Origin of the sequence: Pigmentiphaga soli, assembly GCF_039541095.1 — a bacterium.
Lineage (GTDB): Bacteria > Pseudomonadota > Gammaproteobacteria > Burkholderiales > Burkholderiaceae_B > Pigmentiphaga > Pigmentiphaga soli.
Window position 1 is genome coordinate 112,668 of the sequence record NZ_BAABFO010000009.1, and the last position, 102,237, is coordinate 214,904.

A 102,237-nucleotide genomic window follows, 5' to 3' on the forward strand; every position below is an offset into this window, starting at 1 on the left:
GCGGCGCCAACATCGTTTTCCCCACAACCACTTTGTCCGTCCGCAGTTCCCGATATAGCGGCGAGAAGGGGGCATCCCTAGAGTGCCGGTTCCGCTTTCACCGTTGGAAACCGCTCATGCCGAGCAAGCCGCGAGGCCGGACAAAGCCCGAGGACATGGACTCGCCCTGGAAAGAAGCCCTGGAGCGGTTCTTGACTATCTGGCGGCCGAACACCAATCCTTGCAGAACCCCCAGCCGCTGCGCTATCAGGCCGTGCACCTTGACCGCTGGCTGGCGCGTTGGGAAGAATCGATGTTGTGGGCTTGCTGCGCTTGATCGATTGGATACTGACGCTGCCGCCCGAACTGGATGAACCGTATCTTCAGGCGGTCGAACAGGCCGCTACCGATCAGCTTCGCAGATGGAGCCGCCGTATTCTCGCCGCCGAATCGCTGCAAGCGCTGTTCCAGGAAAACAGCCAGGGCTGAGCAGCCCCGCAGGGCTGCCAGAGCGGCTGCCCGAAAGACAATCGCTGTGCACGCAGCCGCCTCGGCAGCCTAAACCCTTGCCCGGAGCTCGCTGGGCTTCAGGCCGTAATACCGCCGCATCGCCGTGGCGAAGTTGGCCGGGTTGGAATAGCCGGCCAGCGCCGCGGCCTGCGCCACGCTGACGCCGTCGCGCTCGAGCGCCTGCCGGGCGCGGCGCATGCGGCTGTCGCGCAGGTAGTCGAACACGGGCCGGCCGTAGACGGCGCGGAAGTAGCGCTGCAGGGTGCTGGCGCTCATGCCGATCTTGCTGGCGATGGCTTCCACCGACAAGGCGTCCGCCTCGCCGCTGTCGATCAGTTCGCGCACCGTGTCCAGCCGGCGGTATTCGCGCAGATGCACGCCTTCCTGCGCGGCCGGCATGGCGGTTTCGCCGGCCAGATGCCCGATGGCCTCGCAGGCGATGTCGATCGCGCGGCTTTCCAGATACAGCCGGCGCATGGGCTCCGCGTATTCGCTGGCGCTGAGCATCTGCCGCACCAGCGCCAGCACGCGCGGCGACGGCTGCCACGCCGCGGTGGCCAGGTGCTCGCCCAGGAAGCGCGCCACGTTGCGCCACTGGGCGCTGCCGGCGAAATCGGACTGACACAGCCACTGCGGCATCACCGTCAGGCTGATCGCGCGCGAATAGCGCCCGGCCACGCCGTGGCGCACGCACAGCGTGGGCTCCAGCAGATTGACCAGCGCCGCCTGCCCGGCCACGGGGAGCTTGCGATGCTCGCGCGGCGACCCCAGCAGCAGGCGCCGCGGGCCGTAGGAAATGTCGACCAGGCCGTCGATCACCAGCGCCAGCTTCAGGCCGCCGTCCAGCACGCTGCTGGTGACCAGGTCGTTCAGGTAGACCGTGTCGGACATGTGCAGGAACAGGCCGTCGCGCAGCGACTGCACGCTGAACATGCCGCGCAGCGCGCCGCTGCCCAGCGCGCGCGAGGACGACAGGACACGGTAGTTCGACGCGATGATCCGCAGCGGCGCGGCCAGTTCCAGTTCGTTGATGACGGGGTACGCGGATGCGCTCATGGCTTGGTCGCCCCTGACGACGGGCAGCAGCCCAGAGCAGCCATATTAATCTAAATGGGAATCAATATCATATTGGCCGAACTGCCGTCCCCGGCCAGGCGCCGGATCCCCCTGACACGGATTCAAAGATAGCCGCTCGTCCCGGCAAGGCCGGGCTGATGCGGCCGTGCGATACTCGAAAGCCAAAATGCGAATCATTACCGACCCCATCTCGGACCCCGCCGCCGCCGGGCCGGCCACGTCCGTGGCCGATGCCTATGCGCGCATCCTGCGCCGGCGCGGCCTGGCGCTGCTGGCCCTGCTGGCGCTGGCGGCCGCCTCGCTGCTGCTGGACGTCGCCACCGGCGCCTCGGGCCTGGGCGCGGCCGACCTGCTGCGCGCGCTGTCGGCGCCCGATGCCATGGACCCCATCGCCCGGGTCATCGTCTGGAACATCCGCCTGCCCTCGGCCACGATGGCGCTGGTGGTCGGCGCCGCGCTGGGCCTGGCCGGCGCCGAAATGCAGACCGTGCTCGACAACCCGCTGGCCAGCCCCTTCACGCTGGGGCTGTCATCGGCGGCGGCGCTGGGCGCTTCGCTGGTCATCGTGCTCGATCTCGCCATTCCCGGCGTGCCGGCCGGCTGGACGGTGGCGGCCAGCGCCTTCGCCTTCGCGCTGCTGTCGGCGCTGCTGCTGCATGCGGTGGCGCGCTGGGGCGGCGTCGGCACGCCGGGCGTGGTGCTGTTCGGCATCGCGCTGGTGTTCTCGTTCAACGCGCTGGTGTCGTTGGTGCAGTTCCTGGCGCGGGCCGAAGCGCTGCAGGGGCTGGTGTTCTGGACGCTCGGCAGCCTGGCGCGGGCCGACTGGACGCGCATCGGCGTCCTCGCGCTCGCCCTGGCCGCGATGCTGCCGCTGTCGCTGCGCGACGCCTGGCGGCTCACGGCCCTGCGGCTGGGCGAGGAACGCGCGGCCAGCTTCGGCGTCGACGTGCGCCGCCTGCACCTGCGCGCACTGGCGCGCATCAGCCTGCTGGCCGGGCTGGCGGTGGCCTTCGCCGGCGTCATCGGCTTCATCGGGCTGGTCGCGCCGCACATCGCGCGCCGCCTGTTCGGGGAGGACCACCGCCACTACCTGCCGGGCAGTGCCCTGGTGGGCGCCCTGATCCTGTCGCTGGCGTCGGTGGTGTCGAAGCTGGTGATGCCCGGCGTGGTGGTGCCGGTGGGCATCGTCACGGCGCTGGTCGGCATTCCCTTCTTCCTGGCGGTGGTGCTGCGCCGCCAGGTGCACTGAGGCGCCATGCTGGAACTGCGCCGCCTCGACGTCGCCTATGGACGGCGCGCCATCGTCGAAGACCTGTCGGCCGGACCGCTCGCCGCCGACACCGTCACCGCGCTGCTCGGGCCCAACGGCAGCGGCAAGTCCACCCTGCTCAAGGCGGTGGCCGGGCTGGTGCCGCTGCGCGGCGGCCAGGTGCTGCTGGACGGCCGGGACCTGGCCGACGGCGGCTTCGCGCAGCGCGCGCGGCAGGTGGCCTACCTGCCGCAATCGCTGCCGGCCGCGGTGCATCTGCGCGTGTTCGAATCCGTGCTGGCGGCGGCGCACGCCACGGTAGGCAGCCTGCGCGCCCAGGCCGCCGATACCGGCGCGGTCATGGCCCTGCTCGAGCGGCTCGGCATCGGCCACCTCGCGCTGCATTACCTGGACCGCCTGTCGGGCGGGCAGAAGCAGTTGGCCGGGCTGGCCCAGGCGCTCGTGCGCCAGCCCCGCCTGCTGCTGCTGGACGAACCGCTGTCGGCGCTCGACCTGAATCACCAGTTCCACGTACTGGACCTGCTGCGCGAGGAAACACGCGAGCGCGGGCTGGTTACCGTGATCGTGCTGCACGACCTGAACATCGCGCTGCGTCATGCCGACCGTTGCCTGCTGATGCGCGGCGGCCGCCTGCTGGCCGAGGGCGCGCCGCGCGACGTGGTGACCGCCGAAACGCTGGCGGCGGCGTACGGCGTGCGCGGCCGCGTGGAAACGTGTTCGCGCGGATTGCCGCAGGTCATCATCGACGGCCTGGCCGTCTCCCTCCCCCCGCTGTCGCCCCCTATGCCACCTACGCCATGACGATTGCCCTCGGTCCATCGCAGGCGCGCCGCCGGTGCGCGGCGCCGTGCCGCCGGCCGGCCCGCCGCTCTGCCCACGAAGGCGGCCCCCGGTTCGCCGGCCTGTCCGCCAGCTTGCCCGCCCATATACTGGCCGCGCTGACGCTATTCATGGGACTGGCAGCCACCGCCGCGGCCGACCCCATCGTGCTGCGCGACATCGCGGGCCGTGAAGTGACCCTGCCGCGTCCCGCGCAGCGCGTGGTGCTGTCCCAGGCCCGCTACCTTCCGGTGCTGGGGCTGATCCACCCCGATCCGGTCGGCATCCTGGCCGGCTGGTCCGACGAGTTCAAGTCCTCCTACGCCAACGAATACCAGGCCTACAGGCGCCGCTTCCCCGCCATCGACAACGTGCCGGTGGTCGGCCGCCACGCGCCCGATACGTTCTCGGTCGAAAAAACCATGGCGCTGCGCCCGGACCTGGTGATCCTGACGCTGGCGTTCGCCGGCATCGCGCCGGGCGCGGATCCGCGCAATTCGCCGGTCATCCGCCACTTCGACGAGGCCGGCGTGCCGGTAGTGGTCGTGGATTTCTTCATGAAGCCGCTGCAGAATACCGAACCCAGCATTCGCCTGCTCGGCGCGGCGCTGGACCGTTCGCAGCAGGCCGAAGCGTTCATCGCGTTCTATCGCGGACACATGGAGCGGGTCGCCGCGGGCGTCGCCGCCGCCGGCGCGGCGCGGCCGGCGGTCCTGGTGCACGCCCATGCCGGCAGCACCGCCTGCTGCAATTCGCCCGGCCTGGGCACCTTCAACGACATGATCGCGCTGGCCGGCGGCCACAACATCGGCGCCGACGTGCTTAAGGGCGCCACCGGACAGCTGGACTTCGAATACATCAACCGCCGCAACCCCGCCGTCTACGTGGCCACCGGCACCGGCGCCTCCGGGCGCCTCGGCGGCCTGGCGATCGGCATGGGCGCCGGCCAGGCGCAGGCGCGCGCCAGCCTGCGCGACATCGTGCGGGCCCCCGAACTGTCGGCGCTGGCGGCCGTGCGCTCGGGCAACGCGCACGGCATCTGGCACGGCTTCAACGATTCGCCGCTGCACGTGGTCTTCATCGAGGCGCTGGCGCGCTGGCTGCACCCCCGCCAGTTCGCCGACGTCTCGCCGCAGGCCACGCTGGACGAGATCAACCGGCGCTTCGCGGCCGTGCCCTACGAAGGCACCTTTCTGGTGGACCTGCTACCGGAGCCTGCCGTGCCGGCCGCTGCCGCCGGACCTGCCACGCCTGCCGTGCCCGCCACCCCCGCCGGGCACGCTTCTCGCTGACCTTCCCACATGCACCGCGCTCCATCCGCCGCCCAGGCCGCCGACTCCCGCCGCACGCAGCGGCGACGCACGATCCTGTCAGCCATGACCACCATGCTCTTCGCACGCCACGAAGCCAGCCGGGCCGCCGCGCCGGCCGGCCGCAGCGCCGCGCAACGCGCGGCCGACCAGCCCGCCGAGATCATCGACGACCCGCGCATCGAACGCTTCGACCTGGCCGCCGAAGCCGGCGCCGCGTCCTGGCACATCCAGGTCGCCCGCCCCGCCGGCCCGCCGCCGGCGGGCTGTGCGGTGCTCTATCTGCTCGACGGCGACGCCACCTTCCCGCTGGCATGGCACGCACAGGCCGCCGCCGGCATCCGCGATCTCGCCCTGGTCGGCATCGGCTATCCCGGCGGCCGCCGCATCGACGTGCGGCGCCGCTACTACGACCTGACGCCGCCCACCGCCGCCGAATACATGCGGGTGCGCGATCCGGCGGTGCGTACCGGCGGCCAGGACGCCTTCCTCGACTTCATCGCCGGCCCGCTGCGCGACGCGGTGGCGCGCATCGCGCAGCCGGACCCGGCACGCCAGACATTGTTCGGCCATTCGCTGGGCGGACTGTTCGCATTGCACGCGATGATGACGCGGCCGGCGCTGTTCAGGTCGTATGCGGCGGCCGACCCGTCGATCTGGTGGAACGGCCAATCGATTCTGCGCGAGGCGGCTGCCTTCGCGGGTGGCATCGACGCCGCGGGCGGCACGCTGGCCCGGCCGGTCAGGCTCCAGATCGAAACCTCCGGCAGCCTGCCGCCCACCCTGGGCCGCGCGCGCGACGATGCGGCGCGCGAAGGCGAGGAACCGGCCGCTCACGGACTGGCGCACCGGCTGGCGGCAATCGCCGGCTTCGAGGTCTATCTGCGCCACGAGGCACACGAGACCCACGGTTCGCTGATGGCGCCGTCTACGGTGGACGCCGTCGCGTTCGCCGCCGGCGCGGTGCCCGACGGCGTGCAGCGGCTGGCGCGCTGAGCCGCTATCCGATCGCCCGCCGGCGGCGTACGCCCCTTGCCGGCACCGTCCTTGGCTGGACTGCCAGCACCACATATAATTCCACATATATTTACCGCCAAGGGACCTCGCCATGGGACAGATCACGCTGTATCTGGATGACTCCACGGAAGCCTTGGTGCACCAGGCAGCCCAGGCCAGCGGGATGTCGAAAAGCCGCTGGGTCGCGGAATTGATCCGCGCCCATGCCCATGACACGTGGCCGCCGGAACTGCGCAAGCTGGCCGGCGCCTTCGCAGATTTCCCCCTGCGCGAAGAACAGGCCGCGCCAGGCGACGATTTGCCCAGGATCGGTTTCTGATGCTGATCCTGGACAGCAATACCATCAGCTATTACTTCCGCGGCGACCCCGACGTGGTCCCGCGGATGCAGGCCGAACCGCCGTCGGCGTTCGCGGTGCCGGCCATCGTCGCGTACGAGTTGCGCTACGGGCTGCTGCGATTGCCGCCCACGGCCGGCAAACCGCGCCTGCAGGCGCTGGACAAACTGCTGGGGCTATTGCCGATACTGCCCTTCGACGCCGCCTGCGCCGCGCAGGCCGCCGCCATCCGTGCCGCCCTCGAGCGGCAAGGCAGGCCCATCGGGCCGCACGATTTGCTGATCGCCGCCATTGCCTTGCAGCACAAAGCGCCACTGGTCACGCGCAACGTGCGGGAATTCGGCCAGGTCCCGGGGCTGCAAGTCGTGAATTGGCACAAGGCATGACGCGACTGTCGCAAGCGGCCAAAGTCAGCCCGCCGCCAGTCCCATAAAAGAGGCATACCACTCATATAGCCAGCGCCCATGCCCCTGCAGCCCGGCGCACAACCATCGCGCAGCCTGCACCTGATTGGCGCAGAAGCGGGGTATACAACCTATTTCCGGGCATGCCGTCCGCCGCGGCGCGGCCCCATTTCCTCTGTCTGCATCGCGCGATGCGCATGCCATTCCCATGGCACGCATCTTGCAAGTTCCTGAACACCCACGGTCAGAGCAGAGGACGCGTCATGAGCAGCAGCATCGTGCACGGAACCGCCCGCCGGCGCTTCGCCTGGGCCGCGGCGTTCGCCGCCGCCCTGGGCCTGGCCCCGGCCCACGCCGACCCGCTGAAGATCGGCGTCATCCTTCCCCTGACCGGAACCGGCGCCGCGCTCGGCAAGCAGATGCAGTCGGCCTACGAACTGGCGCTGGACCACCTGGGCGGCAAGCTCGGCGGCGTCGAGGTGCAGCTGGTGACGGGCGACAGCCAGAGCAAGCCCGACGTGGCCAACCGGCTGGCCGAAGAGATGATCAAGTCCAGCAAGGTGCCGGTGATCGTCGGCCCGCTGTTCTCCAACGAGGTGATGGCCGCCTACGCGCCCATCGTCCGCTCCAAGACCTTCCTGATCTCGCCGGTGGCCGGCCCGGCGCCGCTGGCCGGCAGCGGCTGTTCCGAATACTTCTTCAACACTTCCAGCCAGAACGACCAGCCGGCCGAGGCGATGGGCCAGTACCTGTCCGACAAGGGGGCCAAGAGGCTGTATGTGATGACGCCCAACTACCAGGGCGGCAAGGACACCGTGGCCGGATTGCAGCGTACCTACAAGACGCCGCTGGCCGGCGAAAGCTATACCAAGTTCGGCGAAGTGGAGTTCTCGTCCGAGCTGTCCACGCTGCGCGCCGCCAGGCCCGATTCGGTGTTCATCTTCTACCCGGGCGCGATGGCGGTGTCGTACCTGAAGCAGTACAGCCAGGCCGGCCTGATCAAGAGCGTGCCGCTGTACGTGGTGTGGACGGTGGACCAGTCCAGCCTGCCGGCCATCGGCGACGACGCACTGGGCGTGCTGGGCGTGGGGATGTGGAGCGTGGACCTCGACAACCCGGCCAACAGGAAATTCGTGTCCGGCTACGAAGCCAGGTTCGGCATGCTGCCGAACGACTACGCGGCCTTCGCCTACGACGCCTTCATGCTGCTGGACAGCGCGATCCGCAAGGTGGGCGGCAAGGTGGACGACAAGCCGGCGCTGCGCGCGGCCTTGAAGCAGGCCGATTTCAAATCGGTGCGCGGCAACTTCAAGTTCGCCAACAACGGCTTCCCGGTGCAGGACTACTACCTGCGCGAGGTGGTCAAGCGCGACGACGGCGTGCTGGTCACGAAAACGCTGTCGACCGTGATGAAGGGCATTCCCGACTCCTACGCCAAAGACTGCAAGTTGTGACCCCCCTACGCGCTTCGCGCGCCCCCCAAGGGGGCGGCGCTGGCGGACCGACGGAGCCGGATCCGCTGTGCCCCGGGTGGGTCGGTGCAGTGCGTACGGACGCAGATGCGCTGGAGAGGCGTTGACATGGACCAATTGACATTGCTGCTGGAACAGGTCTTCAACGGCCTGCAGTACGGGGTACTGCTGTTCCTGATGGCGGCGGGGCTGACGCTGGTGTTCGGCATCGTCAATTTCATCAACCTCGCGCACGGCGTCCAGTTCATGCTGGGCGCCTATTTTTCGCTGATGGTGGCGCGCTTCACCGGCTCCTACGCGCTGGGCGTGCTGGGCGCGATGGCGGGCACGCTGCTGGTGGGCGCGCTGCTGGAGCGGACGCTGTTCCGCCGGCTGTACGCGCGCGACCATCTCGACCAGGTGCTGTGCACCTTTGGCGTGATCCTGATCTGCAACGAGGCCGCCAACATGATCTGGGGTCCGGAGCCGCTCAACGCGCCGATCCCCGCCTTCCTGCAGGGCCAGGTGGCGCTGTTCGGCGGTGCCCAGGTGCCGGTCTACCGGCTGGCCGTGATCGCGGTCGGGCTGGCGGTGGCCGCGCTGCTGTATTTCGTCGTCTCGTTCACCCGGGCCGGCATGCTGATCCGCGCCTGCGCCAGCAATCGCCAGATGCTGGGGCTGCTGGGCGTGGACGTGGCGCGCATCCATCGCGCCATCTTCGGCTTCGGCGCTCTGCTGGCCGGGCTGGCCGGCGCGATGGCGGCGCCGCTGTTCTCGGTGGTGCCGGGCATGGGCGACGAGATGGTGATCGTGGCCTTCAGCGTGGTCATCATCGGCGGCCTGGGCTCGGTCAAGGGCGCGCTGATCGGCGGGCTGCTGATCGGCATGGTCGACACGCTCGGGCGTGCCTATGCCAAGCCGCTGCTGGCGATGGCCTTCTCGCCGCAGCTGGCCGGCGCGGTCGGACCGGCGCTGTCGTCGATGCTGATCTATCTGCTGATGGCGGCGGTGCTGCTGCTGCGGCCGCAGGGCCTGCTGCCACCGCGCGGCGTGCGGCGCGCCGGCCACGCGCCGCCGCCGGCCATCGGCCGCCATGGCATGGCGATCGCGCGGCCCGAGGCCTCCCCCGCCTGGGCGCTCGGCCTGCTGGCCGTGCTGGCGGCCCTCCCGCTGCTGGCGCAGGCGCTGGACCAGCCCTTCCTGCTCGACCTGGTGGCGCGCTTCATGGTGTTCGGCATCGCCGCGCTGAGCCTGGGCTTCATCCTCGGCTTCGGCGGCCTGGTCAGCTTCGGACACGCGCTGTACCTGGGCATCGGCGCCTATGCGGTGGGCATCCTGGCTTATCACGGCGTCGGCGGCGCCGCGGTGCAATGGCCGGTTGCGGTGCTGGCCAGCAGCATGGTGGCGCTGGCCACCGGCACGGTGGCGCTACGCACCAGCGGCTCCTTCTTCATCATGATCACGCTGGCCTTCTCGCAGATGTTCTACTTCATCGGCGTGAGCCTGTCGGACTATGGCGGCGACGACGGCATGTCGCTGCCGGTGCGCAGCGCCCTGGGTCCGCTCGACCTGAACGAGCCGGCGGTGTTCTATTACCTGTGCCTGGCGGCGCTGGCTGCGGCCTATCTGGGCTGCCGGCGGCTGGTGCGCTCGAAGTTCGGACTGGCGCTGCAGGGCGCGCGCTCCAACGACCGCCAGATGCGGGCGCTGGGCTACGACACCTTCGGCTACCGGATGGCGGCGATGGCGATCGCCGCCGCGGCCTGCGGCTTCGCCGGCGCGCTGCTGGCCAACTCGACCCAGTTCGTGGGGCCGCATTTCATGCACTGGGCCCGCTCGGGCGACCTGATGACGATGGTGATCGTGGGCGGCGTCGGCACCTACCTGGGCCCGGTGCTGGGCGCCTTCACGTTGCTGGGGCTGGAAAAATACCTGGCCGATTTCACGCAGCACTGGCCGATCCTGCTGGGCGCCGCGCTGATCCTGGTGGTACTGGGCTCGCGCGGCGGCATCCATGCGCTGCTGGGGCAGCGGCCGCACCTGCTCCGGCTGCCAGCCGCCCGGCGGGCGCCTGCCGCACCGATGCCCGCGCCGGCCGCCACGCTGCGGGAGGGCTGACCATGCGCACCGTGCTCGAGGCGCGCGGCGTCTGCAAATCCTTCGGCGGGCTGTCTGCGGTCGACGGCGTCGACATGACGGTTGGCGAAGGCGAGCTGCACGCCATCATCGGCCCCAACGGCGCCGGCAAGACCACCTTCCTGAGTCTGCTGTCGGGCGAGCTGCGGGCCGACCGCGGCCAGATCCGGCTGCTGGGCGAAGACGTGGCCGGCCTGGCCATGCACGAGCGCGCGCGGCGCGGGCTGGCGCGCACCTTCCAGGTGACCAGCGTGTTCGAGGACCTGTCCGTGCTGGACAATATGCTGCTGGCGGCGCAGGCCCGCGAGCGGCACGCCTACCGCTTCTGGACGCCCGCCGCCGCCGACCTGGCCCTGCGCGACGAGGCGCTGGCCGGCCTGCGCGACGTGGGCCTGGCCGAGCGCGCCGCCGCCGCGGCCGCCATCCTGTCGCACGGCGAGCGCCGCGCGCTCGAACTGGCGATGGCGGTGGCCGCGCGGCCCGCCATCCTGCTGCTGGACGAACCGATGGCCGGCATCGGCACCAAGGAGGCCGGCCAGGTGGTGGAACGGCTGCGCGGCTTCAAGGGCCGGCTCACCATCGTGCTGATCGAGCACGACATGAACGCCGTGTTCGCGCTGGCCGACCGCATCACCGTGCTGGCCCAGGGCCGCGCGATCGCCTGCGGCGCGCCGGCCGCCATCAGCGCCGACCCGGCGGTGCAGTCGGTCTATCTCGGCGACGGCGCGGAGTATTGAGCATGCTGCGCGTCGACCATATCGAAACCGCCTACGGCGCCAGCCAGGTCCTGTTCGACGTCTCGCTGCGCATCGAGGAAGGCGAGGTGGTCACGCTGCTGGGCCGCAACGGCATGGGCAAGACGACCACGGTCAACACCATCGTCGGCGTGGCGCCGCCGCTGCGCGGCAGCGTCGTGTTCGAGGGCATCCCCATCGCCGGCACGCCGCCGCACCGCATCGCCCGCGCCGGCATCGGCCTGGTGCCCGAAGGCCGGCAGATCTTCCCCAACCTGTCGGTGCGCGAGAACCTGGTGGCCACCGCCAACGGCCGCGGCGCCTGGAACCTCGACGCCGTGTTCGAGCTGTTCCCGGCGCTGGCGCCGCTGCAGTCGCGCTCCGGCAACCTGCTGTCGGGCGGCGAACAGCAGATGCTGGCGATCGCCCGCACGCTGCTGACCAACCCGCGCCTCTTGATCCTGGACGAAGCCACCGAAGGCCTGGCGCCGAGGTTGCGCGGCGAAATCTGGCGCTGCCTGCGCGCGCTGAAGGCGCGCGGCCAGTCGATCCTGGTCATCGACAAGGACGTGGCGGCGCTGGGCCGCATCGCCGACCGCCATTACGTGCTGGAAAAAGGCCGGGTCGTCTGGTCGGGCTCGCCGCAGGCGCTGGCGGCCGAGCCCGAGGTCTGCCGGCAGTACCTGGGCATATGAAACCGAAACCGGCCCCGCGCAAACGCGCCGGGCCCGATCACTGGAGAAAACGATGTCGGCTATGTTGATGGAAGACGCCGCGCTGACGGCAGGCCAGGTCGCCCACTTCAACGACCACGGCTATCTCACCCCGCTCACCGCCGTGTCGCCGGCGCAGGCGCGCGAGTTCCGCGAGCGGCTGGAAATGATCGAGGCCAAGCTGGGCCGCGAGGCCGAGGGCTACCTGAAGATCAAGGCCCACCTGGCCAGCCCGTGGATGACCGACCTGGCGCGCCACCCGCGCATCGTCTCGGCCGTGCAGTCGGTGCTCGGCCCCGACCTCTTGCTGACCGGCAGTTCCTTCTTCGCCAAGAACGCCCGCGATCCGCGCTTCGTGTCGTGGCACCAGGACGCGGCCTACTTCGGCCTGTCGGAAAACGCCCAGGTCACCGCCTGGGTGGCGTTCACGCCCAGCACCGTGCAAAGCGGCTGCGTGCGTGTGCTGCCCGGCAGCCATCTGGGCGAGAACATGCGCCACGAGGAACGCATCTCGAAAGACAACCTGCTGGCGCGCGGTCAGACCATCGTCGATATCGACGAGAGCCGGGCGGTGTCGATGGAACTGCAGCCGGGCCAGTTCTCGCTGCACCACGTCAAGACGGCGCACTGCTCGCACGCCAACCAGAGCGACGACCGGCGCATCGGGCTGGCCTTCTTCTACATGCCGACGCGGGTGGCGTCGATCCGCGGCCGGCGCAGCGCGATGCTGGTCAGCGGCGTCGACGAATACAACCATTGGGATCCGGATCCCATGCCGCGCTGCGATCTCGATCCGGTCTGCGTGGCCGAGCTGGACCGGGTGTGGGGCAACTACACCAAGGGCGCCTACCGGCTGACGTGAGCGGTAACCGGCCTCTTTCCAATCGCTTCCCCACCCGAAGATATCCCCGGCAGCGGGGGTAGGCACGAAGCTTGCTTCGCGGCACGCCTGCGGCCCGGCAGATGCAATGCCTTACTTATCTGCCCGGCGGCCGATGCTACCCTTTTTTCCGGGATTTACACGAGGGAGGTCCAGCGATGTATGAAATACACCCGCCACTCACGACGCTCCGCGACCAGCTCGTCGTCTGGGGGCCGCGACTGATCGTTGCCGTCATCATTCTCCTGATCACGCATTTCCTTGCCCGCGGCGCCCGCTGGGCGGTCGGCCGGCTGGTCGACCGATGGCCGGCGCTGCGCCGCAACGCCGCCCGTCCGGGCGAATCGCTGGGAACCCAGCTCGGCCATCTGGTCTACTGGCTGATCTGGCTGGTGGGGCTGATCGTCGCGCTGCAGCCGCTCGGGCTGGCGCAGGCGCTGATGCCGATCAGCGCGTTGACCGGGGAAGTGTTCAGCTATCTGCCGCGAGTGGTGGGCGCCGGCCTGATCTTCTTCATCGGCCTGCTGATCGCCCGCATCGTCCGCAACATCGTCGAGACCGGGCTGACCGCCGCCCGCGCCGACCAATGGCTGGCGCGGGCCGGCGTGTGCCGGCCCGCGCCGGCCGCGCCGCCCGACGCCGAACCGGCGCCCTGCCCCGCGATCAGCCGTATCGCCGGCACCGTGGTGTTCGCGCTCATCATCATCCCGGTCGGCATCGCCGCGCTGCAGGCGCTCGGCATCGCATCCATCGTCGATCCCACCGTGGTGGTGCTGCAGACGGTGCTGTCGGCGATCCCGCGGGTGCTGGCGGCGGCGATCCTGCTGGCCATCGCCTACTTCATCGGGCGCTGGGTCAAGGGGATGATCGAGCAGATACTGCCGGCGCTCGGCTTCGACCGCGCCCTGGCCAGCCTGGGCGGCTTCGCCCCCACCGCCCATCCCTCGCGGGTGGCCGGCACGCTGGCGCTGCTGGCCATCGTGCTGTTCTCGGCCATCGAGGCGGCCGCGCTGCTGCGATTCGACGCGGTGGCCGCGATGCTGGTGGAGGTGACCGAGCTGGGCGGCCGGGTGGTGTTCGGCAGCGCGATCGTGGTGGTGGGCGTCATCATGGGCCGCATCGTGGCGGGCCTGGTGGGCGACTCGATCGGCGAAAGCGGGCTGCCTTCGGTGCTCAAGTACGCCATCATCGCGCTGGCGGTGGCGATCGGGCTGCGCTTCATGGGGCTGGCCAACGAGATCGTCAACCTCGCCTTCGGCCTGATCCTGGGCTCGGCCGCGGTGGCCTGCGCCCTGGCCTTCGGCCTCGGCGGCCGCGAAACCGCCCATCGCCTGCTAGAAAGGTGGACCGCAGCCTGGCAGTCCGGCCGCGCCGCCTCCCCCATCGTGCGCCCCGACGAGCCCCCCCGTCCCCCCGCAGAGTAAACCTAATCCAGGATGCGGCGGATCCGGCTCCGCCGGTCCGCGCGCATCGCCCCCTGGGGGGCGCGCGAAGCGCGTAGGGGGGGCCTGCTACCCAAACCTGCCGGTGATGTAGTCTTCGGTGGCTTTCTTCGACGGCTTGATGAAGATCTGGTCGGTCACGCCGAATTCGATCAGCTCGCCCAGGTACATGTAGGCGGTGTAGTCGGAGCAGCGCGCCGCCTGCTGCATGTTGTGGGTCACGATGACGACGGTGTAGTCGTCCTTCAGTTCGTCGATCAGCTCTTCGATCTTGGCGGTCGAGATCGGGTCCAGCGCCGAGCAGGGCTCGTCGAGCAGCAGCACCTCGGGCTTGATCGCGATGCCGCGCGCGATGCACAGGCGCTGCTGCTGGCCGCCCGACAGGCTGTGGCCGCTCTGGTGCAGCTTGTTCTTGGCCTCCTCCCACAGCGCCGCCTTGGTCAGCGCCCATTCGACCCGTTCGTCCATCTCGCCGCGGCTGAGGTTTTCGAACAGGCGCACGCCGAACGCGATGTTGTCGTAGATGCTCATCGGGAACGGGGTTGGCTTCTGGAACACCATGCCGACCTTGGCCCGGATCAGCGAGATGTCCATCTTGGAGGTGAGCAGGTTCTCGCCGTCCAGGTTGATCTCGCCTTCGGCGCGCTGCTCGGGATAGAGCTCGAACATGCGGTTGAAGGTGCGCAGCAGCGTCGACTTGCCGCAGCCCGACGGCCCGATGAAGGCGGTGACCTTCTTCTCGGGAATCGTCATGTTGACGTTGCGCAGGGCATGGAACTTCCCATAGTAGAAGTTCAGGTTCCTGACGGAAATCTTGGCGGGCGGTTGATTGGTGTCCATGACGTGTCCGGATGGAATGGAATGGAGCGGCGTGCTTGGTAGGTGCTCAGGCGCCCTGCCGGCGGAACGCGATCCGGGCGAAGATGTTGATGGCGAGCACCAGCAGCGTGATCAGCGTGGCGCCGGCCCAGGCCAGGCGCTGCCAGTCGGGATACGGGCTGCCCGCGAACTGGAAGATCATCATCGGCAGGTTGGCCATCGGCGCGTTCATGTTCCAGGTCATGAACTGGCTGTTCAGGGCGGTGAACAGCAAGGGCGCGGTCTCGCCGGAAATGCGGGCGATCGCCAGCAGGATGCCGGTCACGATGCCCGAGCGCGCCGCGCGGTAGCAGACCATGGTGATCATCTTCCAGTGCGGGCAGCCCAGCGCGACGCAGGCCTCGCGCAGGCTGTTGGGCACCAGCCTGAGCATGTCGTCGGTGGTGCGCACCACCACCGGGATGACGATGACCGCCAGCGCCAGCACGCCGGCCCAGCCCGAGTAGTGCTGCACCTGGGCCACGTAGACGGTATAGATGAACAGGCCGATCACGATCGACGGCGCCGACAGCAGCACGTCGTTGATGAAGCGGGTGGCCGGCGCCAGCCAGCCGCCCCGCCCGTACTCGGCCAGGTAGGTGCCGGCCAGGATGCCGATCGGCGTGCCGACGAGCGTGCCCAGGCCGGCCATCAGCACGCTGCCGACCACGGCGTTGATCAGGCCGCCGTCGCTGCCGGGGGGCGGCGTGATCTGGGTGAACAGCGACAGGCTCATCGCGCTGCCACCCTTGGCCAGCAGGGTCAGGATGATCCAGAACAGCCAGAACAGGCCGAACACCAGCGCGCCGAACGACAGCGTCAGCATGAGCCGGTTCTTGGCGCGCCGGCGGCGATAGATCGAGTTCTGCATCGAAATGACGGTGGTCGACATGGCGGTCTCTCAGCTCTTGGCGCCTTCGCTCTTGGACAGGCGCAGCAGCAGCAGCTTGGACAGCGCCAGGACGACGGTGGTGATCAGGAACAGGATCAGGCCCAGTTCGATCAGCGCGGACAGGTGGTCGGGGTCGCGCGCCTCGTTGAACTGGTTGGCCAGCGCCGAGGCGATAGAATTGCCGGGCGCGAATATCGACCCGGACAGGCGGAAGGCATTGCCGATCACGAAGGTCACGGCCATGGTCTCGCCCAGCGCGCGGCCCAGCCCCAGCATGATGCCGCCGATCACGCCGACCTTGGTGAACGGCAGCACCACGCGCGATACCACTTCCCAGGTGGTGGCGCCCAGCCCGTAGGCCGATTCCTTCAGCATGGCGGGCACCAGTTCGAACACATCGCGCATCACCGCGGTGATGAACGGGATGATCATGACCGCCAGGATCAGGCCCGCGGTGAACACGCCGACGCCGAAGGCCGGGCCCTTGAACAGGAAGCCGATGCCGGGAAGCGGGCTGAGGGCGTCGATCAGGAAAGGCTGGATGTATTTCTGGAACAGGGGCGCGAAGACGAACAGGCCCCACATGCCGTAGATGATGGACGGAATCGCCGCCAGCATCTCGACCGCGGTGCCCAGCGGGCGGCGCAGCCAGGGCGGCGACAGTTCGGTCAGGAACATGGCGATGCCGAACGACACCGGCACCGCGATCAGCAGGGCGATCAGCGAGGTGACCAGCGTGCCGACGATCGGCACCAGCGCGCCGAATTCGCTGTTGAGCGGATCCCACTCGTTGGTCCAGATGAACGACAGCCCGTACTTTTTCAGCGTGACCGAGCTGCCGAACACCAGCGATATCAGGATCGCCGCGAGCAGGCACAGCACCGCGAGCGCGAAGAACCGGGTCAGGCCCTTGAACAGCGCGTCCGCCAGCGCATTGTTGGTTTTCTTCATCGGGGGAGTGTTTCCGGTAGCGATAGGCGCGGAGCGATCGCTCCGTACCCCGCCCGGCATATTATCAATCACCGCGCTCATCGGTTTCCCTCGGCCTGGGCCATGCGAGATGGCATAAGGAGAAACTGCGTAAAAAAGCGGGGGCAAGCGTCGCCGCCCCCGCTTCGGATTGCCTAGACTGCCTGAAACCGCCAGAAGACGGAAATCAGTTGGCGGCGTAGACCGGCTTGCCGCTGGCGTCCTTGATCTGCGACTTCCAGATGCCGCGGATCTTGTTCGTCACGGCATCGGGCAGCGGAACGTAGTCGAGCGCCGTGGCGTCCTTCTGGCCGTTCTTGAAGGCCCAGTCGAAGAACTTCAGCACTTCGGCGCCCTGCGCCGGCTTGTCCTGCACCTTGTGCATCAGGATGAAGGTGGCGCTGGTGATGGGCCAGGTGGCGTCGCCCGGCTCGTCGTTCAGGACCACGCCCATGCCCGGCTGGCTGTCCCAGTCGGCGTTGGCCGCGGCGGCGGCGAAGGCGGCCTGCACCGGCTGCACGTACTTGCCGGCCTTGTTCTGCACCAGGCCGTAGGGCAGGTTGTTCTGCTTCGAGTAGGCGTACTCGACGTAGCCGATGGCGCCCGGGAACTGCTTGACGTAGTTCGACACGCCTTCGTTACCCTTGCCGCCCTGGCCGGTGGGCCACTTGACGTCGGTGTTCTCGCCGATCTTGGTCTTCCACTCGCTCGACACGCGCGACAGGTAGTTGGTCCAGTTGAACGTCGTGCCCGAGGCGTCCGAACGGTAGACGACGATGATGTCCTGGTTGGGCAGCGACACGCCGGGGTTCAGCTTGGCGATCGCCGGGTCGTTCCACTTGGTGACCTTGCCCAGGTAGATGTCGGCCAGCAGCGCGCCGGTGAAGTGCAGTTGGCCGGGCTGGATGCCGGGCAGGTTGACGACCGGCACGATGCCGCCGATCACGGCCGGGAACTGGGCCAGGCCATGCTTGTCGAGATCGGCGCCCGACAGCGCGGCGTCGGAGGCGCCGAAATCGACCGTCTTGGCGATGATCTGCTTCTGGCCGCCACCCGAGCCGATCGACTGGTAGTTGACGGTGGTGCCCGTGGCAGCCTTGTAATCCGACGCCCACTTGGCATAGACCGGATACGGGAACGAAGCACCGGCACCGGTGATCTCGGCGGCCTGCGCGGCCAGCGCGGCCAGGCCCAGCGCGACGCCAACCGTGATTTGTTTGAAGGTGAATTTCATTGCAGGATCCTTCTGCGTTTGCGTGGTGGAAACCGACTACGGGCCGAAGGTTACCCATCCCATATGACATGAAAGTGACAGTCATGATGAGCCCCCCCGTACGCGCTTCGCGCGCCCCCCAGGGGGCGATGCGCGCGGACCGGCGGAGCCGGATCCGCCGCATCCTGGATGCGCCGTCTTGCCGGGGTACGTTTTTTCTTATTCCAGTTCTGTGTGGTCGCCGCCCAGGGTGGACATCAGGCGGGCTTGCAGGCTGAAGGGCTTGCGGCGGGTGCGGGGGCGGGCGTAGTCGCCGCCGGGCTGCTGGTGCCAGGCGTAGGTGTCGCGCAGGGCCAGGGTGAAGGCTTCTTCGATCACGCGCTTTTTGAGCGCGGGGTCGGAAACGGGGAAGGCGACTTCCACGCGGCGGAAGAAGTTGCGGTCCATCCAGTCGGCCGAGCCCAGGTAGACGTCTTCGTTGCCGGCGTTGTAGAAGTAGTAGGCGCGCGAATGCTCCAGGAAGCGGCCGACGATGGAACGCACGGCAATGTTCTCCGACAGCCCGGGCACGCCGGCCCGCAGCGTGCAGACGCCGCGCACGATCAGGTCGATCTTCACGCCGGCGCGGCTGGCCTTGTAGAGCTCGGCGATCACGGTCGGCTCCAGCAGCGCGTTCATCTTGGCCATGATGCGGGCCGGCCGGCCGGCGCGGGCATGGCGCGCCTCGCGCCGGATCATCGAGACCATCGCTTCGTGCAGCGTGAACGGCGACTGCAGCAGGCACTTGAGCCGGCGCCGCGCGCCCAGCCCGGTCAGCTGCGCGAAGATCTGGTCCATGTCCTCGCAGATGCGGGGATCGGCCGTGAACAGCCCGAAGTCGGTGTACAGCCGCGCCGTGCTCGGATGGTAGTTGCCGGTGCCGAGGTGGCCGTAGCGCCGCAGCCTGCCGCGCTCCTGGCGCAGCACCAGCGCCATCTTGGCGTGCGTCTTGTGGCCGACCACGCCGTACACCACATGAGCGCCGACCTCTTCCAGCTTGGCGGCCCAGTTGATGTTGGTCTGCTCGTCGAAGCGGGCCATCAGCTCGACCACCACCGTCACTTCCTTGCCCGAGCGGGCCGCCGCCAGCAGCAGCCGCATCAGCTCGGAATCCTCGCCGGTGCGGTAGATGGTCTGCTTGATCGACACCACCGCCGGATCGGCCGCGGCGGCGGTCAGGAAATCGATGACAGGGCGGAACGACTGGTAGGGATGGTGCAGCAGGCGGTCCTGCGCGGCGATGGCGCGGAACAGCGCCTCGGGCGTCAGGCCGCGCTTGTTGAACGGCTCGGGTACCGGGCCGCGGAAATCGTGGAATTTCAGATCGGGCCGGTCGACCGCGTTGGCCAGGTGCATCAGGCGCGACAGGTTGACCGGGCCGTCGACCCGGTAGGCTGCCGCCGGCGGCAGCGAGAATTCCTTCAGCAGGAAGCTTTCCAGTTCGGGCGGCGTGGCGTCGGCCAGCTCCAGGCGCACGGCGTCGCCGAAATGGCGCTGCGTCAATTCGCCTTGCAGCGCCTGGCGCAGGTTGGTGATTTCCTCGTCGTCCACATACAGATCGCTGTTGCGGGTGACCCGCCACTGGTAGCAGCCCTCGACCTCCATGCCGGGGAACAGGTCGCCCACGAAGGCCTGCAGGAACGAGGTCAGCATCACGTAGCCGTGCGGGTTGCCCGACAGCGCCGGCGGCATCTGCGTGAGCCGCGGCAGCGCGCGCGGCGCCTGCACGATGGCCACCGACGCGCTGCGGCCGAAGGCGTCGCGCCCGCGCAGGCGCACGGCGAAGTTCAGGCTCTTGTTGAACACCCGCGGGAAGGGATGGGCCGGGTCCAGGCCGATCGGCGTCAGCAGCGGCATCACGTCGCGCCGGAACACCTCGTGCGCCCAGGCGCGCTGCGCCGGCGTCCAGCCCTGCGCCATGTGCAGCACCACGCCCTCGGCCTGCAGCCGGGGCAGGATCTCGCGGTTCAGCAGGGTGTACTGGCGGGCGATCAGCGCATGCGCCGCCTCCGACACGCGTTCGTAGACCTCGGTGGGCGTGAGCCCGTCGATGCCCTTGAGCGCGGGACTCTGGCGCACCTGCTCGTTCAGGCTGGCCACGCGGATCTCGAAGAACTCGTCCAGGTTGGAGCTGACGATGCAGACGAAGCGCAGGCGCTCGAGCAGCGGCGTGCGGTCGTCTTCGGCCAGCGCCAGCACGCGTTCGTTGAATTTCAGCAGCGACAGTTCGCGATTGAAGTAGAGGTCTTTGACAGCTGCGCGCGCAGGCATGAGGCGATGGGAGCCGAAAATGGGGGCGGATTGATGGGGATGGGCGTTATTCTTGCTTCAAAACGATGACGCAACTGTGACAGCGACACCTGACTGTCATGGAAATTGCGTATTCTTTTACGACTTCAGGCCTTTTTCAATTCGCATGGACCATCTCCTCGCCGCCGTCGACCTCGGCTCCAACAGTTTCCGCCTCGTCATCGGCCGGGTCTCGGATGAAGCGGGAGCGGCGCAGATCTACCCGGTCGACCGCCTGAAGGAGACCGTGCGGCTGGCGGCCGGCCTGCGCCCCGACAAGACGCTCGAGCCGGCCACCGTGGCGTTCGCGATCCAGGTGCTGGAGCGCTTCGGCGAACGGCTGCGCAGCTTCCATCCGGACCGCGTGCGGGCCGTGGCCACCAATACCTTCCGGGTCGCGCGCAACGTGGCCGATATCCTGCCGCAGGCCGAGGCAGCGCTCGGCTTCCCGATCGAAGTCATCGCCGGGCGCGAAGAGGCGCGGCTGATCTTCACCGGCGTCGCCCATTCGCTGCCGCCGTCGGCCGAGAAGCGCCTGGTGGTCGACATCGGCGGCGGCTCGACCGAATTCATCGTCGGCCGGCGCTTCGAGCCGCTGCTGATGGAATCGCTCTACATGGGCTGTGTCAGCTACAGCCGCCAGTTCTTCCCCGACGGCATCGTCGACGCCCATGCCATGAAGCAGGCCGAACTGGCCGCGCGGCGCGAGGTGGAAGTCATTGCCCGGCGTTTCCGCGAGACCGGCTGGCGCGAGGCCTACGGCTCGTCGGGCACCAGCAAGGCGCTGGGGGCGATCCTGGCCGAGTCGGGCTTTTCGCCCGAGGGCATCACGCGCCGCGGCATGGACAAGCTCAAAGACCGCCTGATCAAGGCCGGCACCGTGGAGCGGGCCCAGCTGGCGGGCATCAAGCCCGACCGCATGGCGGTGCTGCCGGGCGGGCTGGCGATCATGAGCGCGCTGTTCGACGAGCTCGGCATCGACGTGATGCGCACGGCCGACGGCGCGCTGCGCGTAGGCGTACTGTACGACCTGCTGGGCCGCGAGGCGCCGCAGGACCAGCGCGACGAAACCGTGCGCCATTTCATGCTGCGCTACGAGATCGACACGCCGCAGGCCGCCCGCGTGCGGCGCGCGGCGCTGCAATTGTTCGGCCAGATGGTGCCCGACGTGCCGGCCGACCTGGAAGAGCTGCCGCGCCTGCTGGGCTGGGCCGCCGACCTGCATGAAGCCGGCCTGACCATCGCCCACAACAGCTACCACAAGCACACGGCCTACGTGCTCGAGAACGCCGACATGCCGGGTTTTTCGCGCCCGGAGCAGCGGCTGCTGGCGATGCTCGCGCTCGGGCATCTGGGCAAGCTGGGAAAGATGGAGGGGCTGTGCACACGGCGCGAGCACTGGCTGGCGATCCTGTCGTTGCGGCTGGCCGCCATCCTGTTCCGCCGCCGCGAGCCGATCCCGAAGCTGCCGCTTCAGGCCTCGGCCAGCGGCAGCTCGATCGTGGTCAACGCCGACGCGAAATGGCTGCGGGCCCATCCGCTCACCGATTTCACGCTGCGCGCCGAGATCTCAGAATGGCGCAAGGTGGGCTTCGCTTTCGAGTTGCTTGAGCGCTGAACGCACCGGGCGCGTGGCTTTGCGCAGCAGCCGGATGCCCAGCCGGCGCAGGCCGCGCCGCAGCCGCCAGCCCGGCTTGCGGCGCGGGTTGCGGCCGCCGCGCGCGCCGCGGCGGTTCATGACCTGCCCGACGCGCCGGCGCTCAGCCCGAAATGGCGCCGGTAGCGGTCGTCCATCCGGTCGATCGACAGCAGCATGGGAAAGTCGGCGGTGTTGAAGTCCGGATCCCAGGCCGGCTCGCCGCATACCGTCGCGCCGATCTTCAGGTAGCCCTTGATCAGCGGCGGCACCTTGGCGGGCAGGTTGCCATCGAAGCGCTCGATCGGCAGCCGGTGCAGCGGCTGCACCGACAGCTCGCGCGCCTGCTCGATCTGCCGGGCTACCGAGCGGTAGACGCTGGCGGCAGTGGCGCCGTCGTCGCGCAGGCTGACACTGGCGCAGCCCAGCACGTAGCGATGGCCGCTGCGGCGCAGGAATTCGGCCAGGCCCGACCACAGCAGCATGATGACGGCGCCGCTGCGGTAGTCGCGATGGGTGCAGGAACGGCCGAATTCGACCAGGTCGTGGCGGATGGAATCCAGGCCGCGCAGGTCGAATTCCGATTCCGAATAATAGTTGCCGGCCTGGCGGGCCTGCTCGGGACCGAGGATGCGGTAGGTGCCGACCACGCGGTCGGTGCCCAGTTCACGCACGATCAGGTGTTCGCACCACGAATCGAAGCGGTCTTCGTCGATGCCATTGACGGCCTGCGGGAACACCGCACCCATGTCTTCGGTGAAGACCTCGTAGCGCAGCCGCTGCGCCTGTTCCACTTCTGCCCACGACCTGGCCAGACCCACGGCCAGGCCGGAAATCCCTGCGTTGCCATGCTCTTCGCCGGAGACTTCCCGGCGTGCGTCGATTCGGGTGAATTCGAGCATTTGGCCACTCCCATGAATAGATGAGCAAGTGTCGGCGCTTCGCGTTTCAGTTCATTGACGAAAAGATGGCTTGTTTGTGAACGGCTGAACCACTGGCGCCTAGATGAATTCGGGATTGACGACGGCGCGCAGCACGACCTGGAATTCGTCGTCTCGCTGCCGGCGCGCCAGCCACCAGATGCCTCCTTTCTTCAGCGTCCAGGGCAGGTCGATGCCGGCGAGCAGGGTGCTGGCCAGGCGCCCCAGCGTAGGCTGGTGGCCGACGAGCAGCACCGACTGCGACGCCAGGGGCCAGCCGCTGGCCGCCATCAGATGGGCGGGTTCGGCATTGGGGGCGATGTCGGGAACTACAGTGTAGTCCAGTTGTAATGCATCGGCCGTCTGGCGGGCGCGCACGGCCGGGCTGACCAGGATCGACAGCTTGGCCGGGGCATGCCGACGCAGCCAGCCGGCCGCGGCCTGCGCCTGCCGATGCCCGCGGCGGGTCAGCGCGCGCCGCATGTCGTCGGCGCCGTCTTCGGCTTCGGCGTGCCGCCACAGAATGAGGTTCATGACAAGGTCCGCAAAAAACACACTATAGTGCGGGCCCGGCGTGACGGCCAGTTGACGGGGGTCAAGGATCCTCCCCCTGGGGACGCGCGCAGCGCCCAGGGGACCTTACTTCAGGCTCTCCACCAGGCTGGTCAGGCAACGGCGCACCAGTGCGGCATCGGGAGCCTCCACCATCAGGCGCAGCTTCGGTTCGGTGCCGGAGGGGCGGATCAGCAGGCGGCCCTGGCTGCCCAGCGCCCGCTCCACCTCCTGCCTCGCATGCGCCAGCCCCGCGTGGCTGCGCCAGTCCACGCCCGGGGCCAGCGGCACGCTGACCAGCTCCTGCGGATATAGCACCAGCGGCGCGACCAGTTCCTTCAGGCCGCGGCCCGCCCGCTGCATGGCGGCCAGCACCTGCAGCGCGGCGATGATGCCGTCGCCGGTGGTGTGGCGGTCCAGGCACAGCAGGTGGCCCGAGGCCTCGCCGCCCAGCTGCCAGCCGTGCTCCTGCAGCATTTCCATCACGTAGCGGTCGCCGACCGCGGCGCGCGCGAACGCAATGCCGAGCTCGGCCATCTTGTGCTCGAACGCGAGATTGGTCATCAGCGTGCCGACCACGCCAGCCACCGGGCCCTGGGCCAGCCGGTCTTTCACGATGACATACAGCAGTTCGTCGCCGTTGTAGATGCGGCCGCTGGCGTCGGCCATCATCAACCGGTCGGCGTCGCCGTCCAGCGCGACGCCGAGGTCGGCGCGATGCGCCGCCACGGCGCCGGCCAGCGCCTCGGCGTGGATGGCGCCCACGCCTTCGTTGATGTTGAGGCCGTCGGGCTGGCAGCCCATCGGGATCACCTTGGCGCCTAGCTCTTCGAATACGCTGGGGGCCACGTGGTAGGCGGCGCCGTGCGCGGCGTCGACCACGATGGTCAGGCCGGAGAGGCTGAGATCGCCGGGGAAGCTGCTCTTGCAGAATTCGATGTAGCGGCCGCCGGCATCGTTGAGCCGGCGGGCGCGGCCCAGCAGCTCCGAGCCGACACAGCCGACCGGCCCGGCCAGCACCTGCTCGATGCGCGCCTCGACCTCGTCGGGCAGCTTGCGGCCCGCGCCGGAGAAGAATTTGATGCCGTTGTCGTAGTAGGGGTTGTGCGAGGCGCTGATGACGATGCCGGCGGCCAGCCGCAGCGCCCGGGTCAGGTAGGCGATGGCCGGCGTGGGCATCGGCCCGGCCAGCAGCACGTCGACGCCGGCGGCCGACAGGCCGGCTTCCAGGGCCGATTCGAGCATGTAGCCGGAAATGCGCGTGTCCTTGCCGATCAGCACCGTGGGCCGGCCCTTGCCGGCCGGCCGCTGGGCCAGCACGCGCCCGGCGGCATGGCCCAGGCGCAGCGCGAATTCGGCGTTGATGACCGGGCCGCCCACCCGTCCGCGGACGCCGTCGGTGCCGAAGTATTGGCGCCGCGCGCCCGACCATGCCCTCATGATGCCGCCTCCACCGCGCGCCAGACCTTGATCGCGTCCACCGTGGCCGCCACGTCGTGCACCCTGACGATGGCCGCGCCGCGGGCGATCGCCGCCAGCGCCGCGGCGACGCTGCCGGCCGTGCGCTCGCCCACCGGCTTGCCGGTGGCCGCGCCGATCATGCTCTTGCGCGATACGCCGATCAGCAGCGGGTAGCCGGCCGCGGCCAACGCCGGCAGCTCATGCAGCAGGCGGAAATTGTGTTCGGCCGTCTTGCCGAAGCCGAAGCCGGGATCCAGGCAGATGCGCCGGGCGGCCACGCCGGCATCGCGCAATGCGCCGGCGCGGGCCGCGAGGAAGTCGCGCACCTCGGCCACCACGTCGTCGTAGCGGGGCGCCTGCTGCATGGTGCGGGGCTCGCCGCGCATGTGCATTGCACAGACGCCGCACTGGCCGCCAGCCACGGCAGCCAGGGCCTCGGGCGTGTCGAAGGCGCGGATGTCGTTGATCATGTCGGCGCCGGCATCCAGCACGGCCCGCATCACGGCCGGCTTGGCGGTATCCACCGACAGCGGCACGCCGGCATCGCGCAGGGCCTCCACCAGCGGCAGCACCCGTTCCAGTTCTTCCGCTTCGGATACCGGCGCCGCCCCAGGGCGGGTCGACTCGCCGCCGATGTCCAGCAGGTCGGCCCCCTCCTCCACCAGCCGCCGCGCATGCGCCACGGCGGCCTCCAGCGTGGCATGGCGCCCGCCGTCGGAAAACGAGTCAGGGGTGACGTTGACGACGCCCATCACGCGCGGGATGGAAAGGTCCAGCGTATAGCGGCCGCATTGTAGAAAAGGCATGGTGAGCGAGGACGAGGAAAAACTACTCTATTGTCGCACCGTATGGCCCGCTGCGCCCGCCCAAAAGGAAAAGGCTGCCGCAGCAGCCTTCGGGAAAACCTTCACCAGCCTCCGCCTCGCCCAGGGCGCCGCGGAGCCGGTTCCGCCGGTCCGCCAGCGCCGCCCCCGAGAGGAGCGGCCGAAGGCCGCCAGGGGCGGGCTTTCCTTCCCCCTACGCTGCTGCGGTGGCGCCGGAAGCGACGCCGGGGGTGGTAGGAGGCGTGTTCGGCGAGCTGCCCGATTCCGGCGTCTTGGGGGGACGCGGGGGGCGGCCGGCGATGATGTCGTCGATCTGGTCGGCGTCGATGGTTTCCCATTCGAGCAGCGCCTTGGCCATCACCTCGACCTTGTCGCGGTTGTCTTCCAGGATCTTGCGCGCCGCCGCGTACTGCTCGTCGATGATGCGGCGGATCTCGCCGTCGACCTTCTGCATCGTGGCTTCCGACACCTGGGTGGTCTTGGTGATGCTGCGGCCGAGGAAGACTTCGCCCTCGTTCTCGGCATACACCATGGGGCCCAGCGAATCCGTCATGCCGTAGCGCGTGACCATGTCGCGCGCGATGGCCGTGGCCCGCTCGAAGTCGTTCGAGGCGCCGGTGGTCATCTGGTGCATGAACACTTCTTCGGCGATGCGGCCGCCGAACAGCACGGCGATCGTGTTCAGCATGCGTTCCTTGTCCATGCTGTAGCGGTCGCCCTCGGGCAGCTGCATCGTCACGCCCAGCGCGCGGCCGCGCGGGATGATGGTGACCTTGTGGACCGGGTCCGTCTTGGGCAGCATCTTGGCGACGATGGCGTGGCCGGATTCGTGGTACGCGGTGTTGCGGCGCTCTTCCTCGGGCATGACGATGGAGCGGCGCTCGGCGCCCATGATGATCTTGTCCTTCGCCTTTTCGAAGTCGGACATTTCCACCGTGCGGCCGTTGCGGCGGGCGGCGAACAGCGCGGCCTCGTTGACCAGGTTGGCCAGGTCGGCGCCCGAGAAGCCCGGGGTGCCGCGCGCCAGGATGGTGGCGTCGACGTCGGGCGCCACCGGCACCTTGCGCATGTGCACCTTCAGGATCTGCTCGCGGCCGCGGATGTCGGGCAGCGGCACCACCACCTGGCGGTCGAAGCGGCCCGGACGCAGCAGCGCCGGGTCGAGCACGTCGGGCCGGTTGGTGGCGGCGATCACGATGATGCCCTGGCCGGTTTCGAAGCCGTCCATTTCCACCAGCATCTGGTTCAGGGTCTGTTCGCGCTCGTCGTTGCCGCCGCCCAGGCCGGCGCCGCGCTGGCGGCCGACCGCGTCGATTTCGTCGATGAAGATGATGCAGGGCGCCTGCTTCTTGGCATTCTCGAACATGTCGCGCACGCGGGCCGCGCCCACGCCGACGAACATTTCGACGAAGTCGGAGCCCGAGATGCTGAAGAACGGCACCTTGGCCTCGCCGGCGATGGCGCGCGCCAGCAGCGTCTTGCCGGTGCCGGGCGAACCCACCATCAGCACGCCGCGCGGGATGCGGCCGCCCAGCTTCTGGAACTTGGACGGGTCGCGCAGGAAGTCGACCAGCTCCTGCACGTCTTCCTTGGCCTCGTCACAGCCGGCAACGTCGGCGAAGGTGACGGTGTTGGAGTTTTCATCCAGCATCCGCGCGCGCGACTTGCCGAAATTGAATGCGCCGCCGCGCCCGCCTCCCTGCATCTGCCGCATGAAGAATATCCAGACGCCGATCAAGAGCAGCATCGGGAACCAGGACACGAAGATGTTCAGGAACAGCGACTGCTCTTCCTTGGGCTTGCCCGATACCTGCACGCCGTATTTCATCAGGTCGCCCACCATCCACAGGTCGCCCGGCGACGTGATGGAATAGGAACGGCCCTCGGCCGGCGTGACGTTGAGCACGTCGCCCTGGATCTCGACCTTCTGGATGCGGCCGGCCTTGGCCTCTTCCATGAATTGCGAGTAGGACACCGTGTCCTGCGGACGGGCACGGCCTTCGAACTGCTTGAAGACCGTGAAAAGAACGAAGGCGATCACCATCCAGACCGCGACTTTGGAGAACATATTGTTCAAGGTCGATCTCCTACTCGTATTGCCGACCGCTCGACCTGCCGGACCGATTCCGGCGCGATCAGACTATATATTGCCCGATTCTACCCTGCCGCCAGCCCGGGGCGCCTTGAGGCCGACCCCGACCAGAAAGGTTTCCGCGGATTTGTCGCGGGAGGCCTTGGGCTTGCGCTCGACCACCCGCCGGAAGGTTTGCTTGAAGCTGTGGACGATCTGGGAAAAACCGCTGCCGTGGAAGGCCTTGACGACCAGCGCGCCGTCCGGCTTGAGGTGGGCCTGGGCGAATTCGCGCGCCAGATCGCACACATGCTGGATACGGGCGGCGTCGGCCGACTCCACACCGGAAAGATTGGGCGCCATGTCGGAAATTACAAGATCCGCGGGCTGGCTTCCCAGCAAGTTTTCCAGTTGTTGCAGGACGGACTCCTCGCGGAAGTCGCCCTGGATGAATTCCACCCCCGCCACCGGCTCCATCGGCAGCAGGTCGAGCGCGATGATGCGCCCGCGCAACGTTCCCTGCGGCCCGGCCAGGCGCTCGCGCACCACCTGCGACCAGCTGCCGGGCGCCGAGCCGAGGTCGATCACGACGTCGCCCGGACGCAGCAGCTTCTCGGTATCCAGGATCTCGGTCAGCTTGAACGCCGCCCGCGCGCGATAGCCCTTCTGCTGGGCCATTTTCACATACGGATCGTTGATGTGCTGGTGCAGCCAGTTCTTCGAAAATCGGTTCTTCGCCATGATTGCCCGTACAATTCTTCAATGCCTGTACTCGACATCGACTCCCAAACGCGCAGCGCCCTGCGGGCCGCCGCGCATCCCCTCAAACCGGTGGTGCTGATCGGCGAAAAAGGCCTGTCTGACGCCGTGCTGCAGGAAATCGACCGCAGCCTGTCGGCCCACGGCCTGATCAAGGTGCGCGCCGGCGGCGAAGACCGCGCCGCCCGCGACGAACTGCTCGCCCATATTTGCGACACGCTGTCGTGCGCGCCCGTGCACCACCTGGGCAAGACCCTGGTGCTGTTCCGCCCCACCGACGACGCGCCCGACGCCGACGCGCTGCTGGCGCGCCGCGGCAAGCGTTCGGAGGTGGCCGACCTGGGCCACGGCGGCCGCAAGCCCAGCGAACCGCACATTCCCAAGAAACTGGCGGCGGCCGGCAAGCCGGCGCCGGCCCGCACCCGTTCGCGCACCGAGCGCGAACCGGAGCCGCTGACCGCCCGCGAACGCTATCTGGGCGAAAGCGGCCGCCGCAGCCGGCCTTCCACGCACGAGGAAACCGCTTCCCGGAGCGGCGCCGCGCGCGTCGAACCGGCCGAGGCCCCGCGCCGCAAGCCCGCCGGGCTGGCTTCCACGCTGGGCGCGGCGCGCAAGCGCGCGGCAAGCCCCGGCGCACGGCCCGCGCCGGTGCGCAGCGCCCTGTCGCTGCGGGCCGGTGCCCGCGCCGGCCAGGGGGCTCAGCGCACCACGGCCACCAGCCGCAGGCCCAAGAGCGCCACCAAGAAGTAGATCACGCTGGCCGCGCCGTGCCACAGGTCGAACGCCGCCCAGGCGGGAACCGGCTGGCCGGCGGCCATCAGATTGCGCGCGTAGTCCATCACGGGCAGGATGCCGAACTGGCCCACGCCCACGCCCACCGCCATCAGCAGCACCGCACGCCGCCCGGCCACGCCCAGCGCCAGGCCGCGCGCCAGCCGGTCGAACGCCAATAGCAGCACCGCCGCCGCGAGCCCGCCCAGCGCCAGCAGGCGGAACAGCGACGCCGCCACCGCGCCGGCATGGGCAAGGTCGAGCTGCGAGAACAGCAGCGGCGCCACCAGCGGGCCGACCGTCCACAGCGCGCCGCACCACAGCGCCGCGACGAGGCGGACCAGAACGGCCATCAGATATAGCGCACCGCGAGGATTTCGTATTCGCGGATGCCCGACGGCGCCTGCACCTCGGCCACGTCGCCTTCCGACTTGCCGATCAGCGCGCGGGCGATCGGGCTCGATACCGAAATCAGGTTGTTGCGGATGTCGGCTTCGTCGTCGCCCACCACCTGGTAGGTGACTTTCTCGCCCGATTCGAGGTCTTCCAGGTCTACCGTGGCGCCGAACACCACCCGGCCGTCGGCCTGCAGCTCGACCGGATCGATGACCTGGGCGTTGGACAGCTTGCTTTCGAGCTCCTGGATCCGTCCCTCGATGAAACCCTGCTTTTCCTTGGCCGCGTCGTATTCGGCGTTTTCGGACAGGTCGCCCTGCGCGCGCGCTTCGGCGATCGCATTGATCACCGCGGGGCGTTCCACCGTCTTCAGACGATGCAATTCCTGTTTCAGGCGCTCGGCACCGCGCACGGTCAGCGGAATGGCAGCCATGGTCTACTTCCTTTGAATTCGGGTTGATCCGCGCCGGACCGCGTTCGGGCCTCGATCGGGCCGTTCCGGGCCGCCCTGCACGGGGGGGTGCGGTGGGCGCGGGCAAAAACAAAACCCCGGCTCGATCAGGAACCGGGGCGATCAGGGGGAATTGTCCAGAAAGTCGGGCCGCGACGCAAGCCCGCACTGTATCTAGGGGTTTCCCGGAGCGAGGCGCAAAGACTGCTGCGCCGAGCGTGCAGGCCGAGCGGGCACCCGGCGGGGGCAACGCGAAACGCATTTGCATAGTCAAAAACGGTCGTTGGGTGGATGGAGGGCGGCTGCCAGAATTCCCGCCATACCTTGCCGCGCACCGTACCGGGCAAGGAAAGGAGAAAACATCATGAGCGCTGTTCTTGCCCCCCGTACCGGCACCATCGACGTGCTGCCCCAATCCGTCCATATCGGCGCCGAGATCCGCGGCGTCGACCTTTCCCGCCCGCTGGCGCCCGAGCAGGTAGCCGAGATCCGCCAGGCGCTGCTGAAGTGGAAGGTATTGTTCTTCCGCGACCAGCCGCTCACCCACCTGCAGCACGTGGAACTGGCTCGGCAATTCGGCGAGCCGACCGTCGGCCATCCGGTGTTCGGCTTCGAGCCCGAGCACCCGGCCATCTATTCCATCTCGCGCGACCGCAAGAAGGCCCGCTACCAGGGCGAGAAGCTGGTACGGCCGTGGAGCGGCTGGCACACCGACGTCACCGCCGCGGTCAACCCGCCGTTCGCGTCGATCCTGCGCGGCGTGACGATCCCGCCCTACGGCGGCGACACCCAGTGGACCAACCTGGCCGCGGCCTACCAGGCGCTGTCGGAGCCGCTGCGCAATTTCGTGGACGGGCTGCGCGCGCTGCACCGGTTCGCGGTGCCGCAGGGCGCCAACGCCACCACCGATTTCAACGTGCGGCTGCAGCGCCGGCCGCTGCTGACCGAGCACCCGCTGGTGCGCGTGCATCCGGAAACCGGCGAGAAGTCGCTGCTGATCAGCCCGACCTTCATCCAGCGCATCGTGGGCCTGTCGCCGCGCGAAAGCCAGGTGCTGCTGGAGCTGCTGTTCGAACACTCGATCCGGCCGGAATTCACCGTGCGCTTCAAGTGGGAGCCGGGCAGCATCGCGTTCTGGGACAACCGCTCGACCGCGCACCTGGCGCCGGAAGACATCTTCGCCACCGAGTTCGACCGGCAGTTGTACCGGGTCACGCTCGGCGGCGAGATTCCGACCGGGCCGGATGGCCGGCCGTCGGTGGCGCTGGAGGGCGATCCCATCAATTCCGCGGAATAGGTCCACGCGGCGGCCTGCGGCCGCTCCCCTCAAGGGGCGGCGGACCGGAAGGAAAGCCCGCCCCGCGGCCCGCTGGGCCACCGCCCCTCGAGGGGCGGCGCTGGCGGACCGGCAAAGCCGGATCCGCGGCGCCCTGGATGGCGCCTCAACGCAAAAAGCCCCTTTCGGGGCTTTTTGCTTGGCCGCTTATAGCACCAGCGTCTCGTCCCAGTACTCGAAGGTGTCGGTACCGGTGGCGCCGACGCCGGTAGCCATCGGCTGCGAGGACTGCGAGCCCAGCAGGTAGGCCTGTTCGAGCTGGCTGGCCGCGTCGCCGCCCAGGCCGACGAAGTCGTCCGGGTCGGAGTCGAGGTCGGCCAGGTCGAGCTGGACCGCCGAACCGTACAACTGGTTCAGGTAGGCCCGGGTGCCTTCGCTGGTGGGCAGGACCGACGACAGCGCCGGCGACGCGAAGCGCGAGCCCAGGTACGGCGCCGACAGCGCGGAGGCCAGCCCTTCGGCCTCCAGGTTGCCGGTGTCGATCTCGGGCTCGATCGGCGAAGTGACGCGTTCGGGCTGGCCGAGCGCCACCAGCTGGCGGTGCGTGACGGTGCCGGTCAGCAGGTTGAACACGGTTTCGCCGCCGGGGCCGCTGTCGCGCAGCACCAGTCCTCCCGGCGCGTCGACGTCGACCCGGTCGGCCGAGACGACGATCGCGCCGACCGACGATTGGCCGCCCTGCCACACCGGACCGTAGCCGCGCATCACCAGCTCGCCGGTGACGACGTTCGGGCCGCTGCCGTTGCCGGCATCGCCGATCACGCCGCCGCTGCTGGCCAGCGTCACCTTGCCGCCGGCGCCGGTGTCGACCGTGCCGAGCGCGATGCCGCCGGTGGCCGCCATCGTGACGGCGGCGCCGTCGACCACCAGCGACGAACCGCCGTCCATCGCGATGGCGCCGGCGGCATCGACCAGCAGGCTGTCGCCGACGTCGAGCGAGGCGCTGCCGTGCAGCGCGACGCTGCTGCCGTGGATGGCGAGCTGGCCGGTGGCCAGTTGCGCCAGCACCGACAGGTCCACCGTGGCGGCGCCGGAATCGGCGGTGGCCCGGCCGTCGACCGCGTGGCCGAGGTCGACCCGGGCGAAGCCTTGCAGCTGCGCCAGGGTGTCGCCGCCGATCAGCAGCGCGCCGGCCGGGCCGGCGGCCCCGATCGCCACGCCGCCGCCGGTATTGGACTCCAGCATCGCGTGGGCGTCGCCCGAGGCGGTGACCGTGCCGAGCAGGCTCAGCGTGTCGGCCGTGATGAACAGGTCGCCGCCGGTGCCCAGCTCGACCGCGCCCAGCACCACCGACGAGGCGCCGACGATGCGCAGCGTGCCGCCGTCCAGCGCCAGCAGGTCCTTGAACTCGACCCGGCCCGACGCTTCGATCACGACCTCGCCGGTCACGTGCACTTCGCGGTCGAAGGTCACGTCGGCCGCGTCGGACACGCGCAGGCTGTCGAGCGCCTGGCTCTGGCCGACGCTGTCGGAGAAGGTGATGGAGCCGCCGGCGCCGGACAGCACCAGCGAATCGGTGCCGCCCGCGCCGACGCCGTCGACCGCGCCGTGGAAGGTGATGTCGCCCGCGCCGCCGCCCAGGCCGGCCTCGACCGAAACGTCGCCGCCGATCAGGACGCGGTCGTCGATGTCGACCGAACCCTGGACATGGACGTCGGCGTCGGACACCGTGGTGCCGGCGCCCGAGCCGTGGACGGTCAGCGCGCCGGCCGACACCGAGCCTTGCAGCACGACCTGGCTGCCGATGCCGGTGGCGTCGACCAGGACCGGATCGGCCAGATCCACCGGCGCGTCGACGCCGGAGATGCGGATGATCTGGCCCGCCCCGCCGTTGCCGATGACGATGGCCTCGAAGCCCGGCATCAGGTGCGACAGGTCGCCGGTGCCCAGGTACAGGGAGTCCGGATAGCTGGCGCCCAGCGAGGCGTCGCCGATCGAGATCGACACGGTCGGATCGGCCGGCCGGATGATCAGCGTGCCGCCGTCGCTGGCGACCGGCGCGCTGATCACGATGTGGTTGCCGATCAGCTCGACATCTTCGCCGTGCGCGTCGATCGGCTGGTCGATGTAGGCCGTGCCGGTCTGCGTGCTCACCTGCGTGCGGCCCTCGGTCGACAGCGTGCCGGTGCGCACGTCGCCATCGGCGTCGAGCGCGATGTCGCCGCTGCCCGAGGCGATGCCGGCGTCGGCATCGGCGTGGATGGCGCCGGTGGTCTCGATCCGCACGTCGCCGCTGCCGTCGGCCGCCACCGCGCCGTCGCCGGCTTCGGCGCCGCCGTCGGTCAGCACCACGTCGCCGCCCGCCGTCAGCACGATGCTGCCGTTGCCGCCGGTGGTGCGCAGGTCGGACTGGGCGGCGTCGGTCGAAGCGGCGGCCGCGCCGGTCGCGTCCACCTTGCCGACCGTGACGGAGACGTCGCCGATGGTGATGCCGTCGGCCTCCGACAGATAGATGCCGCCCGCCGCCGCGCGGCCGCTGACGGTATCCACGCGGATATCGAGCGGGTTGGCCGAGCTGGCCACGCCGGCGCCGGCGGCCAGCCGCAGGCCGGCCGCGATCACGTTGGCGTAGACGTCGCCGCCGTCGATGATCGAGCCCGACAGCGCGGTGACCGCGACGTCGCCGGCGGTGGTGATGCCGCCGACGGTGACGTCGCCGCCGGCTTGCACGCGGATGTCGCCGCCGGCGTTGAACAGGCTGCCCGCGGCTTGCGTGACGTTGCCGCTGGCGGCCTCGACGTCTATGGTGCCGGTGCCGCCGGTGGCGATGCCTGCCGTGCCGTTGAAGACGACCGAACCGCCGGCCAGCACCGTCACGTGGCCGGTGCCGGCGGCGATGCCGGCGTTGGCCGTGACGTCGGACGCGGCGCCTTGCGCATCGATCAGGATGTTGCCCGAACCGTTGGCCGACACCGCCTTGCCGTCGGCCGAGGCCGTGCCATCGTTCAGCACGACGGCGCCGCCGGCCGACAGCACGATGTTGCCGTTGCCGGCCGTGGTCGCGATGTCGGACTGCGGGCCTTCCGTGGTCGCCGTCACGCCGGCGGCACCCGCCTTCTGCACCGTCACCGTCACGTCGCCCACCGTCAGGCCGTCGCTTTCCTTCACGTAGATGCCGCCGCCGGCCGCGCGCGCCGTCAACGTCGTCACCTTGGTTTCGAGGTGGTTGGCGCCGCTGCCGATGCCCGCGCCCGCGTTCAGGCGCAGGCCGACGGCAGCGATGTCGATGTTGCCGTCGTCGGCGCCGTCCACCGGCGCGTCGGCGTCGGCGATCGAACCCGCCTGCGCGGTGATCGAGACGTTGGCGTTGGTGGCGATACTGCCCAGCACGACGTTTTGCGTCGCGATGAGGCGGATGTCGCCCGAAGCGCTGGCGAACGTGCTGCCCGCGGCCTGGGTGATGCCTTCGCCGGCCTCGATATCGAGGGTGCCGGCGCCGCCGGTGGCGATGCCCGCCGCGCCGTTGAAGACGACCGAACCGCCGGCCAGCACCGTCACGTGGCCGGTGCCGGCGGCGATGCCGGCGTTGGCCGTGACGTCGGACGCGGCGCCTTGCGCATCGATCAGGATGTTGCCCGAACCGTTGGCCGACACCGCCTTGCCGTCGGCCGAGGCCGTGCCATCGTCCAGCACGACGGCGCCGCCGGCCGACAGCACGATGCTGCCGTTGCCAGCGGTGGTCACGACGTCGGACTGCGGACCGTCGGCGGTCGCCGTCACGCCGGCGGCGCCCACCTTCCGCACCGTCACCGTCACGTCGCCCACCGTCAGGCCGTCGCTTTCCTTCACGTAGATGCCGCCGCCGGCCGCATGCGCCGTCAGGGTCGCCACCTGGGTTTCGAGCAGGTTGGCCGCGCCGCCGATGCCGCTGCCGGCGTTCAGGCGCAGGCCGGCGGCAGCGATGTTGATCGTGCCGTCGTCGGCGCCGCCCGCCAGCGGGTCGGCGTCGCGGATGAAGCCCGAGCCCGCCGTGATCGACACGTTGCCGTCGGTGACGATGCTGCCCACCGTCACGTTCTGCGCCGCCGCGAGGCGGATGTCGCCGGCGGCGGTCATGACGTTGCCCGCGGCCTGCGTGATGCTGCCGCCGGCTTCGACGTCGATCGTGCCGGCGCCGCCGGTGGCGATGCCCGCCGCGCCGTTGAAGGCCGCCGAGCCGCCGGCCAGCACCGTCACGTGGCCGCTGCCGGACTCGATGCCGGCATCGGCCGCGACGTCGGAAGCCGTGCCCTGCGCGTCGATCAGGACATTGCCCGAACCGTTGGCCGACACCGCCTTGCCGTCGGCCGCCGCCGTGCCATCGTTCAGCACGACGCTGCCGCCTGCCGTCAGCACGATGCTGCCGTCGTTGGCCGTGGTCGCCACGTCGGACTGCGTGGCCTCGACGATGGCCGCCGTGTCGGCATCGGCGCCCACCTCCTGCACCGTCACGCTCACGTCGCCGATGGCCAGGCCGTCGGTTTCCTTCACATAAATGCCGTTGCCGGCGCGCGCCGTCAGCGTGGCCACCGTGGTTTCGAGCGCGTTGGCCGCGCCCCCGATGCCGGCGCCCGCGTTCAGGCGCAGGCCGGCGGCCGAGATGTCGACCGCGCCGTCGTCGGCGCCGCCCACCGGCGCGTCGGCGTCGATGATCGCGCGGCCCGCCGTGATCGACACGTTGCCGGCGGTGGCGATGCTGCCCACCGTCACGTCCTGCCCCGCCGCCAGGCGGATGTCGCCGGCGGCCGTGAACGCGCTGCCGGCCGCCTGGACAAGGCTGCCCGTCACCGCGCCGACGTCGATGGTGCCGGCGCCGGAGGTGGCGATGCCCGCCGTGCCGTTGAACGTTACCGAGCGGCCGGCCAGCACGGTGACGTGCCCGGCGCCCGAGGCGATGCCGGCCTCGACCGCGACGTCGGACGCCGCGCCCTGGGCGGAGATCAGCACATTGCCCGCGCCGTTGGCCGACACCGCCTTGCCGTCGGCGGCGGCCGTGCCGTCGCCCAGCGCGATGCTGCCGCCGGCCGTCAGCACGATGCTGCCGTCGTTGGCCGTGGTCACGAGGTCGGACTGCACCGCGTCGACGGTCGACGTCACGGTCGCGTCGGTGCCTAACTTCTGCACCGTCACGCTTACGTCGCCGATGGTCAGGCCGTCGGTCTCCTTCACGTAGATGCCGTTGCCGGCCAGGGCCGTCAGCGTCGAGACCGTGGTTTCGAGCGCGTTGGCCGCGCCGCCGATGCCCGCGCCCGCGTTCAGGCGCAGGCCGGCGGCGGCAATGTTGACCGCGCCGTCGTCGGCGCCGCCCACCGGGGCGTCGGCGTCGGCGATGGCGCCGCCGGCCGTGATCGCCACGTTGCCGTCGGTGGCGATGCTGCCCACCGTCACGTTCTGCGCCGCCGCGAGGCGGATGTCGCCGGCCGCGGTCATGGCGTTGCCCGCGGCCTGCGTGATGCTGCCGCCGGCTTCGACGTCGATCGTGCCGCCGCCTGTCGCAATGCCCGCCGCGCCGTTGAACGCCGCCGAGCCGCCGGCCAGCAGCGTGACGTGGCCGGTGGCCGACGCGATGCCGGCGTTGGCCGTCAGGTCGGAGGCCGCGCCCTGCGCGTCGATCAGCACATTGCCCGCGCCGTTGGCCGACACCGCCTTGCCGTCGGCCGTCGCCGTGCCGTCGTCCAGCACGATGCTGCTGCCGGCCGTCAGCACGATGCTGCCGTCGTTGGCCGTGGTCACGAGGTCGGACTGCGCCGCGTCGACGGCTTCGGCCGTGTTCGCGCCGGTGCCCACCTTCTGCACCGTCACGCTCACGTCGCCCACCGTCAGCCCGTCGCTTTCCTTCAGATAGATGCCGTCGCCGGCCAGGGCCGTCAGCGTGGCGACCGTGGTTTCGAGCACGTTGGCCGCGCCCCCGATGCCGGCGCCCGCGTTCAGGCGCAGACCGGCGGCCGAGATGTCGACCGTGCCGTCGTCGGCGCCGTCCACCGGCGCGTCGGCGTCGACGATCGCGCGGCCCGCGGTGATCGACACGTTGCCGGCGGTGGCGATGCTGCCCACCGTCACGTCGCGCGTGGCCGACAGGCGGACGTCGCCGCCGGCGCCGAAGGCGCTGCCGGCGGACTGCACGATGTCGCCGCCCAGCGCCTCGACGTCGACGGTGCCGGCGCCGCCGGCGGCGATGCCCGCCGCGCCGTTGAACGCCGCCGAGCCCGCTGCGGCCACCGTGACGTGGCCCGTGCCGGACGCGATGCCGGCATTGGCCGTGACCCCGGCGCCGGCGCCCTGGGCCTGGACCAGCACGCGGCCGGAGCCGTTGGCGGCGATGGCCAGGCCGGCGGCGCCGGCCGTGCCGTCGTTCAGCGTGATCGCGCCGTCGACGGTGCGCAGCACGATGTTGCCGTTGCCGCCCAGCGTGCGCAGGTCGGACTGGGTTGCGTCCGCCTTGGCGGCCGTCTGGGCGTCAAGGCCGACGCGGTTGACCGTCGCGCCGACGTCGCCGATCGCGACCGCGCCCGACGACAGCAGGTAGAGGCTGCCCGCATCGGCCTGCGCCGTCAGGGTATCCACCTGCACTTCCAGGTGGTTGACCGCGTCGCCCACGCCGGTGCCCGTCTTCAGGCGCAGTCCGGCGGCGGTCACGTTGACCCCGCTGTCGTTGGCGCCCGCGGCCAGAGGATCGGCGTCGGTGACGGCGGTGCCCGCCGTGATCGACACGTTGCCCGTGGTCGACACGCGGCCCACCACGACGTCCTGGCCGGCCGCCATGCGGATCGCGCCGCTGCCGGCCGCGAATACGCTGGTGCCGGTCATGCCCAGGCGGACGCCGGCCTCGACGTCGATGGTGCCGGCGCCGCCGGTGCGGATGTCGGCGGTGGAAACGAAGGAGACCGTGCCGGTCGACAGCACGCTGATGCTGCCGGTGCCGGACACGATGTCGGCGTTGGCCAACAGCAGGCCGCCCGCCTGCAGCAGGATGTTGCCGGCGCCGGAGGCCGCCACGGCCTGGTTGGCGCCTTGCGAACCGTCTTGCAGCGTAAGCGCGCCGCCCGCGACCAGCACGATATTGCCGTCGCCGGCCGTGGTGCGGAGGTCGGACTGCGCGGCATCGGCGGCGGCCGCCGCCGTGCCGGCGACGCCGACCTTCTGCGCGGTGACGGCCACGTCGCCCACGGTCAGGGCATCGGTTTCCGTCACGTAGATGCCGCCGGCGCCCGCGCTCGCGCTGAGCGTGGCCACCGTGGTCTCCAGGTGGTCGGCGGCGCTGCCGATGGCGGTGCCGGCGCTCAGGCGCAGGCCGCCCTCGGCCGACACCACGTCGATCGCGGCGTCGTCGGCGCCGGCCACCGGGGCGTCGGCGTCGATGATGGAGCCCGCCGCCGCGGTGATCGACACGTTGCCGGCCGTGGCCGCGCTGCCGAGGGTGACGTCCTGGCCGGCCAGCAGGCGGATCGCGCCGCTGCCGGACAGGAAGCGGCCGGTGGCCGACTGCGTGATGCTTCCCGTGCCCGCCTCGATGTCGAGCGTGCCGGCGCCGGTGGTGATGACGTCGGCGCCGGCGCCGAAGATGACCGAGCCGGACGCCAGCACGCTGACGTGGCCGCCGGCCGAGGTGATGTCGGCATTGGCGCCGGCCTGCACGTTGCCGGCCTGGGCCTGGATCAGCACATTGCCGGTGCCGCTGGCGGCGACGGCGATGCCGTCCGCGTTCGCGGTGCCGTCGGCCAGGATGATGTCGCCGGTGGCGCTGCGCAGCACCACGCTGCCGTTGCCCTCCGTGACCGTGACGTCGGACTGCGCCGCGTCGTCCAGGTCGGCGGTGGCGGCGCCGATGTCGACGCGGCGGACCGTGGTCTGCACGTCGCCGACCGTCAGGCCGTCGCTCTCCTGGATGAAGATGCCCACGGTGCCGGTGCCGCCGGCGTTGGCGGCGGCCACGGTCAGCGTGCCGACCGCGGTTTCCAGCAGGTTGCCGGACAGGCCGACCACGGTGCCGGCCTGCAGGCGCAGGCCCGCGGCCGTGATGTCGACCGTGTCGCCGCCGCCCGCCGCGTCGGCGTCGAGGATGGCCCCGCCGGCGGCGACCACCGACACATTGCCGGCGGTGGAAACGCTGCCCAGCGTGACGCTGCCGCCGGCGTGCAGGCGGATGTCGCCCGTGCCGGCCAGGACGGCGGCGCCCGCCGCCTGGGCCAGGCTGCCGGCCGCCGCCTCGATATCGATGGTGCCGGCCGCCGAGGTTTCGACGTTGGCGTCGAGCTGGACCGAGGCGGCGCCGATCACGGAAACGTCGCCGCCGCCGGACCGGACCGCCGCGCCGATGGTCACGCTGCCGGCCACGGCCTGCAGCAGCACGTTGCCGGCACCGCCGGCGCTCACGCCGACGCTGCCCGCCGTGCCGGCGCCGACCGCCAGGTCGCCGGCCAGCACCGTCAGCACGATGGCGCCGCCGTCGGTGGTGGCCAGGTCTTCCTGCGCGTCGTGGCTGGTGGCCGCGGTCGCGCCGGCCGTGGTCACGTGATCGACATCGACCGTGACCGAGCCGACCGCCGCGCCGTCGGCTTCGTTCAGGAACACGCCCGCCGCGCCGGCTGCCGCCGTCACGGTGGAGACGCTGGTGGCGAGCATGTTGCCCGCGGCGCCGATGCCGCCGCCAGCCGTCAGCCTCAGGCCGGCCGCGGTGACGTCGGTCGCGGCGGCGCCGCTGACGATGTTGCCCGCGGTCGCCTCGATGCTGACGCTGCCCGCGCCCGCTACGACGCTGGCCAGCGTCACGTCGGTGCCGGCCTGCAGCACGATGTCGCCGCCGGTACTGTAGGTGACGGTGCCGTCGGCCATGGCCAGGCTGCCGCCGGCGATCATTTCGATCGTGGCGCCCGCCTGCTGCGCGGCGACGCTGGCGTTCTGCGCGATGTCGCGGCCGGCGATCAGGCTGATGCTGCCGCCAGTGCCGGTTACGCCGTCGTCCAGGATCAGGTCGGCGGCGCTGCCGCCGGCCTGCAGCAGCACGTTGCCGCCGGCGCTCACGCCCGGCGTGCCGGCGTCGCCGTCGCCGTCGACCAGTGTCAGGGTGCCTTCGGCAGTCCACAGCACGACGTCGCCGCCGGCCGTCAGCGCGCGTTGCGCCGCGTCGGTCAGCGTGCCCGCCGCGGTGCCGTCCAGGCCCACGCGGTTGACCTCCACGGAACCGGCCAGGCCCGCGTCGATGGCCGACGATTCGGCCACGTACAGGCCGCCGGTGCCGGCCGCCGCGCCCAACGCGGCGACTTCGGTCTCGAGCGCGTTGTCGCCCGCGCCAATGCCGCTGCCGGCGTTCAGCCGCAGCGTGCTGGCGTAGACGTCTACCGTGCCGTTGCCGGTCTCGCCCGCGTCGTCGGCGATGGCGCCGCCCGCCACGATGCTGACCGCGCCCCAGGCCGGCTGGCTGCCGGACGAGCGCGCATCGAGCAAGCCGACCGTCACGCTGCCGGCCGCGGCCACGCGGATGTTGCCGCCGGTCGTCTGCATCAGCGAACCGGCGGCCATCTGCACCGCGCCGTCGGAGCCGGCGGCGGTGCCCGCGGCATCGACGTCGATGGTGCCGGCGCCGCCGGTGACCAGGGCGACCTCGCCGGCCACGGTGATCGAGCCGCCGGCCAGGACGCTGAGGTTGCCGCCGCCGCTGCCGATCCCGGCGTCGATATGGATATCGCCGCCCGCGGCCGACAGCAGCACGCTGCCGGTCCCGCCCACGTACACGCCGGCATCGGCGCCGCCGGCTGCGACCGTCAGGTCGCCGTCGGCCACGTCCAGCACGACGGCGCCGCTGTCCGCCGTGGCGAGGCCTTCCTGGCTGAAGGGGCCGAAGTCGGACACGCCGCCGTCGCCGACCACGCCATGCTGGGCCACCGTGACCAAGCCGACGGTGACGCCGTCGGTTTCGGCGATGAAGACGCCGCCCATGAAGGCCAGGGCCGACAGGGTGGTGACGCTGGTCTCCAGCGCGTTGCCTTCGCCGATGCCCGCGCCGGCCAGCAGCGCGAGGCCGGCCGCGGCGACGTTGGGCTCGGCGCCATCGGCGGCGTCGCCGTCGATGATGCTGCCCAGCACGGCCATGACGGACACGTTGCCGGTGCCCGCGTCGATCTGCTGCAGCGTGATGTCGTAGTTGGCCGACAGCGAGATGTCGCCGCCGTTGCCGGACACCTTGGCGCCGCCGCTCATCGTCAGGTCGTTGCTCGCGAGCAGCTCGATGGTGGCGCCGGCCGCCTGCGTGGCCGCGCTGGCCGACAGCAGGAGGTCGTTGCCGGCCACCAGGCTCAGCGCGCCGCCGGTGGTGCCCACCGCGGCCTGCACCAGCAGGTCGCCGGCGGCGTCCAGCAAGACGTTGCCGCCCGCGCTCACGCCCGCCACCGACGCGTCGCCGGGGTCGCCGGCAATGGTGATCGAACCGTCGTCGGTGAACAGCACCAGGTTGGCGCCGGCCGACAGGCCGGTCTGCACGCCGTCGCCCACGGTGGACGACGTGGTGCTGCCGTCGGACTTGACGCGCGCCACCGAGATGGCGGCCGTCTGGCCAGTGGCGATGGCCGTGGCCTCGGACACGAACAGGCTGCCGGTGCCGGCCGCCGCGCTCAGCGCGGCGACTTCGGTTTCGAGCGCGTCGTCGCCCGCGCCGATGCCGCTGCCGGCGTTCAGCCGCAGCGTGCCGGCATAAACGTCGACCGAGCCGGCCGGCGACTCGCCGGCGTTGTCGGCGATGGCGCCGCCCGCCACGATGCTGACCGCGCCCCAGCCGGCCTGGCCGGTGAGCGCGTCGCCGCCGCGGTCGGCCGCGCTGCGGGCGTCGAGCACGCCCACGGTGACCGTGCCGCCGCCGGCCACGCGGATGTTGCCGCCGTCGGTCCGGATCGCGGCGCCGTCGGCCATGGCGACGTTGCCGCCGCCCTCGACGTCGACCGTGCCGGTGCCGCCGGTGCTGATACCGATGCCGGCCGCCTGCGACACGGCGCCCTTGGCTACTACGCTGATGCTGCCGGTGCCGCTGGCGACATTGGCGTTCAGGCTGATGGCGCCCGGCGCCGAAACATTGGCCCAGTTGGCGGCCAGCAGGATGTTGCCGCTGCCGCCGGCCGTGACGGCCTGGCTGACGACCAGGTCGCCGGCGCGCGCGGTGCCGCCGTTGACCACGATGTTGCCGTTGGCCGTGGTGGCCAGGCCGGCCAGCATGGCGTCGCCGCCGTCGAACGACGACGTGGTGCCGGCCGCGGCCACGCGGTCGACGGCCACCGCCGCCACGCTGCCGATGATCAGGCCGTTGGCCTCGCTGACGTACATCGAGCCGGCGGCCGATGCGCTCAGGATCTCGATCGAGGTTTCAATCGCGTTGGCGGAGGTGCCGATGGCGCCGCCCGCCTCCATGCGCAGGCTGCCCGCGGTGATGTTGACCAGCTGCGGCGAGGTGGCGTCGGCATCGGCGTCGGTGATCGCGCCGCCCGCGCGCAGGCCGATCGCGCCGGCCGTGGAAGAGCCGGTGGTCACGGTGGCGATCTGCAGCGCGCCGCCCGCGTCCATGCGGATGTTGCCGCCGGCGCTGACGATGCGCGTATCGGCGCCCATCGCGATCGAGTCGGCGGCGGCGATGTCGATGGTCTTGGCGGCGCTCGAAACTTGCACCTTGGCGCCGCTACCGAACGTGATGCCGGCGGCCGACTGCAGCGAGATGCTGCCGCTGGCGGAAGTGATGTCGGCCGTCACGCTCATCGACGGCGCGGCGCCGCTGACGTGCGCGCTGCTCAACAGGATGTTGCCGACCGCGCCCGTGCTGCGCACGATGCCCTGGACCACCAGCGCGCCGTCGAGCGCGCGGATCGCGATCGAGCCGTCGCTGCCCGCGGAGTCGACCGCGTAGGAGCCCGAGCCGATCGTCAGCGCCAGCCCGGTGGCTTCGTCGACGAAGATGCCGCCGCTGGTGGCGTTGGTGGCGCTGAGGGTGGCCACCTTGGTCTGCAGCGCCGCTCCGGCGCTGCCGATGCCGGTCGCGGCCGACAGTTGCAGCGCGATGGCCTCGCCGTCCACGTTGGGACCGTTGCCCGTCAGGCCATCGACGATGGCGCCGCCGGTCGAGCTGAGCTTGACCTGGGCCGAGGTCGCGATGTGGCTGACCGTCAGCGTGCCGGCGGCCGTCATGGTGACGGCACCGCTGGTGCTGATCGTCTCGCCGTCGGCCATCAGCAGGGTGCTGCCGGCGGCGACGTTCACCGCGCCCGTCGCGGTGAGGTCGCCGCTCAGGGTGACGGCGCCGCCGGCGTTCACGCCGATGCCGCCGGCCGTATCGAGGTCGGCGTCGCCGGCGACCGCGATGTCGCCGGTCGACTGCATCGAGATCGAGCCGCCGGACGACAGCGCGTCGCTGACGTCCAGCGAACCGCCGGCCGCATTGAGGCTGATGCCCCCCGTGCCCTCGACGTCGATGCCGCCGCCGTCCTGGTCGATGGTCAGGGCGCCGGCGGCGGTGCTGATGCTGATGCTGCCGCTGCCGGCCGCGTTGGACTGATGCGCCGACAGGACCGTCAGGTCGTGGCCGCCGGCCAGCTCGCTGATGACGATGTCGCCGGTGGTGCCGGTATTGACCGCCGTGACGGTGTCCACCTGGGTGAACTGCAGCTTGATGCCGGTGGCCGCGTGCACGTCGAGGTCGCCCGCGATCAACGGCTCGCTGGTACGGCTGTCGGTAGTGACGTTGGCTTGCGACACGGCGCCGCCCGACGAATACAGCTGGATGCTGTCGGTGCCGTCGAAACCGGCCTGCATCTGGTTGTTGATCTTGATGTCGCCCAGCGCGTCGAGCTTGATGTTGCCGTCGACGAGGACGGTGATCGCCGCGCTGCTGCTGTCTTCGACCGTTATGTTGTTGCCGTAGACCTCCAGGTTGTCGCGCAGCAGGGGCGAGCCTTCGGTGGCCAGGCCCGCGATGCGGACCGAACCGGCGCCGGCCATCGCGTGGTCGCCGTCGCTGTAGCCGACGACGATCTTGCTGAAGCCGTCGGCAAAGGCCTGCACTTCGGTGTTGTCGATGTTCAGCGTGTTGGACGTGACCGAGCCGTTGGGCGTGCCGATCTCGATGTTCAGGCCGACGTCGGTCGGCCGCAGCACCAGCAGGCCGCTGCCCGACACCGATTCGGCGCCGCCGCCGAAGTTGATCTCGTTGCCTTCGATGATGATGTTGCCGCCGGTGACGGTGACGTTGCGGTCGAAGGTCACGGTATCGGCGCCGTGGATGATCAGGTCGCCGCCATTGAGCACCACCGCGCCGTGGAACACCACGCGGCCGCTGGCGGTGATCTCCAGGTTGCCGTTGACGGTGACGTCGCTGTTGAAGGTGATGTCGTTGGGCGTGTCGACGGTGCCGCTGCGATCGACGCCGTCGATGAACAGCCCTTCCAGCGGATCGACCGCGCCCACCGCCGACGAGAATGTGATGTTGTTCGGCGCGTGCAGCGTCAGCGTATCGGGCGTGCTGTCGCCGTTGCCGTCCAGGTAGTGGGTGGTGGAGGTGCCGACGTTGATGTTGCCGACGCCGCCCGGCCCGGGGTTGACGCCGGCGGTGAGCGTGATGTTGCCGTTGATCTTCAGCGAATCGTTGTACGTCATGTCGCCGTCGGCCTGGGCGTTGGCGCTCAGCGTGGTCGTATGGCCCGAGCCGTTGATCACCAGCGAACCGCCGCCGCCGACGATCAGGTCCTGGTTGACGTAGATTTCCCCGCCCAGCAGCGGGTTGTTGATGACCAGGTCGTCCTTGAAGTTGATGTCGCCGTCGACGCCCTCCTCGCCCAGGTAGATCTGGTGGGCGCTCTGGTCGCTGCCGATCACGATCTGGCCGAAGCCGTCCTGCAAGTGATCCAGCGATTCGTTGCTCAGGTGCATCGTATCGCCGTCGTCGAGCGTGGAGAAACCGCCCGCGTTGCCGATGACGATGGTCGCGGTCGGGTCGGTCGGGTTGAACGTGAGCGTGGCGCCCGCGCTGCGCACGTCGGCCGCGATCGTGATCTGGTTGGCGTTGAAGGTGATGTCCTGCCCGCCGGCGTCCACCGCGTTGGAGATGGTTTGTTCGCCGTTGGGCGTGGCGACGCTGGTCTGGCCGCCGCGCGAGCCGCTGGCGGTCGCGTCCGAGTACACCTGGATCGCGCCGGTGGCCAGCACCACGACCTCGTCGCGGTTGCTGCTGGACACCGTCAGCGATTCGGCGTCGACCACGATCGACAGCGGGCTGAAGGTGAAGCCCGCCACGCTCTGGCCGACCTCGTCGCGCACGACGATGTTCAGGTTGCCGCCGGTGGTCTGCAGCATCGGGCCGCCCGCCTCGCGCAGCGTCACGCCATTGGCGATATGGACCGGCTCGTTGTAGGACTCGATGTTGGCGGTGACGATCTTGCCCGTCAGCTCGTCCATCGTGAACTTGCCGTGCGACAGCGCCCAATCGAGTTCGGGATCGAAGTTGCCGCTGCCGTCGGTCAGCCAGCCGGTGGCCGAGGCATCGTTGCGCAGCGCGCCCTTGACGGCGCGCACGCTGATGTCGCCGTCGCCCATCACGTGGACGCCGGCGGCCAGCACGATGTCGCCGTCCTCGGCCGTCAGCGAGATGCCGCCGCCGGCGGTGCTCACCTGGGCGTCGATCGCCAGGCCGACGGCCTGGCCGTCGCGCATGAGCGTGCCGCCGGAATACAGCGATACCGAGTGGGTGGCGGAGGCGGAGGTGACGCCGTAGTCGGCCACGATGATCGGGCCGGTGCGGGCGGTGATAGACACCACGTCGTCGGCCTGCTGGTCGACGCGGCTCAGGATGAGGCCGTCGACGTCTTCGATGAAGACGGCGCCGAAGCCGGTGTTGACGAAGTCGAGCACGCGCACCTGGATCTCGAGCGCGTTGCCGTCTTCGCCGATGCCGCCGTCGGCCACGATCTTCAGGATGGCATCGGCGGCGATGATGTCGGTCGTGCCCTCGGCCACGTCCAGCACGCCGCCGCTGGTGATGTCCAGCTCGGCATTGGTGCTGCGCAGCTTGCCCAGCATGATGGAACCGTCGGACTCCATCGTGATGCGGCCGGAGCCGGCGTTGACGATGGTGTCGCCGGTCATGTCGATCTGGCCGGTTCCGCCTTCCAGCGTGACGTTGCCGCGCACGGTGGTGATGTCGCCCTGCTCGGCCATCTTCAGGCCGCCGCCGCCGGCCACCGTGACGTTGCCTTCCACGGTGGTGATCGACTGGTTCAGCGTCAGCTGGCCGGAACTGGTGGTCAGGCTGACCTGCTGGCTGCCGGCGGTGGAGATCGCGGTATCGATTTCCAGCGGGCCGCCGGCGTCGATAACGACCGCCGAGTGGGCCGCGCTCTGCAGGCGCGACACGACCACGCCGTCGAGTTCGTGGACCGTGATGGTGGTGCCTGCCGTGATGTCGAGCGAATCGGCTTCGATGGTGCGGCCGGCCGTGCCGGCCACCACGGCGCCGCTCGCCGCGCTGAGCGTGACGGCGCCGGCCTGGACCATGCTGTCGATCGTGATGCTGCCGGTGCGCGAGGTGATGCTGACGGTGCCCGCGGTGCCGGTGATGGCGCCGATCTGGATGTCGCCGTCGGCCACCACGGTGATGTTGCCGCCGTGCATTTCGATGCCGGTGACGGTCAGCGCCCCGGTCTGGAAAATCGTGAGGTCGCCGTCGGCCGTCATCGTCACCTTCAGCACGCCCACGTCGGTGGTCAGCGTCAGGTCTTCGCCGGCCCGCACGTCGAGCGAGCCGGCCGTGACGGTGCCGCCCAGCGTCAGCGCCAGGCCGGCCGACAGGTGCACCACGCCGCCGTCGCCGACGTCGATGTCGGACACGATGACCAGGTCGCCGCCCGCCGACAGCGAGATCGACTCGTCGGCCTCGGGGTGGGTGGGCAGGTCGACCACCGTCAGGTTGCCCGTGACGTCGAGCGAGGCGTTGCCCGCCGCGCGGTCCGGCACGATCAGGATGTAGTCGCCGTCCCTCTGCAGGTTGGTCGCGGCCGAGTCGCTGTGGCCGGAGGCGGTCACGGTGAAGGCCTGGTTGACGTGGTCGGCCTGCAGCGTCAGCACGTTGTCGGCCACGCTGGCGGTGACCACGTTGCCGGCGTCGATCTGGTGCTTGAAGGCGCCCAGGATCGAGGCCCAGGTATTGGCGACCGTGCCGTAGCCCGGCACGTCGTCGCCCGCCTTGACGGTGTAGGTGGTGGCGCCCACCGTGATCTGGTAGGTGAAGCTCGCGTCCGGCTGGTCGCTGAACACGAGCTGGGTCACCTGCGCGGCGTCGGTGCCGGCCGCCTGCACCGGCGTGCTGCCGTCGACGAACACGCCGCCGGAGACGTCGGTCACCACGTTGGCGGCGACTTCGGCGTCGGTGACCGCGAAGGCGGTGTTGGCGTGCGTGGCCGTCAGCGTCAGCGTGCGCGTGGCGGCGTCGACTGTGACGTCGATCAGCGCGTTGTTGCTGCCGTCGACCTCGCCGGCCTCGATTTCGGAGGCCAGCTTGCCGAGGATGGACGACCAGCTCGCGGTGACGCCGTCCTTGCCCACCTCGACCGAGTACGCGTGGTCGCCGACGGCGACCGAGTACACATAGCCGTTGCCCAGCGTGTAATGGGCCGCCGCCGGATCGGCGAAGGCGACCTTCGACACCTGGGTCGCCACGAAGCCGGCCTCGCGGTCGGTGACCACGGTAGAGACCGCGGCGCCGCTGCCCGACAGCGCGGCGGCCGTGAAGGCGGTGTTGACCGCTTCGGCTTCCAGGCCGATCACCGTCTTGGCATGCGCGGCGACGCCGAAGTCGGTGGCGGTGGCGCCGACGCTGGCGCCGACGATGGTCAGCACGCCGCCCGCGGTCGGGCTGCTGCCGTAGGACTCCTGGACGGTGTAGTGCGGGCTGATCAGGTCGACCAGCGCGGCGGTGACGGACAGGGCCGTGTCGTCGGCCTTGGCCTGGTAGGCGTAAGCCGTGCCGCCGATCGTGATGGTGTAGGTATGGCCCGCCACCACGGAAAGGCCGGACAGGTCTACCGTGCGGCCTTGCAGCGCGGTGGCGTCGATCGCCTCGCCGGCTTCGACCACCGACGACAGCGCCGACGACAGGGATGCCCAGTCGGTGACGCTGTAGTGGAACTTGGTCGCCCCCAGCGCGGTGGCGTCGACCCGCGAGGCCAGCTGGGCGACCACGCTGTCCATCGTGTCGCCGCCCGTGGCCTGGTACGAGACGGAGGTCGAGCCGATCGTAAGCGTGTAGATGCGGCCGGCGGCGAAGGTCAGCGAGCTGAGGTCCACGTGCAGGCCGGCCTGGGCGGTGCTGCCGGCGGTGATGCCGGACTGGCCGGCGTCGACGTTCTGCAGGCTGGTCATCGCCATCGATACCGACGACGTGGAGGCCACGTTGACGGTGATCTTGTTGCCGCTGGCCGTCGCCGTCAGGGTGCTGTCGGCGTCGACGCTGGAGGTCAGCGCCGAGACCAGGCTGGCAAGCGTGTTGTTGCTGGCGGTGACGTCGAATGTCTTGCCGCCGATGGTGAGGATGTAGTGCGCGCCGCTGGACGCCGTCACGTTCGACAGGTCGATCTCGACCGCGGCGCCTTCGGAGACGCTGGCCACCGAAATCGAGCCCAGCGAGGTGGTCGGCAGCTGCGCCTGGACGGTGACCGAGGCCGAGGTGGCCGAGGTGCCGGTCACGTCGACGAAGTAGTTCTCGCCGAAGTGCACGCCGTAGTTGTGGCCGCCGAGCGTCACGCCGTAGGTCTTGCCGGCCACCGGCGAGCTGTCGCTGTCGAAGGTGACGCTGCTGTGCTGGGTCTCGTCGTAGCCGGCGCCGGTCACGGGCACCACGTAGTCGTTGGCGACGCCATCGTCGTTGACGGTCGGCACCAGCATCGTCAGGTCGGCGCCGTTCACGGTGAACGGCGTGTTGCCATGGTCGGCGGTGAGCGTCACGGTCAGGCTGGCCGCATCGACGCTGACGTTGATGTCGGTGCCGGCCTCGATGGCCGAGGCCAGCCGCGCCAGCAGCGCGGCGGCGGTCTCGCCGGACTGTGCGGTCACGGCGTACTGCGTGCCGCCGATCTCGATCGAGTAGGTCCAGCCTTCGGTGGGCGTCTTGCCGAACACCACCATGCTGACCTGCGGGACCGAGTGGCCGGCCGGCGTCGTGGTGTCGCCCTGGATGTTGATGATGGCGCCGCCGGCCTCCAGCAGCGACTGTTCGGTCACGGTGCTGACCGGGCTGTAGTGGAAGCCGTCGGCCTGGATGGTGCGCACTTCGACGTCGTCGCCCGAACCCGACATGGTCGGGTCGGTCAGCACCAGGTAGCGGGCTTCGCCGTTGATGGTGACGCGGTAGCCGTACAGGTCGGCCGCCTTGTCGTCGTAGTCGTCGCCGCCCACGACCAGGTTGTTGTCCTCGTCGTAGACGAAGGCCTTGAGTTCCTTGACGCCCTCGCGCGCGTCGACGGTGACCGAGCCGGACTGCTTCTCGGCGCCGACCGCCGCCGCGGCCTCGACCACGTCGACGTAGATGGTGCCGCCGGCGCGCAGCGAGATGTCGTGGAAGTCCGTGAAGTTGCGGACCTCGCGCACCTGCATGTCGCCGCCGGCGGCGATGTCGATCGTGCCGTCGCGGGCGCTGACGTGCTCCACGTACAGGTCGGTCGCCTCGTTGATGCTGATCGCGCCGCTGGCGGTGGAATCGACGCGGATGGTGCCGACCAGCGTGTTGAGCTGGGCGCCGCCGGTGGTCGTCACGTCGAGGCGGTCGGAGATGAACACCGACGCGCCGTCGGTGGTGATCTCGCCGGCGGTCAGCTGCAGCCGGCCGCCCTCGGTGGAAGCGGCCACGATGCCGCTCTTGAGCGTGAGCTTGCCGCCTACGTCGAGCGTGACGTTGCGCGCCGAGTCGTAGTTGTGCAGGCCGCCGACGAAGCCGGTCAGATCGAAATCGGAACCGATCTTGACGTAGATGTCGTTGAGCGCGCGCAGCTCGAAGTGCGAGGCGTTCAGCGAGGCCAGTTGCAGGTTGATGAAGCCGGTGTCGGTGGCATCGTCGTCGGTGCCGACCTGGTGGCCGGTCTCGTCGACGTCGATGACTTGGATCACCTTCGTCTGGCCGAGCGCCTCGATGACGACTTCGTCGATGCGCGTGCCGGCGCTGGTGCCGTCGTAGTGCGTGCCCTTGAGGTCGATGGCGCCGGCGATCGTCACGTTCTGGCCGGAGATCAGCTCCAGGTGGCGATTGACGCTGATGTGCCCGTTCAGGCTGATGCTGCCGCCGGTCTGCAGGATGAGCGTGTCGGCGGTCAGATCGTTCGGCAACAGCTTGGTAACCGCGTCGTCCGAGCCGAAGCTGAAGTATTCGCCGGCGCGGTATTCCATCCATTCCGGCGCGTTGAAGAAGCGGTACAGCTGGACGCGCAGCCCGGCATCGAACACCACGCCGCGGGTGTAGCGCAGCGTGTCGGCGTCGGCCGAGCCGTCCACCACCACGCTGTTGTCGTCGCTGACCAGGCGGATCGTGTCGCCCTGCACCAGGCCGGTGTCGCTCACGCGCAGCTCGTTCTGCGCGTGCACGCTGACCACGGTCTGGCCGGTGCCGGCGGTGATGGTGCTGCGGGCGAGAATCACGTCCAGCCCGGAGCTGCCTTCGTGCTGGCCGTCGAAGTCGGTCAGGTCGATGTTGCCGCCGTTGCTCTCGGCCCGCAGCGAATTGGCCGCGATTTCCAGGCCGGTGATGTCGTGCGCCGCCGTCAGCGTGAGCAGATTGGCCACCAGGTCGACCGCGTCGTCGCCCGAGTTCTCGGTGATCGAGCCGCCGGTGGACACCAGCGTGATGTTGCCGGCCGAGCTGATCTTGGTGACCGGGTTGCCGTCGGCGTCGGTCGACACCGGCAGCGCGTCGCCGTCGGCCAGATAGATGCCGGCCGAGGCATGGCGCACCAGGATGTCGCCGGCGGCCTGCACGGAGATGTTGTTGCCGGCGCGGTTGGAACCCAGCGACACGTCGACCAGGTCGACGGTGCCGGCGGCCGTCAGCGTGAAGCTGCCGTCGGCCACCAGCGCGGATTGCACCAGCAGCTTGCGCTCGCCCTGGCTGATCGCCACGCTGGCCGCGCCGCTGGCTTCCAGCGTCAGGCTGTTGATGTCGAGGTCGAGCCGGATGGCGCCGTTGCCGTGCACCGTCAGTTCGTCGGCCCTCACCTGGGTGCCGGACTGCTGGCTGACCGCGCCGCCTGCGGCTACCGTCACGTCGCCGCGGCCGACCTTGACGACGCCGCCGACCGTGACGAGGTTGCCGACCGTGCCGAGCTCGACGTCGGCCGAGCCGGCGCCGTCGATCACGCGCGCCGTCAGGCTGATGTCGTTGCGGTCGCTGTCGGTGCCGGTGACCACGTGGTCGGCATGGAAGTTGCCGGTGTTGAGCACCGTGATGCCGCCGTTGGCGGTGTCGGCCTCCAGGGCCAGGTCGCCGGTGTTGGTCAGGTCGATGTTGCCGAGGCCGGACAGCGACAGGTCGGCATGGGCCACGGCGGTGCCGAGAATCATGCCGGTCTCGGCCGAGGCCTGCAGGCTGTCGGCCTGCAGCAGGCCGCTGGCCACGCCCAGCGCGTCGGACGGGCCGACCGCGCCGTCGGGCAGGACCATGAAGCGGACCTGTTCGATGTAGCCGGCTTCGGCGTTCACGTGGATCGTGTCGGAAGCCTGCAGGATCGACTGCGACAGGATGATGTTGCCGCCGTAGTGGCCGGCCGTCAGCGACAGGTCGCCGCCGGTGGCCATCAGCCTGGTTTCGGCGTCGGCGTAGATGTCGCCGTCCAGCGCGTTGCCGGCGGCGGCCGAACCGGCCGTCAGAGAAATGTGGCCGGCGGTCATGGTGCCGCTCAGGTAGATGTCGCGGCCGGCGTCGACCGCGATCCCGGCCAGCGTGCTGTGCACGGGCGACGGCGCCGGCGCGTCGGGATCGTGGTCGGGCACCACGTCGGGCGCGGCCTGGACCATGCCGCCCATCGTGGCGTCGCTGCCCGCCTTGACCGTGATCTGCGCGTCGGTGCCGGTGCCCAGCAGGGCACCGGAGTCGTCCAGCACCAGGTTGGTGCCGGCCGACAGATCGATGTGGTTGCCCTGCAGCGTGGTGGCCACCGTTTGGCCATCGTGCACGTTGCCCTGGATCTGCAGCAGCGCGCCGCTGTCGATCGACAGCGTGTCTTCGGCGGTGACCTTGCCGCTCAGGCGGACCGAGCCGCCGGCGTCGATCACCACGTTGCCGCCTTGCAGCGAGGAGCCGTTGAATTCGCCGTAGGTGCGCGCGTTGGCCTCGTCGTAGACCACCTCGGTCACCAGGTGCGTGACCTGCTGGATGATGGGCACCGACTTCCACACCGTGACGGTCTGGTTGCTGACGACCATCACGTCCTGGGTGGTCGTCTGGTAGACCGGGCGATAGTCGTAGACGTCGGTCGCCAGCGTGGTCAGCTGATACTGCAGCTGGATGCGCTGGTCGTACATGGCGTGGTCGCCCGAGGTCCACTGATAGCTTTCGTCGTGGTAATTCTCGTAGCGGTAGCCGTACACCTTGTACGAGCTGATGATGTCGTTGTCGAAGCCGTCGTGCTTGATGAACGAGTCCGAGCCGTACTCGTCGTACGACGCGCCGCCGTAGTTGATGTGCTGGTAGAAGCGGATCTTGTAGGTATCGGCGCTGAAGCGGACCGAGCTGGCCTCGTCGTTCCAGTGGTCGCCGATCCAGCTGTTGAAGCCGGACAGGCTGGTGCTGTCGCCGCCGTAGTTGATGTCCCAGTACAGCGTGGACGCGCTGCCGCCCGCGGCGATGCCGGGCGCGTACCCCACCGCCTGGCGGGCGTGGACGAAGTGCGAGCCATTGATGTAGCTCAGCGACGCCGTATCGTGGTTCAGGATGTCGATGTACGCGGCGGTGCCGGTGATGTTGCTGGTTTCGCGATAGCCGCCGCCGCTGCCCGGCGTCCAGCGATCGGTGCCGCTGGCGGTGCCGCCGGTGGCCCACGACCAGTCGGGATCGCGCAGTACCTCGGCGATCGGGCGGCCGGCGACGTCGTAGATCCGCTCGCCGCTATAACCATGGTAGACCGCGTCCCACGAGCCTGGGCTGTTGTCGAAATCGCCGTAGTCGGTGCCGCTGCCGTCGGCATCGGTATAGACGGATTTCTTCTGCGTATAGTCGACCTGGGCCGTGTCGGTGTAGTAGCCCACCAGTTCGCCGGTGGCGCCCTCGCGGTCGGTGGTCCAGGTGCCCAGGTCCTGGCCGGCCGCGTTGTTGAGCCCGTCGGCGCTGGCGTCGCCGGTCAGGTATTTCGTCTCGCCTTGCGATACCACGCGCAGCACGTCTTCCTGCGCGCCGGCGGGCATCGCGATGTACTTGTCGCGCCAGCCCGACACGTTGACGTAGAACACCTGCTCGGCATTGCCGTCCCAGCTGGGCGTGTACGTGGTTTCGGTGGTGGTGCCGTTGACGGTCTTGTGGTCGACGGCGTGGTCGTAGGTGAACTGGTACAGCGGCATGTAGCCGGTGCTGTTCAGCACCGCCCAGCGCTGGGCGTCGTCCAGCTGCGCGAAGGTCTTGTAGGTGGCGTCCTTGTAGGTGCCCTCGACCCTCGTGGCCGTGCGGTTGGGGTTCTGCTCGTCGCCGGCGTTGTTCCAGTCGATGTCGCCGTTGAAGTAGTCGACGCCTTCGATCAGCACTTCCCGGAACTGCTGCCCTTCCGGCGCGTTCGGGTTGTAGTAGCCGATCTGCGACAGCGTCACGTTCATCGTGTAGTACTCGCTGCCGACCTGGACCAGCTCGGTGCCGACCTGCTCGGTGATGGTCGTGGTTTCCCAGCTGATCTGCGGCACGGTGATCTGGCCGTCTTCCACCTGCTGGTAGCCGACCACCTCGTCGGTGGTCTGCTCCACCGTGCGGTAGCTGGGCACCAGCACCTGGCGCACGCCCTGCAGCTGCGGCGCGGCGTCGAGCACGACGTCGCCGCCGGCCTGCACCTTCAGCGTGCCTTCGGCCTGCACCAGGCCCTGGCCCTGGATGCGGATGCTGCCGTTGCCGAGCTGCGAGCCGAGGATTTCGCCCTCCATCTGCTCGCGCGTCCAGTTCATGTTGACGCCGGAATTCAGCGTGATGTCGTTGGCCGAGCCGATCAGGCCGCCGATCACCAGCGAGGTGCCGGCGTTCAGCAGCACGCGGCCGTCCGCCGCATCCTGGTCGACCTGGATGTTGCCGTTGATCGTGATGTTGGGCGCGGCCAGGTGCACCAGCGAACCGGCGCGCGCGATGGGCATTTCCTGCCCTTCGGGCACGTTGCCGTCGGCGTCGGGCGGGGTGCCGGCCGACATGGTCAGCGCGCTGCGGGCCCGCATGTAGATGGACGAATCGGCGCCCCACGCGTAGATGTGGCTGCCGTCGGTCATGCTGACGTTGCCGCCGGTGATCGACACCGACTCCTGCACCTCGATGTTGCGCTGGATGATGACGTCGCCCGAGCTGGACGACAGCACGACGTTGAACACCGAGGCCGTTTTCGGCGTGGTGCCCTGTTGCTCGCCGATCTGGAAGCCGACCGTGATGCCGTCGGTGGCCTGCACCGTCACGGTGCCGCCCACGTGGGTATCGAGCTCGCCGCCCGACACGTAGCTGCCGGCGGCGTCGGTGACCAGGGTATCGATCAGCACGCCGATGCGCGAGGCATCGGTGCCGCCCACCACCAGCACCTGGTCGTCGGCGCGCACCAGGCCCGCCACCAGCACTTGCGAGCGCGAGCGGACCTCGATGTCGGCGCCGCCGCCGAGCGCGGTCACCGCGCTGCGCAGCTGCACGTCGCCGTCGGCCGTGATGAGGACCTGGGCGTTGGCGCCGGCGGCGTCGAGGCTCGAGCCCTGCGCCATCGCCAGGCCGAGGCCGGCATCGTTGGTGCCGGCCTGGATCTGCACCTTGGCGGTGGCCGACAGCGCGCCGCCCACCAGCACTTCCTGCGCACTGCGGATCGTCAGCTGCGCGCCGTCGGCGGGCGAGCTCAGCCCGCCGGCGTCGGCCGGCTCGACGCCGGCGCGGGCGGTGCCCTGCAGGTCGACCCGGTTGCCATCCAGCACCACCGAGCTGTTGACGGCGCCGCTGTAGAGCTGGCCGTCGGCGGCCAGCGCGATGTCGCCGCCGGCCGTCAGCGACAGCAGCTTGTCGGCCACCAGCACGGCGCCGCCGCTGCGGCCGCCGGTGCTGCCGATGGCGATGTCGCCGCCGGCCGACAGCACCACGCTCTGGCCCGCGGCCGTGGCGGAAAGGCCCTTCTCCCAGACGGCGATGTCGCCGCCGGCGGTGATGCGCAGCGAGCCGGCCAGCGAGGAATCTGCGTGCATCAGCACATTGCCGGTGGCGCTGATGTCGACTTCGTAGTCGTAGGTGGCGTCGGTGGCGATGTCGCTGCGGATCACGCCCGCCAGGTCGATGTTCCTGCCCGACAGCAGCAGCTGGGCGCCGGTTTCGAGCCAGCCCGATTCCTGGTCGAGCGTCAGCGTGCCGTAGGTGGACGACACCTGCAGCAGGCTCAGGCTGGCGCTGCCCTGGCCGATCGCGCTGTTGATGTGGACGTCGTTCAGGCCGCTCAGGATGATGCGGCCGCCCGCGTCCAGCGTGGTCAGGTGGCTGGTGCCGTAGGTCGACAGGCTGGTTTCGCCGTCGTGCTGCTGGGTGCCGGCCGAGATGATGATGTCGCGCTGCGCGGTCAGGTCGCCGCGCAGTTCCAGCGTCTGGCTGGCCTCGATCACGATGTCGGCGTTGACGCCGCGCGCCACCAGGTCGCCTTCGATCACGGCGTTGCCGGCCGGCGTCAGGTGCATGCCGCCGCTCAGCGTTTCCAGCAGGCCGGTGGAAGTCAGGGTGACGTTCTGGTTGCCCAGCGCATTGGTGCCGGCATACAGGTTGATGCCGGCGTAGGCGCGGATCGAGCCCTCGATGGTGATGTCGCCGCCGGGCGCGTTGGCCTTGCCCAGGTTGACCACCGAGCCGCGCTGGCTGGCGTCGAGCGCCCAGCCGCGGTCGGCCGCCAGCGGGCCGCCGGAGGCGTCCTCGTCGGCCAATTGGGTGAAGCCGAGCCGTTCGGCGTGGCCGCCGGCGACCGCCGCGATGCTGAAGTCGGCATTGCCGGTCAGCATCAGGCGGCCGTCGTTGAGCCGTACTTGCAGCTGGTCGGCGGTCACGTGCACGGGGTCGGCGCCGGGGTTGCCGACCACGGTGAAGTCGGCCGCCTCGATCGCGGCCTGCAGGTCGTCCATCAGGCCGCCCAGGCCGGTGCCGGCGCCGGCGCTGCGTTGCGCCGACACGTTGATGATGGCGGTCGCGGTGTAGGCGCCGAGGTCGATGGTCAGGCGGAAGGCGGCGTCGCCGCCCAGGTGGCCGTCGGCGTATTCGCCGAAGCCGTCGGCCAGCAGTTCCTCGGTCCACGCCGGCGCCAGCACCGACAGGTCGCCCGAAGCCGACAGCGTCAGCGAGCTGTCTTCCTGCCAGGTCTTCAGGTGGACGTTGCCGCCCAGCACGATGCCCTGGCCGGCCCACGGATTGTCTTCGGTGGGCGTGTCGGGATCGGTGCCGCCGCGCACGTCGATGATCTTGCCGGCCATCAGGTCGCGGCCCAGGCGGATCTGCTCGTCGGCCGAGATGCGGATGATCGAATCGCCGCCGTAGGTCTGCGTGGTGCTGCCCAGGTAGGCGCCGGCCGCGTCGTAGTGGTCGAGCACCTCGCCGCCGGCCACGATCATGCCGTTCAGTTCGGCATCCTGAGCGGCGTCGATGTCGATCTCGCCGTCGGCGTTGGAAACCGCGATCCGGGCCGCGCCCGGCATCCGCACGCCGATGCCGTCGGCGCTGTGGCCGCCGGCCAGGTCGATCAGCTGGCTGGCGCGGATGGTCGCGCCCACCTCGACGCTGCCGCCGTCGATGGTCTGCGCCATGCCGCCCAGGTAGAGCTGGCCGGCCGAGTGCAGGCGGACGGTGGAGTCCTGGCCGGACCAGTCGATGGTCTCGGACTGCAGCGCGCCGTCAACATAGGTCTGCTGCACGGTGCCGCCGGACAGGACCATGCCGGCGATGGTCACGCCGCCCACGGCGTCGACCGACACCAGGCCGCCCGTGCCGTCGGAGGTCAGGCCGGCCGCGGTGAGGCCGCCGGCGCTGGTGACGATCACGCCCCAGCCGCCGTCGTCGGCGCCCGGCGCGCCGGCGGTGGTGATGGTGACCGACTTGGCCGCGGCCAGCGCGGTGTCGACCAGCACCTGTTCGCCGGCCTGCACCGATATGGTGGAATCGGCGCCGAGCCAGGTGGTGCCGCTGTCGCCGATGGTGCCGCCGGCCACGATCGCGCCATGGATCTCGACGTCGAGGCCGCCGACCAGCGTGATGTGGCTGCCGGCGGTGACCGTATTCAGCGTGGAAGTGTCGGCGATGTACAGGCTGGTGCCGTCGGCGCGCGCGCCGCCCAGGCTGCTGCCGTCCAGGCTGGCGCCGCCGATCAGCGTGATGTTGCCGTTGACGTGCGCCTGGCCTTCCCAGTACAGCCAGTTGTCCGACTGCAGCGTCAGGTCGGCGCCTTCGCCCAGCAGGTTGATGTTGCCGCGCACGATCACGTCGCCCGCGGTGGACACCGTGAAGTCGGCGTCGTCCTGCAGCGTGGTGATGGTGCCGGTCAGCAGAAAGCCGAAGCCGCGCTGGCCCAGCAGCTCGTGCGGTTCGAGCACGCGGATCTCGTCGACCTGGCCGTCGTTCTGCGCGTCGTAGGCCTCGATCACGTAGCGGTGCGTGCCGTCGGTGACGATCCAGCGGTCGGCGCCGACCGCGCCGGTGTCGGCGTTGTGGTAGTCGATGCCTTCCGTGAAGGTGGTCATGAACTGCTTGCCGTCGGCGGCGCCGGCGTTGTAGTAGACCTCGCTGCCGTAGTGCGTGAAGCCGCTCTGGCTCAGGACGCGGTACTGCTGGTCGGCCGTCATGTCGCCGAACTGCGTGCCGGCCGCGGGCGCCGGCACGTCGCTCCAGCGCATGGTGTCGTTGTGGTAGTCGTCGCCCTCTACGAAGGTGATGCGGTACTGGTCGGCGGGCGCAGCCGAGGCGTTGAAGTAGACCACGCCGTCCCAGCGGCGGAAGCCGGTCTGCGACAGCACGGCGTCCTGCTGCGCGGTGCTGAGGTCGGCGAAGGCGGTGCCGGCGGCCGGCACGTTCAGCGAGCCCCAGTCGATGTCGGCGTTGTGGTAGTCGCTGCCTTCGGCCAGGGTGCCCAGCACGGCGCCGGTATCGGCGTCGTAGAACACCTCGCGGCCGACCTGGTCGTAGCCCAGCGATTCCAGCACCACGGCGCGCTGCGCCGGGTCGAGGTCCTCGAACGTGGCGCCGTCGGCCGGCGCGGCCACGCCGCCCCAGTCGATGGTCGACAGGTCGTAGTCGGCCGCCTGGCCCTGCGCGAAGGACTGCACCACGCGGTCGCCCGCGGCCGCGTCCAGCTTGACGAAGGTCAGCCCGTCGTGGACTTCGTAGCCCAGCGCGCGCGCCACCACCATCTTCTGCGCGTCGGTCAGGTCGCCGAACGAGGCGCCGGCCGCGGGAGCGCCGGCGTCGCCCCAGTAGATGTCTTCGTTGGCGTAGTCGACCGCCGGGCCTTCGGTGAAGGTCGCGACCTGCTTCTTGTCGGGTGCCGCGTTGTAGTTGAAGAAGTACTTGTAGTCGGTGCTGCTGCCGTTTTCCAGGTAGGCGACCACGATCGCGCGCTGGGCGTCGGTCAGCTGGCTGTAGCCGGCGTCGGCGTCGGGGCGCGGCACGTCGTCGGACGCGTCCTCGTTGGCGCCGAACCACAGGTCGCCCGGCATCGAGTAGTAGTCGAACACGTAGCCGATCGATTCGGCCACCACCAGTTTCTGGGCGCCGCTGAGCTGGTCGAACTGCGTGCCGGCCGCGGGCGCCGGAACGCCGGCCGCGGCCCAGTCGATCTGGCTGTTGTCGTAGTCGTAGGCGTGGCCCTGCACGAACGAGGTCGCGGCCTCTTCGACGCCGCCGGGGCCGCTCTTGGTGAACAGCAGGCCTTCGTAGACGGCGTAGCCGAGGCTGGCGGCGACCGCCTTCTGCTGCGCCAGCGTGAGCTGGTCGAAGGAGGCGTCGGCGGCCGGCGCGCCGGCCGCGCCCCAGTTGATGTCGGCGTTGTGGTAGACCACGTGCGCGCCGGACGACAGGTCGACGCGGAAGGCGCCGGTCTCGGGGTTGTAGTAGGCGCCGTCGCTGTAGACGGTGTAGCCGAGCGACTCCACCAGCGCCGCGCGCGCCTCGTCGCTGAGCGATTCGAACGGCGTGTAGTTGGCCAGCGCCGTGGCGGTGGCGCCGGCGTCGAGCGGCGTGTCGGGGCCGCCGAACAGTTGGCGCAGGTCGACGTGGATCTGGCCGTTGTTCAGCGCGTCGATGATGGCGGCGAACTGGTCGGCCTGCGAGGTGCTGGCCAGGGTCTTGCCCGGCAGCGTGTCGAAATAGTCGGCGTGGTCGGAAACCGCGCCGCCGGCGTCGATGGTCAGCGCGCCGGCCGCGGTCAGCGAGCCCGACAGCAGCAGTTCGCCGGTGGTGACGATCGACAGCGTGGCGTCGTGGCCGGTCAGCACCGGGGTCAGGCCGTCGTCGGCGAACGCGGCGCCCGACAGCACGGCGCTGCCCGACATCAGGCTGACGGAATCCCCCGCCTCGATCTCGATGCTGCTGCGGTCGCCCTGGGCCGCCAGCGTGCCGCCCTGCAGCAGCTTGAACAGCGTGCCGGCCGACAGGTGGATCGACGAATCGGCGCCCTCGGCGCGGATGGCCGAGGCGGCCACGATCGAGTGCGAGGCCTCGAGCACCACGCGGCTGCCCGGGTTCAGGCTGCGGATCGAGGCGCTGGCGTCGGTGGTGATGCTGTTGATGTCGGCGCCGTAGCCGACCAGCGCGCCTTCGCCGGTGCTGCCCTGGACCGAAATGTCGACCAGATCGTCGCCCAGGATCCAGCCGCTGACCACCAGCTGCTCGGTCAGGCGGATCACGGTTTCGCGCGCGTGCAGGCCCGAATCGGGCACGCCCAGCGGGTCGCGCGAATTCTGGCGCTGCACTTCCATCAGGCGGGCCTGCAGCAGCAGCGTGTCGGTCGACTGGACGTCGCCGACGACGGAGATGAAGTCGGCGATGAAGGTGACATGGTCGCGCAGCTTGGCCGAGAACAGGAAGTCGCCGATGGCCTCGTCGGCGGCGTCGCCGATGAACATCTGCACGCCCGGCTGGGCGTGGCCGATGGTGATGCCCGAGAAGCCGTCCTTCAGCGCCGACAGGTCGGCCATGCCGAGTTCGAGGAAGCCGGTATTGCCGTTGGGCGAGAAGTCGCGCCCATAGGTGGTCTGGGCCGCGCCGCCGATGCGGTAGCCCTGGTCGAGCGACATGGCATGGATGACCAGCGCGCCGGTGCCGCTGACGCGGTCGGCGCCGCTGGCGAAGCTCATGTCGTCGGCCACCAGCAGGATGTCGCCGCCGCCGGCGCCGGTGGACAGCGAGCCCGACAGCAGCGTCAGGGTCGCCTCGCGGGCGGCCAGCTGCACGTCGATGTGGCCGTTGGGCGTGGTCAGCCCGCCGGCGACGCCCCAGGCGTCGCTGACCAGGTCGAGGCTGTCGGCCTCGCGCACCACGATGTCGGCGTAGGCCGCGCCCGCGGTGCCGCGGTTGACCACGCTCAGCTGGGCGACGTGGGTGTTCAGCACGCCGTCGATGCCGGCCGCGTTGACGCTGAACAGCGCATCGGGCGCGATCAGGGTGGCCTGCGTGACGTCGACGATGCCGCCGCTGTAGATCGACAGGCTGGTCGCGCCCCAGCTCGCGCCGGGGGCCGTCTTCAGCACGGTGCGGGTGGTGGTGTTGTCGGTCAGCTCGAACCGGTCGAGCGTGTCGTCGAAAGTGATGATGCGTTCGCCGTCGGCCGTCTGGATGCGCAGCTGGTGGTCGTTGAGCATCAGCGGCGCGGTGCTGACCACGGGGGCCAGCACCAGCAGGTCGCGGCCGGCGCCGCCCTTCACGTTGAGCGAGCCGGTGCCCGACACGTAGATCGTGTCGTCGCCGTCGCCCGACTCCACCGTGGTGGTGCCGTTGGTGACGTAGATGATGTCGTTGCCGGCGCCGCTGGTGATGGTGTTGACGCCATCGCCCATGTCGACGATATCGGCCGCGTCGCCGCCGACGAAGCGGTCGTCGCCCGCCCCGCCCTCGTAGCGGATGCCGCCGACTTCGCCGCTCAGGAACTGGTCCTTGCCGGCGCCGCCGCGTACCACGCTGCCCGCGCCGCCGCCGAGGATGACGAAGCTGTCGTTGCCGTCGCCGCCGTCGAAGTCGAGCTGCGCCGTCACGTAGCGGCCGACGTAGATTGAATCGTTGCCGGAACCGCCGTTGGCGACGATCTTGTTGACGCCTGTGTAGTTCTCGGTCACGCCCAGCGACGACACCGACACCACGTTGCTGCCCTCTTCCTGCTCGATCGAGTAGGACTCGTGGACGATGTCGTCGTAGATGGTGCCGCTGCCGTAGCGGCCCGAGGCGTCGCCCATGTTCAGGTACAGCGTGTCGCCGACCTGGTAGGCGATCTTGGGCGGATCGCCCCACGACCAGCTGATGCTGCCGGACACGGTGATGCCCATCACCGTGACCTGCGCAGCCAGGTAGGCGCTGGCCGGATTGATCTGGATGTCGCCGCGGAAGCCCGCCAGCGTGAAGTCGACCGAGAACAGGCCCAGGTCGATTTCGAAATCGAGCGAGCCCCACACCGAGGCGCCGAAGCTCGGCTGGCTGCTGAGCATCAGCGAAATGCCGGCGTTCAGGTGGAACGGGCCGAAGTGGATGTCGAGCTCGGCGCGGCCGTAGATCTGGAAGTCGCCTTCCGACGTGACGAAACCGCCTACGTCGATCATCAGCGCGTTGAAGAAGTTCAGGTGGCCGTTGAACTCCAGCTTGAAGACGTCGTCGATGACGCTGATGCCGCCGTCGAAGTCGACGTCGAAGGTAAACAGCTTGATCGTGCCGTCGAGCTGGAGGTTGAACAACGTGTTGCCGCGGATCACGTCGCCGTGCAGCGTGGTGTAGTCGGCGCTGCCGGTGTTGATCTCGAGGATCGCGTTGGCGTCGATGCCGATGACGTCCACGCCTAGGCTGACATGGGTCTCCAGCCGCAGCGCGAACACCGGGCTGCCGTTGCCGTCGACCAGGAAGGCGGCGGCGCCGCCGACCTCGATCTCGCCGAAGCCGCCCAGGTCCAGCGAGACGTCGAGCGCGGCCTGCACGCCCTGCTTGTCGATCAGCAGGTCCACCGCGCCCTTCAGCTCCACCGAGCCGACCGCGATGCTGGCGCGGCCCGAGATCCGCAGCATCTGCGGATCGAGCATGACGGTGTTGAGCGGCTGGCCATGCTCGTCGAGCGCCAGCGTGCGCACTTCCTGCTGCACCGAGGTGGTGTTGAGCTGCAGCACGAAGCGGCCGGTGACGCTGAACACGCCGCCGTCGATGATCTTGGAATCGACGCCCGAGCCGCCGATCTCCAGCGAGCCGTACACGCCCGTGCGGTCGCCGTCGACCACCAGGCCCAGCGTGCCGGTCACCGACAGCGGCTCCAGCAGCGGCAGGTCGAGCGTGGCGGTCGCGCCGAGCTCGGCGCGCACCGCACCGTCGGAGAAGGACACGATGATGGCGAAGTCGCCCTTCAGCGACAGCGCGCCGTCCAGCAGCGACAGGTTGCCGTTGCCGGTGACGGCCGCGTAGGGGCCGACCCAGTCGGGCTTGCCCGGCGGCGCGGCGCTGATCGTGAAGGTCTCGAAATCGACCTTGTCGCGGAACTGCTCCGGCACCTGGTAGACCACGTCGTGGCCGAAGGTGTTCAGGTTCAGTTCCAGGCTGGCCTGCAGGCTGATCAGCGGGCCCAGGTCCAGGTTGTTGTCCAGCACCAGGCGCAGGGCCACGCCCGGGTCGTCGCCGGCGCGCACCACCAGCAGGCCGGTGCCGTGGCGGCTCAGGTTCAGGCCGTCGGGGCCGATCTGCACGTTGACGTCGGCAAACGCGGTCAGCCCCTCGCTTTCGCTGAAGCGGAAGTCGAGCACGCCGGTCATCGACACCAGGCCGAACAGCTTGACCTGCGCCTCGCCGAACAGCCGCAGGTACTGTTCGTTGTAGGTCAGCACGATCGGCTCGTCGGGATTGCCGGTCGGGATCCCGTAGCCCTCGTGCACGGCGCCGGCCGAATCGGTCCAGGTCGATTTGCTGAAATCGATCGTGGTCAGGCTGAACGAGGCATGCACGTCGGGCGCGAACGACACGGCGCCGGTGTCGGCGTCGCGCACGATCTCGCCCAGGCTGAGCGACACGCGCGCGCCCGTGTTGATCTCGATCATCAGGTTTTCGGCGTTGACCTCGGCCCCGGGCACGCCCACCAGGCCGATGTAGTCCACGCTCGCGCGGCCGGCGATGTAGACGCCGATGTCGACCGAGCCGACGCCGATCACCAGTTCCTTGGCCAGCACCAGGCCCAGGTCCAGGTTCTGGACCGCCAGGCCGACGGCGCCGTCGTTGGGCGTATCGCGTTCGTCGATGCGGCCGTCGCCGTTGCTGTCCTGCCAGTAGCCGCCCACGCCGATGAAGCCGTAGGCGTCGTTGATGCCGACCGCCAGCGAGGTGACCGTGGTCTGCTGGCCGTTGTTCAGCGTGACCTGCTCGGAGCCCTTCTTGGTCAGCGCCATCGAGGCCGACAGTTGCAGGAAGCCGGCCAGGTTGATCTCGGCGTAGCCGATCGCGACCTGGATGATTTCTTCGTTGAAATCGATGATGACGGCGTTGTTGCCGCCGGCCGGCAGCGCGAAGCCGTACGGCGCCAGCACGCCGTCGGTGTTGCGGTCCTCGCCCGGGTCGAGCACGCCGTTGCCGTTGGCGTCTTCAGGCGAGTTCGGGAACGAGCTGGCCCAGTCGATCGACGGCGGGCCGAACAGCTGCAGCGCGGCGTTCAGGTAGCCGCCGGTCGGGTCTTGCGGCAGGTAGAAGGTGTTGATGTTGACGGCGACGTCGTGCGCCACCACCGACAGGATGTCCGGATCGACGCCCACCAGGCCGGCGGTGCCGACGCTGGCCTTGACGGTCAGGAAGCGCGGCGCGACGTCGGCCAGCGCCGGGATCAGCCCGGCCAGCGCCGGGGTCGAGATCGCCATGCCGAAGTCGACGTCGTCGATCGCCACGCCGATGGCGCCCTCGTTGATCATGTCGGGCAGGCCGTCGCCGTCGTTGTCGGGGCCGTAGCGGTACGGGCCGCCCACGCCGGCGAAGCCGGTCAGGTTGGCGCCGCCCAGCGTCATCATCTCGACCTGCAGCTTCAGCTTGGTGTTGTCGCCGCCGGTGGCGTCGTCGATCAGCTGCTGCAGGCCGCCCATGTTGACGTCGACGTTGTAGCGTTCGCCCTTGCGGAAGGCGAGCGAGCCGCTCAGGTACAGGAAGTCGGCCACCACGATGTCGGCGTGGCCGATGTCCAGGCCCAGCAGGTCGTTGCCGGCCAGCTGCAGGTAGACCGGCGTGCCGCCGGTCTTGACCTCGAAGCCGGCGGGCCGGCCCGAATTCGGGTCGGCCGGGAAGCTGGCCAGGTAGTCGGCCGTCGAGCGCATCGCGCCGCCGAACAACTGGCCGCCCGAGTTCATCTCGATCGTCACGTCTTGCGCGTTGATCTTGAGCACGTCGCCCATGCCGTAGGTGCGGATCACGTCGGCGTGCGCGTAGAACGAGATGAAATCCTGGGCGTTGAAGAAGGCCGGCAGCTGGGCCTTGAAGATGCCCAGGCCGACGTCGAGGCCCTCGACGCCGAAGCCGAACAGGTCGTCGGCGTTGATGATTTCCAGCTTGCCGGGCTGGCCGGCGATTTCCTGGTATTCGGGCGTGCCGGCGCCGATGAAGGCGTAGACGTCCTTGGCGCCGAAGCTCAGGCCCTTGAAGGTGATGTTGGAGATGCGCGAGTAGTCGTCCGACAGGCCCGACATCGAGTGCAGCATGTCCAGGATCGAGCCCGCCTGGTCGCCCAGCAGCGACTCGATCAGCGAGATCTCGGGCGGCAGGCCGGTGTACATCGTGCCGGTGAAGGTCTCGCCGATGTTCAGCTGGAAGTCGCCGCGCAGGTGGATGAAGTCGCCCAGGTTCAGCGACAGGTCGGGCAGCTCGAGCTTGCCGAACAGCGTCAGGCCGATGCTCGGGTCGAAGCCGATCGACAGGTCGAGGTTGCGCACGAAGTCGACCGCGCCCTGCAGGAACGACAGGTCGGGCGACAGGGTCGGCAGCATGTCGCCGATGCCCGACAGGCTGATCGACGGGAACAGGCTGCCGGTGTCGGGCAGCACGAAGCTGAAGTCGAAGCTGGCGTCGATGTCGATCACGTCGAAGATGCCCAGGTGGGCATCCATCGCCACGCGCAGCGAGTTGGAGTCGAAGTCCAGCCGCATGCTGTCGCCGGCGCTGCCGATCGGGATGTCCAGCCCGCCGCCGGCCATCGTGCTGAAGTCGACGTAGGCGCCCGGCAGCGGCACGCTGCCCAGCATCGCGCCGTTGAACGCGAGCTTGATGTTGGTGCCGTTCAGGGTCAGGAAGGGATCGGTGCCGACCAGGCCCGCCAGGTCGGCGGTGGCCGTGACGGCGTAGAACTTGCCCGGCAGCGAAGTGCCGGGGGCCACCGACGGCGACATCATCGCCAGCGCGAAGTCGAGGTTGTCGATGGCCAGGCCGATCGCGTCGTCGCTGGGCGGATCGTTGTCGTCGATCACGCCGTCGCCGTTGGTGTCCTTGCGATACGGGCCGTTGATGCCTGCGAAGGCGTAGATGTCCTTGCCGGCCACCAGCAGCGCCTGGGCCGGCGCGGTGAGCGAGGTGCCGGGCAGCTTGAAGGTGACGTCGTCGACGACGCGCTTCTGGAAGGTGAAGCCGCCCTGCAGCGACAGGATGCCGGCCACCGACGCGGTGGCGTGCGCCACCGAGGCCGACAGCAGTTCGTTGTCGTAGTCAAGCACGACCGGATCGCCGCCGGTGGCGATCTGGTAGCCGGCCGAGGCGCCGTTATTGGTGAAGTCGGCGATGAAACCCTGGCGGCTGCTGATGTTGACGCCGACGTTGACGTCCTGCAGCGAGAACTGGATGAAGTCGCTGCCGAAGCCGACGAAGCCGATGTCCTCGCCGTGGCCCTTCAGGCCGATGAACTTGGTGTTGGCCGGGATCAGCGGATTGAGGGCGTCGTACTGCGTCGTCAGGATGGTCATCCCGAGGTCGAAGTCGTCGATCACCAGGCCGATGGCCTCGTCGTTGACCGGGTCGTTGGCGTCGATCACGCCGTCGCCGTTGCTGTCGACCCGGTACGGGCCATTGACGCCGACGAAGGCCTGCACGTTGTTGGCGCCGAACTCGATCGAATTGGCCTTGACGCCGGAGAAGGACATGCCCCCCGGGCCCTTGACGGTGATTTCGGTGCCCGAACCCATGCGGAACGAGAAGTCGCCCGAGAAGTAGACGAACTCCGACACCGCCAGCAGCGCGTCGTGCACCTGCGCCTGGATGAAGGCGCCGGCGCCGTAGCCGATGGTCAGCGTGCTGCCGCCGGCCGTCACGCCGAGGCCGCCGGTGCTGGCGAAATCGATCGACGCATGCGAGTTCGGGTCGGCCTTCCAGCCGGTGCTCCAGTTCATCTGCAGGTCGATGCGGCCGCTCGACAGTTCGAAGATGTCGGCGCCGCCGGCCACCAGGAACTCGTCGGCCGAGCCGGTCATCGCCATGAACTTCGGCAGCACGGTGGCCAGCGTGCCGGTCGGCTTCAGGATGGCCAGCGCGAGGTCGACGTCGCTGACCGCCAGGCCGAACACGCCGTCCTGGTCGCGGATCGGCGTGGCCGAATCGAAATCGGGCGTGCCGTAGCCGATGAACACGTCGACGTGGCTCAGGCCGATCGTCATCGCCTCCAGTTCGGCGTTGATGCGGCCATCGGGACCGACGGGGTAGCCCTTGGCGGCCAGCTCGGCGTAGGTGCCGGCCATCGCCAGGTTGCCCAGCGTGGTACCGGTGTCGATGTTGAAGCGCTGGCGGCTGCCCTGCTGGAAGCTGAAACCGCCCTTGATGTGGACGAAGTCGGAGATGATCAGCGTCGCCTCGGCCACGCTGACGCCGATGTAGCTGCTGGTGAAGGCCAGCGAGATCGGATCGTTGCCGGTGGTGACTTGCAGGCCGGCGGGGCCGAAGGTGGAGACGAAGTCGACGTAGGGCTTGTAGCCGGCCGCGGTGCTCCACTCGGTGCCCTGGTTGGCCTGGATCCTGGCGTCCAGCGCCTGGATCGTCAGGAAGTCGATGCCGGTGAAGGCGATCTGGTCGGTGTGGGCCGACAGCGCCCATAGCCGGCCCAGGCGGGCGGTCGGGTCGCTGAACATGGCCAGCGCCAGGTCGAGGTTGTCGACCACCAGGCCGACGGCGTCCGGATCGGTGCTGCCGTCGTCGTTGAAATACGGGCCCGAGCCCACGAACAGCTTCACGTCGGACAGGCCGATCGTGACCAGGTTCATCGAGACGTTGGTGAGCTTCGAATAGTGGCCGAGGGACGTGTTGGTGCCCATCCACGGCGACAGCGTGCTCGCGGCATGCAACTCGTCGTTGTCGGCAAAGCCGGTGAAGATGTCGACCGAGACGTTGCTGCCGCGGGTGATCGAGAAGCCGCCCTCGATGAAGAAGAAGTCGTCGATGTTCAGCAGCGCATGGCCGACGTCGACGCCGAACATGGCGTGGTCGAAGGTGAAGCTGACCGGCGTGCCGCCGGTGGCCACCTGCATGCCGATGGCGCCGAAGCTGGAGAGATAGTCGACCGTGGGCGAGAGCTGCGTGCCGCGCCAGACGCCGCCGCCGTTCAGGTTCAGCGACAGGTCGTGCACCTGCACCTGCATGAAGCCCCAGTCGAGGTCCAGCGGCGCGGGCCAGTAGGCCTTCATCGAATACAGCAGCGGGATCACGGCGTTCGGATCGGCCGACTTGCTGGCGCGCATCATCGCGAACGCCACGTCGATGTCGTCGATCGTGAACAGCGGATCGCCCGGGTCGCCCACGGTGATCGTCACGCCGGCGGCGCCGATCGTGATGGCGTCGACCGGCAGGTCGTTCAGGCGCGAATAGTCGGTGTTGCCGTGGCTGTCCTTGCCGAGGTAGCCGAGCTGGTCGAAGCGGTTGAAATCGGAGATCAGCCCCGGCGGCAGCGGCGACGACAGACCGGTGTCGACGTCGACATGCGTGCTCACGCGCTGGAACGCGAAGCTGCCCTCGATCTGGAAGAAATCGCCGACGTTCAGCAGCGCGTGCTCGATGGTGACGGCCAGCAGCGCGCTGTCGTAGCTCAGGACGAGGTCGTCGCCCGAGGTCGGGATGTGCAGGCCGCCGCCGGGGAAGCTGCCGGCGAAGTCGACGAAGGGCGAGCCGTTGGCCGGGTTGTTGCCCCAGGCGCTGCCCTGGTTCAGGTCGATCGACAGGCCGTCGACCTGGAATTGGAAGATGCCGCCCAGGTCGATGTCGAGCGGATGTTCCCAGCGGATCTGCATCGCGAAGAACTTCGGCACCACCGACATCGGGTCGGCGGCCAGCGTCGAGTCGAACATCACCAGGCCGATGTCCAGGCCCTCGAGCACCACGCCGAAGGCGTCGGGATTGCGCGCCTCGCCGGCGTCGCGGATGCCGTTGCCGTTGTCGTCGATGAAATAGGGGCCCAGGCCGGCGAACACTTCCACGTCGGTGGCGCTGAGCAGCAGCGTCGACACGGCCAGGTTCTCGATGCGCGAGTTGTCGCCGGTCAGGCCCTGCACGCGGTCCAGGCCGTTCTTGATCGAGGCCGGCAGCGCGTCGTCGTTGGGCGACAGGCCGGTCACCACGTCGACCTGGGTGCCTTCGCTCTGTTCGAGGTAGAAGCCGCCGCTGATGTAGACGTAGTCGGAAATGGCCAGCGTGGCGCGGTCGATCCTGACCGCGGTGGTGGTGCCGCGGTCGCCGTCGATGTCGATGGTGACCTTCTTGTCGGTGCCGACCGTCACGTCCAGGCCGGAGGCGGCGAAGTCGACCACCGAATCGCCCGCCTTGGCGGCGCGGTTGACTTCGACCGCGATGCCGGTGGCGGCCAGCGTGAAGGCATCGATGCCGACGAAGGCGACGCTGTCGGCCTCGGCCTGCACCGCCGTCCACTTGCGGGTGGCGTCGGCCTGGCTGGTCATCAGCGCGATGGCGAAATCGACGCCGGTCAGCTCGACGCCCAGTTCGTCGTCGGTGCCGCCGTTCAGGCCGGCGAAGGCGCGGACATTGCTGGCGCCGAGGGTCAGCACGTCGACCGCGACCGGCGTGGCCCCTTCGTCGGCCGGCGTGGCGGGGTTGTCGGCCAGCCGCACGGAAGAGGTGCGGGTCTCGATCGCGAAATCGCCTTCTACCTGGACGAAGCCGTACAGGTCGACGTTGATGTGGGCGCTGGCCTGCAACAGCTTGCCGGCGCTGCCGGCCATGTCGAACTTGACGGAGCTGGACCCGCCGGTCATGACGGTGAGATCGGTCGCGCCGGCGGCGTAGTCCACCACCGGCGAGCCGAGCGCGGCCGCCTGGTTGATCGACACCGAGATGGCGCTGGCCTCGATGGTCAGGTCGCCGGCGCCGACGATGGCGGCGCTGCCGGCGGTGGCTTGCAGGCTGGTCCAGCTGCGCGCCGCGGGGGCGGGGCCGGTGCCGCCGGTGGCCGGTTTCTCGCTCATCAGCGCCAGCGCGAAGTTGACGTTCTCCAACGCCAGGCCCATGCGGTCGGTCGGGCTGTCGCCGTTCAGGCCGGCGAAGGCATTCAGGCCGCTGGCGCCGATGGTCAGCAGGTCGACGCTGGCGGTGGTGTGGTCGGCCAGCGTGACGGTCTTGGTGCTGGTCTCGATGGCGAACTCGCCGTCGACCTGGAAGAAGCCGTAGACGTCGAGCGTCAGGTGACCGCTGGCCTGGACCATGGCGCCCTTGGCGCCCGCCATGTCGAACTTGAGGCTGGTGGTGTCGCCGGTGGGCACGACCAGATCGGTGGCGCCGGCGGCGTAGTCGACCACCGGGCCGTTGGCGACGCTCGCCTGGTTGACCGACACGGAGAGCGAATCGGCGCTCACGGTCATGTCGTCGCCCAGGCCCAGGAAGCCGACGTGGCCGGCGGTGGCCTGCAGGCTGGTCCAGCCGCGGGCGGCCGGGGCCGGCCCGGTGCCGCCGGTGGCCGGCTTCTCGCTCATCAGCGCCAGCGCGAAATCGACGTCCTGCAGGCTCAGGCCGAGCGCGTCGTCGGTGCCGCCGTTCAGGCCGGCGAAGGCGTCCACGCCGTCGGCGCCGATGGTCAGCAGGTCGACGTTGGCCGAGGTGCTGTTCGACAGCTTGACGGTCTGGCTGCTCTTCTGGATCGCGAAATTGCCGCTGACCTGGAAGAAGCCGTAGACGTTCAGGTCCAGATGGCCGGACGCCTGGATCAGCGCGCCCTTGCCGCCGTCCATCGACAGCTTGAGCGAGGAATCGGTGCCGGTCACGACCGTCAGGTCCGTCTTGCCGGTGGTGTAGTCCACCACCGGGCCGTTGAGCACGCTGGTCTGGTTGATCTGCACCGCCAGGCCGGTGACCGCGATGGTCACGTCGTCGCCCAGGCCGATGAACGTCGCGCTGCCGACCGAGGCCTGCAGGCTGGTCCAGCTGCGCGCGGCCGGCGCCAGGCCGGTGCCGCCGGTGGCCGGCTTCTCGCTCATCAGCGCCAGCGCGAAGTCGACGTCCTCCAGGCTCAGGCCGAGCGCGTCGTCGGTGCCGCCGTTCAGGCCGGCGAAGGCGTCCACGCCGTGCGAGCCGATCGTCAGCAGGTCGACGTTGGCCGAGGTGTTGTCCGACAGCTCGACGGTCTGGCTGCTCTTCTGGATCGCGAACTCGCCTTCGACCTGGAAGAAGCCGTAGACGTCCAGCGTGAGATAGCCGGCGGCTTCGACCAGCGCGCCCTTGCTGCCGTCCATCGACAGCTTCAGCGAGGAACCGGTGCCGGTGGGGACCGACAGGTCGGTCTTGCCGGTGGCGTAGTCGACCACCGCGCCGTCGAGGACGCTGGACTGGTTGATCTGGACCGACAGGTTGGTGACTTGCACCGTCATGTCGTCGCCCAGGCCGATGAACGAGGCGCTGCCGACGGTGGCCTGCAGGCTGGTCCAGCTGCGGGCCGGGGCCGCCTTGTCGCTCAGCAGCGCCAGGCCGACGTTGACGCCGGTCAGATCCAGGCCGATGGCATCGTCCGTGCCGCCGTTGATGCCGGCGAATGCCGACACGCCGCTCGCGCCGATGGTCAGCGCGTCGACGGCAACCGAGCTGCCGTCCGACAGCTTGACCGTCTCGCTGCTCTTCTGGATCGCGAAACCGCCGTTGACGCGGAAGAAGCCGAAGGCGTCGATGGTGAGGGTGCCGCTGGCCTGCAGCAGGTTGCCCTTGGCGCCGTCCATGTCCAGCTTCAGGCTGGAGTCCTGGCCGGTCATCACGGACAGGTCGGTCTTGCCGGTCGAGTAATCGACCACCTTGTCGCTGAGGACGCCAGCCTGGTTGATCACCACCGACAGGTCGGTGGCAGAGATTTCGAGGTCGTCGACGCCGACGAACGACACCTCTTCGGCAGTCGCCTTCAGGCTGGTCCACGTGCGGGTCGGAGTGACCTGGCTGCTCATCAGCGCCAGGCCGACGTTCACGCCGGTCAGGTCCAGGCCAATCGCGTCGTCCGTGCCGCCGTTGATGCCGGCAAAGGCATGCACATCGTTGGCGCCGATGGTCAGCACGTCGACCGCGACGCTCGTGCCGTCGGCCAGAACGGCTGTCTCGCTGCTCTTCTGGATCGCGAAGCCGCCGTTGACCTGGAAGAAACCGAACGCGTCGATGGTCAGCGTACCGCTGGCCTGCAACAGGTTGCCCTTGGCGCCATCCATGTCCAGCTTCAGGCTGGGGTCCGTGCCGGTCATCACGGACAGGTCGGTCTTGCCGGTCGAGTAGTCGACCACCTTGTCGTTCAGGACGCCGGCCTGGTTGATCACCACCGACAGGTCGGTGGCAGAGATTTCGAGGTCGTCGACACCGATAAACGACACGCTCTCAGCGGTTGCCTTCAGGCTGGTCCAGGTGCGCGTGGGCGCAACTTGGCTGCTGATCAGCGCCAGGCCGACGTTCACGCCGGTCAGGTCCAGGCCGATCGCGTCGTCCGTACCGCCGTTGATGCCGGCAAACGCGTGGGCGCCACCCGCGCCGATGGTCAGCACGTCAGCCACGACGGTTGCTCCATCCGCCAGCGTGACGGTCTCGGTACTCTTCTGGATCGCGAAGCTGCCGTTGACCTGGAAGAAACCGAACGCGTCAATGGTCAGGTTACCGCTGGCCTGCAGCAGGTTGCCCTTCGAGCCATCCATGTCCAGCACGATGCCCGGCTCCTGGCCGGTCGGCACCGTCAGGTCCGTCTTGCCGGCCGAATAGTCCACGACCTTGTCGTTCAGGACACCGGCCTGGTTGATCACCACCGATAGGTCGGTCGCCGAGATTTCGAGGTCGTCGACACCGATAAACGACACGCTCTCAGCGGTCGCCTTCAGGCTGGTCCAGGTGCGCGTGGGCGCAACTTGGCTGCTTATCAGCGCCAGGCCGACGTTCACGCCGGTGAGGTCCAGGCCGATCGCATCGTCCGTGCCGCCGTTGATGCCGGCAAACGCGTGGGCACCGCCGGCACCGATCGTCAGCACGTCAGCCACGACGGTTGCCCCATCCGCCAGCGTGACGGTCTCGGTACTCTTCTGGATCGCGAAGCTGCCGTTGACCTGGAAGAAACCGAACGCGTCGATCGTAAGGGTGCCGCTGGCCTGTAGCAGGTTGCCCTTCGAACCGTCCATGTCCAGCGCGATGCCCGGCTCCTGGCCGGTCGCCACCGTCAGATCCGTTTTGCCGTTCGAGTAGTCCACGACCTTGTCGTTCAGGACACCGGCCTGATTGATCACCACCGTAAGGTCGGTGGCGGATATTTCCAGATCGTCGACGCCGACGAAGGCCACGCTCTCGGCCGTGGCCTTCAGGCTCGTCCACGTCCGGGCCGGGTTGACCTGACTGCTCATCAGCGCCAGGCCGACGTTCACGCCGGTGAGATCGAGCCCAATCGCATCGTCGCTGCCGCCGTTGATACCGGCAAACGCATGCGCATCACCCGCGCCGACCGTCAGGACATCGACCACGACCGTCGTGTTGTCCGCCAGCGCGACCGTTTCGGTGCTCTTCTGGATCGCGAAGGTGCCATTGACCTGGAAGAAGCCGAAGGCGTCGATGGTGAGGGTGCCGCTGGCTTGCAGCAGATTGCCCTTCGACCCATCCATGTCCAGCTTCAAGCTGGAATCCGTGCCGGTCATCACCGACAGGTCGGTCTTGCCCGTGGAGTAGTCGACGACCTTGTCGTTCAGGACGCCGGCCTGGTTGATCACCACCGACAGGTCGGTGGCGGAAATTTCGAGATCGTCGACACCGATGAACGACACGCTGGCCGCGGTCGCCTTCAGGCTGGTCCAGGTGCGGGTCGGCGTCGCCTGGCTGCTCATCAGCGCCAGGCCGACATTCACGCCGCTCAAGTCCAGGCCGATCGCGTCATCGCTACCGCCGTTGATACCGGCGAAGGCATGGGCACCGCCCGCGCCGATCGTCAGGACATCGACCGCGACCGTGGTGTTGTCGGCCAGCGTGACCGTTTCGCTGCTCTTCTGGATGGCGAAGCCGCCGTTGACCTGGAAGAAGCCGAAGGCATCGATGGTCAGGTTGCCACTGGCCTGCAGCAGGTTGCCCTTGGCGCCATCCATATCCAGCGCGATGCCGGTCGACGGGCCGGAGGCCACAGTCAGGTCGGTCTTGCCGGTCGAGTAGTCGACCACCTTGTCGTTGAGAACACCGGCCTGGTTGATCACCACCGACAGGTCGGTCGCGGAAATGTCGAGATCGTCGACACCGATGAACGACACGCTGGCCGCGGTCGCCTTCAGGCTGGTCCACGTCCGCGTCGGCGTGACCTGGCTGCTCAACAGCGCCAGGCCGACGTTCACGCCGCTCAGGTCCAGGCCGATCGCATCGTCGGTACCGCCGTTGATCCCAGCAAAGGCGTGCGCGCCACTCGCGCCGATCGTCAGCACGTCGACGTCGACGGTCGTATCGTCCGCCAGCGTGACGGTCTCGGAGCTCTTCTGGATCGCGAAGCCGCCGTTAACCTGGAAGAAACCGAAGGCGTCGATCGTCAGCGTGCCGCTGGCCTGCAGCAGGTTGCCCTTGGCGCCATCCATGTCCAGCGCGATGCCGGACGACGGCCCCGTGGCCACGGTCAAGTCGGTCTTGCCGGTCGAATAGTCGACCACCTTGTCGTTCAGGACGCCGGCCTGGTTGATGACGACCGACAGATCGGTAGCGGAAATTTCCAGGTCGTCGACGCCAATGAACGACACCTCATCGGCGGTCGCCTTCAGGCTGGTCCAGGTGCGCGTGGGCGCAACTTGGCTGCTGATCAACGCCAGGCCGACATTCACGCCACTCAAATCCAGGCCGATCGCATCGTCGGTGCCGCCGTTGATGCCGGCAAAGGCATGCGCGCCGCTCGCGCCGATCGTCAGCACGTCGGCGGCGACGCTCGTCCCATCGGCCAGCGTAACGGTCTCGGAGCTCTTCTGAATCGCGAAGCCGCCGTTAACCTGGAAGAAACCGAAGGCGTCGATCGTCAGCGTGCCGCTGGCCTGCAGCAGGTTGCCCTTGGCGCCATCCATGTCCAGCGCGATGCCGGACGACGGCCCCGTGGCCACGGTCAAGTCGGTCTTGCCGGTCGAGTAGTCGACCACCTTGTCGTTGAGAACACCGGCCTGGTTGATCACCACCGACAGGTCGGTCGCGGAAATGTCGAGATCGTCGACGCCGACGAACGACACGTCGTCGGCCGTGGCTTTCAGGCTGGTCCACGTGCGGGCCGGGTTGGCCTGGTTGCTCAGCAAGGCCAGGCCGACATTCACGCCGGACAGATCCAGGCCGATCGCGTCGTCGGTGCCGCCGTTGATGCCGGCAAACGCGTGGGCACCGGACGCACCGATTGTCAGGACATCGACCTCGACGGTCGTTCCATCGGCCAGGGTCGCGGTCTCGCTGCTCTTCTGGATCGCGAATCCGCCATTGACCTGGAAGAAACCAAAGGCGTCGATCGTCAGCGTGCCGCTGGCTTGCAGCAGGTTGCCCTTGGCGCCGTCCATGTCCAGCGCGATGCTGGACGACGGGCCTGTCGTCACCGACAGATTGGTCTTGCCGGCGGCGTAATCGACGACCTTGTCGTTCAGGACACTGGCCTGGTTGATCACCACCGACAGGTCAGTGGCAGAGATTTCGAGGTCATCGACGCCGATGAACGACACGCTGGCCGCGGTCGCCTTCAGGCTGGTCCACGTGCGGGAGGGCGTAACTTGGCTGCTCATCAGCGCCAGGCCTACGTTCACGCCGCTCAGGTCCAGGCCGATCGCGTCGTCGCTGCCTCCGTTGATACCGGCGAAGGCGTGGGCGCCGCCCGCGCCAATCGTCAGAACGTCGGCCTCGACCGTCGTGTCGTCCGCCAGCGTGACCGTCTCGCTGCTCTTCTGGATCGCGAAGCCGCCGCTGACCTGGAAGAAACCGAACGCGTCGATCGTCAGGGTACCGCTGGCCTGCAGCAGGTTGCCCTTGGCACCGTCCATGTCCAGCGCGATGCCGGACGACGGGCCCGTCGTGACCGACAGATTGGTCTTGCCGGCGGAGTAATCGACGACCTTGTCGTTCAGCACGCCGGCCTGGTTGATCACCACCGACAGGTCGGTGGCAGAGATTTCAAGGTCATCGACGCCGATGAACGACACGCTCTCGGCGGTCGCCTTCAGGCTGGTCCACGTGCGGGAGGGCGTAACTTGGCTGCTCATCAGCGCCAGGCCGACGTTCACGCCGGACAGGTCCAGGCCGATCGCATCGTCTGTGCCGCCATTGATACCCGCGAAGGCGTGCGCGCCGGACGCACCGATCGTGAGAACATCGACGGCCAACGTGGTGTCGTCCGCCAGGGTAACCGTCTCGCTGCTCTTCTGGATCGCGAAGCCGCCGCTGACCTGGAAGAAACCGAACGCGTCGATCGTAAGCGTGCCGCTGGCTTGCAGCAGGTTGCCCTTGGCGCCGTCCATGTCCAGCGCGATGCCTGACGACGGGGCCGTCGTCACCGACAGGTCGGTCTTGCCGGTCGAGTAATCCACGACCTTGTCGTCGAGGACGCCGGCCCGGTTGATCACCACCGACAGACTGGTCGCCGACACTTCCAGGTCATCGACGCCAACGAACGCCACGCTGGTGGCCGTGGCCTTCAGGCTGGTCCAGGTGCGGGTGGGCATGACCTGGCTGCTCATCAGCGCCAGGCCCACGTTCACGCCGGACAGGTCCAGGCCAAGCGCGTCGTCGGTGCCGCCGTTGATGCCGGCGAAGGCATGCGCGCCGGACGCGCCAATCGTCAGCAAGTCGACATCGACCGTCGAATCGTCGGCCAACGTGACGGTTTCACTGCTTTTCTGGATCGCGAACCCGCCGCTCACCTGGAAGAACCCGAATGCATCGATGGTCAGGGTGCCGCTGGCCTGCAGCAGCGAACCCTTGGCGCCGTCCATGTCCAGCGCGACGCTGGACGACGGCCCCGCCGTGACCGACAGGCCGGTCTTGCCGGCCGAGTAGTCGACCACGGACCCCGCGCTGGCCTGGTTGATGACCACCGACAGGTCGGTCGCGGAGACTTGCAAATCATCGATGCCGACGAACGACACGCTGCCGGCCGTCGCTTTCAGACTCGTCCAGCTGAGCGCCGGATCGGCCTGGCTGCTCATCAGCGCCAGGCCCACGTTCACATTCGACAGATCCAGGCCGAGCGCATCGTCGGTGCCGCCGTTGATGCCGGCGAAGCCGTGCGCGCCGGCCGTGCCGATGGTCAGCAGGTCCACCACGACCGTGCTGCCGTCGGCCAGCGTGACCGTCTGGCTGCCCTTCTGGATGGCAAAGCCGCCGCTGACCTGGAAGAAGCCGAAAGCGTCGATCGCCAGCGTGCCGCTGGCTTCCAGCAGGTCGCCCCTGGCGCCGTCCATGTCCAGCTTCAGGCTGGACTCCGGGCCGGTGGCGATGGTCAGGCCGGTCTTGCCGGACGAATAATCGACCACGTGGTCGTCGGGCGTGCCGGCCCGGTTGACGACCACCGACAGGTCGGTGGCCGATACTTCCAGGCCGCCGACGCCGAGCAGCGACACGCTGGCGGCCGTCGCCTTCAGGCTGGTCCAGCTGCGGGCCGGGTCGGCCTGGCTGCTCATCAGCGCCAGCGCCACGTTGACGCCGGAGAGGTCCAGGCCGATCGCGTCGTCCGTACCGCCGTTGATGCCGGCGAAGGCATGCGCGCCGCTGGCGCCGAAGGTGAGCGTGTCGACCACGACGGTGCTGTCGTCGTCGAGCGTGGCCGTTTCGGTGCCCTTCTGGATCGCGAAGCCGCCGCTGACCTGGAAGAAGCCGTACACGTCGAGGTTCAGGCTGCCGCTGGCTTGCAGCAGTTCGCCCTTGCTGCCGTCCAGCGACAACGCCAGTTCGGTGCCGGTGCCGGTGACGACCGACAGGTCGGTCGCGCCGGCGGCATAGTCGACCACCGCGCCGTCGACCGCGTCGCCCTGGTTGATGGCGACGCTGAGCGAGCCGGCCGACAGCGTGAGCTCGTCCAGGCCGGTGAACGAAGCACCGGTGGCGGTCGCCTGCAGGGTGGTCCAGGTGCGCGCGGGGGTGGCGCTGCCCGTAGCCATTTTCTCGCTCATCAGGGCGAGGCCGAAGTTCACGCCGGTCAGGCTCAGGCCCAGCGCGTCGCCGGTGCCGCCGTTGAGGCCGGCGAAGGCATCGACACCGGCGGCGCCGATGGTCAGCAGTTCGACCTCGGCGGTGCTGTCGTCCGACAGGACGACGGTTTCGGTGCTCTTGCGGATGGCGAACGTGCCGTCCACGTGGAAGAAGCCGTAGACGTCGACGTTCAGTTCGCCGCTGGCCTGCAGCAGTTCGCCCTGGCCGCCATCCAGGTTGAACGCGATGCTGCCGGCGCCGGTGTCGACCGACAGGCCGTGCGCGAGATAGTCGACGACGTCGTCGCCAGCCCGGCTGGCGCGGTTGATGGCGATGTCGAGATCGCCGGCCGACAGGTTCACGCCGGCGATGCCGGAGAAGCTGGCGTCGTGCGCCTTGGCCTGGACGCTGGTCCAGGTTCGGCTGGCGTCCGCCTGGTCGGCCAGCAGGACCAGCCCGAGGTCGACGCCGCTCACCGACACGCCGACCGCGCCGGTGGTGCCGCCGTTGACGCCCACGAAGGCCGTGCCGTCCTGCACGCCCACGGTCAGCAGGTCCACCGTGACCGCGCTGCCGTCGGCCAGCGTGACCGTATCGGTATGGCTTTCGATGGAGAACGAGCCGCTGGCCTGCACGAAGCCGAACAGGTCGAGGTTGATGGTGCCGAAGGCGCGCAGCAGTTGGCCCTGCGCGCCGTCCATGTCGAGGTCGAGGTGGCTGTCGGCGCCGGTGGCCACGCGCAGCGGCGACTTGGCGTGGTCGACCACCGTGTCGCCCAGCTTGCCGGCGCGGTTGATGGTGACGCCGAAGTTCGAGCCGGAGGCCGTCACGCCCTCGACGCCGCTGAACGACACGCCGGTGGCCGTGGCCTGCAGGCTGGTCCAGGTGCGGGTGGCGTCGGTGCGCGCCGTCATCAGCGCCAGCGCAAATTCCACGCCGGTCATTTCGAAGCCGAGCGCGCTGCCGAGCAGGCCGGCCGAGGCGTCGAGGTTGCGTGCGCCCAGCGTGAGCAGGTCCACCGCGATGGGGATGGCCGATTCGTCGTCGGGCGTGCCGGCATTGTCGGCCAGCACGACCGAGCCCACGCCCTTGTGCAGCGCGAAGTCGCCGCTGGCGCTGAAGAAGCCCGCCACTTCCAGCAGGCCGCCGGTGACCGCCACTTCCTGCAGGCCGGACGACAGGCCGCCGCCGAAGGTGTACGCGGCGCCGGCCGCGTTGATCGACTGGCCGCTGCCGTCCTGGTCGGTGCTGTTCCAGCGCACGCTGGCCGTGGTGCCGGCCAGGTGCACGCTGTCGCCCAGCGCGACGTCGATGCCGCCGCTGGCTTCCAGCAGCACGCCCGGGTGGGCGTCGGTGGATGCGTGCACCAGCAGGCCGACCGAGGCGTCGGTAACGCCGACGTCGAAGGCGCCGGAGCGCAGCGCCACCATCGCGTGGGAGGCGATGATCTGCATCGAGCCGCCGGCGTCGCTGGCAAAAGCGAAGTCGCCGCTGATGACGAAGCTGCCCGAGATCACGGCGCGCAGGCCGTACAGGCTGACCGCCGGCGTGGTGGACGCCGGCAGGTCGCCGAAGGTGTAGTGGAAGGCGCCGAACGACAGGTCGGTGCCGGTGTGGTCGACGGCCGCCTGGTTGAAGCGCAGCAGCGCCGAATCGGCGCTGAAGTCGGCGAAGTCGCCGCCGCTCAGGTGGGCCGAGCCGCTGGCCTCCAGCGTGATCAGGCCGTTGCCGTCGATGATCAGGCCGAAGGCGCCGTGGTCGATGCCGACCGTCATGCCACCGGCGCCAAGGTGTGCGCTCACATCACTACCGGCCGCCAGCAGGCCCGCGTCGGCCGTCGAGAAGCCGAGCGTGCCGGAAATCGTGATGTTGTCGAACACCGTGAGCGTGGCGGTGCCGCTCAGCGAAAGGTAGTCGGCGTCCGAAGCGGGCCGGTCGAACACGAACAGCGAATGCCCGTCGCCGTCGTCGATCGTCTGCGGCTGGCCGGACAGGTCGAGGCTGCCGTGGTTGGGCGCGCCGCCGATGTCGCCGATGCCGACGGCGAAGTCCAGCGTCAGGTGCTCGGCGCTCAGGCTCATGCCCGGCAGGCCGGTCAGCGAGAAACCGCCGGCTTGGCCGGAGGCCAGCATCCAGCCGTAGTCGGTGCCGGTGTCGGCAGACTGGATGAACAGGATGCCGATGTCGGCGTCGCTGAACGCCACGCCGGGCGCGCCCGGATCCGACGCGTCCAAGCCCAGGTAGCCCTGGCCGTCGGCCAGCGCCAGGCGCCAGATGTCGTAGAAGCCAGTGTCGCCGCCGTGGTCGAGGCCGACGTGGGCGTCGTAGCTGAGCATGAAGTCGCCCGACAGCGACAGGCCGTGGCCGAGGTTGACATCGCCGGTGAACGAGAACGACTGGTTCTGCTGGAAGTAGTCGTAGTTCAGCCACTCGCCCAGGTGGTCGGCCACGTTGCCGTCGACCGAAGTGCCGAGCGCGCCGACCATGAAGGCCGCGGTGTCGTCCAGGTGGTGGGCGACCAGCGTCAGCGAGTGATCTGTCTGCTTGATCTCGAAATAGATGCCGTCTTCGGCCACCAGCAAGCCGCTGCCGCTGGCAAACGCGCCGCTGGCCGACTCGAAATTCATGAAGTTGAATTCCTGGCCCTCGGTCGGCTTGAAGCCGTTGAGCAGCTTGACCTCCAGCTTGCCGTCCAGGCTGGCGGCATGGGCGACGTTGAGCTGGTCGTAGCCGTTGGCGTCGCCCGGCGCGCCGGTGCCGCCGATCTCGATCTGCAGCGTGGCGTCGGCCGTCTGGGTATAGGTATCGACGTTGTCGACGCCGGGCGAGTGGCCGGGGGCCAGCGTGCCGGCGTTCAGCAGCGCCACGTTGAGCGTACCGCTGCCTTTCATTTCCTCGTTGGCGGCGATCGTGAGCGTGCTGCCGACGTAGCCCTGGCTGATCAGGTCGCCGATGTCGAACACGCCGTTGTCGACCGTGAAGGTCTGCGTCGAGGCGGCGATGCGCGGCTGCTCGACCAGCGCGAAATGGGCGTCGGCCCGCGTCAGCAGCGGCTCGGGCGCCTGTGGGTTGTCGAAGTCGTAGGCGCCGTGCACCGTCTGGTCGTGGCCGCGGTCGTCGGCCACCACGGCGTGCACCGCGGCCACCACCGGGTCGGCCGACAGCAGCACCCGCGGTTCCAGCGCTTCGACGCGCCACGCATCGCGGACCAGATTGGCTACTTTTCTCTTCAGCGCTCTCATCTTCGCCTACCTTTTTTTTACCGCGCCCTGCTCCCCATGGAGCGGCCGCGCCAGCCTATTCTTCGTTGTCTGAAGAGTGGTCGTTCACTACAACCACCCTTCTCCAAAAACGCCTGTCGGCGCACGCGGCGCCGACCCTGTTCAAACTGCGCAAACCCCGGGGGCCGTCAATGCCCCGCCCTCACCAGCCGTACTGCTCTTGGCCCATCCGTCGTCGCCGGCCCCACGTCGCCGTCGACGAAATTCACGTACCACGCACTACCGGATATCGGCAGCACCGGCGAACTGCTCCAGTAGCTGGCGAGCACCGTACTCGGAAAATATGTCTGGTTGATCGCCGGCGCGCGGCAGGCGTATTCCACCAGCGAGGCCAGTTCGTTGCGATTGGGCAGCCGCCAGTCGGTGTAGCCCTTGCCCAGCGAGGCCGAACCGTTGGCGGCAGCAGCCGCCGACAACGCGCCAGCCCAGTCCACCGACGCGGCGGTGCCGCTGCCGCACGACGTGCCCGAGCGGCCCTGGCTGCACTGCATCCACATCAGCTGCGTGCGCTTGTCGGTGACGGTGCCGTCGCCGTTGTCGGCGAAGCGGTCGGAAGCGACCTTGGCGCTGCCGGCCAGGCACGGCGTGGCCGACGAGGGCTGCGACTCGGCGCCGCTCACCAGCCGCAGCGAGAAGCTGTTGCCGGGCGCCTTGTTCTTGACGCCTACGGCGCCGAGCCCGAAATCGACCGTCCAGTCGGTCTGGTCGTCGTCGGGATAGGTGGTGTCCGTCCAATAGATCGAGGTCTGCTGGTTGGCCAGGCCGGCGGTGTCGGCGAACCAGTTGGAATCGATCGCCACGCCCGAGGTCTTGCCGGCTGCCACCAGCGAGGCCAGTTCGGCCACCTCGGGCAGGCGCCAGTTGCTCACGCCGCACAGCGAGGCCGAATTGGCGGCCGTGATGCGCGCCGCCACGTCGGCGAACGGCATCGTTTCGGGCGTACCGGTGGCCTGCTCCACCTGCCACAGCAGGCCGGTGACGCGGTCGCGCACGCAAGACCAGCCGGCGGCGTTGGCGGCCAGCGATTCGCCGGAGGCGCCGACCTTCTCGAACGAGAAGCCCTTCAGGCCGTCGGCGTCGGAATTGACCAACGACAGCGCGTCGCGGCCGGTTTCGGCATCCTGGCCGGCCAGCCCGCCCGCCGGGCAGCCGGTGGCGCCGCCGCTGGCGTTGACGCAGGCCGAGATGCCGGTGTCGTTCAGCCCGCCGGCATCGTCGTTGACGATGGTGCCGACCGCAGTGGAGGGGCTGGCGCCGCCGTTGACCGTGAGGTTGAAGCGCTTGTCGGCCTGCAGCGTGGCATCGTTGCAGATCGTGACCTGCACCGTGGCGGTACGCTGGCCGGTGGGAATCGTGAAGGCGCCGTTGTTGACCGCCACGTAGTCGATGCCGGCCGAGCAGCTCGCGCCGCCGCGCGCGTAGCCGGGGACGGCCTTCGACGCCAGCGTGGAAACCAGGTCGGCGGTGGAGTAATGGAGCTGTACGTCCCACTCGGCATTCTTCTCGAGCGTGACGGTGAACGGCATCTGTCCCGCGCTTTCCAGTGCGATCGAAGGCGCCACGCTGAGCGCGGGCGGCGGCAGCGTCGATCCGCCGCCCCCGCCGCCGCCGCAGCCGGCCAGCCAGCCTAGCGCCAGCGCGGCAGCCGGGACGCGGCCGGCGGCAGCCAGGCGCGAAAGCGGACGGACGGCGGCGAGCGGGAAGACCGACGGACCGGGACTAGTGTTTGGCATGGGGATCACCTGGAAAGGAAGAAGCGGACCGGCCGGCCCCTTGCAGGGCCGGTGGCGTGCCGCGCGCGGCGGCGAACGCGAGCTGCAGCCGCAGTTGTTGTTCGTGCAGGAAAAGCTGGTGCCGTTGCCAGCGCGCGCCGCGGGCGGCGCGCCGGCGCGCGCGGTACAAGATGCGCCGCAGCAACAGGCGCAGTCCCAGCGCCGCGGCCGGCGGCGCGCCGGCATCGGCAGTGGCATCGGCCGCCAGCCGGCGCAGCCAGGCCGGCACGGCGCGCTGGTCGAGTGCGATCAGGCGCAGGCCGACGCGCTCGGTGTCGAGCCGCGCCCCGCGCGCCCAGAACGATCGTTCGGCGCGGGTGGAATCCAGGGCCTCGGGCAGCACCAGCGCGACCGGCGTGCGCGGCCGCTCCAGTTTCAGGTCGGCGCCCAGCAGCAGGGCCTCGGGCACGACCAGCACCTCGCCCGCCGCCAGCACCCAGTCGTCGGCGCGCGGCGGCGCCACGCCCAGCACGCGCAGCCGGGCGTTGCGGCCCTGCAGCGCCTCGACCAGCGGCCGGAAGGCGTCGACGCGGCGCAGGCCGATCAGCACGGCGTGCCCCTGCGCTCCCCATACCGCCGCCGATTCGGCGGCGACGGCCAGGCCGGCCGCGGCATCGGGCACCACCTCGTGACGCACCGCGGCGCGGGTCGCCGCCGGGGCGGCCACGCGCTGCACGACCGCGCCATAGACGCGCCACAGTTCGTTTTCCAGGCCGCGCAGGTCGCCGGCGGCGCCGCCCAGGTGCTGGTAGCGCCCGAAGAAGGCCTGGTAGCTGATGCGTTCGGACGTGCGCGGCGGATGCGACAGCGGCAGCCCCTCGCGTGCCTCCAGGGCCTGCGTCAGGCCGACGTGCAGCGTGCGTTCCGGCAACAGGTCGGCCACCGGAACGTCGGTGAAGGCGATGCGCATGCCGTCGCCGAACGGGTCTTTCTGCACGTTGTAGTGGACGCCGCGCACGAGGCGGTCGCGCACGATGATGGCCTGCATCAGCAGTTCGTCGCGCCGGCGCTGCGCGCGCCACAGCGGCGGCAGCTCGGCGGCGACGGCATCCAGCAGTTCCTGGCCGGCGGCGGTGAAGACCAGGCGATGGCCGTTCTGTTCGAAGCGGTAATGCCGGCCGGCGACGAAGCGCTCGCACAGCGCGCGCGCCAGTTCGATCGCTTCCAGCAGCACCGGGTTGCTGCCGGGCTCGGACACGATGAACGGCATGCCGGCATCGTCGATCATCACCCGGTCGGCGTCGTCCACCAGCGCCATCTGCAGACCGTCGTGCGCCGCCACGGGGCCGGCGGCGGCGCCGCGGCGGGCCGGCCCGGGGCCGGCGCCCTGCTTCTCGCGCAGGCTGTCGTGCAGCACGCGGCGGGCGGTGGCATACAGCACCTCGGCCCGGTAGGCGAAGGCCGCGGCGTCGGCCTGCGCCTGCGCCGGCAGCGCCGCCGCCGACAGGCCGCAGCGGGCATAGAACGGCGTCATGTCGGCCGCGTCGCGCATGACCAATGCGTCGGTGGCGACGATCACGTGGCAGACGCGCCCGGTCCAGGCACAGAAGGCGGCGGCCAGCGCGATCGCCAGCGTCTTGCCGCTGCACGGGCCGGCCTCGGCCACCTGGCCGGCGACCATCGCCATCGCGGCCATCAATTGCCCGCGCTCGGGACGCTGGCCAAGCTGGCGATGCGCCGCCTCGGCCAGCACCGCCATGGCCTGCGCCCGGTGGCTCAGCATGCCGCCCTCGCCGGTGCGCGCCACCGCCGCGCGCAACGTTCGGCGCGTCTCGCCCAGCAGGCGGTCGAAATCCTCGTCGGGCATCTGCGCCAGCCGGCCGGCGGCGCGCAAGGCCGCCTGCAGGTCGGCGCGCAGCGCCGGGCGCCGCCGCCACGCCAGCAGGCGCCACCAGCCGGGCAGGCCGATGCGGCCGGCCCAGGGCTTGCGGATCTCCACCGGCGCGGTGCTGCGCGCGCCCGAATCGGGGTTGGGCAGCATCATAGGGCGTACCTGCGCTGGAGCAGTTGCAGGAAGGCCTTGTGCAGCCGCGTGTACAGCGGCTGGGCGGCCAGCGTCACGCGCAGCACGCCCGACATGCCCTGGTAGGCGGTCACGCCGGCCAGCGCCGCCGGCGGCAGGCCGGCCCGGACCTCGAAGAACGGTTCGGTGGCGAGCGTGCCGCTCTTGTCGTCGGCCTGCACCGGCACGTCGCCGCCGCCGAAGAAGCCCAGCGCCGGCGAGGCCAGGCGCTCGCGCTGGTAGGGCAGCAGTTCGACGCGGCCGATCTCGATGCCGGCGCCGGCCTGCCCGGCCAGGCGCAGCTCGCCCTTGCTGCGGCCGTCGACCGGGAACAATTCGGCGGCTTCGGTCTGCGCCAGCACGGCCGAGAAGCGGAAGCTGGAGGAATCGACCACCTCGCCCAGCGCCTGGCCGCGCTCGATCCAGCTGCTCAGCCTTTCGTGCAGCATGGGCGCCACCCATTCGCCGTCCTGCGGCGCGCGCACCACCAGCTTGGCCTTCATGGCCTCCAGCTCGCCCAGCCGGTCGCGCAGCGCCTGCGCGCGCCGCTCCAGCGGCGCGACGTCGGCCGGCGCGCGTTCCAGCGCCTGGCGGATCAGGGTTTCGTGCTCGGCCAGCTGCAGCTTCGTCAGCCGCAGATTGAGTTCCAGATCGTCGTTGCGCAGCACGGCGATGACGTCGCCGCGATGCAGCGCCTGGCCGTGCCGGACCATCAGCCGCGACAGCACGCCGGGGGTGTCGACGAACATGGTGGCGCGCTGGCGGGCTTCCAGCACGCCCGGCACGCGCACGGCATGCGGCAGCGGCACCCAGGCCACGAATACGTAGGCGCCCGCCAGCAGCGCCACCACCGCGCCCACCGCCCGCACCCGGCGATGGGCCACGGCGGGACCGAACAGATAGTTCACGAAACGGCGGCCGGGCATCACGGCCAGCGTGATCAGCGTGGTGGTCAGCAGCGACAGGCCGATGGCGAACCACTTGTCGAGCGCGGCCAGGATGATGCCCGAGCTCAGCATCAGCCGGTAGCAGAAGCTGGCCCAGCCGTAGAAGGTGAACCACAGCCGCTCGCTGCGGTCGGTGGCGGGCGACACTGCGGCCCGGTTGCCCAGCAGGTACCGGTCGCACAGGTACAGGCACTGCTGCTGGCCCTTCTGGTACAGGTTGGGGATCTCGATCAGGTCGGACAGCACGTAGTAGGCGTCGAAGCGCAGCAGCGGGTTGCCGTTGAACAGCAGCGCCGACACCGAGCCGATGAACATCACGTTGAAGGCCAGGCTGTTGACCACGCCCTGCGAGGTATGCGCCCATACCAGCGCCGCGATCGCGGCGAAGAACAGCTCGGTCAGCACGCCGGCCAGTCCCACGTAGGCGCGCCGCCATTTGCTGGAAAAGCCCCAGGCGGCGGTGGCGTCCACATAGGGCAGCGGCGTGAAGATCAGGAACATCACGCCGAAGGTGTGCACCTGGCCGCCGTAGCGCTTGCAGACGAAGGCGTGGGCGATTTCGTGGAAGACCTTCAGCAGCGTCATCGCCGCGTACAGCCACGGCAGGTTCGACAGCGACAGCAGGCCGTCGGTATGCCGGTGCAGCTCGTCGGCGTGCTCGAAGGCGGTGGCGGCGCCGGCGATGAACACCGCCAGCCAGGCCAGCGCCGCGGCGCGGCCGGTGCACAGCATGATCAGCGGCCGGATGCGGTCGAGCCAGCGATTGGGATCGAGCAGCGGCACCCGCACGTACAGGAAGGACAGCAGCTTGCCGTACATCTCGCGCTGCTTCTGCTGGCGGTGCCGCTCGAAGATGGCGTCGTTGTGCGGCTGGCCGCGGAAGAACAGCATGTTGGACATGTGCAGCTGCGACAGCAGCCGCACCACTTCGTCCTGTCCGGGGGCGTCGGCGCCGCGGGCCGCCGCGTAGTCGCGCCAGGTTTCGTCCACGGTGCGTTCGCCGTCGAGCGCGCGCAGGAAATCGTAGGCTTCCGGCGTGATGCGGAAGAAGCGCTGGGTGTACGGGTCCTCCAGCACGAACCACAGGCGGCCGCGGTAGCGCTGGGCCTGCGCGCGCACGGCGGGCAGCAGCGCTACCCGCGCGTCGGCGATTCGGTACCAGGCATCGCTGAAGGTGGCGCCGGGCATCGCTCCTCCTACCACCACAACAGCATGCGAAGCCTGTCGATCAGGCGATGCGTGAGGATCCACGCGACGTTGCGCCGGCCGGCGTCGATCCGCACGGCGCCGCTCATGCCGGGCCGCCACCACGACTCGGGCGCCTGCAGCAGCTCGGCCCGGATCATGAACTGGTTGCCTTCCTGGCCTTTGGTCTGCGCCACCGGGATCACGGCCGACACCCGCAGCGGGATCTTGACGTCGGGCCGGCTGACCAGCGCCAGCTCGCCGGTGGCGTTGGGCGCGATCAGCGGGATGTCGCGCTCGGGCACCGTGGTCACCACGTACAGGCCTTCTATCCGCGCCAGCTTGAAGAGCTTGTCGCCCTTGCGCACCGGCGCGCCGAGCAGGTCCTTGCGTTCGCCTTCGACCACCACGCCGTCGAACGGCGCGCGGGCCGAGGCCTGGTCGATCATGTCGAGCACCCGCGCCAGGCGCGCCTGGGCCTGCTCCTGGCGCGCGCTGGCGATCTCGACCTCGGCCCAGGCGGCGGTGGCGCGCGCCTTGTCGGCCTCGGCCGCGTAGCGCCGGATCTCGGCGCGGGCGTCGGTTTCCTGCTGGCGCAGCTCGCGGGTGTCGAGCACGCCCAGCACGTCGCCCCGGTGCACCATGTCGCCCGAGCTGACCAGCGCGGTGTCGACCCGGCCGTCGAAACTGGCGCTCACCAGGCGGGTGCTGTCGGTGGTCAGCTGGCCGTTGCCGTTGACCCGGTAGTCCCAGGTGGCGAAGGTGGCGTACAGCGCGAACAGGCCGAAGGCCACGCCGGCCGTCTTCAGCCATACGTGCTGCGGGCCCAGCAGCGCCGACAGGCGCAGCGCCGCCCAGTCGCGCAGGCGCGCGCCCCACCACTTCTCGCGCTCGCGCAGCCCGATCAGCCACGGCAGCGCGAGGTCGAACATCGTGCGCACATGGGCCAGCGAGGCGTCGTCGAGGGTGCGGCCGTCGGCATGGGCGACCAGCAGCGCAGCCGGCGCCGGCTCCAGGCCGCGCCGCAGGGACAGCGAGCAGACGCCGGTGAAGCCGAGCGCGTCGCGCAGCCGGTCGAGCGCCGGATGGACCGGCGCGCCAACGGGCGCCGGATTGCGCAGCGGGGCGTCGTGCTCCAGGCTTTCGTCGAGCGCGGACTCGACCATCTCGACCAGCTCGCTGCCTGCGTTGAACTGGTCGAGGTGGCTGATCGTGGCCGCGTGCACATAGCCGTGGTCGGACCAGCCGAAGGCCACCTGGGCGGCGCCGGCCAGCGCGGCCAGGCCGTTGACCAGCGTGAGCGTGGCCGCGCCCAGGCGCGGCTCGCGCATCGCCTGCGCGGCCAGGTCGAGCAGGTCGGACAGCGCCAGTTGCGCGGCGGGCGCCAGCGACGACGACGGCGGCTCGGCCGCGAACGGCGCGCCCGCCACCACGGGCAGGCGCGGCGGCGCCGAACCGCCGCCCGCTGCGGGCATCGGCACCGGCAGCGCAGCCGGCTCGGCGGCCGGCTGCGCCGGGACTGCCCCGGGCAGGTCGGCCACCAGGCGGGCGCGCAGCACCAGTTCGTTCAGGCTGGCCCGTTCGCGCTGCGGGATCTCGAGCAGCGCCAGCGACTCGGTCGCGAACTCCAGGCGGATCGCGACGCGAAACACGCCCAGGCCGTCGGGCGTCGTGCCGGGGTTGACCGCGAAGCCCTTGTCGGCGGCGCGCGGCGCCAGCGCCTCCAGCTCCCGGCCCCAGGCTGCGTCGAAGGAGGCCTGGTCGGCCTCGGCCGCCCGGCCGGAGATCCGCCAGCCGCCGCCGGCCACGCCCTCGGCGCGCTGCACGATCCAGGCGGATTGCGCGCGGCACAGGAAGCGCAGCCCGGCCGCCATCTGGTCCCAGTAGCCGGGTGCCGACGGCGAACTGCGGCGCAAGGCCTGCAGCTCCCTGACCAGGGCCAGCGCGTCGGGCACGAACTGGGGAGGATGGCCGGGGGCGTTCATCGCGTGCCTGCGCCTCCCAGCTGCACGATCCCCTTGATGCCCGGCGGCACCCGGCCGTCGGGATTGGCGAACGTGACCCGCAGCTCGACCAGGCCGCTGGCCGCGTCGATCACCGGGGAAATGTAGGAAATCTTGCCGCGCAGCGGGGCCACGCCGGTGCCTTGCTCGAACCGCATCGGCAGTTCGCCGCCGACCTTCAAGCCCTGGGCCGCGGCGGCCGGCACATTCAGGCGCAGATAGCAGACCGCGGCGTCGACCAGCTGGATCAGCGCATCGCCCGGCCGCGCCCATTCGCCGATGTCGGTATCGACCCGAGTGACCACGCCGGCCACCGGCGCCACCAGGCGCCGCAGGTCGCGCTCCTGCTCGGCGGCGGTCAGCTCGACCTTCTCGCGCAGCTCCTGCGCGCGCAGCTGCTCCACGCGCGAACGCGAAGACACCAGTTCGAGCTGCAGCCGCACGACCTCGTCGCGGCTCACGCTGCCGCCGGACGACAGCAGCTTGCTGGTGTCGTTGAACAGCGGCGTCAGGATGCGCACCCGCTCTTCGGTGGCGCGCAGCTCGGACTGGTCGTCGAGCAGGATCTTGCGGCGCTGGACCTCGGTGCCCTGGATGCGGTCCTCCAGCTGCAGCAGCGCCTGGTTGGCCTGTACCTGCTGGCCGACCGCCACCGGCACGCGCGACACCACGCCCGGCACGCTCACGCTCAGGGTCAGGTCATGGCGGGCATAGACCAGCCCGGTATAGTCTTCGGCGGCGGCCGGCGCCGACAGCAGCAGCGAGCCGGCGGCGGCCAGCGCCGCCAGCGCGCCGCGCGCGGCCGTTGCCCCTCCCCGCCGCCGCGCGCCGCGGCAGACTCGACGAAAGTTCGACGGAAGGGACGTGGCGGCTTGCATCAGGGTGAGACCTCGATTCCATATTCGGCCAGCAGCGTGCCTTCGGACATCGACAGCAGCGTGCGCGCGGCATGCAGCCGCGCCTCGCCGTCGAGCAGCCGCAGGCGGCTTTCCAGCACGTCGGCCTGCCGGCGCAGCAGGCGCGCATGCGGCGCCAGGCCTTGCCTGAAGGCTTCTTCGTCGGCATGCAGCAGTTCGGTGCGCGAGGCCAGATCGGCGCGCAGCTGCTCCACGTCGCGCAGGGTGTATTCGTAGCCTTCGCTGCGGCTGCGCAGGTCGTTGGCCAGCGAGTTGCGCACGTTGCGGGCTTCCAGCTCGGATTGCTTGAGCTTGAGGATCTGGCCCTCGTACTGGGCGCTGGCGCGGGTGACCGAGCCGATCGGCATTTCGAAGCCGACCCCCACGTACCAGTCGGGGTAGCGGGTGCGCGAGGCCAGGCTGACGGCGTCGTGCTGGCCGCGGGCCAGGCCGGAGGCGCCGTAGCTGGCCTGCAGGTCGAGCTGGGGCAGCTTCTGGTTCTCGGCGAACTTGAGCCGGTACTGGTTCTGCTCCACCCGCAGCTGCGCCACCCGGTAGCTGGGCGAGGCGTCGACCGCCTGTTTCCAGCGCGCTTCGAACGACGCGGCGCCGGGATCCGATATGTCGGACCAGTCGCCCAGCGTCCATTTGCCGTCTTCGGGCGGCAGGTCGAGCAGCACGCGGATGCGCGCCTCGGCCTCGGAAATCGCCTGCGCGCTCTTGTAGACGTCGCTTTCGCGGGTCGACACGATGGTGCGGGCCTCCGACTCGGCGGTGGCCGGCACGCGGCCCGACCGCACCAGTTCGCGCGTGTCCTGCAGCGATTCGCGGGCGTTCCGCAGCAGCGCCAGGCGGATGGGATGGACCAGGTAGGCCTTCTGCAGCTGCCAGTAGGCGCCGAGCGCGTCGCCGCCCATCTTCAGCAGCTGCTGGCGGTACTGCCAGCGGCCGATCGAGCTTTCGAGCTCGGCCACGCGCAGGTCGGTCTCGACCACGTCGCGGCCGGCGCCCTTGAGCAGCGGCTGCTTCATCGTGATGACCACCGACGCGCTGCTTTCCAGCGTCTGGCCGGTGGACTGCGCAATCAGGTTGTTGCGGCGGTCGGAGTTGTTGATGCCGACGCTGAATTCGCCGCCGGTGAAGGCGCGAAAGCGCACGCCGGTTTCCACCGAATTGACGTTCTCGTCCAGCACCGACGCGTTGCTGAGCAGCGTCGACAACTGTTCCTCGACCGTGCGCTGGCGGTGGCGCTGTTCATGGCGCACGCCGCCGTACAGCGTGGGCTGGTAGACGGTCGATTCGGCCTCGACGCCGCGGTCGGCGATGTCGGCCTGCAGCTGCGCATAGGCGATCTCGGCATTGCGGGCCGCCATCAACTGCATGAATCGGCGGGGGTCGAGCACGTTGCCGGGCAGGGCCGGGCCCGCCGGGGCCTGCGGCGCATCGGCGGCCGGCGCGGCGGCGTACTGGAACAGCGCGACCGCGGCCGGCCCGGCGGCGCGCGATGCCGCAGGCGTTGCCACGATTCCCAGCGCTGCCATCAGCATTGCGCCTCTCCCCCATGCCACCACGGCCGGTGTCCCCGTTCCCACCCCGTACCGTGCTTTACTGGATCGTCGCCTTGGCCTTGGCTTCTTCGGTGCGCTTGTCGTTCAGCGTGACCAGGCGTTCGATCTGGGCCAGCGAGATCAGCTGGGCATAGATGGCGGGCAGGTAGCGCTTGGCGCGGATTTCGAGGAAGCGCTCGTCCGACAGGTTGTTCAGGCGCTCTTCGTTGATCACGTAGCAGCCGGCGATGTTCTTGACGCGGGTGTTTTCGCGCACGCGCATGTTCAGCGGCGTCAACATGTTGTTGGCGGCCAGGAACTTGGCGAAATCGCGCGTCACGGCATCCATCTGCTGCAGCTCGGACAGGTAGCGCTTGACGTTCTCGATCACCTGGGTGGGCTCGCCGTTCTCGAACAGCGGGGCGCCTTCGGTATCGCTGACCAGCTCGCTGGCCTCGTCGATGCAGATGGTGAACTGGCCTTCCTTGTCGGTGCCGGCCAGCGCGAACGGGTAGCGGCGGATGATGGCCGGCACGTAGGAGGCGTCCCACTTGCCGTCGGCGCCCACGAACAGGTTGCTGCCGGCGTCCAGGCCCAGCAGCACGACCGGGCGGAACTCGTCTTTTTCCTTGTCTTCCAGGAAGACGATGGGATAGATCGCCGCGGCGCGGGCGAACTCATGCATCGTGACGTAGGCGATGTGGAAGCGCGAGGCGAACCCGAACCCGGTGATTTCCTTGATCCGCTTGTTGGCGTGGCGCTCTTTGTTGACCGGTACGACTTTTTCGAACACTTAAATCTCCAGGGCTATGTACTCGGCCGCCAGCGCGGCGGCTGACGGTCGTCAGGTTCCCCGCGTCGGGCGAACTCGGCACGCAGCGGAAAATCCTTCTGTTGACGAAACTGAAAACATCTTGTAACAAACAGTGCGCCATGCACCTCGGGAAGGCGACCCTTCCCCCACCCATCCAGTTGAAATACAAAGTCCTGGATAGAGCGTCATTCATGGGTATGCGAGCACTCATTTACATAAATACTCGTGCACGTTTCCCAACAATCCACTGCGTAACTTCTGCATTGCACCATCCATCACGGAAATACATGTGACAGGATGTACCGGCAACGACCTTGCGGCATCGGGACGATCCGCGTCGACTTCTGGCCGATCTGGATATCCCGAAAACGGCGATATGTTAGCGCCCGCTTCTCACATGGACTTGTAACTGCGTACTCTCGGAAACCCCCTCGGTAAGCGGCGTAGCGCCTACGCAATCTCCGACGCGACATGATATTCGATCTTTTGTGTCGCATGTATCAAAAAAATTCGGGATGGATCGAAAAGCCGCCCGCCGGCACGAAACGGGCGAAAAAAAGCCCCGCGAGCGGGGCTTCGTGGGGCCGGGATTCGGGCGGGAAGCTCAGGCCCCTCCGGCCTGGGCGTGCAGCGCCTGCAGCGGGTAGACCTGCAGCCCCGCGCCTTCTCGCATGTACTGCATGCCCTCGACCGCGGCGCGGGCGCCGGCGATGGTGGTGTAGTAGGTGACCCGGAACGCCAGCGCCGAGGTACGGATGGCGCGCGAATCGGCGATCGCGTTGCGCCGCTCCTCCACCGTGTTGATCACCAGCGAGATCTCGCCGTTCTTGACCATGTCTACGATGTTGGGACGGCCCTCGGCCACCTTGTTGACGATCCGCACCGGGATGCCGGCGGCCTCCAGCACGGCGGCCGTGCCGCGCGTGGCCACCAGCGCGAAGCCCAGCCCGTGCAGGCCGCGCGCCACTTCCACCGCCTTGGGCTTGTCTTCGTTCTTGACGCTGATGAAGGCGGTGCCGCCATCCGGCAGCCGCACGCTGGCGGCCAGCTGCGACTTGACGAAGGCCTCGCCGAAGCTTTCGCCCACGCCCATCACCTCGCCGGTGGACTTCATTTCGGGGCCGAGGATGGTGTCGACGCCGGGGAACTTGACGAAGGGGAACACCGCTTCCTTGACCGAGAAGTACTTCGGCACGATCTCCTCGCCCAGGCCCTGCTCGTCGAGGCTGCGGCCGGCCATCGCGCGGGCGCCGATCTTGGCCAGCGGCAGCGAGGTGGCCTTCGACACGTAGGGCGCCGTGCGCGAGGCGCGCGGATTGACCTCCAGCACGTAGACGGTGCCGGCCTGGATCGCGAACTGCACGTTCATCAGGCCGACCACGTTCAGCGCGCGCGCCATCATGCCGGTCTGGCGCTTGATCTCTTCGATCAGCTCGGCCGACAGCGAATACGGCGGCAGGCAGCAGGCCGAGTCGCCCGAGTGCACGCCGGCCTGCTCGATGTGCTCCATCACGCCGCCGATGAACACGCGCTTGCCGTCCGACAGGCAGTCGACGTCGATCTCGATCGCGTCGTTCAGGAAGCGGTCCAGCAGCACCGGCGAATCGTTGCTGACCTTGACCGCCTCTCGCATGTAGCGCTCCAGGTCTTTCTGCTCGTGCACGATTTCCATCGCGCGGCCGCCCAGCACGTAGCTCGGGCGCACCACCAGCGGGTAGCCGATCTCCAGCGCGTGCGACAGCGCCTCGGCCTCGGTGCGGGCGGTGCGGTTGGGCGGCTGGCGCAGGCCGAGCTTGTGCAGCAGCTTCTGGAAGCGCTCGCGGTCTTCGGCGATGTCGATCGACTCGGGGCTGGTGCCGATGATCGGCACGCCGTTGGCCTCCAGCGCCTTGGCCAGCTTCAGCGGCGTCTGGCCGCCGTACTGCACGATCATGCCGACCGGCTTTTCCTTGTGCACGATCTCCAGCACGTCTTCCAGCGTGAGCGGCTCGAAGTACAGGCGGTCGGAAGTGTCGTAGTCGGTGGAGACGGTTTCGGGGTTGCAGTTGACCATGATCGTTTCGAAACCGTCTTCGCGCAGCGCCATGGCGGCGTGCACGCAGCAGTAGTCGAACTCGATGCCCTGGCCGATGCGGTTCGGCCCACCGCCCAGCACGACGATCTTGCGACGGTCCGAAGGGTTGGCCTCGCACTCCTCTTCATAGGTGGAGTACATATAGGCCGTGTGCGTGGCGAACTCGGCGGCGCAGGTATCGACCCGCTTGTACACCGGCCGCACCTCGAGCTGGTGGCGCAGCTTGCGCACCTCGGTTTCGGTGGTGTCCAGCAGGTAGGCCAGGCGGCGGTCGGAAAAGCCCTTGCGTTTCAGCTGCCACAGCGTGCCGCGGTCGAGGTCGGCCAGCGTCTTCTTTTCCAGGGCCAGTTCGATGTCGACGATTTCCTTGATCTGCGCCAGGAACCACGGGTCGATGTGGGTCAGGGCCTGCACTTCCTCCAGCGAGAAACCCTGGGCGAAGGCATCGCCCACGTACCAGATGCGCTCGGGGCCCGGTTCGCCCAGCTCGACCTCGATGCGCTCGCGGTCGGTGGTCTTCTGGTTCAGGCCGTCCACCCCCACTTCCAGGCCGCGCAGCGCCTTCTGGAACGATTCCTGGAAAGTGCGGCCGATGGCCATCACCTCGCCCACCGACTTCATCTGGGTGGTGAGGTGGGAATCCGTCTGGGGGAATTTCTCGAACGCGAAGCGCGGCACCTTGGTGACGACGTAGTCAATGGTGGGCTCGAACGAGGCCGGGGTGGCGCCGCCGGTAATCTCGTTGCGCAGTTCGTCCAGCGTGTAGCCGACCGCCAGCTTGGCGGCCACCTTGGCGATCGGGAAGCCGGTGGCCTTGGAGGCCAGCGCCGACGAACGCGACACGCGCGGGTTCATCTCGATCACGATCATGCGGCCGTTGGCCGGGTTGACCGCGAACTGCACGTTGGAGCCGCCGGTGTCGACGCCGATCTCGCGCAGCACCGCGATCGAGGCGTTGCGCATCAGCTGGTATTCCTTGTCGGTCAGCGTCTGCGCCGGCGCCACGGTGATCGAATCGCCGGTGTGGATGCCCATCGGGTCGAGGTTTTCGATCGAACACACGATGATGCAGTTGTCGGCGCGGTCGCGCACGACTTCCATCTCGAATTCCTTCCAGCCCAGCAGCGATTCCTCGATCAACAGCTCGCTGGTGGGCGAGGCTTCCAGGCCGCGGCGGCAGATGGTCTCGAATTCCTCGGCGTTGTAGGCGATGCCGCCGCCGGTGCCGCCCAGCGTGAAGCTGGGGCGGATCACCACCGGGAAGCCGACCGTGCCGGTCTGCTCGGCGATCCAGCGCTGCATGTCCCAGGCCTCGTCCATCGAATGGGCGATGCCCGACTTGGCCGATTCCAGCCCGATGCGGGTCATCGCCTCTTTGAACTTCTGGCGGTCTTCCGCCTTTTCGATCGCGTGCGCGTTGGCGCCGATCAGCTCGACGCCGTAGCGCGCCAGCACGCCGTGGCGGTCGAGGTCGAGCGCGCAATTCAGCGCGGTCTGGCCGCCCATGGTGGGCAGCAGCGCGTCGGGGCGCTCTTTCTCGATGATTTTTTCCACCACCTGCCAGGTGATGGGCTCGATGTAGGTGATGTCGGCCGTTTCCGGGTCGGTCATGATCGTGGCCGGATTGCTATTGACCAGGATGACCTTGTAGCCCTCGGCCTTGAGCGCCTTGCAGGCCTGCGCGCCGGAATAGTCGAATTCGCAGGCCTGGCCGATGACGATCGGGCCGGCGCCGATGATGAGAATGGTCTGGATGTCTGAACGCTTGGGCATGATGTTGCGGTCAACCTAATTGTGCACTGCGCTTGGCAAGAGCCATGGCGCCCGCGCCGGCTGTCGCCGGTCCAGGATGCCGCGGATCCGGCTTCGCCGGTCCGCTGGCATCGCCCCTTGAGGGGCGCGCGAAGCGCGTAGGGGTGGGTTCATTTCTTGTCTTGCATGAGTTTGGCGAAGCGCTGGAACAGCAAGACGATGTCGTGAGGGCCGGGGCTGGCTTCCGGGTGGCCCTGGAAGCAGAACGCCGGCCGGTCGGTCAGCTCGAAGCCCTGCAGCGAGCCGTCGAACAGCGACACGTGGGTGACGCGCGCGGTGGCCGGCAGCGTGGCCGGGTCGACCGCGAAGCCGTGGTTCTGGCTGGTGATGAACACGCGCCCGGTGGCGGTGTCCTGCACCGGGTGGTTGGCGCCGTGGTGGCCGAATTTCATCTTCAGCGTGCGGCCGCCCACCGCCAGGCCCAGGATCTGGTGGCCCAGGCAGATGCCGAACACCGGGATGCGGCGCTCCAGGAACACGCGGGTGGCTTCCACCGCGTAGTCGCAGGGCTCCGGGTCGCCCGGGCCGTTGGCCAGGAACACGCCGTCGGGGTTCAGCGCCAGCACGTCGGCGGCGGGCGTCTGCGCCGGCACCACCGTCACGCGGCAGCCCTGCTCGGCCAGCAGCCGCAGGATGTTGCGCTTGACGCCGTAGTCGTACGCCACCACGTGGAAGCGGGAGGTATCGGGGCTGCCGTGGCCGGCGCCAAGATGCCACACGCCGTCGGTCCACTCGTAGCGGTCCTTGGCCGACACCACCTTGGCCAGGTCCAGTCCGGCCATGCCGGGGAAGCCGCGCGCCAGGCGCAGCGCCTGGTCGGCGTCGTCGCCCACCAGGATGCAGCCGCCCTGGGCGCCCTTCTCGCGCAGCACGCGGGTCAGCTTGCGGGTATCGATGCCTGAAATGCCGACCACGCCCTGGGCGCGCAGGGCCTCGGACAGCGAGCGGCGGGCGCGGAAATTCGATACGATGGGCGAATAGTCGCGCACCACCAGGCCCGCGGCGTGGATCATGCCTGCTTCGTCGTCTTCGTCGTTGACGCCGGTATTGCCGATGTGCGGATACGTGAGCGTGACGATCTGGCGGTTGTAGCTCGGATCGGTCAGGATCTCCTGGTAGCCGGTGATCGCGGTATTGAAGACGACTTCGCCGACCGTGTGGCCGGGCGCGCCGATCGATGCGCCACGGAACACCGTGCCGTCGGCAAGCGCCAGTATCGCGGGGGTGGTCTCGGGAAAGAGAGACGGCAGCAAGAGGAAATCTCCGGTGGGGCCCACTGGATGAAGCCCACCCCTACGCGCTTCGCGCGCCCCTCAAGGGGCGATGCGCGCGGACCGGCGAAGCCGGATCCGCCGCATCCTGAATCGGAGGCGTCGGGGACATATATGACGCAGAAGCGCTGGACGCAGTGGGCTACTGAAATCAAAACGTCAAACCTTACAATTATAGCTCATCATAGGCCCGTTTACGCCGCTTACCGGAGATACCGTGTCCAGCCAGCTCGAGTCCTTGCGCCAGCACACCACCGTCGTTGCCGATACCGGCGACTTCGAGGCGATGCGGGCGTTCCGTCCCACCGACGCCACCACCAATCCATCGCTGATCCTGAAGGCGGTGCAGAAGGATGCCTACCGCCCCTTGCTGGAGCAGGCGGTGCGCGACCACCGCGATGAATCGCCGGCGCGCATCATGGATCGCCTGCTGGTCGCCTTCGGGCGCGAGATCCTGGCCATCGTGCCGGGCCGCGTGTCGACCGAGGTCGATGCCCGGCTGTCGTTCGATACCCGCGGCACCATCGAGCGCGCCCGCACGCTGATCGCCTGGTACGAGGCGGGCGGCGTCGCGCGCGAGCGCGTGCTGATCAAGATCGCCTCCACCTGGGAAGGCATCCAGGCGGCGCGCGTGCTGCAGGCCGAGGGCATCCGCTGCAACATGACGCTGCTGTTCTCGCTGGTCCAGGCGGCGGCCTGCGCCGATGCCGGCGCGCAATTGATCTCGCCCTTCGTGGGCCGCATCTACGACTGGCACCGCAAGGCCCAGGGCGCGCAATGGGACGACGCCGCCCACGCCGGCCCCGCCGACCCCGGCGTGCAGTCGGTCGCCCGCATCTACCGCTATTACAAGAAATTCGGCATTCCCACGGAGATCATGGGCGCCAGCTTCCGCAACGTCGGCCAGATCCTGGCGCTGTCGGGCTGCGACCTGCTCACCATCAGCCCCGAGCTGCTGGGCGAGCTGGAACGTACCGAAGGCGAGGCCCCGCCGCTGCTGCGCCCGGCCGACGCGGCGGCCGACCCGGTCGGGGCGGTGGATGCCGGCGAAATCGCGTTCCGCACCCAGCTCAACGAAGATGCGATGGCCACCGAGAAACTGGCCGAAGGCATCCGCCAGTTCGTGGCCGACGCGCGCAAGCTGGACGGGCTGATCGAGGCGCAACTGCGCCGCTGAGGGAAAGCGGGCGCGCCGCTCGCCCGCCGCCGGTTTTTTCTCGCCAGGCTTCGTCTCGAATGAGCTAAAATAAATGCTCAAATAGCGAGGCACCCATGACCACGACCGGCAGCAAACGCGGCGGCCCCCGCAGGCCCCCGATCGGCCCCGCCCAGCCCGCATCCGCCGCGCCAGGCGGCCGGCCGTACGCGCTGGAGCCGGCCCGCGAACCGCACATGGTCCGCGACGTCGGCATGGCCTACGTGCCGGCCGAGCCGCCGGCCGCGGTGGAAGACTTCGTGCGCATCTACCGCTCGGACCCGATGGACCGGATCCACCTGATCCGGAAAGGCGTCTCCGCGGAATGGGTCTCCGCGCTCGCCGCGGCCTTTCGCACCTCCCGCGACAAAGTGGTCTCCAGCCTGGGCCTGCCGCGTTCCACCATCGGCCGCAAGGCCCGGCAGGAAGAAGCGCTGCCGCGGGATCAGTCCGAACGGCTGGTCCGCATGTGGAGCCTGATCGGCCAGGTCATCGAGATGGTCGAGGAATCGGGGGATCCCGACGGCTTCGATGCCGTGCAATGGCTCTGGGGCTGGCTCAACCGGCCCAACGCGGCGCTCGGCAATACGCTGCCGTCCGAACTGCTCGACACGGTCGAAGGGCTGGAGATCGTTGCCGGGCTGCTGGCGAAAATGCAGAGCGGGGCCTACGCGTGACGGTGCCGGTCTGGCGCATCGCCGCCGACACGCCGGCCTATACGGCCGACGACATGACCGGGGAAGGCGCCAAGCGCACCGGCGGCCGCTGGAACCGGCGCGGGACGCCCGCCCTCTACTGCGCCGGCAGCGCGGCGCTCGCCTGCCTGGAAACGGTCGTCCACCTGGGCGCCGAGGGCCTGCCGCTCAATCGCTACCTGGTGCGGCTGGAAATTCCCGAGGCGATCTGGGACAAGGCGATCGTGCACGACCAGGCAACGCTGCCCGTCGGCTGGGACGCCCTGCCCGCCGGCAAGGTCAGCCTCGACGTCGGAACCGCCTGGGCCAAGTCCGGCTCGTCGGCCGTTCTGGTGGTCCCATCGGTCATCGTTCCCGAGGAATTCAACGCCATCGTCAATCCGCTGCATCCCGACGCGGGGTCGATCACTGCCGTGAAGATACGCAAATGGACGTACGACGGTAGGTTGAGGTGACTCCCCTGCGCGCTTCGCGCGCCCCCAGGGGGCGGCACTGGCGGACCGGCGGAGCCGGATCCGCTGTGCCCTGGGTGGGCCCGCGCGGGGTTGGGACGTTCGGAGCTCAGGAGGCGCGGCGGTCCATCAGCGCCCAGGCGATGGTGCCGGCGTCCACGTATTCCAGCTCGCTGCCCGCGGGAACGCCGCGGGCCAGGCGAGTGACGCCGATGCCGCGGGCGCGCAGCAGTTCGCCCAGGTAGTGGGCGGTGGTTTCGCCTTCGGTGGTGAAGTTGGTGGCCAGGATCACTTCCTTGACCACGCCGTCGGTGGCGCGCTCGACCAGGCGGTCGAAGCCGATCTCGCGCGGGCCCACGCCCTCCAGCGGCGACAGCCGGCCCATCAGCACGAAATACAGGCCCTGGTAGCTGTGGCTGGCCTCGATCATGTTCTGGTCGGCCGGGGTCTCGACCACGCACAGCTGGGTGGGGTCGCGCCGCGGGTTGAGGCAGGTCTCGCAGACCTCGGCCTCGGTAAAGGTGTTGCAGCGGGCGCAGTGGCGCAGCCGGTCGACCGCGTCGCCCAGCGCCTGCGCCAGCGTGCGGGCGCCGCTGGGGTCGTGCTGCAGCAGGTGGTAGGCCATGCGCTGGGCCGACTTGGCGCCCACGCCCGGCAGGCGCTTGAGCGCGTCGATCAGCACCGACAGCGAAGCCGGCCCGGCGAAACGGTCTGCCATGGATGCGCCCGGCGAAGCCTCAGAACGGCAGCTTCATGCCCGGGGGCAGCGGCAGGCCGGCGGTGACCGACGACATCTTTTCCTGCGCGGTGGCCTCGGCCTTGCGCAGCGCGTCGTTGAAGGCGGCGGCGATCAGGTCTTCGAGCATGTCCTTGTCGTCGCCCAGCAGGCTGGGGTCGATCGCCACGCGCTTGACGTCGTTGCGGCAGGTCATCGTGACCTTGACCAGGCCGCCGCCGGCGGCGCCCTCGACCTGGATCTCGGCCAGCGCTTCCTGCGCCTTCTTCATGTTTTCCTGCATCTGCTGCGCCTGGCGCATCAGGCCGGCAAGCTGTCCTTTCATCATGGTGACGTTCCTTGAGTGGGTTCGGGATTCTCGGGCCGGATCGAATCGGGCACGATCTGGCCGCCGAAGTCGTCGAGCAGTTGCCGCACGAAGGGATCGCCCATGATCGCCTCTTCGGCCGCCTGCTGGCGCGCCTGGCGCTCGACCTGGGCCACCGCGTGCGCGGTGTTGTCGCCGGTGGTGCCGATCTCGAAGCGCAGGCGCACCGGCGCGCCGAAATGGGCCTCGAGCGCGCCGCGCAGGCGGTCCACGCCGGGGCCCTCGGCCAGGCCCTTGTTGGCTACCCGCAGCACGACGGTATTGCCGTCGACGCCGACCCACTCGCTTTGCAGCGCCAGCTGCGCGGCGATGCCTTTGATGGGAAGGCGCGGGGCGAGATCGATCCAGGGCTCGGTAAGCTGCGGCAAGCCGGCCGGATTGGCAGGCGCGGCGGCGGAACGTACTTCGGCAGGCGTTTCGGCGGGGCCCGCCGGCATGGCGCCGGCGCCGGAAGACGCCGCCGGCGCCCCTCCGGAGGACGGCCGCGGCGCGGTGCCGGCCGCCGGGCGGGCGGGGATTGCGGCAGGGGCCGCCTCCGGCGCGCGCACCGGAGAATCGGCATCGGGCGACGGCTCTGCCTGTGTCCGTGCGACGGACACGGGCCGCGCAGGCACGGCCGGGCCGGCGGGACGCCCTCCTGCAGGCGCGGACGCCTGGCGCGCCGCGGCCAACGCGGCGGCAGGCCCGGTCGCCGGCGCAGCCGCCGGCCCCGCAG

The 102,237-nt window shown here is 69.5% G+C and carries 47 protein-coding genes; 19 read left to right on the forward strand and 28 right to left on the reverse strand.

Annotation, left to right across the window (positions count from 1 at the left end):
- Positions 1–279 precede the first annotated feature (279 nt).
- Positions 280–468, forward strand: coding sequence for a hypothetical protein (locus tag ABD927_RS11405; protein WP_345249409.1), 189 nt, complete (start codon positions 280–282; stop codon positions 466–468).
- A gap of 69 nt (positions 469–537) precedes the next feature.
- On the opposite strand, the gene ABD927_RS11410 is transcribed toward ABD927_RS11405, so the two are convergent.
- Entirely contained in the window at positions 538–1,545 is a 1,008-nt protein-coding gene (locus tag ABD927_RS11410) for a helix-turn-helix transcriptional regulator (protein ID WP_345249411.1), read from the reverse strand.
- Positions 1,546–1,732: 187 nt separating this feature from the next.
- On the opposite strand from ABD927_RS11410, the gene ABD927_RS11415 reads away from it, so the two are divergent.
- The 12 genes from ABD927_RS11415 (at position 1,733) to ABD927_RS11470 (ending at position 14,061) form a co-directional block, all read left to right on the forward strand.
- The gene (locus ABD927_RS11415) at positions 1,733–2,815 is read left to right on the forward strand and encodes a FecCD family ABC transporter permease (RefSeq protein ID WP_345249413.1); all 1,083 of its coding nucleotides are present in this window, start codon (positions 1,733–1,735) and stop codon (positions 2,813–2,815) included.
- Between the two features lie 6 nt (positions 2,816–2,821).
- On the forward strand, positions 2,822–3,637 hold the full coding sequence (locus tag ABD927_RS11420; protein ID WP_345249415.1) for an ABC transporter ATP-binding protein: 816 nt from the start codon (positions 2,822–2,824) through the stop codon (positions 3,635–3,637).
- Between the two features lie 113 nt (positions 3,638–3,750).
- Positions 3,751–4,947: an ABC transporter substrate-binding protein gene (locus tag ABD927_RS11425; RefSeq protein WP_345249417.1), complete on the forward strand. Its 1,197-nt coding sequence runs from the start codon at positions 3,751–3,753 to the stop codon at positions 4,945–4,947.
- 84 nt (positions 4,948–5,031) lie between these two features.
- Positions 5,032–5,961: an alpha/beta hydrolase gene (locus ABD927_RS11430; RefSeq protein WP_345249419.1), complete on the forward strand. Its 930-nt coding sequence runs from the start codon at positions 5,032–5,034 to the stop codon at positions 5,959–5,961.
- Between the two features lie 112 nt (positions 5,962–6,073).
- Positions 6,074–6,301 carry a ribbon-helix-helix domain-containing protein gene (locus ABD927_RS11435; RefSeq protein WP_345249421.1) on the forward strand — a complete coding sequence of 76 codons (228 nt, stop codon included), beginning with the start codon at positions 6,074–6,076 and terminating at the stop codon, positions 6,299–6,301.
- Positions 6,301–6,705, forward strand: a complete 405-nt coding sequence (locus tag ABD927_RS11440) for a PIN domain-containing protein (protein ID WP_345249423.1) — start codon at positions 6,301–6,303, stop codon at positions 6,703–6,705. The genes ABD927_RS11435 and ABD927_RS11440 overlap by 1 nt, the downstream gene beginning before the upstream one ends.
- A 281-nt stretch (positions 6,706–6,986) precedes the next feature.
- Positions 6,987–8,177, forward strand: coding sequence for an ABC transporter substrate-binding protein (locus tag ABD927_RS11445; RefSeq protein WP_345249425.1), 1,191 nt, complete (start codon positions 6,987–6,989; stop codon positions 8,175–8,177).
- A gap of 126 nt (positions 8,178–8,303) precedes the next feature.
- Positions 8,304–10,292: an ABC transporter permease gene (locus ABD927_RS11450; RefSeq protein WP_345249427.1), complete on the forward strand. Its 1,989-nt coding sequence runs from the start codon at positions 8,304–8,306 to the stop codon at positions 10,290–10,292.
- A gap of 2 nt (positions 10,293–10,294) precedes the next feature.
- Positions 10,295–11,047 carry an ABC transporter ATP-binding protein gene (locus tag ABD927_RS11455; protein WP_345249429.1) on the forward strand — a complete coding sequence of 251 codons (753 nt, stop codon included), beginning with the start codon at positions 10,295–10,297 and terminating at the stop codon, positions 11,045–11,047.
- Positions 11,048–11,049: 2 nt separating this feature from the next.
- The gene (locus ABD927_RS11460; RefSeq protein ID WP_345249431.1) at positions 11,050–11,739 is read left to right on the forward strand and encodes an ABC transporter ATP-binding protein; all 690 of its coding nucleotides are present in this window, start codon (positions 11,050–11,052) and stop codon (positions 11,737–11,739) included.
- Between the two features lie 52 nt (positions 11,740–11,791).
- A complete protein-coding gene (locus tag ABD927_RS11465; protein WP_345249433.1) occupies positions 11,792–12,619 on the forward strand; it encodes a phytanoyl-CoA dioxygenase family protein in 828 nt (275 codons plus the stop codon).
- 176 nt (positions 12,620–12,795) lie between these two features.
- Positions 12,796–14,061, forward strand: a complete 1,266-nt coding sequence (locus ABD927_RS11470; RefSeq protein WP_345249435.1) for a mechanosensitive ion channel — start codon at positions 12,796–12,798, stop codon at positions 14,059–14,061.
- 87 nt (positions 14,062–14,148) lie between these two features.
- Here ABD927_RS11470 and pstB read toward each other — a convergent pair whose 3' ends face one another.
- The 5 genes from pstB to ppk1 form a co-directional block, all read right to left on the reverse strand.
- On the reverse strand, positions 14,149–14,919 hold the full coding sequence (gene pstB, locus ABD927_RS11475; protein WP_345249437.1) for a phosphate ABC transporter ATP-binding protein PstB: 771 nt from the start codon (positions 14,917–14,919) through the stop codon (positions 14,149–14,151).
- Between the two features lie 46 nt (positions 14,920–14,965).
- A complete protein-coding gene (gene pstA / locus ABD927_RS11480) occupies positions 14,966–15,829 on the reverse strand; it encodes a phosphate ABC transporter permease PstA (protein ID WP_345249439.1) in 864 nt (287 codons plus the stop codon).
- 9 nt (positions 15,830–15,838) lie between these two features.
- Complete coding sequence (pstC, locus tag ABD927_RS11485; RefSeq protein WP_345249440.1) at positions 15,839–16,861, reverse strand: phosphate ABC transporter permease subunit PstC; 1,023 nt, start codon at positions 16,859–16,861, stop codon at positions 15,839–15,841.
- Positions 16,862–16,985: 124 nt separating this feature from the next.
- Complete coding sequence (gene pstS / locus ABD927_RS11490) at positions 16,986–18,032, reverse strand: phosphate ABC transporter substrate-binding protein PstS (RefSeq protein ID WP_345249443.1); 1,047 nt, start codon at positions 18,030–18,032, stop codon at positions 16,986–16,988.
- Positions 18,033–18,230: 198 nt separating this feature from the next.
- Positions 18,231–20,321, reverse strand: coding sequence for a polyphosphate kinase 1 (gene ppk1, locus ABD927_RS11495; protein ID WP_345249445.1), 2,091 nt, complete (start codon positions 20,319–20,321; stop codon positions 18,231–18,233).
- Between the two features lie 145 nt (positions 20,322–20,466).
- On the opposite strand from ppk1, the gene ppx reads away from it, so the two are divergent.
- Positions 20,467–21,957, forward strand: coding sequence for an exopolyphosphatase (gene ppx / locus ABD927_RS11500; RefSeq protein WP_345249447.1), 1,491 nt, complete (start codon positions 20,467–20,469; stop codon positions 21,955–21,957).
- Here ppx and ABD927_RS11505 read toward each other — a convergent pair.
- The 7 genes from ABD927_RS11505 to ABD927_RS11535 all read right to left on the reverse strand — a co-directional run bounded on the left by ABD927_RS11505 (position 21,910) and on the right by ABD927_RS11535 (position 28,544).
- Complete coding sequence (locus ABD927_RS11505) at positions 21,910–22,077, reverse strand: hypothetical protein (RefSeq protein WP_345249449.1); 168 nt, start codon at positions 22,075–22,077, stop codon at positions 21,910–21,912. The two genes, ppx and ABD927_RS11505, sit on opposite strands and share 48 nt — an antisense overlap.
- Positions 22,074–22,877 carry a GNAT family N-acetyltransferase gene (locus ABD927_RS11510; RefSeq protein ID WP_345249451.1) on the reverse strand — a complete coding sequence of 268 codons (804 nt, stop codon included), beginning with the start codon at positions 22,875–22,877 and terminating at the stop codon, positions 22,074–22,076. The genes ABD927_RS11505 and ABD927_RS11510 overlap by 4 nt, the downstream gene beginning before the upstream one ends.
- A gap of 99 nt (positions 22,878–22,976) precedes the next feature.
- The gene (locus ABD927_RS11515; RefSeq protein ID WP_345249453.1) at positions 22,977–23,429 is read right to left on the reverse strand and encodes a SixA phosphatase family protein; all 453 of its coding nucleotides are present in this window, start codon (positions 23,427–23,429) and stop codon (positions 22,977–22,979) included.
- 105 nt (positions 23,430–23,534) lie between these two features.
- A complete protein-coding gene (gene glmM / locus ABD927_RS11520; protein ID WP_345249455.1) occupies positions 23,535–24,887 on the reverse strand; it encodes a phosphoglucosamine mutase in 1,353 nt (450 codons plus the stop codon).
- Entirely contained in the window at positions 24,884–25,714 is an 831-nt protein-coding gene (gene folP / locus ABD927_RS11525) for a dihydropteroate synthase (RefSeq protein WP_345249457.1), read from the reverse strand. The genes glmM and folP overlap by 4 nt, the downstream gene beginning before the upstream one ends.
- Positions 25,715–25,925: 211 nt before the next feature.
- Positions 25,926–27,809: an ATP-dependent zinc metalloprotease FtsH gene (gene ftsH, locus ABD927_RS11530; RefSeq protein ID WP_345249459.1), complete on the reverse strand. Its 1,884-nt coding sequence runs from the start codon at positions 27,807–27,809 to the stop codon at positions 25,926–25,928.
- A gap of 63 nt (positions 27,810–27,872) precedes the next feature.
- Positions 27,873–28,544: an RlmE family RNA methyltransferase gene (locus ABD927_RS11535; RefSeq protein ID WP_345249461.1), complete on the reverse strand. Its 672-nt coding sequence runs from the start codon at positions 28,542–28,544 to the stop codon at positions 27,873–27,875.
- A gap of 21 nt (positions 28,545–28,565) precedes the next feature.
- On the opposite strand from ABD927_RS11535, the gene ABD927_RS11540 reads away from it, so the two are divergent.
- Entirely contained in the window at positions 28,566–29,312 is a 747-nt protein-coding gene (locus ABD927_RS11540) for a YhbY family RNA-binding protein (protein ID WP_345249463.1), read from the forward strand.
- On the opposite strand, the gene ABD927_RS11545 is transcribed toward ABD927_RS11540, so the two are convergent.
- Positions 29,261–29,686 carry a DUF4149 domain-containing protein gene (locus ABD927_RS11545; RefSeq protein ID WP_345249465.1) on the reverse strand — a complete coding sequence of 142 codons (426 nt, stop codon included), beginning with the start codon at positions 29,684–29,686 and terminating at the stop codon, positions 29,261–29,263. The two genes, ABD927_RS11540 and ABD927_RS11545, sit on opposite strands and share 52 nt — an antisense overlap.
- Positions 29,686–30,162, reverse strand: coding sequence for a transcription elongation factor GreA (greA, locus tag ABD927_RS11550; protein WP_345249467.1), 477 nt, complete (start codon positions 30,160–30,162; stop codon positions 29,686–29,688). The genes ABD927_RS11545 and greA overlap by 1 nt, the downstream gene beginning before the upstream one ends.
- A gap of 382 nt (positions 30,163–30,544) precedes the next feature.
- Between greA and ABD927_RS11555 the strand changes: the two genes are divergently transcribed.
- On the forward strand, positions 30,545–31,477 hold the full coding sequence (locus tag ABD927_RS11555; protein ID WP_345249469.1) for a TauD/TfdA dioxygenase family protein: 933 nt from the start codon (positions 30,545–30,547) through the stop codon (positions 31,475–31,477).
- 186 nt (positions 31,478–31,663) lie between these two features.
- On the opposite strand, the gene ABD927_RS11560 is transcribed toward ABD927_RS11555, so the two are convergent.
- From ABD927_RS11560 to carA, 10 genes are all read right to left on the reverse strand, one after another.
- Positions 31,664–81,715: an LEPR-XLL domain-containing protein gene (locus ABD927_RS11560; protein WP_345249471.1), complete on the reverse strand. Its 50,052-nt coding sequence runs from the start codon at positions 81,713–81,715 to the stop codon at positions 31,664–31,666.
- A gap of 167 nt (positions 81,716–81,882) precedes the next feature.
- Positions 81,883–83,487 carry an Lcl C-terminal domain-containing protein gene (locus ABD927_RS11565; RefSeq protein ID WP_345249473.1) on the reverse strand — a complete coding sequence of 535 codons (1,605 nt, stop codon included), beginning with the start codon at positions 83,485–83,487 and terminating at the stop codon, positions 81,883–81,885.
- Positions 83,474–85,510 carry a hypothetical protein gene (locus tag ABD927_RS11570; protein ID WP_345249475.1) on the reverse strand — a complete coding sequence of 679 codons (2,037 nt, stop codon included), beginning with the start codon at positions 85,508–85,510 and terminating at the stop codon, positions 83,474–83,476. The genes ABD927_RS11565 and ABD927_RS11570 overlap by 14 nt, the downstream gene beginning before the upstream one ends.
- Positions 85,507–87,663 carry a biotin/lipoyl-binding protein gene (locus tag ABD927_RS11575; RefSeq protein ID WP_345249477.1) on the reverse strand — a complete coding sequence of 719 codons (2,157 nt, stop codon included), beginning with the start codon at positions 87,661–87,663 and terminating at the stop codon, positions 85,507–85,509. The genes ABD927_RS11570 and ABD927_RS11575 overlap by 4 nt, the downstream gene beginning before the upstream one ends.
- Positions 87,664–87,671: 8 nt before the next feature.
- On the reverse strand, positions 87,672–89,645 hold the full coding sequence (locus ABD927_RS11580) for an efflux RND transporter periplasmic adaptor subunit (RefSeq protein ID WP_345249479.1): 1,974 nt from the start codon (positions 89,643–89,645) through the stop codon (positions 87,672–87,674).
- Positions 89,642–90,541 carry an efflux RND transporter periplasmic adaptor subunit gene (locus tag ABD927_RS11585; protein WP_345249481.1) on the reverse strand — a complete coding sequence of 300 codons (900 nt, stop codon included), beginning with the start codon at positions 90,539–90,541 and terminating at the stop codon, positions 89,642–89,644. The genes ABD927_RS11580 and ABD927_RS11585 overlap by 4 nt, the downstream gene beginning before the upstream one ends.
- Positions 90,541–92,106: a TolC family protein gene (locus ABD927_RS11590; RefSeq protein WP_345249483.1), complete on the reverse strand. Its 1,566-nt coding sequence runs from the start codon at positions 92,104–92,106 to the stop codon at positions 90,541–90,543. The genes ABD927_RS11585 and ABD927_RS11590 overlap by 1 nt, the downstream gene beginning before the upstream one ends.
- A 58-nt stretch (positions 92,107–92,164) precedes the next feature.
- Positions 92,165–92,899 carry a SapC family protein gene (locus ABD927_RS11595; RefSeq protein ID WP_345249485.1) on the reverse strand — a complete coding sequence of 245 codons (735 nt, stop codon included), beginning with the start codon at positions 92,897–92,899 and terminating at the stop codon, positions 92,165–92,167.
- 625 nt (positions 92,900–93,524) lie between these two features.
- Positions 93,525–96,767 (reverse strand): carbamoyl-phosphate synthase large subunit, encoded by a 3,243-nt coding sequence (gene carB, locus ABD927_RS11600; RefSeq protein WP_345249487.1) that lies wholly within the window; start codon positions 96,765–96,767, stop codon positions 93,525–93,527.
- Positions 96,768–96,916: 149 nt separating this feature from the next.
- Positions 96,917–98,059 (reverse strand): glutamine-hydrolyzing carbamoyl-phosphate synthase small subunit, encoded by a 1,143-nt coding sequence (gene carA / locus ABD927_RS11605; protein ID WP_345249489.1) that lies wholly within the window; start codon positions 98,057–98,059, stop codon positions 96,917–96,919.
- A gap of 235 nt (positions 98,060–98,294) precedes the next feature.
- Here carA and tal point away from each other — a divergent pair, with 235 nt between their 5' ends.
- The 3 genes from tal (at position 98,295) to ABD927_RS11620 (ending at position 100,422) form a co-directional block, all read left to right on the forward strand.
- Positions 98,295–99,254, forward strand: a complete 960-nt coding sequence (gene tal / locus ABD927_RS11610) for a transaldolase (RefSeq protein ID WP_345249491.1) — start codon at positions 98,295–98,297, stop codon at positions 99,252–99,254.
- 95 nt (positions 99,255–99,349) lie between these two features.
- Positions 99,350–99,949 (forward strand): antitoxin Xre-like helix-turn-helix domain-containing protein, encoded by a 600-nt coding sequence (locus ABD927_RS11615; protein ID WP_345249493.1) that lies wholly within the window; start codon positions 99,350–99,352, stop codon positions 99,947–99,949.
- A complete protein-coding gene (locus ABD927_RS11620; RefSeq protein ID WP_345249495.1) occupies positions 99,946–100,422 on the forward strand; it encodes an RES family NAD+ phosphorylase in 477 nt (158 codons plus the stop codon). Before ABD927_RS11615 ends, ABD927_RS11620 begins: the two co-directional genes overlap by 4 nt.
- Positions 100,423–100,528: 106 nt before the next feature.
- Here the strand turns inward: ABD927_RS11620 and recR are convergent, their stop codons facing one another.
- Genes recR through ABD927_RS11635 form a run of 3 tightly spaced genes read right to left on the reverse strand, consistent with a single transcriptional unit; the run spans position 100,529 to position 101,959 of the window.
- Positions 100,529–101,137: a recombination mediator RecR gene (recR, locus tag ABD927_RS11625; RefSeq protein WP_345249497.1), complete on the reverse strand. Its 609-nt coding sequence runs from the start codon at positions 101,135–101,137 to the stop codon at positions 100,529–100,531.
- A 19-nt stretch (positions 101,138–101,156) separates the two neighbouring features.
- Positions 101,157–101,483 (reverse strand): YbaB/EbfC family nucleoid-associated protein, encoded by a 327-nt coding sequence (locus ABD927_RS11630; RefSeq protein WP_345249499.1) that lies wholly within the window; start codon positions 101,481–101,483, stop codon positions 101,157–101,159.
- Positions 101,480–101,959 carry a DNA polymerase III subunit gamma/tau C-terminal domain-containing protein gene (locus tag ABD927_RS11635; protein ID WP_345249501.1) on the reverse strand — a complete coding sequence of 160 codons (480 nt, stop codon included), beginning with the start codon at positions 101,957–101,959 and terminating at the stop codon, positions 101,480–101,482. The genes ABD927_RS11630 and ABD927_RS11635 overlap by 4 nt, the downstream gene beginning before the upstream one ends.
- Positions 101,960–102,237 lie beyond the last annotated feature (278 nt).

Coding starts and splice junctions, on each gene's coding strand:
- ABD927_RS11410 (WP_345249411.1), bottom strand. CDS start 1,545: ATGAGCGCATCCGCGTACCCCGTCATCAACGAACTGGAACTGGCCGCG.
- ABD927_RS11415 (WP_345249413.1), top strand. CDS start 1,733: ATGCGAATCATTACCGACCCCATCTCGGACCCCGCCGCCGCCGGGCCG.
- ABD927_RS11420 (WP_345249415.1), top strand. CDS start 2,822: ATGCTGGAACTGCGCCGCCTCGACGTCGCCTATGGACGGCGCGCCATC.
- ABD927_RS11430 (WP_345249419.1), top strand. CDS start 5,032: ATGACCACCATGCTCTTCGCACGCCACGAAGCCAGCCGGGCCGCCGCG.
- ABD927_RS11435 (WP_345249421.1), top strand. CDS start 6,074: ATGGGACAGATCACGCTGTATCTGGATGACTCCACGGAAGCCTTGGTG.
- ABD927_RS11440 (WP_345249423.1), top strand. CDS start 6,301: ATGCTGATCCTGGACAGCAATACCATCAGCTATTACTTCCGCGGCGAC.
- ABD927_RS11445 (WP_345249425.1), top strand. CDS start 6,987: ATGAGCAGCAGCATCGTGCACGGAACCGCCCGCCGGCGCTTCGCCTGG.
- ABD927_RS11450 (WP_345249427.1), top strand. CDS start 8,304: ATGGACCAATTGACATTGCTGCTGGAACAGGTCTTCAACGGCCTGCAG.
- ABD927_RS11455 (WP_345249429.1), top strand. CDS start 10,295: ATGCGCACCGTGCTCGAGGCGCGCGGCGTCTGCAAATCCTTCGGCGGG.
- ABD927_RS11460 (WP_345249431.1), top strand. CDS start 11,050: ATGCTGCGCGTCGACCATATCGAAACCGCCTACGGCGCCAGCCAGGTC.
- ABD927_RS11465 (WP_345249433.1), top strand. CDS start 11,792: ATGTCGGCTATGTTGATGGAAGACGCCGCGCTGACGGCAGGCCAGGTC.
- ABD927_RS11470 (WP_345249435.1), top strand. CDS start 12,796: ATGTATGAAATACACCCGCCACTCACGACGCTCCGCGACCAGCTCGTC.
- pstB (WP_345249437.1), bottom strand. CDS start 14,919: ATGGACACCAATCAACCGCCCGCCAAGATTTCCGTCAGGAACCTGAAC.
- pstA (WP_345249439.1), bottom strand. CDS start 15,829: ATGTCGACCACCGTCATTTCGATGCAGAACTCGATCTATCGCCGCCGG.
- pstC (WP_345249440.1), bottom strand. CDS start 16,861: ATGAGCGCGGTGATTGATAATATGCCGGGCGGGGTACGGAGCGATCGC.
- pstS (WP_345249443.1), bottom strand. CDS start 18,032: ATGAAATTCACCTTCAAACAAATCACGGTTGGCGTCGCGCTGGGCCTG.
- ppk1 (WP_345249445.1), bottom strand. CDS start 20,321: ATGCCTGCGCGCGCAGCTGTCAAAGACCTCTACTTCAATCGCGAACTG.
- ppx (WP_345249447.1), top strand. CDS start 20,467: ATGGACCATCTCCTCGCCGCCGTCGACCTCGGCTCCAACAGTTTCCGC.
- ABD927_RS11505 (WP_345249449.1), bottom strand. CDS start 22,077: ATGAACCGCCGCGGCGCGCGCGGCGGCCGCAACCCGCGCCGCAAGCCG.
- ABD927_RS11510 (WP_345249451.1), bottom strand. CDS start 22,877: ATGCTCGAATTCACCCGAATCGACGCACGCCGGGAAGTCTCCGGCGAA.
- ABD927_RS11515 (WP_345249453.1), bottom strand. CDS start 23,429: ATGAACCTCATTCTGTGGCGGCACGCCGAAGCCGAAGACGGCGCCGAC.
- glmM (WP_345249455.1), bottom strand. CDS start 24,887: ATGAGGGCATGGTCGGGCGCGCGGCGCCAATACTTCGGCACCGACGGC.
- folP (WP_345249457.1), bottom strand. CDS start 25,714: ATGCCTTTTCTACAATGCGGCCGCTATACGCTGGACCTTTCCATCCCG.
- ABD927_RS11535 (WP_345249461.1), bottom strand. CDS start 28,544: ATGGCGAAGAACCGATTTTCGAAGAACTGGCTGCACCAGCACATCAAC.
- ABD927_RS11540 (WP_345249463.1), top strand. CDS start 28,566: ATGCCTGTACTCGACATCGACTCCCAAACGCGCAGCGCCCTGCGGGCC.
- ABD927_RS11545 (WP_345249465.1), bottom strand. CDS start 29,686: ATGGCCGTTCTGGTCCGCCTCGTCGCGGCGCTGTGGTGCGGCGCGCTG.
- greA (WP_345249467.1), bottom strand. CDS start 30,162: ATGGCTGCCATTCCGCTGACCGTGCGCGGTGCCGAGCGCCTGAAACAG.
- ABD927_RS11555 (WP_345249469.1), top strand. CDS start 30,545: ATGAGCGCTGTTCTTGCCCCCCGTACCGGCACCATCGACGTGCTGCCC.
- ABD927_RS11560 (WP_345249471.1), bottom strand. CDS start 81,715: ATGAGAGCGCTGAAGAGAAAAGTAGCCAATCTGGTCCGCGATGCGTGG.
- ABD927_RS11565 (WP_345249473.1), bottom strand. CDS start 83,487: ATGCCAAACACTAGTCCCGGTCCGTCGGTCTTCCCGCTCGCCGCCGTC.
- ABD927_RS11570 (WP_345249475.1), bottom strand. CDS start 85,510: ATGATGCTGCCCAACCCCGATTCGGGCGCGCGCAGCACCGCGCCGGTG.
- ABD927_RS11575 (WP_345249477.1), bottom strand. CDS start 87,663: ATGCCCGGCGCCACCTTCAGCGATGCCTGGTACCGAATCGCCGACGCG.
- ABD927_RS11580 (WP_345249479.1), bottom strand. CDS start 89,645: ATGAACGCCCCCGGCCATCCTCCCCAGTTCGTGCCCGACGCGCTGGCC.
- ABD927_RS11585 (WP_345249481.1), bottom strand. CDS start 90,541: ATGCAAGCCGCCACGTCCCTTCCGTCGAACTTTCGTCGAGTCTGCCGC.
- ABD927_RS11590 (WP_345249483.1), bottom strand. CDS start 92,106: ATGCTGATGGCAGCGCTGGGAATCGTGGCAACGCCTGCGGCATCGCGC.
- carB (WP_345249487.1), bottom strand. CDS start 96,767: ATGCCCAAGCGTTCAGACATCCAGACCATTCTCATCATCGGCGCCGGC.
- ABD927_RS11615 (WP_345249493.1), top strand. CDS start 99,350: ATGACCACGACCGGCAGCAAACGCGGCGGCCCCCGCAGGCCCCCGATC.
- recR (WP_345249497.1), bottom strand. CDS start 101,137: ATGGCAGACCGTTTCGCCGGGCCGGCTTCGCTGTCGGTGCTGATCGAC.
- ABD927_RS11630 (WP_345249499.1), bottom strand. CDS start 101,483: ATGATGAAAGGACAGCTTGCCGGCCTGATGCGCCAGGCGCAGCAGATG.
- ABD927_RS11635 (WP_345249501.1), bottom strand. CDS start 101,959: ATGCCGGCGGGCCCCGCCGAAACGCCTGCCGAAGTACGTTCCGCCGCC.